The sequence below is a fragment of the Mesorhizobium sp. B2-4-17 genome (assembly GCF_006441275.1).
Classification (GTDB): domain Bacteria; phylum Pseudomonadota; class Alphaproteobacteria; order Rhizobiales; family Rhizobiaceae; genus Mesorhizobium.
Genome location: NZ_VFUX01000011.1, coordinates 57,672 through 153,506, shown reverse-complemented (window position 1 = coordinate 153,506; position 95,835 = coordinate 57,672). Strand labels below are relative to the sequence as shown.

Genomic DNA, 95,835 nt, shown 5'->3' with positions numbered 1-95,835 from the left:
GATCTACACTGAGCGCGGCTCTGAAGGCATCACCATGGGCGCCATGGACGTGCTCTACAGCTACGGCTTCCAGTACGAGAACCCGAAGAAGCCCTATGACATGGAAGGCTTCGTCAATTCGCCCGACGCGATCAAGGGCCTGGAATTCTACAAGGCGCTTTACGACTGCTGCACACCTCCGGGCGCCTCGAACAGCTACATGGGCGAAGGCGTCGATGCCTTCAAATCCGGCCAGGTAGCGATGCACATGAACTTCGCCTTCACCTGGCCGGGCCTGCAGAAGGACGAAAATGTCGGCGGCGACAAAATAGGTTATTTCGTCAATCCCAAGGGTCCTGGCGGCGCACAGTTCGCCCAGCTCGGCGGCCAGGGCATTTCCGTGGTGTCCTATTCCGACAAGCAGGAATCGGCGCTGAAATACATCAAGTGGTTCGCCAACAAGGACGTGCAGGCCAAGTGGTGGTCGCTCGGCGGCTATTCCTGCCTCAACGCGGTCGTCAAGGACCCGAAATTCCCGTCTAGCCAGCCCTATGCGCAGACCTTCCTCGACTCGATGGCCATCGTGAAGGACTTCTGGGCCGAGCCAAGCTACGCGCCGCTGCTGCAGGCCTCGCAGAAGCGCTTCCACGACTACGTCGTCGCCGGCCAGGGTTCGGCCAAGGACGCACTCGACGGGCTGGTCAAGGACTGGACGCAGATCTTCCAGGACGACGGCAAGATGTAAGCTCCTCCCGAGCTACGCCCAGGGCCGGATGATTTCAGGTCGAATAGACCAGAAATCATCCGCCTCCAGGCCTAAAGAGAGAGCATGATGTCGTTCGAAGACCGCTTCACACTTTTCGGCATCATGCTCGTGGTCCCGTGCCGCTCTTGGCACGGGACGCGGTTCAGATAAATTCCATCACAGAGACGCCCAAGTGACCGAAGCAGGACTGACCATGCTCAATCGGACCGCGGAGACCGTTGCCCGGGCGACCCCGGAACCGTTGGCGCGCAAGGTCCGGGGCATCAGCGACAAGGGCCTCGCCTGGCTGTTCATCTCGCCGACGATCCTGTTGCTGCTCGCCATCAACATCTTCCCGCTGTTCTGGGCGATCTATCTCTCGTTCACCAATTACCGCGCCAACCGGCCGAACGAGGTGGTGAAGAATCTCGGTTTTGCCAACTACCAGCGCATCCTCGGCGACCGGGACGTCTGGATCGCGATGCAGACGACAGCGCATTTCGTGTTCTGGACCATCCTGCTGCAGACGCTGATCGGCTTCACGCTGGCCTGGCTGATCGACCGCAAGTTCCGCGGCCACGCCTTCTGGACGACGCTGATCCTTGTGCCGATGATGCTGTCTCCGGCGGTGGTGGGCAATTTCTGGCGCTTCCTCTATGAGCCGCAGATCGGCCTGTTCTCCTATGTCATCGCGTTCGTCAGCGGCATTCCACCGACAAGCATCCAGATGCTCTCCAATGTGTCGCTGGCGCCATGGTCGATCATCATCGTCGACACCTGGATGTGGACGCCCTACGTGATGCTGATCTGTCTCGCGGGCCTGCGTTCGATCCCCGAATACATTTATGAGGCGGCCGAGGTCGACCGCGCCTCCAACTGGCGCCAGTTCTGGTCGATCACGCTGCCTATGGCGCTGCCCTTCATCATGCTGGCGGTGCTGTTTCGCGGCATCGAAAACTTCAAGATGTTCGACATGGTCAACCTGCTCACCGGCGGCGGCCCGGGCTCGACCACCGAGGTCGCCTCGATCACGCTGAAGCGGCAGGCCTTCGAGAGCTGGCGAACGGGTTATTCCTCGGCCTTCGCCATCATCCTGTTCGTCGCGGTGTTCGGCCTCGCCAACATCTACGTCAAGGCGCTCAACAAGGTGAAGCAGAGATGAGCCTGACCACAGCCCACTCGGTCGTCGCGCCCTCGGCAGGTTCGAAGCGCATCGCAGGCGCGATCATCATCGCCTACGCGCTGATCTCGATCGTGCCGCTCTTGTGGATCTTCGCCACCAGCTTCAAGACGCCGCCGGACTCGATCGCCTATCCGCCCAAGATCGTGTTCCAGCCGAGCATCGAGGGCTACTGCAACCTGTTCACCACGCGCACAAGGCAGACGCCCGAATACATCAACTCGCTCGGACCGGCGACCGGCTTCTGCGACGAGACGGTGCGCAAGCGCAATATGGTGATCGCCGGGCCGTCGAATTTCCTGCCGCGCTTCGTCAATTCGCTGGTCATCGCCTTCGGGTCGACCTTCTGTGCTGTCTTTCTCGGCACGCTGTCGGCCTATGGTTTCTCACGCTTCAAGGTGCCGCTTGCCGACGACCTCCTGTTCTTCATCCTGTCGACGCGCTTCATGCCGCCGATCGCCGTCGCCATCCCGATCTACCTGATGTATCGCGAGCTCGGCCTGTCGGACACCGCGCTCGGCATGATCCTGCTCTACACGGCGGTCAACGTCTCGCTGGCGGTGTGGCTGCTGAAAGGCTTCATCGACGAGATCCCGCGCGAATATGAAGAAGCGGCGATGATCGACGGCTATACGCGGCTGCAGGCCTTCTGGCGCACCGTGCTGCCGCAGGCGACCACCGGCATTGCGGCCACCGCGATCTTCTGCCTGATCTTCGCCTGGAACGAGTATGCGTTCGCGGCGCTGCTCACCTCCGGCACGGCACAGACCGCGCCGCCCTTCATCCCGACCATCATCGGCGAAGGCGGCCAGGACTGGCCGGCGGTTGCGGCGGGCACGACGATCTTCCTGGTGCCGATTCTGGTTTTCACCATCCTGCTTCGCAAGCAATTGCTGCGCGGCATCACCTTCGGCGCGGTGCGCAAATGAGCATGACCCAATCCGCAAAACGCAAATCGCGCTGGCCGCGCTGGGCCAGGCGCGGCGTGATGGAAAACGTCGCCACGGCGCTCATCGCTATCGGCTTCCTGATGCTGTTCCAGCCCTTCGCGCTGTCGCTCTACACCTATTCCTTCATCACCATGCTTGCTGGCACCGTGATGTTCATCGTCGTCTCGAAATTCCCGGAATAATCATGGCCGAGATCCGCGTCCAACACCTGAGGAAGGCTTTCGGCGACTTCGTCGCCGTGCAGGATTCCGACTTCGTCGTCGAGGATGGCGAGTTCTTCGTCATGCTCGGGCCGTCCGGCTGCGGCAAGACGACGACGCTGCGCATGATAGCAGGGCTGGAACTGCCGACCGGCGGCCAGATCCTGCTCGACGGCGAGGACGTCACCATGCTCAGGGCACGCGAGCGCGACATCGCCTTCGTCTTCCAGCTGTTCGCGCTCTATCCGCACATGAATGTGCGCAAGAACATCGGCTTCCCGCTCTTGGCGCAAGGCATGCCCTCGGCCGAAATCCGCACAAGGGTCGAGGAGACGGCGAAGCTGCTGCGCATCGACCATCTGCTCAACAAATCCGTCTCGGGTCTTGCCGGCGGCGACCGCCAGCGCGTGGCGCTCGGCCGCGCCATCGTGCGGCGGCCAAAGTGCTTCCTGATGGACGAGCCGCTGGGCACGCTCGACACCGAATTCCGCGACCTGATGGTGCATGAACTGCGCGAACTGCACAACCGCATCCACGCCACGACGGTCTATGTCACGCACGACCAGATGGAAGCGATGTCGATGGCCGACAAGATCGCTGTGATGAACCATGGCGTCATCGAACAGTTCGGGAGCCCACGCGAAATCTACGACCGGCCGGCGACCATGTTCGTCGCCGACTTCATCGGCTCCCCGCCGATGAACTTCTTGGGCTTCGGCGGCGGGCTTGCCAAGGGCGCGAAGGAAATTGTCGTGCAAGGCGCAAAGGTCGCGGTACCGGAGGTGCGCGAGGATATCGCCCCGGCCGACATGGCGCTTGGCATCCGGCCGGAGCACATCCGCTTCGACGACGCCTCGAAGCTGCGCGGCGCCATCTACGGCACCGAATATCTCGGCACCACGCAGATCGTCGCCGTGGAGACGGCGGACGGCATCATCAAGGCGCGGGTGCCGGCCGAAATCCGGCTGAATGCGGGCGATCATGTCGGCCTGGCCCTGAACAGCGCGCGGCTGTCGCTGTTCGACAAGGGCTCCGGCCGCGCCGTGAAGACGGCGATCCACGACACCGCCTCTCAAGGGAGAGCGCAGCATGGCTGATGTGCGCGTCAAGAACGTGACCAAGAGTTTCGGCGAGCATGTCGCCGTCAACGGTCTCGGCCTGCATATATCAGAGGGCGAATTCGTCGTGCTGCTCGGGCCGACCGGAGCCGGCAAGACGACGACGCTGCGGCTTATCGCGGGGCTGGAACGGCCGGATGCCGGCACGATCGAGATCGGCGGCCACGAGGCCACGACGCTGTCGCCGGCCGAGCGCGACACGGCTTTCGTCTTCCAGCAATATTCGCTCTATCCGCATCTGTCGGTGTTCGACAATCTTGCCTTCCCGCTGCGCTCGCCGGCGCGGAAAATGCCGGAAGACCAGATACGCCGGCGGGTCGAGGAGGTGGCGAAGATGGTGCGCATCCATCACAAGCTCGCCAACCGCTCGACCAAATTGTCGGGCGGTGAAATGCAGCGCGTCGTCGCCGCGGGGTTGGCGAGCGGCAGCCTATCAAGCCGCTCAAGCACACTGTGCGCGCCGGTCGCCACGGTCGAGCCGGTGTCGCCGTCGCCCGCCTTGGCATCCAGCCCGTTCAATGTCGCTTCGAGCGAGATCAGCCTTTCGCAGACCGCAACGATCAGGCGCTTTGTGCCGGCGTCCTGGCTGGGCAGGTGCGTCGCACTCTGTCCGGATGCTTTCGCCATCGGCACGACAGCAGGTGCGGCGACCGGCTTTGCCGGCATCCAGGCGTGCGGGCCTACCGACGCCAGCAGGGCGGCCTCGCGGGCCGCGTCAAGCCGTATCAGCGACAGCGAGAAGCCGTTCATGTTGAGGGCCGTCATCAGCGGGCCGGGGCCGATTGCCAGCTTGATGGACTTACCGAGCGGCGAGGCAAGCACCGCATTGGCGATCAGCGACATTTCAAGCGGCGGCACCGAGCCGAGATTGTTGATCAGCAAGGCATGGGGAGCACTGGGGTCGAGCCGCGCCGCGAGGGGCTCCGCCATGATTGCCACCAGCCTGTCGGCGCTCTGCACCGCGATGCGTTCGACACCCGGCTCGCCATGGATGCCGAGACCGAGCTCGCCGTCGTTTTCGCCGAACCTGTCTTCATGCGGTTGACCGGGGATGGAGCAGGACGACAGCGACATGCCGAGCGAGACGATGTCCTTCGCGGCCGCGCGTGCCGCTGCCGCGATCGCAGCCAGATCATGGCCGGCCTCCGACAGATGGCCCGAAATCTTGTGCACGAACAGCGTGCCGGCGACGCCGCGCGGCTGGGCGATGTCGGGCAGCGCGATATCGTCGGCGACGATCACCATCTCGACGGCAAAACCTTCGGCGCGCGCCTTCTCGGCGGCCAGGCCGAAATTGAGACGGTCGCCGGTATAGTTCTTGACGATCAGCAGGCAGCCGGCCGGGCCGGTGACTGCGCGGATGGCCGCCAGCACCGCTTCAACGCTCGGCGAGGCAAAGATCTCGCCCGAGACCGCGGCCGTCAGCATGCCCTTGCCGACAAAGCCGGCGTGCGATGGCTCGTGTCCGGCACCGCCGCCGGAGATGACGCTGACCTTCGTCTTGTCCCAGCCGGCGCGCAGGACGACTTTGATCTCGGGGTAGCCGTCGAGGCGTGCGAGGTCGCCCGAGCCGATGGTACGCAACAGGCCGTCCAGCGCCTCGGTGACGATCGTTTCCCTGCGGTTGAAAAAGTGCTTCATCGAATTCGTCCCGTATTCGCAATCGTCCATCGGAAGCCGGCGTCGACCCTTGGCGGGGACGCTCGAAACCGTTCACATCAACCTTTGTCCATCCGCGCCGAAATAGAGCGGCGAGCGGTAGCGGATCACCACCCTGTCGCCTTGGGCCAGATCGGTGTCTGGATCGGTCAGCGTCACCAGCTTCTTCGGCCCCACCGTCACATGCAGATGGTTCTGGTCGCCGAGATGCTCGACCCAGTCGACGACGCCGTCGGCATGGCCATTCACGGCCTTTTCAATCGCCAGATGCTCGGTGCGTGCGCCGATCGTCTTGGCGCCCGCCGGCGCGCCGCCGTCGGGCAACAGCCCCATGGGCAAAAGGTTGATCGCCGGCTGGCCGAGTCGTGCCGCGACATGCAGGTTAGCCGGCTCCGAATAGATCGTCCTTGGCGAACCGATCTGCACCAGCACGCCGTCGGCGAGGATGCCGATGCGGTCGGCCATCGTCATCGCCTCGATCTGGTCGTGGGTGACGTAGAGCATGGTGGCGCCGAGTTCGGACTGGATGCGCTTCAATTCGAGCCGCAGGTCCGCCCGCAGCTTGGCGTCGAGCGACGAAAGCGGCTCGTCCATGAGGTAGATGGCCGGCTTGCGCACCAGCGCGCGGCCGATGGCCAGCACGCCGCTGGAGCCGCCCATCGATGCGCTCAAAATGTCGCCCACCGCGCCGACGCGCTGAAGGCGATCGGCACCAAGCTGGTGATGACAGTGGGCGGGGCCTCCGGCCCGCTCTTCGGCACATTGTTCATGGCGCTCGGCAAGGAGATTTCGGCCGACCCCGATCGCGCCAATTTGACGGTGGCCTTCGGCAAGGCGATCGAGGCAGTGGCCGCGCGCGGCAAATCTCAAGTTGGCCAGAAAACCATGCTCGATGTGCTGCAGCCGGTGCATCAGGCCTTGGCCGAGGGAAAAGACGGCGGCGGAAATAGCCGACATCGCCGACATCGCCGCCAAGGCGACCGTACCTATGAAAGCGTTGCGCGGCCGCGCCTCGTTCCTCGGCGACCGCTCGATCGGCCATATGGATGCCGGCGCGCGCTCGACCGCGCTGCTGGTGCGTACGGTGGCGGAAACCATCGGGGAGGTTGCCTGATGAGCAATGTCGGGATCGTGATTGTGTCGCATTCGCCGCTGGTCGCGGAGGGCACGGCCGACATGGTACGCCAGATGGTGGGCGACGAAGTGCCGCTTGCATGGTGCGGCGGAAACGGCCATGGCGGGCTCGGCACCAATGTCGAGGCGATCATGGGCGCCATCGACAAAGCCTGGTCGGAAGCCGGCGTCGCCATTCTCGTCGATCTCGGCGGCGCCGAGACCAACAGTGAAATGGCGGTCGAGATGATCGGCGAGCCGCGTGCGCACAAGATCGTCGTCTGCAACGCACCGATCGTCGAGGGGGCGGTGATGGCCGCGACCGAGGCATCCGGCGGCGCCTCGCTGAAAGAGGTGGTGGCGACGGCGCATGAATTGTCGCCGTCGTGAGTGAACAGGAACGTTGAACATATGTCCGCAGCCGCCGAAGCGACCGTCCTGATCACCCATGCGGTGGGTCTGCATGCGCGCCCTTCGGTGAAGTTCACCAAGCTGGCCAAGACCTTTGCCGCCGATGTCGAGATCGCGCTTGCCGCCAACGGGCCGTGGTTCGACGCCAAGAGCATCGTCAAGGTGATGGCGGCCAAGGCGCCGAAGGGCACGTTGCTGCACATCAGGGCCAGGGGTGATGGCGCCATCGATGCCGTCGATGCGCTGGTCGATCTGGTGCGGCGCGACTTCGACGAAGGCGCGGACCATGCCCGCACCGCTTAGGCTCCAAGGCATTTCCGCCTCGGCCGGCTATGCCGAGGGGCCGCTGTTCGACCTCGACCGGCCATCGGCCGTCTACGCAAGCAAAGCCACTGCGGCGGAAGAGAAGGCGTCGCTGACAGCCGCGATCGATAAGGCGGTGAAACGGCTTGCCGCCATGATCGAAGCCGCAGACAGCGATGCCGCCGGCATACTCGAATTCCACATCGCCATGCTGGAGGACGACGCGCTGAGCGAACCGGCCTTCGCGTCGATCGTTTCCGGACGGACCGCCGACACGGCCTGGCGGCAGGCACTCGATAGCGAGATCGCCAGCTACGAAGCCTCCGACCAGGGCTATTTCCGCGCCCGCGCCGCGGACCTGCGCGATATCAGGGACCAGGTGCTGCGTGCCCTGACCGAGGACGGAGGCCGCGCCGCGCCTTCGGGCGCCATCCTGTTCGGCGACGACATCGCCCCGACGCGTTTTCTCGAAACCGACTGGACGCACGGCGGCGGCATCGCGCTGAAGGCGGGCAGCACCGCCAGCCATGTCGCCATGCTGGCGCGATCGCGCGGCGTGCCGATGGTGGTTGGGCTGCGCCAATTGGAGGCCAATCTGGCAGGCCTCGCTCTGCTCGACGCCGAGCACGGCAGCATCGTGCTGGCGCCCTCGCCGGCGGAGGTCGCCTCCTTCCGGCAATTGTCCTCTTCCTTCACGATTCGCGAAGGCAAGGCACGGACCTTCCTGGCACGGCCGGCGGTAACCAAGGACGGGACGGCGGTGCGCGTGCAGGTCAACATCGCCGGCCCATCCGATGTCGACGCCATCGACATCGCGACCTGTGACGGTGTCGGACTGATGCGCACCGAATTCCTGTTCGGCAAGACCTTGCCGGATGAGGCGACGCAATACCGCGCCTACCGCAAGGTGCTGGAATGGGCCGGGGAAAAACCTGTGACGATCCGCACCGTCGATGCCGGCGGCGACAAGCCGGTGCCGGGCTTCACCGTCGAGGAAGGCAATCCGTTCCTTGGCCTGCGCGGGATCAGGCTGTCGCTGGCGCGGCTCGACATATTCCGTGTTCAAATCAGGGCATTGCTGCGCGCCGCGCCGCACGGCAATCTCAGGGTCATGTTTCCGATGATCGCCATGGCCGAGGAGTATGAACGCGCGGCTGCCTTGTTCGCCGAAGAACAGGCGGCGCTTGCCGCGCGCGGCGTCACGCAGCAGATACCGCCGCTCGGCATCATGGTCGAAGTGCCGTCGGTGGCGATTGCGCCGGAGGCCTTTGCCGGCGTCGCCTTCTTCTCGATCGGCTCCAACGACCTGACCCAATATGTTATGGCGGCGGCGCGCGACAATGCAGCGGTCGCGCATCTCAATTCCGTTCGTCATCCTGCCGTCCTGCGGCTGATCGGCTCTGTCACGGCCTTCGGACGGGAAAACGGCATTCCCGTCAGCCTGTGCGGCGATGCCGGTGGCGATCCGGCGTCGATCCCATCGCTGCTGGAAGCCGGCCTGCGCGACCTTTCCGTCGCGCCGGCGCAACTCGCCATGGCCAAGGCGGCCATATCGGACATTTCGGTCTAGGCGCGGCTGGCATGGTCGACAACACACCCGAACCCGGTTCCGAAGAGGCGATCCGCGCCTACAAGACAATCCTGTCGCAGGTCATCGACCAGCGCCCGTCCGGCATGCGCCAGCGCCTTGCCGACGCGCTTGGCAAGCACCGCAGCTTCGTCACGCAGATTTCGAGCCCGGCCTATTCGGTCCCCATCCCCTCAAAGCATCTGCCTTCGATCTTTTCCGTCTGCCATTTCAGCCCAGCCGAGCGCGATCAGTTCCTTGCCGCCTACCATCAGGCACATCCGGGAAAGATGTCGATCGCGGCGGGCATGCGCAAGACACGGCATGTGTCGCTCGTCGTGCCCGATTTCGGCGACGACAAGCAGAACGCGGCGCTCGACCGGGCGATCAACGAATTCATCCAGAAGATCACCAGCATCGCCGGCAAGGGCGGCGGCTGACCGTTTCTTGCCGGGCTGTTTGGGAGGACGCCATGAAGAAATTTATGAACGCGGTGGACACGGTGCTGACCGAGAGCCTCGACGGTTTCGCGGCCGCCCATGCCGATATACTGGTGCTTGGCGAGGAGCACAAATTCATCCGCCGTCGGAGCTTGCGGCCAGGCAAGGTGGCGCTGATCTCCGGAGGTGGCTCGGGCCACGAGCCGCTGCATGGCGGCTTTGTCGGCCATGGCATGCTGGATGCTGCCTGCCCCGGCCAGGTGTTCACCTCGCCGACGCCGGACCAGATGCTGGCGGCGGCGCAGGCCGTCGACACCAGCGCCGGCTGCCTGTTCATCGTCAAGAATTATGAGGGCGACGTGATGAACTTCGACATGGCGGCCGAAATGTCGGAAGGCGTCCTGCAGGTGGTGACCAATGACGACGTGGCCGTCGAGAATTCATCCTACACGACCGGCCGGCGCGGCGTCGCCGGCACGCTGGTGGTGGAAAAGATCGTCGGCGCGGCCGCCGAGCATGGCCTGGCCCTCCCGGTGCTGAAGACGCTGGGCGAGCGCGTCAATGCCGCGACCCGCTCGATGGGCGTGGCGCTCACCAGTGGCACGGTGCCGGCTGCGGGCAAGCCGACCTTCGACATCGGCGATGGCGAGATGGAGTTCGGCGTCGGCATCCATGGCGAGCCCGGCCGGCGACGCGACAAGTTGAAAAGCGCCGATGCGATCGCCGAGGAAATCTGCGCCGCTATTCTGGGCGATCTCGGCGACAGGGGCAAAGGTCCGGCGCTGCTGTTTATCAACGGCTTCGGCGGCACGCCGCTGATGGAACTCTATCTGATGTACAACAGCGCGCGCCGGATATTCGAGAGCCACGGCGTCACGATAACCCGCTCGTTGGTCGGCAGCTATGTCACCTCGCTCGACATGGCCGGCTGCTCGATCACGCTGACCATGCTCGATGATGAGATGACAGGCTGGTGGGACGCGCCCGTCCATACGGCGGCGCTGCGCTGGGGCATGTAAGACTGGCCTCAGACATGCATTTCTGCGACCATCGTGCACAACCCAATTATCTGCAATATTGTCCGGCTTGATGCTGCCACCCCTGACACCCGCCGACGAAAAACTGTTGCTGCGCTTCGCCGATCCGGAGTCCACGGCGGTCGACGATAATCTGTCGGCAAAAGCTCTGTCGGCACTGCTCGACAATGCTGAATTCCACGGCGTTCTGCCGATCATGCTGCGCAAGCTCAGGGAACGTGGCGACGTCCATTTGCCTGATGACCCTGCCTTGCAGCTGAAGCTGTCGGGGCTGCGTGATCAGGCAACGATTGCCACCGGCCAGTCGATGCTGCTGCAGTACCATGGCGACCGCATCATGAAGGGGTTGGCGGCGGAAGGCATTCCGGCGCGGATCGTCAAGGGGCCGGTCTTCGCGCGAAAACTCTACCGCAACATATCCGACCGGCCGTTCACCGACATCGACATTCTCGTCGAGCCCGGCAACCTTGCGCGGGCAAACCAGGTGATCGCGGCCAGCGGCTTCGAGCTTGGCAGCGACGAAGCCGAATCCTACCAGTTGCAGGAGTTCAAATGGCTGGAAAAGGGGAATTCCAGCCTGCTGATCGAACTGCATGGCGACCTTGTGCACGACACCGGCATGCGGCGGCGCCTGTCGCTGGGCTTCCGCGAATTGGGCACCATCGACGGCGGGGCGAAGGACACGCCGGCAGCCCTTTTGACGATCGCCATCGTGCATGCCGCCGGCGGCCACAAATTCCACCGGCTGCAGCTTTGTGTCGACGTGCTGCAAGGTGTGCGGGCGCTGGGCTCGCCCGAATCGGAAACCCGCCTGCTGGAAGCGGCGCGCACGACCGGCATCGAACTCGAACTGGCGATCGTGCTCGACGTCACCGGTCGATTGTTCGGCGAAGCCCGCGCGCTTGAACTCGCCGGGCGGATCAAGCCCGACCTCTCGATACGGCTGGCCGGGCGGCTGATCACGACCAACACGCTGCTCAGGGTGAATTCCCGGGAAAAGATCGGCTCACGCCTGCGCCGCGACGCCTTTCGCTGGATCCAGCGGCTGGCTAAGGCCAGGGCGGTTCCAGGAAAAGTGTGAAGCGTCTTCCGTTGCATCAAGACAAGAAGTCTTCCGCCGCTGAATGGCCGTCAATCGGTTGAGGTCAGCGTCGCGTTGATCAGCGCCGCCGCGTCGGCAGGGCGTGCGCCGACTTCCAGGGTGAAGGTCGGCACCGAGGAGACCAGCTTGCCGATCGTCGCCAGCCGGCGCTTCTGCAACGGCAACAGGCCGGTCATGCCGGTGCGGACATTGTCCATCGCCAGTACCACCATCGCGTCGGTCCGGGCCATGGGCACGAGCCGCGTTTCACTGTCGATGGACCGCGCCAGGTGGAAAAGGGCCGCCACCGGCCTGGCGGCCGGACTTTCGATTCGTATGATCCCGCTCAACCGCTCCAGCGAGACGGCCTTTTCGCCGTTGCGGTCCCATGACGGACCAAGGCATGGCGACACAAGCGGGATCATTTCGGCGGTCTTCTGGTGGATCTTGACGTGGCGCGGCAAACCCCAGGCCACAGGCCTGACCGAAGCGACGTTCAGGATCATGGCGTCGTCGGAGCAGAGGCCGAAGCCTTGCGTGGCCAGCGCCAGTGACGTGGTGGTCTTGCCCGTGCCGCTCGGCGCGTGGATCAGCACGACAGCGTCACGATCGGGCAGCGTCAGGCCGGCGGTGTGCAGCATATGCTGGCCGCCAGCGTCGAGCGCGGCGTCCAGCACCAGCATCGACGGTGTCCAGGCCGCTTTCGTGCCGGGGCGCACCCGGAGTTTCGCCCAGCCCTCCTCATCATTCATCGCCACAGTCTGGCGTCCTGGAAAGACGAGATGGACCGTCGAGCCATCGGCCACCATCCGGCAATAGCCGTCTTCCGGTATCTCGCCTTCAAAGACGAGCGACCCGACCGGCTCTTCCTCCAGAACGTCCGTCTCGGCAATATCGAGGCGAAAATCCGGCTCGACGGAATCTGCTACGCGCAGGCTGGCGAGCATTCTGTCGAAGTCCCGCCCCAATTCGGGCCGGTCGGCCGATATGCCGAGAACCTGGCCGTTGAGGCCGTAGCATGCAAAAAGTCTGGTCAAGCGGGACGCACCCTTGTGCCATCGGCATGGTGGCGATAGATCTCGACCATGCCGGGAAGGCTGTCACTGACAACCGGTTTGCCATCGAGGCAGACCCAGCAATGCGCCGACAAGTGCTGCGCCTTCAGCGACTTCGGATCGACGCCGAAACGCAGCTCCGGATCGAAGCCGGCAAGGCGCAGGAAACGATGGCCAAGCAGGCCCTCGCGCAGGCATCTGCGGTCGCGCATCAGCCAGGGATGGCGCACGGTGCGGTTGACGCGGGCGACGATGTAGGCGGCCGGCAGGCCGCGATAGGGTGTCGGCGAGGCGAGCGGCGCCCATTTTAGCACCTCCTCGAAACTGCGGTTGGCGATGAGGACCGGCATCAGCCGCGCGCTTGCCCAGAGATGGCAGCGAAACAAAGCACGCAGGAGCGGACCGTCGGCCATCAGGTGTGTCTCTTCATCAGGCGCCCGGGGCGGCGAGGATACCTTCCGAGACCAGATCGGTGGCCAGTGCGGCCATGTCCTCGTCGAGCGTATCCTTGCCGACCTCGAACTCCTCGCAAAGCAGGCCGACGATCTGGTCAAGGCTGCGCGCGCCATCGACCTTGTCGAGAAAGGCTTCGGTCGTACCGTTGCAGGTGTAGAGTTGGCCGCTGCGCGCCAGAAGCACGACGGCCCCATCGCCGACATGCTGGACCGAGGCGTCGTCCGCCAGCCGCAAAACCGTCCCAGAAACAATTTCCATCACCAACCCCAAAAAGCCATGCAAACCCCGAAATGAGATAGCGCGGTGATGGGGCGCTGTCTATCAGCCGGGGGAGATAGTCCATGCCGGTTTGCCTTTTGCAGGCGACCACCGGTGGCGCATGCGCTCCCCTCAATGCCGTACTTCACGACGGTGGGCGTCTCCGCTCAGGACGAGACCATCTCGGACGAAAATCGGGGAAGACATCGCCGGAAAAAACAGCATAGGCTATCACAAAGACGGCAAATCGATCCTTGGGAGGATGTGGATGGTTTCACGCTATCACGAGGTCTATGACGGCTGGAAACGCGACCCGGAAAAATTCTGGGCGGACGCGGCCGTCGCCATCGATTGGTACTCGCCCTGGGACAAGGTGTTCGATGCCACGGCCGGCGTCTACGGGCGCTGGTTCACCGGCGCGACCTGCAACACCTGCTACAACGCCATCGACCGCCATGTCGCCGGCGGACGCGCCGATCAGATCGCGCTGATCCATGACAGCGCCATCACTGGAACGGTGAAGAAATTCACCTATGCCGAGCTCAAGCGCGAAGTGGTGGCACTGACCTCGGTGCTGAAGAATCGCGGCATCGGCAAGGGCGACCGTGTCATCATCTACATGCCCATGGTGGCGGAGGCGGCCATCGCCATGCTCGCCTGCGCCCGGATCGGCGCGGTGCATTCGGTCGTCTTCGGCGGCTTTGCCTCGCATGAGCTTGCCACCCGCATCGATGACGCCAGGCCCAAGCTGATCATCTCCGCCTCCTGCGGCCTTGAGCCGGGCCGGGTCGTGGCCTACAAGCCGCTGCTCGACAGAGCGATCGAGATGTCCCGCCACAAGCCGGACGCCTGCCTGATCCTGCAGCGCGACCAGTTGCGCTGCGATCTGAAGGACCATTTCGACATCGACTACGCCGACGCCGTTGCCCGCGAGCGGGCAGCCGGCGCCAATGTCGACTGCGTGCCGGTGCTCGCCACCGATCCGCTCTACATCATCTACACGTCAGGCACGACCGGCCAGCCCAAGGGCATCGTGCGCGACAATGGCGGCCACATGGTCGCGCTGAAATGGACGATGGAGAACGAATTCGGCGTCAAGCCGGGCGAGGTGTTCTGGGCGGCGTCCGATGTCGGCTGGGTGGTCGGCCATTCCTACATCGTCTACGGACCGCTGCTGCATGGCTGCACCAGCATCCTGTTCGAAGGCAAGCCGATCGGCACGCCCGACGCTGGCACCTACTGGCGGGTCATTGCCGAACACGGCGCCGTCGCGCTGTTCACCGCGCCGACGGCCTTCCGGGCGATCAAGGGCCAGGACCCCAAGGGCGAGTTCGTTCCCAAATACGATCTGTCGAAATTCCGCACACTGTTCCTCGCCGGCGAGCGCGCCGACCCCGAAACCATCAAATGGGCGGAGCAGAAATTGAACGTGCCCGTCGTCGATCATTGGTGGCAGACGGAGACCGGATCGCCGATGACGATCAACCCGGCGGGGCTCGGCCTGCTGCCGGTGAAATACGGCTCGCCCGGCGTGCCGATGCCCGGCTACGACATCCGGGTGCTCGACGACGCCGGCCACGAAGTGCCGCGCGGCACGCTGGGCAATGTCGTGGTCAAGCTGCCATTGCCGGCCGGCTGCCTGCCGACCTTGTGGAACGCCGATGCCCGCTTCCGCCAAGCCTATCTCGACGAGTTCCCCGGCTTCTACAAGACGGCCGATGCCGGCATGATCGACGACGATGGCTACCTCTATGTGATGGCCCGCACCGACGACATCATCAATGTCGCCGGCCACCGGCTATCGACCGGCGCCATGGAAGAGGTGCTGGCCGCCCATCCCGATGTCGCCGAATGCGCTGTCGTCGGCATTGCCGATGCCATGAAAGGCCAGGTGCCGCTCGGCTTCGTGGTGTTGAACGCCGGTGTCGCGCGCGACGGGGAAGCCATCGAGCAGGAGGTGGTCGCGCTGGTGCGCGAGCGCATCGGCCCGGTCGCCGCTTTCAAGACCGTGGTGATGATCAAGCGCCTGCCCAAGACGCGGTCGGGAAAGATCCTGCGCGGCACCATGCAGAAGATCGCCGACAAAGAGGAGTGGACGATGCCGGCGACCATTGACGACCCTGTCATCCTGGACGAGATCACCGCCGCGATGAAGGCGCGCGGGATCGGGATTTGAAGTGCCGCGTTGGTGGCCGATGAGAGCCTACCTTGTTCGGCAGGCAGTACCTTTTTGTGTATCGTGCACCGGCCTCTTGGCACTATCCCGCCTCATACGCGATGGCAGGCAGCCATTTTGCGTGCACGACTGCCGGCTTGATATCGAGAGCCACCGCATGGACCCGTTTCAGGATCGCCGACAAGGAGGACCGGCTGATCTTCGATGAACTCGATTGCGCCTAGAGCGGTTCAGCGTTTGATAGAATCGTTGATCCCCTCTAACTCTTTGTTATTACGCAATTCCGGACGGAAAACCGCTACGCAGTTTTCCTGTAATTGCTCTAAAAGCGCACATATCCCGGGGACGCCGCTATCTCGCGAATTATTCGGGCGGGATTTCCGGCAACCAGGCTGTGCGGGGGGACACTTTTGGTGACCACGGACCCGGCTCCGATCACGCTATGGTCGCCGATTTCAACTCCAGGCAGAATTATCGAATTGCGGCCGATCCACACATTGTCGCCGATCACGACGGCTTTCATTTTGACGCCGGCGCCTTCATCGATCTCGTGATAGTTCGAATCTTGAATGACGACGCAATCGCCGACAAGGCAGTTCTTCCCGATGCTCACCGCTGTCGAAACGTCGATCATCACGCCGCTGTTTATGAATGATCTGGAGCCGATGGACAGTCTTGCATTGCCGAGCACATGGAACCAGGAACGGGATCCGAAACCCCGGAATGAAACCAGGGAACCGAGCTCGATAGCGCCCTTTCCTGCTATACGCGGCGAGACGCCGAGGACCGAAACGCGATCGGCTATCTTTATGCCCCTGGTGCGCCAAAGGAAGGTAAAGATCCTACCTTTGATAAACCTCCGGACACGATAGATATTCACGACGACACCCCCTTCCGAGCCGCATTGATCGTCATGCGGACAGAGACATCCGGCTGCCCTCCGCAGCCAGGTGAATGCAATGGAACGAACAGCCTTTGCAGGACGGCCCGCTAGAGCGGCCCAGCGTTTTATGGGATCGTTGACCCGCCCTAAGTCTTTGTTATTACGCAACTCGAGACGGAAAGCCGTTACGCACTTTTCCTGGAATTGCTCGGTGCGACCAACGCCTACTGGCTGGCCAGAGGCGCCAGCTTGACCTTGATGACGTCGCCGGGCAGCACGGGTGTGTCTTCCTTCGCCGCGATCTCGCTGGTCTTGCCGTCGACGACCCGCACCAGCGCGTAGAGCAGGCTGGGCTCTTCGCTGGTATCAGTGGCCGCCCTGGTTGCTGGATCGGTTGCCTGGGCGATCAGGCCCTTCTGCATGTTCACCTTCAGCGCGGCCTCATTGAGGTCGGCTTCGGTCTGCTGCCGGTTGGCGGCGAGACTCGAACTCAAGGTGTTCTGGGCATCGATGGCGTCCTGCGTCGCCTTGCTGATTGCCTGCTTGGCGGTGAGGATGGCCGTTTCGTAGTCCAGGATCTTGCCCTGCAGGTCGGTGACGGACTGCTGCGAATCCAGAAGTCGCGCGTTGGCGACCAGACCCTTCTGCGCCAGCGGACCGATGCTGGCGAGTTGCTGCTGCGCCAGATCGACCTGCTTCTGCTGGTTGACGATCTTCTTCTGCAGGGATTCGATCTCGGCCTGCAGAACCCCTTTGAGATCGTCGAGCGCCTCGAGCTTCAGCTTAAGCGCCTTCTGGTCCGAGGTCAGGATCGTCATCTCGTCGGCGACGATGGCCGGCAGCCGCGGATCGCCCTCGACCTCTTTTGGCACGTCGAAACTCGTCTTGCCGGCCATATCGGCGTCGATGCGGGCGCGCTTGACGATCAGCCTGATGCGCTGGTCGTCAGAGATGTCGAAGCCGCCCTTGGCGGTGACCAGGTCCTTGCCGAGTTGAGGCCCGTAGTCTGTGTTGCGCCTGATGCCGCCGGCGACGCTGATCGCCTTCAGCACCGTAAGGTCGGGCACATAGGGAAACTGACCGGGGTTCTGCACCTCGCCCGAAATGTAGAATGGCCGGAACTGTGCCATTTCAACCGAGGCTTCAGGCCTGTCCGACAAAGCGAGCTTGTGCTGCAGCGCCTCGCCGATCGCTGCCGCGACTTGCGCCGTGGTCTTGCCGGCCGCCGGCAATTCGCCGACGAAAGGCACGGACAGGGTACCGGCCGGGCCGACCGTGTATTGGCCGTTGACCGACGACCAGTCGCGGAACGTACTTTCGACGGTCTGCCATTCGGCGATGCGGATGGTGAGCTTGTCTTGCGAGCCGAGGTGGTATTCGTCGGCGACGGCCATCGGCGGAAAAGCGAGCGATGCCGCAAGGCAGGCCATAAGCAGCGAGCGGCCGCAAAACGGGCCGCTGCCAAAGGCTTCCGATATGTCTTTTTTCAACTGTGCGTTCCGATCCGTTTTAGCCCCATCGCCCGATGAGCTTGCCGCCGGATGCCTGGCACCGGTGGCCGGTCAGTAAGAGCCGCGCGACATCCAGACGGCCGGCACGGTCTTGATGATGATGCGCACGTCCCCGAACAGCGACCAGTTCTCGACATAGTGACGGTCGAACGCGACGCGGCTGTCATAGGAGACGTCGTTGCGGCCGCTGACCTGCCACAGGCCAGTCAGGCCGGGCCGGGACTTCAGATAGTACACGGCGGCGCTGCCGTAGATCTCCAACTCGTCGCGTACCACCGGACGAGGCCCGACAAGGCTCATGTCGCCCTGAAGGATGTTGATGATCTGGGGGAGTTCATCGAGGCTGAGCTTCCTCAAGACCGCTCCGACACGGGTGACGCGCGGATCGTTCTTCAGCTTGCGGGTGGCCATCCACTCCGCGTTGGCTTCCGGATTGGTGGCTAGATAGGCGGCCAGCACCTTGTCGCCGTCCGGAACCATGGTGCGGAATTTCAGGCACGGAAAGATCCGACCGCCGCGCCCGATTCGCCTGTGGCCGTAGAAAATCGATCCACCGTCGGAAAACTTGACCAGCAACGCTATCATGATGAACAGCGGGCTGAGCGCGATCAGGCCAGCCAGCGAACCCACAATATCGAAACTGCGTTTGATAAGGCCGCCGATCGGCGGCGGAAAATCGGTGCCAGCCTGCGAAAAGTCCGCCGTGGCCGACTTGGCAATGTCCCTCATGCCGATACTCCATGCGTTGAACGAATGGTTTACCGCACGATATCAAAAAAATGCTGCAGCGCAACACACAATTTCCCAGCTCGTTGAAATAGTCTCGTCATGAATTGACTAAATAATAAGCTTGCGCAGCAAACTTTTCAGGATGTTGAGCAAATTTGTGACAATAAAATGGCAACTAGAAAAAATGCCGACCTTTCTGGGGCGATTTTGAGGCATGGCGTTCCCCGTGGCGTCCAACAGGGCATATTAGTGCTTTATAAAGGTGCGAAGTTCCGGAATATTAACATAAAATACTGCTTAATATTGTAGATTGTACTGAAATAAGCCTGTGGGCCTAGATCGTTTGAAATGCCTGTGTGTGCGTTGCAACACGAGCGAGTCAATCGTATCGGCTCAATCAAAAATATGTGCGGTTGCCCTTGCCGCCTCCTGCCCGCCTTAATAGAATTGCAGATTATACCTGTCAGAGTGGCGACAGGTTGAAAGGCCGGAAGCAACCGGTCGGCAGCGGGCAACTTAACAAGCCCGCATAACAAGGGACGGCGCTCGGGTAGGGCAATCGTTGGATATAACCCGAGCCGGTTTATGGGCTGTTGGGTATGTCGCTTCCAAAATTCATCATTGGGATGATTTTCGCGCTGGCAATCATCGTTGGCTGGTCCTGGATCGATAGCGCTTCGCTGGGTACGACCCTGCTGCGCGTCATCATCTGCGCCGTGATCATCCAGGCCGGCTACTTCGTCCTTGTCTATGCCATGATCGCCAGGAGCGCGCCGACGCCGGCGGACAGGCTGCGCGAGGCCGAAAGAAAGCTCAGTGCGCCGGACGTGGCTGAAAGCGAAAAGCTTGGCAGCGCACGGCGAAGCCTGCACTGATCCAGCAATATCGCCAAATCCCAAAGATATATCCGCCCTCAGGCCACATTGGCGGATTCGGGTTCCGATTGTTCTCCAGACAGCATCCTGGATAGCCGGCTCCCCGGCTTTGCCTTCAGCCGCTGATATTGCCCGACTTCCACGACACGGCCGTCCTCCATCGCCACCACCCAGTCGGCGAAGGCGATCATCGACGGCCGGTGGGCGATGGTCAGGATGGTCATCGCGCCGCGCAATCCGTCGATCGACCTGGCGATCAGCGACTGGTTCTGCCAGTCGAGCGCGCTGGTCGCCTCGTCGAGGATGAGCAGCGACGGCTTGCGCAGCAGTGCACGCGCCAGCGCGATGCGCTGGCGCTCGCCGCCGGAGAGGCGCACGCCACGGTCGCCGACCACCGTATCGAGCCTGTGGTCGAGCCGTTCGACGAATTCACCGGCGTGCGCGGCGCGCAGCGCGCTCCATAAATCGTCGTCGCTCGCCTGCGGCGCGGCGAGACGCAGGTTCTGCGCGATCGTATCGTGCAGCAGGAACACGTCCTGCGGCACATAGGCCACCTGATCGCGCCAGCGGCGGCGATTGGCGGCATCGATCTCGACGCCGTCGACGACGATCTTGCCGGCGCTCGGCTCGAGCAGGCCGAGCAGCATGTCGGCGATCGTGCTCTTGCCGGATCCCGACGGACCGATCAGGGCGGTGACCTTGCCGGCGGGAAGGCCAAACGTGATGTCGCTCACCACCGCCTTGCCGGCGCTATCGTCATAGAAGAAGGAGACACCGCGAATGTTCAGTCCGGTATCCAGCGACAGCTTGCCACCATCCTTGGATCCGACATGGCCCGGTTCACGCTCTGCATCGAAACGTGCCTGCAGGCTGCGCATCGCCGTATAGGCGGGCAGGTTGATCAGCACCTGCTGGGCCTGTGTCTGCATGTCCATGAAGCGCGGCGCGATGCGCATGAAGACAAGCAACAGCACGACAATCTCGGCCAGCGACAGGTTGAAGCGGACCAGCGCTACATAGATGAACAGGCTCAAGCCCACCACGCTCGCCACCTGGAACACGGCGGTACCGATCGAGCTGTTGCGCACGTAGTCGAGGTTGTCGGCCTTCATCTTTTCGAGCGTTGCCTGCAACTGGGCGAAATAGCTCGCTTCGACATTCAGGCTCTTGGCCACCTTGATGCCGCCGAGGAATTCCGAGACCGTCCGGTACTGATCCTGGCGATTGGCTGTCAGAACCCTGCCGAAAGCGGTGGCGCGCGAGCGGAACGGCTGCAGCGCGACGAACATCAGGATACCGATGACCACGGCAAACAGCGTCATCACCGGCGAGATGAACACGGAGACCACGAGATAGCCGGTCAGAAGCACGGCGATCTGCACCAGCATCAGCAGCGAGAAGGCCGCCCCCTGGACGCGGTCTATGTCGCCGGTCAGGGCATGGTCGAGGTCGGAGCCACGCATGCGCGTGAACACGCCCCAGCGCGCCTTGCCGATGCTCTCGAACAGGTTCATGCGCAAACGGTTGATGAAATCGAAGAGAAGCCTGGCCATGTAGACCGACTTAAAGCGGTTGAATGCTGCCTGCACGGCAACGAGCCCGACCAGCGCGCACAGCACTGTCGTCAGTTGCAAGGTTCCGCCAGGCACCAGCCAGCGCACGACATCAATATTCGGCAGCCGCACCGCGAAATCCTGGTCGGCGCGACCCACAAGGTGGAGCAGCGGCACAAGCAGCAGGATCGAAATGCCTTCCGTCAGGCTGCCGAGGATCAGGAACAGCAGCGCCGTCCAGGTGCGCCGCCCGCCGATCTGGGCGATAACAGCGCCGAACGCGGCGATATCGCGAAACAGCGACAGGCGAAGAATTGAGGACTTCGACATGTTTGCGCTCATGGCTACCGGCGGCCAGCCTTCGGACTCCTTGCCGCCAGGTCTGTTTCGATCAACTCCACGGCCTCGCCGATCCTGTCGAGCCCGGTCGGGACTTCCAGCCGGCAGACGCCGACATGGTTGGCAATTCCTGAACAGTGGCGAAAATGCACCGCCGCCAAGTCGCCTGACAGCGCGGCACGACCAAATCGCGTCACGTAGGAGAACTTGATGATGGCCGGCAAGGCGGCAATGCCGGGCAAGGGCGTGATCTCGGCCGTTTGGCCGCGCTCCAGAACATAGATCCTGGCCACCGGTACCGTGTCACCGGAAAAGGCGCCGTGCAGGCGATGCTGCATCTTCTCGATAGCCGGATGCACTTGCGGCCGCACCTGCGCTTTCGCAAGCGAGATCGCGGCCGCGGCGTCGGCGGCAAGCTTGATCTGTGGAAATCCCGGAACGATCATCGGCGCGTCCGAATTGGTCAGATCGAGCGCCACGATGTCGTCTGTAAGCAATTCATGCCCGGCCCGGATCAGCGCGCTTGCCGTCGTCGACTTGCCGGCGCCCTTGTCGCCCATGAAGATGGCGCCCTTGCCGGCCACGGCGATGGCGCTGGCGTGCAGCACGAGCAGGCCGCGCCGGTGCAGCAACAGCGCCATCACCGGTCCGAGCAGGGGAAACGCGAGCAGCGCGTCGTCGGCGCCGGGCGCCGGCTCGACATCGATGCGGCAGCCGTCGCTGATCAGGAAGGCGCCGACCGCATGCCAGGCCAGATATTGCCGCTCCGGCTCGAAGCGGAAGATCGTCGCGGCCTCGGGTGAAGGCTTCGGCATATCGATCGTGCCGATGGCGATCAGGATATCCGCCACCGCTGGCCCCGCCGGCTCCAGTTCGGGCAAAGCAACCTCGGACGCAACGGTCAGGCCATAGGCCCGGTAGTAACGCCGCTCTCTGACCATCCCGGCATGCGCCGGCGGATGATCAGGATATGCGGCAAGCGGCTGGTTGCGGGGCATCATGCTGGGCTCCCGCCGGGCTGGACCTGCCGCAGCCACAGCGACAGCGAAGCCGAACGCCAGACATACTGGACGTCGAGCGACGCCGCACGATCGGGCTGGCTGAGCAGCCGCGCACAGGCGGCCTTCACCTGCGGCAGGTTGACGTAGGGCGCGATGCGGCCGGCATCCGAGACCAGCAGTTGCTCCAGGAGGTCGCGGTGGTTGCGCACCATGCCATTGACCAGATTGGCGGTGAAATCGATCTTGTCGCGCCGCCACTGCACTGCCGCCGGCAGGACGCCTTCCATGGCCCGGCGCAGCACATAGCGGCCAAAGCCGTGGCTGAGCTTCTCCTCGCCCGGCAGCGCCAGGCAGAATTCGACCAGCGGCTTGTCCCAGAACGGGTAGCGCGGCTCGATGCCGAAATTGGCCGCGGCCTTGTCGAGAACCTCGAAAGAATGCGGGACATAGCCATTTAACAGGATCCAGCGATGGCTGAGCGCGTCGCTGGCCTGGACACCGGGAGGCATGTAGCCGGCCCGGTGAAACCGGTCGACAAGCTCGGTTCGTCTGGCCAGATCCGGATTGATCAGGTCGCGCCAACTTCGGCCGCGCGGGGTTGCGGCGGCCCCGGGTATCTTGTTCAGGGCGCGGTTCGCCAGATGTCTCAGCCTGGCAATGCGCCAAGCCGGCCCGTAAATGGTCAGGAACTGGAAATAGAGTGCAAGCGTGCTGTTGCCATAGGTGTTTGAGGCGCTGCGGACCTCGCGCCAAAGGTCCAGCCATCGGCCGGTATTGGCAAGCTCGTGCAGATGGCCATGTCCCTGTGAAACGACCTCGTCGCCGCCGTGCCCGTCGAGCAGCACCTTGATGCCCTTGGCGCCCGCCGTCCGGTAGATGCCACGGGTCAGCGTCAGGCCCGGCGCCAGGAAGGTGCCTTCCTGCTCTTCCAGCACCCGTTCGAATTCAGCGAAGGGTGCGTAATTGTCGACAGGGATCAGCGTCGGGTCGGCCTTCTGCTGGTCCAGCACAGCATCGATGAAAGGGCGCTCGTCCATCGACGAACCCTTCTCGAAAATCAGCGAGAAGGTCGGCAACTTCGGTTTCCGCTCGGCGGCGTTCTGCAGGCCTGCCACGCAGGCGATTGAGGAGGAATCGAGGCCACCGCTCAGCATCGCGCCGACCGACTGGCTTCCGCGCATGCGGTTGCGCACCGATTGCGAGAACAGATGGGCGAACTCCTCCGCGGCGTCGGACCGGAGCGTGCGCGGCGATGGCTCGATCTGCCAGTACCGGCGCAGCACCGCTTGCTGCCCGGTGACGGTGAGGCTGTGACGCGCCGGCAGGCTGAAGATGTCGCTGTAGGGCGTTGATTGCGGGTCGTCGGGAAGCCCGGCCAGGAAACCCGAAATCCGATGCTCGCTGAGGCGCGCACCGACCCCGTCCAGGCCAAGTATCGGCCCAATCTCGGAAGCGAAGGCAAAGCGGCGTTCGGTTGCGTGATAGTAGAATGGCTTGACCCCGAAATGGTCGCGCGCGCAAAACAACAGCCGCCGCTCGGCATCCCACACCGCGAAAGCGAAATCGCCTTGCAGATGCACCGGGCAGGCTTCGCCCCAGCGCAGATAGGCCTGCATCAGCAACACGGCGTCGGCGACCGACCTGTCCCTGACGCCGAGTCTCGCCATCAGCTCGTCGCGATTGTCCAGCCGGCAATCCGCGGTGATGGCGAGCTTGCCGCCGGCCAGGGTCAGCGGGCCTGGGCCGGGTTCATCTGTGGTGTTTAGCCAGGCGTGGCCAAGCGCGATGCCGGTGTCCAGCCACCACGAATTTCCGTCGGGGCCACGATGGCGCATGCGTGCCAGCATCTGCTGGATGTCGGTCGCCGCGTCCGTCGGCGCGGGTTCCTGTCGCAGCAGGATTCCGGCCACGCCGCTCATCGGCTGCCGTGATCGACCAGATGGGCGAAACCATCGACGGAGCCGCCGAGCACGACATGGTTGTCGCTGACCAGCCAGGCATGCGCCCTCAGTTGCTCGCCCGTGCCGCGTTCGATGCCTATGCGGATATGGGAAGCATTACCCTGGCGCGCGAGAATGTATTGGCCCGAAAGCGCCTGGGTAAGGCACGTTGCGCGTGGCACGAACCGCGCGGCGGCCGCAACGCCCCAGGCGACGAGCCGCAACTCGCCCATGCTGGCACACTGGCGCGCGTTGAGCCGGGTCACCATGCCGCGAACACGGTTGTACGAGAACAATGTCAGCCCCAGCCGGACGGCCGCGACCACCATCAGGCAGCGGCAGAGGAAAAGCGCTTCCGAACCGCTCAAGGTGAGAACCCTGGCCATCCTTCGCCCGCCGGGGCGACGGTTCGCCGGCCAGGCGCTTTTTTCCGTTGCATGTCTTTGCCGCGAAGCCATGGCGTTTTGCGGAACCTGCCTAGACGAATGCCTCATCCTGCAGCCTCGCAAGCCCGTTTTCGGCCAGGCCCTTCAGCAATGCGTCGACGTCGGCGTTGCAGCGTTCGGCATCGACATTGTAGCGCGCAAGCACCGCGCCACGGATATCGGCGATCGACTTCGGCTCCTGGATCAGCTCCCAGATGAAAGCGCCGACGCCGTTGAGACTGTAATAGATATTGGATTTCAGATCGAGCAGCGCGAGGCCATCGCCGAATTCGCAAGCCACGGCATCCCCAGTGGCCCTCACGCAATCGTGGTCAGATGGGTTCCAGTTCATCCTAAAACCTCGTTTGAAACACACGCTCTACGATACGCGTCGGCAGTTCAGTGCGGGAAAGCCGGGGATTTTCATCCCCGACTCCATTCATGTTCTTGGATCCTGGGGGCCCAACGTCATTCCTCCAGAACCAGACTGATCTCAGGAGAACGTCAGGTCGCCGATCGGGGTGTGCGCGGGAAACGAAACGTCAGTCGCCGTGTTGCCGCCGCCGCCCTGGGTGATCGTCTCGATCGAACCGTGCACCGTCAGGCTTGGCGTTTCGTACTCATGCCTTTCAACATTCTGTTCCATTTTACTCTCCAATGAGGACTGGAAACGGCTTGTCGAGTGCCGTCAGCACTTGCATGCTGCAACGCAATAGCTGCATAGCAACATTTATGAGTCAAGTCTGATTTACCTGACGTTAATCAATTATGGGTTGCGGGCGTCACCATGCGTGCGGGAGATGCTCAAAATTTGACCTCTTTTGGGTTTAAGTCGAAAGCAATCGGGCACTGTGGCGTTCGGTTCATTAAGCACTTGATTTCTCTGACAGAAAACTTTGACGTTCGATGCCTTTTTAGATGTCACTAAAAAGACGGATTTTTGTTGGCCCATTCGTGGTTGATGGCGGGCTGAGGTTGCTTCGATAGGATCGGAATTTCAGCCTGTACTTCGCCACGTTCGGGTAAGCGGGTAAACGCTCTGGTTGCAAAATTCCGCGCTGCAAAGGAAGGACTTTACGGCGCCGAGGTTTTTGAGGATGCTTTGCTTCGCACTTGCAGCATACGCGTGGCGCAAATCGCTTTTTTGGAGACTGTGCGCTCAATGGCCTTGCCGGAAAGTTCCTATGAACGACTGCGCGCCGCGGATTGCGCCGACGAGATTGCCTATGTGCGGGCCTGCCTGCGCTTGTATTTCGCGGGCCCGGCCGCCTCGGCCGGCGAGGTGTCGACGCCGGGCCTTTCCGATGCCATGCTCGCCGACATTGCCAGGCTGAACAAGGTCGCGACCTTCGTCCTGAAGGTCCTGTCGCGTGCGCCGGCGGGCGAAAAGCCGGCCGAGCTCTTCGAATGGCTCGATACCTATCGCAGGCGGACGGTTTCCATGAATGCCGCCTGCCTGATGGATTCGCTGGCAATCCATGAGGCGCTTCGCGACAGGCAGATCGACTTCGTCTTTCTGAAGGGCCCATTCCAGCAGCACCTTCTTTACGGCGACCATTTCATGAAGCCTTCGGGCGATGTCGACATCCTGGTCTCCCCTGCCGGCTTCTCGAAGGCGCGCGATGCGCTGCGCTCGATCGGCTATGAAGTGTCCGGCAAATCGCGCTCCGTCTGGTGGGTTCGCTTCCTCGGCGAACAGCATATGAATCGCGGCAATGGGCCGAAATCGTCGACCGTCGACCTTCACTATCGCCTCCAGCAGCCCGGTTCGCCCAGTCCGCGTGACTCTGACGGGTTCTTGCGGCGCAAACAACTGGTCGAGATCGCCGGCACCGAAGTGCCATTCACGTCGGCCGCCGACACCCTGGTGCTGTCTTGCATCAGCGTTGCCAAGGCGCTGTTCAACCGCGAACCCTGCGCCGGCCATGTCTGCGATATCAGGGCCAGCGCCAGCCGTCTCGACGAGGCCGATCAGCGCCGTGTGCTCGATGCCGCGGCGAGCCAGCGGCTGGACGATACGCTGCTGCTCGGCCTGCGCGCCGCCGACGTGCTGCTCGGCGGTGCCGGCACGCTTTTGTCGGAGCGGGCCACGCGGGTCCTGTCGCGCATCGGCAATGAGGATCTGCTCAACATGGTCATCGCGCCGTGGCTGTCATCGCTGCGCTGGCCGCAGCGGCGAACGGTGTTGTGGGAATTGTGCGGCAGGGCTCCCGTCCGCTACCTGGCCGAGGCCGGCTGGGCAGCGTCGGCGGACATAAGCCGCCGCATCTTCGAGCGGCCGACCCGCGATGGCGGTGGCGTCGAACGTTGACACGTACAGGGCGAGGGCATCGGAACCTGTGCAAGAGGCAGAACCAATGTCGATGACGAAATCCCAAGTCTGCGTGATCATCGCGGCCAAAAACGCGGCACGCACGATCGCGGTCGCCATCGCATCCGCGTTGCGCGAGCCGGAAGTGGCGGAGGTCGTCGTCGTCGACGACGGCTCCACCGACAATACGGCTGAAGTCGCCCGCTCCGCCGACGATGGCAGCGGCCGGCTTGCGGTGATGCGCCTCGACATCAATCGCGGTCCTTCCTTCGCCCGCAACGCCGCGATCGCTGGCTCGCAAGCGCCGTTCATCAGCATTCTGGACGCCGACGACTTCTTTCTCGAGGGACGGTTCCGCAACCTGTTTGCCGTCGCCGATTGGGATTTCGCGGCGGACAACATCATGCTCATCAGGGATGACGCGACGAGCGACGCGACGAAGATCGTCGCCCCGGATTTTGCCGCCGATCCGGAATTCCTCGACTTCGAGCGCTTCGTCGAAAGCAACATCTCCAGGCGCCGCGTACAAAGAGGCGAGCTTGGTTTCTTGAAACCAGTGATCAGCCGCGCCTTCCTCGACCGGCACGGGTTGCGCTACGACGAAAGCCTGCGCCTGGGCGAGGATTATGAGCTTTACGCGCGCGCGGTCGCCCACGGAGCCCGGTTCAAGGTCATCCGTTCCTGCGGTTACGGCGCCATCGTGCGCGCCGATTCGCTCAGCGGCCGTCACAAGACGCAGGACTTGAAGCGGCTGGCCGATGCCGATCTGGCGCTGCTGGCGATCGACAGCCTGCCGGAAGGGTCCAGGGCGGTGCTGCGGCGGCACGAGCGGCACGTGCGCGACAAATACCGGTTGCGCAATTTCCTCGACGTGAAAGCCGAGCGCGGCCTGGCTTCGGCCGTGGCCTATGCTTTCGCGAGTCAATCCAACCTCGTTCCCATCGTCCAGGGCGTGGCCTGCGACAAGCTCGAGGCGCTGTTTCGTCGCGTCGGCCTTACGTCCAGGCATAAGCATGTGCCGCGGCTTCGTTTCCTGATGGCGGGAACCAGCACGGGCAAGGAGCGGTAAGACGCGGGAAACGCTTGTTCTGCCCCACCGCCGACAGACTCATCGCGCAAAGCATTTCCATCGGATTTATGAGTTTACGAATTGGGTGGTTGCCTCACGGCTTAGGGGATGGCAGTCTATGTTGCGGTGCAGCAAATAAAACGACCAGCCGAACTGGCCCCCGATCGGATTGGTCTGAAGTCCCTCTCCCCGTCGCAGGAGAAGGACGATGCGACGTTTAAACCCCGGTTGCGGGGGCCGGCCAGTAATCCGGCACGCGCGCCGGTGATGACAGGAATTTAAGCTCATGGCCTCGATATTCGGCTTCAGATCAAGAGAGCCTGCCCGGGACCGGCAGGCCGACATCGCGCGCCTCGACCGACTGGCGAAGCTGTTCGAGCAGATCGCCGCCGAGATCGAGGCCGAGAAAACCGGCCTGGAGAGCCGCTACCGCAAGACGGCGACCAACGCGGCTTTCCTCGTCGAAGCCATGGAAAATGGCTCCGCCTCTGATCGCCGGTCGTCCGAAGTCAGCGCACTGACAAAGTCGATCCTGAATTGCGAGCGCCGCATCGCGGCGCTGTCGCGCCAGAACGGCATGATGCAGGAACTCCGTCATTCGCTGGATATGGTCTTCGACAAGGATGAGGCGTCCGATTCAGCCGTCGAGGTCGATTTTGCCAGGCCTGCGGGCGCCGGCCGAAAGTGAAATGTGCGGGACTGCCACGACGAATTTGATGCGAGGTGGAAGGAAGTTCGAGGAGGGTCAAAGAGGAAGGCCGAGGTTGGCCCGTTTGGAGGCACTTCAAACGTCGACTTTGGGTTGGGGACGCACAGCACAAAGGTGAGTTTGGTATGAATTCTGATCCGAAAACCACGTCCGCGACAGCAATTCACGCAAGGCCCTTCGCGCGCCGGACCAGGCAAGACAGCCCGGATCGATTGGGTTTGCTCTGTGCGCTGCTGCTGGTTGCCTTGGGCAGCCTGTTGGCAGTTCCTGCCCATGCGCAGAATATCGAGACGTCCCCGTCCTTCGTCGACGATTTCACCAGTTTCAACCGTCAGCGCTGGTATGTTTCCGACGGCTGGACAAATGGCAGCCACCAGAATTGCACCTGGTCGAAAGGGCAGGTCAGCCTGTCGGACGGTGTGTTGTCGCTGGGCTTCGAGAAGCAGAAGACGAAGGATCGTGAGTTCGTCTGCGGCGAGGTCCAGACCAAGCAGCGCTACGGCTATGGCACCTACGAGGCGCGGCTGAAGACCGACATGGGTCCCGGTCTCAACGCCGCTTTCTTTTCCTATATCGGCCCGTCCGACAAGCAGCCCTGGGATGAGATCGACTTCGAGATCCTGACCAAGGACACCTCCAAGGTACAGGTCAACGCCTACATCGCCGGCAAGGGCAAGAACGAGAAGCTGGTCGACGTGCCGGGCGGCACCGACGGCGGGTTCAACGATTACGCCTTCGTCTGGCAGAAGGACAGTTTGCGCTGGTATGTCAACGGCAAGCTGGTGAACACCATCACCGATCCGGCGAAGCTGCCCGCCCACGCCCAGAAGATCTTCTTCAGCCTTTGGGGCAGCGATACCATGAAGGGCTGGATGGGGGCGTTCGCGGATCCGGGCCGCAAGATTTCGCTGCAGGTGGATCGCGTTGCCTTCACAGCGCTCGGCGAGCCATGCCAGTTTCCGGAATCGCTGGTATGTAGAGTAAAGGAAGTGGGAAAGACGAATTGAACCGGCCGGACCGTAAACGGTTCGCGGCCTTGGGAAGGAACGAAACCGAATGAACTTGACGGTGTTTGGAATTGGCTATGTCGGCCTCGTGCAGGCAGCGGTGCTTGCCGAAGTCGGCCACCAGGTGGTTTGCGTCGATGTCGACGCAAACAAGGTCGAGCGACTGAACCAGGGCTTGGTCCCGATCTTCGAGCCAGGCCTCGAAAGCATCGTCAGGGAAAATCACGCCGCCGGCCGCATCAAATTCACCACCGATGCCGCCGCCGCCGTCAAGCATGGTGAAATCCAGATGATCGCCGTCGGCACGCCGCCCGGCGAGGATGGTTCGGCCGATCTCAAATATGTGCTGGCGGTCGCCGAGACTATCGGCCGCGAGATGGATACCGCCAAGATCGTTGTCGGCAAGTCGACCGTGCCGGTCGGCACCTGCGAAAAGGTAAAGGCGAGGATCGCCGAGACGCTGAAGAAGCGAGGGCGTGAGGACCTGACCTTCGACGTCGCCTCCAACCCCGAATTCCTCAAAGAAGGCTCGGCCGTCGCCGACTGCATGAAGCCGGACCGCATCATCGTCGGCACATCCAGCGAGGACACCGAGGCGGTGATGCGCGAGCTCTACGCGCCCTTTAACCGCAACCACGAGAAGATGATCGTGATGGACGTGCGCAGCGCCGAATTCACGAAATACGCCGCCAATTGCATGCTGGCGACCAAGATCAGCTTCATGAACGAGATGGCCAATCTGGCCGAGCAGCTGGGCGCCGATATCGAGGAGGTGCGCAAGGGCATCGGCAGCGATCCGCGCATCGGCTACCACTTCATCTACCCGGGGCTGGGCTATGGCGGCTCGTGTTTCCCCAAGGACGTGCGCGCCCTGATCAAGACCGCCGAGGGCGTCAAGTTCGACGCCAAGCTGTTGCGCGCCGTCGAGGAGCGCAACAACGACCAGAAATCCGTGCTGTTCGACAAGGTGAACCGCTATTTCAAGGGCAACCTCAAGGGCAAGACCTTTGCGCTGTGGGGCCTGGCCTTCAAGCCCAACACCGACGACATGCGCGAGGCGCCGGCGCGCGTCCTGATGGAGGCGCTCTGGAAGGCCGGCGCGACCGTACAGGCCTACGATCCCGAGGCGATGCAGGAATGCCAGGCCATCTACGGGCTGCGCGACGACCTGATGCTGTGCGGCACCAAGGAAGCCGCCCTGCGCGGCGCCGATGCGCTTCTCATCGCCACCGAATGGAAAAGCTTCCGCGCGCCGTCCTTCGACGCGCTGAAGGATGCGCTGACGACGCCGGTCATCTTCGACGGCCGCAACCTCTATGACCCCAAGGTCGTGGCGCGCCACGGCATCGAATACCACTCGATCGGCAGAATGGCGGCGTGAGGCCCGTTACGGACAGGCCCGGAACGGAAGCCGCGACGAGCGCGCGCAACGTGACCGGCGCAGTTCGCCCGATGATCCGATCCGGTTCACCGGATGGCACTCATGCACCGATCCGTTCGCGACGCTTGATCCGCCACGGTACGCCTGAGGCGGCTTCGACGCGGCTCTTCGTTGGCCGCATGCATGAAACGCGAAAAGACGAGGAGCCGGCATCATGAAAGTTCTTTTTGCAGGTGGTAACGGGTATCCGCCCGAATTCAGCGGCGGTGTCCAGTCGAGCACCCATCACCTGGTCGAACAGTTGATCGAACACGGACACGAGGCGGCGGTGCTCGCTGCCCTGTTCGGAGAGGGTGTCTTCGGTTTCAAGGCACGCGCCAAGATGAAGCTGTTGCGTCAGCCGGCGGTCGTCGACAGCTTCCCCGGCTATCCGGTGATAAGGGCGTGGTTTCCCTGGGAGGCCGCGGGCTTTGCCGTCAACCGGGTGAAGCCGGATGTAGCGGTGGTCCAGTGCCACAAATCGGTTCCGCTCGGCAAGGCGCTGCAGGCCGAGGGCGTGCCGCTGGTCGTCTATCTCAGAAATGTCGAGTTTCACGAGCTGGGTGGCGATCTGCGCGAGTTGCACTCGGCGCTCTATATCGCCAATTCCGATTTCACCGCGCGTACCTACAAGCGTGAGTTCGGCATCAAGGCGACGGTGATCCCGCCGACCATCAACCCGACGCATTACAGCACGCCGACGACGGGCCAGTTCGTGACCCTGATCAATCCGTATGAGGAAAAGGGCTTCGAGCTTGCGGTGCGTATCGCTGGCGCGTGCCCCGAAATCCCGTTCCTGTTCGTCGAGAGCTGGAAGCTGGATGACGACCATCGCGCGCGCATCGGGGAAACGATCGCGCCCCTTGGTAACGTCACGCTGGAGAACCGCACCAGCGACATGAAGACGATCTATGGCCGCACCAGGATCCTGCTTGCGCCCAGCAAATGGGAGGAGGCCTGGGGGCGCGTGGCGTCCGAGGCCCATTGCAGCGGCATTCCGGTCATCGGCTCGCGGCGGGGCGGCCTGCCCGAAGCGATCGGTCCCGGCGGCGCGGTGCTGGACCACGATGCTCCGCTCGCCGACTGGGTGGCTGCCGTCAGGCTGCTGTGGAACGATAACAAGGAGTATGATCGGGTCTCGGGCCTCGCGCGCGGCTTCGCGGCACGCCCGGAGCTTGATCCGGATCGTCAGTTCGTCACCTTTTTCTCGATACTGGACAGGGCGGTGCAGCAGCGCGCCCGTCAGGCCGCGTAGGGCAATTCAGGCCGGGCGCTTGCCCCGGCTTCTGAGCGTTTCGTAGCCACGGGCGCCAAGCAGGGCGCGAGCCAGGGACTTGGCGACGCTCTTGCGGCCTTCCTGCGAGTTGATCTGCCGCAGCCTGGTCGGCAGGTTTCGCGCCGCCTGGCCAAGCGCCGGCAAGGATAGCGCGTCGGGAAAGCTGACCATGTGGGTCTCGACGCACAGCACCGGCTTGCCCGACAGCTCGGTGATCCTCAGCGCCTGCGCGTGCTCGCTTTCGATGAACAGGATGGCATCGGATTTGCGATAGAAATCAGCCTTGAAACTGCCATGCGCGCCAAGCCGCTGCCGCTCCGCCTTGCTCGGCAGGTCAAGCATGACCAGATGGTCATACTGGATCCCGTGCTTGGCCATCCACGCCTCGGTCAGCGTGCGGTATTTCTCGAGCCGGCTGGTGACCAGCCAGCCGATCCTGTGGGTCGGCGCATGAAGCGGCCGCGCTTCGCTGAGGAATTTCTCGTAGGCCGGCCCGTCGTCGTTCTCCGCCTCGGTCGGGTCGAGGCACAGCACGCCGTCTATGTCGACGCAGCATTGTGCCAGGAATTTGTGGTGCATGAAATTCCACTGGAACATACGCGGATGCGGCACGACCTCGAAGACGATATCGGTTTCGGGATGCTGCGGCCACAAGCCGAACACAGCGGCGAAGGTGAAGTCGGCCTCAATGCCGGCAGCCTTTATTCGGGCGCGGGCATCGCGCATGGCGTTGCCGCCGGAGACGCTGTCATCGATCACCAGCACCTTGCGCATGTCCGAAACCTTGCGGTCGAGCGCGGCGCGGCGCTTGGTGACGCCTGACGTATAGACCCGGCCTTCCAGGAAGCTGTCCAGGTCGGTCATCGGAATGTTCGCTGCTAGGCTGACCAGCGTCGCCGCCAGCACGCCGCTTCTGGGAACGCCGACCACCAGGTCGATGTCGCGCGGCAGCCTGTGAAGGTTGCCGACGATGGCGTCGTTCATGTCGGAGATCGATCGGTAGTGCATGGATCGGACCTGCTGCTCGGATGGACGGGATAATGGTCGAAAGCGCCGAAATTATTGCGCTTCACGCGGTGTCGCCGCCGGCGGCCTTGCCGGCAACATTTTCAGAGCCTCGCGCAAGGCCTCACGGCCGGGTGCGAACACCAGCGCGACGACGATGGTGATGGCGTAGGCGAGCACGGCACCGCTGGCCAGGGCGACGACATGCTGCTGCGGCAAGACCGGCTTGATCAGCCAGACCGCCGCCAGCGCCAGATGCGCGCCGAGCACGAATGGCGTTGCTCCGCGCAGCACATGGCTGGCCCGCAGCGGTCCGCTCTTGCCGACATAGAGCCACAGGAAGGGCGTGCGCAGATACTCGCTGACCGCATAGGCTACCGCCACCCCGAGCGCGCCATAGGGCAAGCCAATTGCGAAGGCGATCACCGAGGTCACGGCCGTGATGATGCCCCAGCGCATGAAGTCGCCGGAGCGGCCCTGGCTGACGAAAAGCCAGCCCGCCGGGTTGTTGAGTGGCTGCAGCAGGCCGGCAAAGCCGAGCGCCAGGAAGATCGGGGCGCTTTCACGCCACTGCTCGCCGAGCACGAAGGGGATCAGCACGTCCGACATCGCGGTGGCGAAGGCGACGCCGGGCAGCGCCACCAGCAGGATCAGCGGCATGACGCGCAGATAGGCGCTGCGGTAGCGGTCTGGCTCGTCCTTGAGCCTGGAGAGCGCCGGCACCATGACCTTCGACAAGGGATTGGTGATTTGGCTGAGCGGGAACAGAAGCAGCTTGTAGGCGCGGTCATACAGGCCGAGCTGGGCCTCGCCCCAGTATTTGCCAATCAGCACGTTATCGAGGTTGCGGGCAAAGAAATTGGCGAAATTGAAGCCGGTGATGCCGGCGCCGAAATTGATCAGCTCGCTGATGCCCGCCACCTTGCGCGGCAGGCCGGGCCGCCAGCGCGAACTGGCCCAGTAGCAGAGCGTCGGCAGCACGGCGCCGGTCAGTGTGCCGGCAAAAAGCGCCCAATAGGAGCGGTCGATGAAGGTCCAGGCGATCGAAACCGCCAACCCCGCGACCGCGCTGGCGACATCGATGATCGCCAGGCGCCCGAACTGCATGCGGCGCGTCAAAAGCGCCAGATGCTGGGCGCCGAGCCCATAGGCCATGATCTGCAGTCCGAACGCGGCCACCAGGCCGGTCACGCGCGGCTCGCCATAGAAGGCGGCGACCAGCGGCGCCGCACCCGCCAGCACGCAGGCCAGCACGGCGCTGACGGCGACGTTGATCCAGAAGAGGTAGTTCACCTCCTCATGCCGGATGACGGATTTCTGGATCGTCGCCTGGGTCAGGCCGAAATCCTGGAACAGCGCGATGAAGGCCAGCACCGGCGCGCACATCGCCACGACGCCGAAATCCTGCGGCGAAAGCAGCCGCGACAGCACGATGACGGATACGATCTGTGTTGCGACCCGCACCGACTGCGACAGCGCGGTAACCACCGCGCCACGCCCGACCGATTTGCGCAGAGAGCCTTCTGGCGGATCGAATGGATTGGCTTCCAAATTCAGGATTCCTGATCTTTGCGCGGATTCCAAAATCCGAAATCCACCACCGCCGCCGCCCACAAACTACGGCAATAATTTTGCAGCGCAACAGAAAACGTGGAATGCCGCACCAAGAATATTGCAATGCAGCATATCCGGCGCATATGCCTTGATGCTCGACAAAGCAGCCTTGGTGCCGTGAAGTTTAGCTCATTGGCCGACGTCGCTGCGCCTGTATCCGTGAAGTGTCATGACCAGTCTTTCCGAGGGGGCCATTGGCTCCCATTTGCCGGCCCAACGCGGATCCATGACCGCGCCTGCCGCCACCCACAGGTCGAAATACGGCTGCATGGGCTTGTTCGGAAAGGCTCCGCCGGGGGTATCGGCCGGCGTTACGACGGCCACTTCCTTGCCGTCGATGAAGAAGGCAACTCTTTTCCCGGCCTCGTATTGCATGGCCAGGCGATATCGTTTGCCCGAGAGGTCGCCAGACTGGATCAATTTCATCCAAACGGTCTTGTGCTGATTGTCGACGTTGGCCCAGACCGTAAGCTGCATCCCCTTGGTGCCGACGATCTCAAAGTCGACTTCCTCATGGGCCTTGTCGTTGAAAATCCAAAGCGGCGCCGCGATTAGCCCTGGCTTCATCGAGGGAAGCGTTACGTCCACTTCCCATTTTGCCGATGAGGAAGCGGAGTTGGCGCCGGACACTACCTGCGCGGATGCCTTCTCGCTGACGGTAAGCTGAAGGGAGCCGTCGACGATTTTGACGTTCGCGGCTTTCCAGTCGTAGCCTCCAAGCTTGGGTTCGCTCCACTGCGATGGCACGAAGGGATTGCTGTATTTCCAAAGTTGTAGCCTGACACCCGACCAGTCGGGAAGCTTGTCGAGGGTAACGTTCCCGCTTCCCGCCGTGCCGCTTTCAGCCAGTGCAGGCCCGGCAACCCACTGCATGGCCGTGGAGGCCGCCAGAAGCGTCAGGAATTGTCTGCGTGTGGAATTCATCGCTAGCCTCCATTGGGTCGCCTTGACCTTGTCAGCGGCGACGATGCCAAGCCGGGCGTTCGATGCGGCCTAGGTCGTTCTAGTGCATGGACACCACTTTGATGATCGAGCCGTACACCAAAGATAAGGCGATTGTTTGCTGCATTGCGTCAAAAATGTTGCACTGCGGAAAGGGCCTTTCGTGTCAGGAGATTTCCGGCTGGCGCGGCAGCAACTGCAACTCCTGGAGAGACGCTCAAGCCGCGGAGGCTGTTGGGGGGTGGGTTTGTCCACTGCATTCTTGCCTGCCAGGTTCAAACTGCGATGAACCGAGTCGAACGGTTTCAAGCTGCAAGGACTGGGGAGATGCAACATCGAGGGCAGGATCGAGTTGAACAGACTCGCGCACGCTTTCCAATGCGACACGATCGTAAAGCGCATCGAGAAACGCGTCCGCGGATTCTAACCCGAACATGGTCTCCGCGGTCCTGCGGGCATCGCGCCGGAGCGGCTCCATCAAGGCGGGTTGCCCTATATACGGCTTCAATCGTTCGATGGCCAAACTGGCGAGCCGCTCGACCTCGTCACGGAAATATTCGGCATATTTCGCCTCCCCCCGCGAGTCGTATCCCGGACTCCACCAATCGCCGATGTCGTTGAGCCTGACAGGCAGGGCAATCCCGTTGACGCCGTCCTCAAGGAATTCCGGCAAGGCGCAGACCTTTGTTCCAAGAACCGGAGTGTGCTCGGACATGGATTCCAGCGCTGAATAGCCGAAGGTATCGCCAAACGTGGCGAGGATGCCGAAGTGCGAGTTGCGCAGCAAGTGTCGCACCGATCGGTTGGGCAACACCCCGTGATGCTGGACGTTTCTCAGTTCGAGCAGCTTGATATAGGGGTCGAAGAATCCCGGGCTTGTCGGATCCGTCCATATATGGCCGCCAACCTGGAGACTTGAGACAATGTTTACCCGGATGGGCAATTTCTGCTGGATGGCCTTTTCGGCGATCTTGACTGCAACGCATCCGCCCTTGCGGCCAAAGTTAGCGCCGACAAATGTCAGCACCAGTTCCTCGGCGCTGTTTTCGGACATCGCATCTTCCGTCGCGGGCACCACGATGCTCGGGTGGCGGACCAATAGCTTTTCCGTCAGGAGGCCGATTTCCGGATTGTCGCTGTGCTGGGCCAGAAAACTTCTGCGGGCAAAATGCGACAGTGCGATAATGCGACGGCAATTTGGGCTGGCAATCCGCGACCTCAGGTAGCTGGCCATCAACCCGCGTTTGCGAAGGGCAAACTGTCGCGGCAAATGAGATTCAAACGACATGATGTACTTGGAGGAATTGATCGGTATCCGGTTGAATGCATGCACCATGTCGACAGACAAGGCAGGTTCGATCAGCGTCACGCCTTCCAGCTTGGATGAGACCAGATTCAATGGCAGAAATCGCTGGCGCAGGATCGTATGCCTTGATGCTCGCGGCGTGACGAAGCTGGTCGGATACTTATCGTCAAAGATGGCGATGCGAAGAGACTTGCCCATACTGAACCACTCGTCTTCAAGTAGCGGCATCGGGGATTTCGCAAGCTATTCCAATGATGCAGAAAGCTTGCTGCCGCGCTGCAACAAAATGCAAGAGCGGATCCCTAGCCAAACTCAAGGCCCAACTTTCCTGACGAGAGTTCAACACCGTTTTGTGTTGCAGTGCAATACTAATTTAGCAATTGCTTAAACTTCAGCTCGGCTGCCGGATGGGGAGCGATTTGGGCTGATGTGATCGTCATGTTGCGGGGATTGCAAGCAAAATGCCTCGTTTCCGGGCGCGTCAGGCCATGCCGCCTCCCCGATGGTTCGATTGTGTGGCCGCGCCCGCGCTGCCAAAATTGGGTCATATGTTTTGTGCAGTGCGGTACAGATGGGTAATTTTGCTACGCCGCACCAAAAATGTTGCGATGCAGCAAGAGCTGTACTAGCATCCCCTTGGGTGGGTCAAACAGCGGTCGAGTTTTCATGCTGCATGTCTTGTACCTGGTGCACGATGTTTCCGATCCGGCGGTTCGCCGGCGGATCGGAATGCTCAGGACAGGCGGCGCCCGGGTCACCCTGGCGGGCTTCCGCCGCACCGCGGCCCCCATCGCCGACATCGAAGGGTTGCGGCCGATCGACCTTGGCGCGACACGCGACGGCCGATTCGCCCAACGCCTGACAGCGGTGGCGAAAGCGGCGGTTTCGATAGGTTCTAAGCTCGGCGGCATGCCGAAGCCCGATCTCATCATCGCGCGCAATCTGGAAATGCTGGCGCTTGCCCGCCGCGCCAGGTCGGTTTTCGGCGCTGCGGTGCCGATCGTCTATGAATGCCTCGATATCCATCGCCTGGTGCTCCGCGATGATGTCCTCGGCAAGGCGTTGCGCGCCACCGAGCGGCATCTGGCGCGCGACGTGAAGCTGCTGGTGACTAGTTCGCCCGCCTTCATCGCCAATTACTTCAAGCCCTTCCGCCAGGTCGCCGCACCCGTCGAGTTGGTCGAGAACAAATATTTCGAGGCAGCAGTGATCTTGCCCGGTGAGCGCGAGCCGGTCGAAGCGCCTGTCGCCCCGCCGTGGCGTATCGGCTGGTTCGGAGCGCTGCGCTGCCGCCAATCGCTGGAGTTGCTGGCCGATTTCACGCGCCGCATGGAGGGGCGCTTCGAGGTCGTGCTGCGCGGCCGCCCGGCTCTGTCCGAATTCCCCGATTTCCACGGCTTCGTCGAAGCCGAGCCGTGGTTGTCCTTTGGTGGCCCATACCGCAATCCGGAAGACATGGCGGCGATCTATCGGGACATCCATTTCTCCTGGGCAATCGATTTTTTCGAAGCGGGTCAGAACTCGGAATGGCTGCTGCCCAACCGCCTCTATGAAGGCTGCCGCTTCGGGGCGGTGCCGATCTCGATGGCCCATACCGAAACGGGACGGTTCCTCAGCCAACAGGATATCGGCGTCCTTCTGCCGAACGCCACGCCACACGCGCTCGAAACAGCACTCGGCACGATGGAGGGGCACCGCTTCGGCCGACTGAAGGCGCGCGTGCTTGCCCATAATCCGAGAATGTGGAGCTACGACCGCGGCGACTGCAGCGCACTGGTCGAGAAACTGCGCCGCCTGACCACCGTGCACGAGCCCTTCGCGACCGAAGCCCTGGCATAGGAGGGACTTTGCCTGATGACGCAAGCGCTTCCCTCCAGCCTGATCGTGATCCCCTGCCTGAACGAAGCAGCCCATATCGGTGCGCTGCTCGACCAACTTTGCCCGGCGGCGGCAAGGCTTGGCGCCCGCATCGTCGTTGCCGATGGCGGCAGCACCGACGGCACGCTGGCCATTGTCGGCGAGCGCCTGAAGAAAGACCCGCGCATCATCCTGCTCCACAATGAAAAACGCATCCAGAGCGCGGCGATCAACCTTGCGGTGGTCAGGTTCGGCGAGGGCGCCGAGTATCTGATCCGCATCGACGCCCACGGCGGCTATCCCGACGACTATTGCGACCGGCTGGTTGAGGAGGCGCTTGCCACCGGTGCCGATTCGGTCGTGGTTTCGATGCTGACCAGCGGCAGCGGCGCGGTCCAGAAGGCGACCGCCGCGGCGCAGAATTCCAAGCTCGGCACCGGGGGCTCCAAGCACCGTCATCTCTCCGCCGGAGAGTGGGTCGACCACGGCCATCACGCGCTGATGCGGATCTCCGCCTTGCAGACCGTCGGCGGCTATGACGAGACGTTCAGCCACAATGAGGATGCCGAGCTCGACTATCGGCTGCGGCAGGCCGGCTACAGGATCTGGATGAGCGGCAGGACGCAGATGGTCTACTATCCGCGCGCTTCGCTCAAAGGTCTCTATTTCCAGTACCTTGGCTATGGCCGCGGCCGTGCCAAGAACGTGCTGAAGCACCGCGTCATCCCGAAGGTCCGGCAGATGGTGCCGCTGCTGGTTTTTCCGGTGGTTCTTCTGGCCGCCTTCTCCTTCGTGCACTGGATCGCGGCGGTGCCGCTGCTGATCTGGGCGTCGGTATGCCTGAGCTATGGTTTGGTGACGGCGGTCGGCGAGCGCAATGCCGATATCGCGCTGGCCGGCGTTTCGGCCATGGTCATGCATTTCGGCTGGTCCGTCGGATTCTGGCTGCAACTTCTCGGCCTCGGCGCGCGACGCGGGGTGGCGTGATGGCGCCTCAGGCCAAGAACCGCAGCATCGACATCGGCGTGTGCACGTTCCGGCGTCCGGAATTGGCCGACACGCTGCGCTCGCTCGCCGCCATGGACATGCCAGAAGGTTTCGATGTCGGCGTTATCGTCGCCGACAATGACGACACGCCGAGCGCCAGGGATCTGGTCACGGCGTTGTCGCGGGAACTGGCCTTGCCGATCCGTTACAAGCATTGCCCGGCGCGCAACATCTCGATCGCCCGCAACGCCTGTCTCGACACCAGCGAGGCGGATTTCCTCGCCTTCATCGACGACGACGAGACCGCCACGGCTTCCTGGCTTGCCGAACTGGTCGCGACGGCTGAGAAAAGTGGCGCCGCCGCCGTGCTCGGCCCGGTGCGGGCACTTTATCGCCCGGATGCGCCGGACTGGATGCGCCGCGGCGATTTCCATTCGACCTTGCCCGTCTGGGTGCGGGGCGAAATCCGCACCGGCTACACCTGCAACGTTCTGCTCCGCATGGGATATGACAGCCTGCGTGGCCGCCGCTTCAGCCTGGCGCGCGGCCAGACCGGCGGCGAGGACACCGAGTTCTTCGACCAGATGGTCAAGGCAGGCGGGCGGATCGCCTTTTCAAAGGAAGCGTGGGTGGACGAGGTAGTGCCACGCGCCAGGGCCGCGTTCGACTGGCTTGGCCGGCGTCGCTTCCGGGTCGGGCAGACACATGGTCATCTCCTGGGCAACAACGCCGGCGGCATCAGCCTGGTCAAACAGGTCGGCCTTGCCGCGGCAAAGGCGGCCTATTGCTTCGCCGCCGCGCTTCCAGTTGTCGCCAGTCCGGTGCGCAGGAACCGCAGCGTACTGCGCGGCATCATGCATGTCGGCGTCGTCAGCGGACTTGTCGGCATCCGCGAAATCCGGCTCTACGGTCAGCCCACTCCACGGGAAGGAGGCAAGCGTGCAGCCTGACGCCTCCTTCGTCCCGGACGTTTCCTTCGTCATCGCCGCCTACAATGCCGAGGCCACCCTTGACCGGGCGATCGCCAGCGCCATCGCGCAGAAGGGTGTCAGCGTCGAGATCATCGTCGTCGACGACCAGTCGAGCGACACCACGCTCGATGTGGCGCGGGCCTATCCCGAGGAAATCGTGCGCGTCGTCGCGCTCACCACAAATCGTGGTCCCGGCGGGGCCAGGAATGCCGGGCTCGACGTCGCCCGCGGCAGGTGGATCGCGGTTCTCGATGCCGATGACGCCGTCTTTCCGGGCCGCATAGCCGCCATGATCGGCCGCGCCGAAAAGGCGGGCGCCCAGATCGCCGTTGACAACCTCCAGATCGTCCGCGAGGACGGCGTCGTCGAAGACGCGATGTTCCCGCGGCAGTATCTCGAAGGCCTGCGCGAGATTTCGCTGGCCACCTACATCGCCGGCAACGTCGTCTTCGAATCGAAGTTCAATCTCGGCTACCTCAAGCCGATCTTCCAGCGCCGGTTCCTCGATGAAAACCGGCTTCGCTATGATGAGAAACTGAGGATCGGCGAGGACTACATCCTGTTTGCCGACGCCTTGGCCAAGGGCGGCAGATGCGTGGTCGAACCCGCCATCGGCTATGCCTACCACATACGCAGCGGCTCCATCTCCCGTGTGCTCGAGCTTCACCATGTCGAAGCGATGCGCGAGGCGGACGCCGTATTCTCTCGGACCCATCGTATGGATGAGGCAGCCCAGGCTGCCTTCGCCCGGCGCGGCCGCAGCCTGCGCAAGGCGGCCTCCTTCCTGTCGATGGTCCAGCACATCAAGGCGCGGTCCCCGCTCAAGGCGATCCGGACCGCGCTCAGCGACCCGGCGGCGGTCAGGCATATGGGCATGCCGATCGCCGTGCGGTTGCGAAGAGTAGCGGCACAGTTTGCCGTGGGGGCGGGGAGGTGAAGATGCAGGCACATGGAGGGATTTTTCGTGGCCTGCTAATGGATGCAGTCGATCTCCTCAGAAGGAATTTGCAATGAAGAAAATCAGGAAGGCCGTGATACCGGTGGCGGGGCTTGGGACGCGGTTCCTGCCGGCGACCAAGTCGATGCCGAAGGAAATGCTTCCCGTCGTCGACAGGCCTGTCGTGCAATATGCGGTGGACGAGGCCTTCGAGGCCGGCATCGAGCACATCGTGTTCGTGACCGGCCGCAACAAGGCGGTCATCGAGGACTATTTCGACCTGCATCCGGAATTGATCGGAACCCTGGAGCAGACCGGCAAGAAGGCGCAATTGCAGTCGCTGGAAAGCCTTTTGCCCGTGGCCGGCGCCACCAGCTTCATCCGTCAGCAATCGCCGCAGGGCCTCGGCCACGCCGTCTGGTGCGCGCGCGACGTTATCGGCAACGAACCCTTCGCCCTGCTCTTGCCTGACATGGTCTCCTTCGGCGGGCGCGGATGTTTGGCCGAGATCACCGATCTCTACGAGGAAACCGGTGGCAACGTCATCGCCGTCGAGCGCTGCGATCCGAGCGAAACCAATAAATACGGCATTGTCGGCCGGGGCGCCGACATTGGCGGCGGCTTCGAGGTGACGGCCATGATTGAAAAGCCGGCGCCGGCCAACGCGCCGTCGAACTTCTACATCAACGGCCGCTACATCCTGCAGCCCGAGATCTTCGCGCTGCTCGGCAACCAGCAACGCGGCGCCGGCAACGAGATCCAGCTGACGGACGCCATGGTGCGTCTGGCAAAGGACCAGCCGTTCTTCGCCCAGCCCTTCAACGGCCGTATGTTCGACTGCGGGTCGAAAGAAGGGTTCATCCAGGCCAATGTCGCTTTCGCGCTGGCGCGAGACGACATGAAAGGCCCGGTTTTCGAGATGCTCCGGGCGTTCGTCCGGTCGCATGAACGCCAGGAAGAAGCCGCATAATGCCCATCTTTCGGGAGCATTGTCGGATGGCTGACGGCGGAGGGGCCAGCCGGCTTACCGCTGTCCGGCATGAAGCTTATGCCGCGCCCGGCAATGCTCCCGATCGTCCCGGGGCCTGTGCGCTAGACAAGCCAGAATTGGACCGAAGATGAATTATGCCAACTTTCCTCTCGACAAGAGGATGCCATTGCCGAATTCGGATGCAGGAGACGGCGAAGACTTCATCGATATCGAGCGGCTGCTTGGCATGGCCGCACGACAGGCCAAGGTCGTCGGCGTATGCGCCGTCATCGGTCTTTTCCTTGGCATGCTCTATATCCAGACCACGCCGCCCAAATATCAGTCTTACGCCTCGGTGCTCATCGACGAGGGCCTGAACAAGATCGTCGACGACATTTCGGCTGCGTCGACAACGATGCAGACCGATTCCGCCATTCTGAGCCAGATCGAGATTCTGACCTCGACGCGGCTTGCCGCCGTGGTCGTCGACAAGCTCAAGCTGGACCAGAACGATACGTTCATGAACCCGCCCCAGTCGGCGCTTGCCCAGGGCGTCGACCTGGTCCGCGGCATGATCCAGTATTTTCGCCCCAGCCCTCCCATGCCGGGCATCGGTGACATCAGCAAGCTCGACCCGGCCGCGCGCGACGCGCTGATCGCCACGTCGCGCCGCGATTACGCGATCCTCAAGCTGCAGAACGAGATCCGGGCTGATCGCGTCGGACGAAGCTACGTCATCGCGCTTGGCTACCAGGCGACGGATCCGGCGCTGGCGACAGCGATCACCAAGGCCTATGCCGACGCCTATCTCGCCGATCAGCTCGATGCCAGCTTCGACGCCACCGAGCGTGCGGCGGTCTGGCTGCAGGGCAGGTTGACGGAACTGCGCGAGAGCTCGCAGGCGGCATCGCTCGCGGTCGAGAAATTCAGGGCCGAACACGGACTGTCCGCGAACAGCGACGGCCAGTTGATGAGCGACAAGCAGCTCGCCGACCTGAACGCCCAGCTCATCGTGGCGCAGGCCGATACTGCACGCGCCAGCGCCCGCTACCAGCAATACAAGACGATCGTCGACAGTGGCTCCGACAATGCTTTCAAGGATGCCGCTATATCGAGCGACCAGCCGAGCAGCTCGGTCATATCGGCGCTCAAGACGCGCTACCTCACGGTCGCCAAGCGGCAGCAGGACGTCGAAGCGAATTTCGGACCGCAGCATCCCCAGGCGGTGGCGCTCGCCAAGGAAAAGGCCGACATATCGGCGCAGATATTCGGCGAGCTGAAGCAGCTCACCGAAAGCTATCGCAACGAATATGAGGTGGCGCTGGCGCGCGAGACCGCGCTCAGGGCCAATGTCGCCGCCGCACAAGGCAAGAGTTCCATCGACAACCAGTCGCAGGTCAAACTGCGCGACCTGGATCAGAAGGCAACGGCACTCACCACGCTCTATCAGACGTTCCTCGGCCGCTACGAGGAGGCCGCGCAGCAGCAATCCTTCCCGGTTGGCAAGATCCGCATCATCTCGGATGCCTCGACGCCGCTCTCCGCCTCGAGCCCGCGCACCATCATCGTGCTCGGACTTTCGCTCGTGCTCGGCGTTCTGATGGGCGCCGGCTTCGGCGGCCTCAACGAGTTCAACGAGCGCTTCTTCAGGACCGGCGAGGAAGTGCGCGACCGCGTCGGCCTCAAGTTCCTCGGCTATCTGCCGACCATCGGCAGCAAACCCGCCAAGGAGGACAAGCCAGCCGACGGTCAGCCTGACGTCAAGGCGGCCAGGTCGCCGGCGGCCATCGAAAGGCGGGCGCGCATGAGGGTGAGCGTCGATGCTCCGGCATCGATGTTCGCCGAAACGTTGCGCAGCGCCAAGATCGCCTTCGATGTCGTGCTGGAAGGGCAAGGCAGCCGCGTCATCGGCGTCATCTCGGTGCTTCCCGGCGAAGGCAAGTCGACGGTCGCGGCCAATCTCGCCGGGCTGCTTGCCGCCAACGGCGCCAGGACGCTGCTCATCGACGGTGACCTGCGCAATCCGGGCCTCAGCCGCGGCCTTGGCATGGAGGCCGACCAGGGGCTGATGGAAGCGGTGGTGAGTGGCCAGACCTGGCAGTCGGTCGGCAAGATCGACCGGCAGACCAAGCTGGCCATCATCCCAGCCGCGTCGCGCGGGCACTTCTCGCACACCAGCGAGCTGCTTTCCTCGGCCGGGATGCGGCGCTTCATCGAGAACGCCAAGGAGACGTTCGAATACATTGTCGTCGACCTGCCGCCGCTCGGGCCGGTTGTCGACGCTAAGGCCTTCGCGCCACTCGTCGATGGCTTCGTGCTGGTCACCGAGTGGGGGCGCACGCCGCGCGCCATGGTGCGGTCGATGCTGGAATCCGAACCCTATGTCGCCAACAAGATCGTCGGCATGGTGTTGAACAAAGTCGACCTGAAGAAGCTGGCCAAATACGGATCGTTCGGGGCCTCGGAGAAATTCTTCGACAAATACTCGACCTACTATCTCGACAAGTCGGAAGTGCGCAGCAAGGCAACCGTCTAGAGCAATTACAGGAAAAGTGCGTAGCGGTTTTCCATCGGGGATTGCGTCTCATCGTTCCATGTTCACAGTACACGGCTCATGGGATTTTGAAGCGTTTTGGGAATTGGTTTTGCCAGGCGCGGACGGCGTTTTGGGGTGCGAAGGTGATCCATGCCCTGAGCGCGTCGAGGCCGGTTCGGAACCACGACTTCTCGCGTCGGCCATGGACCTTTCGCTTGATTGCCTTCAGGCCCATGGTTCGAGTTGCGCATCGATAGGCCCAGGTTACGGCAATGGCGAGGATGGCGGTCAGGGTGTCGATCTTGTCTGGCGCGGTCATTCTGGTGTCTTCCATGTCGAAGCCGCGTGTCTTGGTATCGGCGAACAGGCATTCGACGGCCCAACGGTCCTTATAGGCGCTTATTGCCGCCTTGGCGTTGGGGCTGTTGGTCATGACGATCAGCCATTCGCCTTGCTGGCCTTTTCTGCCGTCGATCCATTTGGCGGCGAAGGACAGAGCGGTGGATGCATCGGGCAAGCTGGCTTCGAAGGTGGTGAGGCTGCGGCTCTTGCGGCGGCGGCGACGCAGCAGCGACTTGATCGTCCAGAGCCGTCCATCGGCCAGGGCAACGCACTGGCCCTGCTTGACGCGAATGGCGAATGGGACCTTGTTTTCCATAAGGAATTTGACCCAATCGGCGCCAATGACTTCGCGATCGGCGAGCAGCAGCTCGATCGAGGCCGCCCCGAACAGGCTGAGATAACGTCGCGTCAGTTCGATGCGCTGGCCGGTGTTGCTGCTGCCCTGGTGATCAATCACCGCCCACAGCAGCGGCACGCGGAAGCGCCGCGTCACGATGGCCAGCATGAGAATGTTGATGTCCTTGCAGCCGACTTTCCAGTTGGTGCGGTCGAGCGCCAAGCATTTGGGCCGCGACAGGTTCAGCATCCGCACCACGAGCTGCGCGACAACCGCCTGATCCAGCCGGATCGACTGGAAGAAACGCTGCAGGCGGCGATAGTTCGAACCATGCTGCGCGGCTCCCGGGAAGCGACTCGCGACATGGCTCAGATTGACCGTGCGGCCCTGAACCAGCGCCACGATCAGAACCGCCAGCGTTTCCAGGCGCGAATTGCGCAGCACGAAATGACGTTTTAGGGTCTCAATGAGGGCGGCGTGAACCGTGCTTGGCATGGGAGGATCCTTTTGGCGAAGAATCCCCTATTCAAAGCACTTCAAACCGTCCTCACCCTTGCGTCGTGTACCGTGGCCGCTCTACGCCAATTTGGTCAACCTTGTGCGGGTTTTGCTTCGGCAGGCCCAACTGGAACCCGTCGACGCTGCATGACCGGCACCGGCGCGAGCTTGAAGAAGCTGTAGTACAGCAGAAACGACCCCATGATGTAGGGGCTGAGAATGTCGACCTCGACGAAGGAACGGATCAGGAGCAGCACCATCACGCCGGCCAGCACCACAGGCTCGGGCTGCCATGTCCTGAGAACCACGGCCGCGAGGTGACCAAGGAGCGTGCGCAGGATGATCAGCGAGATCATCACCGCGCCGACAAAGCCGAGCTCGACCAGGGCTTCGATATAGGTGTTGTGGAAATGGAACCCGCTGCGGGCGGTGATGTAGAACTCATTCCACAGCCGCTCGGCCTCGGCGAAACCCTGCACCCAATAGGCGGCATAACCAACGCCGAGGATCGGAGATTTCTGCACGGCGCTCCAGCCCTGCTCCCACAGATATGTCCGCCCGGTGAGCGTCGAATCCTTGCCGAAGATGCCAAGCACGAAGTCCATGAGTCCGAGGTTCAAGGCGACAATGGCAACCACCCCGATCAGCCCGGCGCCGATCAGGACAATCACCCGGCGATAGCGCCGTGACAGAAGCTTGCTCATGGCAAGAAGCGCGATCAACGCCAGGACCGCCGGTATCGAGGCTACCGAGGTGGCCGAATGCGAGATGGCCAGAAGGTAGCCCGACAGCAGCACCACGGGCATCGCCAGGATGAAGCTCAGCCGTCCGCGCCGCAGAAAGGCGAGGAACACCACGGAAAAATAGATGCCGAGCGAGGAGACGAACCCGATCTGGTTCTTGGACGCAAAGGCGCCAACGAAATTGTAGGTGCCGTCGAGGACGTCCTCGGAATAGCCCCCGACCTTCAGCGAATAAAGCAGGACGACGAAGATCCCGATCAACGCACCGATCGTCAGGGTGCGCACGCTGACGGTGCGCGCGGCCACGTAGGCACAGGCGATATGGGAAAAATACTGGACGGCGGTCCTCGCGGTGATGCCGGGCGCCTGCGACCAGAAGACGGAGGAGCAGATATAGGCCGCGAACAGCAGCGGCAGCCAGGCGCTGGACAGTTGCCGCAGAAACCGCCGGTAGTCGACGAGGATGAGCGGCAGCCAGACGGCGTAGTAGGCCAGGATCATCATCTGGCCGAAAATCACGGAGTAGGAAAACGCCCAGATAGAGACAGCCACGGCAAAGCTGCCATAGACCGAGTTCTTCTGGGGATCGATCAGCAGGGATTTTGGGATCTTCATCTCAGAGTCCCGTCGACGCGGCGCGGGGCGGGCAATCCACAAGCCAGCCGGCATATCCGCAAACAGGGGCGTACAATAAACGGCGTCTCCATTGTGCAGTGCAATATAATCTATCGCACCCTGTGCTCAATGGCAAATCCGGTCACCTTGTCTTACAGCGGGGCGATCGACGAGATCAGCCGGTTGCCCTGCGACATCCATCCGGCGGCGATCACTTCGGGGTTGCTCCCAGGCATTGGCCCAGACGATCGGCCTGCATGCCGGCTTGAACTTGCCTGGCAGCAACCTCACAGTCACCTGGAGGTCAGACGGCCGATCGCGGCCGATCACGACAGGGGAAGATCGGATGCCTATGAGTTTCGCGGGACGGTTCGCTGGCCGGTCGGCTGTCATCACCGGCGGGGCCTCGGGCATCGGCCTGGCCGTTGCGCAAAGGATCCTCGACGAGAGCGGACGCGTGAGCGTCTGGGATCGTGATCCGGCCCAGATCGATCAGGCGAAAACCGTTATTCCCGGCCTGCACGCCGTGACGTTGGACGTTGCCGATGCGGCCGGTGTGAAGGCCGCCGCACGGTCGACGATCGAAGCGCTTGGCGGCGTCGATATCCTGGTCACCAGCGCGGCCATCACCGGGCCGAACATGACGACCTGGGCCTATTCGGTCGACGATTGGCAGCGGGTCATCGACATCAACATCAACGGCGTCTTTTATTGCAACAAGGCGCTCGTGCCGCACATGCTCGAGCGCAATTATGGCCGCATCGTCAACATCGCCTCGATCGCCGGCAAGGAAGGTAATCCCAACGCTTCCGCCTACAGCACCTCGAAGGCTGCGGTGATCGGCCTGACCAAGTCGCTCGGCAAGGAACTGGCCAAGACCAAGGTGACGGTGAATTGCGTGACGCCGGCGGCCGTACGCACCGCGATCTTCAGGCAGATGAGCCAGGAGCACATCGACTTCATGCTGTCCAAGATACCGATGGCGCGCTTCGGCGAGGTCGACGAGGTGGCGGCCCTGATCTGCTGGATCGCCTCGGAGGAGTGCTCGTTCACCACGGCTGCCGTCTTCGACGTTTCCGGCGGCCGCGCCACCTACTGACGGCACAACAAATCCGCGTGACAAGGCAACGAATGGAGCCTGGCCGGCATATATAGTTGGCAATGCAGGCATGCGATCGGCAAATAGTCGTGACTGTTCCATGGGCGTGACCTTTCGCTGCGATCTCGGCGTCCAAGGCGATGACTTCCCGCACTTCTGGGAACATACGGTCGGCAGCGGCCATGCGACGCTGGCGTTGCGCGCGGACTGGCAGGCCCAGATGCGCCGGGCGCATGACGAACTCGGCTTTCGTCATGTCCGTTTTCACGGGCTGCTCGATGACGACATGGGCACGCTCATCGACCAGGATGACCAGCCGCTCTATTCGTTCTTCAATGCCGACCAGATCTTCGATTTCCTGCTGTCGATCGGCATGCGGCCCTTTGTCGAGCTGAGTTTCATGCCGACAATGCTATCATCCTCCGGGCAGATCATCTTCCGCTACCGCGCCAATGTCAGCGCGCCGAAGGACTATGATCAATGGTCGACGCTGATTTCGAAACTCGTCGCCCATTGGATCGATCGCTACGGCCTGGACGAAGTGCGGCAATGGTTCTTCGAAGTCTGGAACGAACCCAATCTCGACGCGTTCGGCAGCGGCAGGCAGGAAGATTATTTCAAGCTGTATGCCTATACGGCAAAGGCGATCAAATCCGTGGACATCAAGTTGAATGTCGGCGGACCGGCTACCGCGGACAACGCCTGGATCGATGAGTTCATCGCATATTGTGACCAGAACAGCCTACCGGCCGATTTCATCAGCACGCACCATTATCCCACCGATGCCTTCGGTAAACCTGGCGACGACACCGAGACCCAGCTTTCGGAAAGCATCAGAAGCGCGTTGCGCGATGAGGCTCGCACCGCTCGCCTGCAGGCGGGCGACCGGCCCCTCTACTACACTGAATGGTGCACCTCCTCGAATCCACGCGATTCGATGCATGACGAGCCCTATGCCGCCGCTTTCGTCGTCAAGACGGTGATGGAGGCGAGAGGATTGGTTGAAGCGTACAGCTACTGGACCTTTTCCGATATTTTCGAGGAAAACTATTTTCCATCCGTGCCCTTTCATGGTGGCTTCGGGTTGATGAACCTTCACGGAATTGCCAAACCGGCCTACCGTGCCTTTGAAACGCTGCATCAACTTGGAACGGAAATTCTGTTCATGGAGGGAACCCATCCAACCCTTGATGGCTGGTGCGTCCGTGACGGGAATTCGATGACCGTGCTGATCTCCAACTTTGCCTTGCCACGGCATCCAATCGCCAACGAGACCGTCCATGTCGAACTCAGGAATGCGCCGCAGCCCACAGCGGCAATCGTTCGGCGGATCGATGCGGAAAATGCCAACGCCAAGGCGCTGTGGATAACAATGGGACGACCCGATTACCTGGGCGCGGCAGCGGTCGAGCAGTTGCGTGCGACCTCGGTAATGCAAGAACGGCGGCAACCAGTTGCCTGGCACGACCGCACCCTTGGATTCGACGTGGCCGTTCCTCCCCCGGGAGTCGCGGCCATCAGGCTGGAGTTCGCGTCTCGTGCTTAAAGCCGATCCCGCCGCGCTGTCCGATGACGAGCTTCTGCAGCGCTACCAGCGTGCCGCCTTCGGCTATTTCCTGGAGAATGTGAACCCCGACAACGGGTTGGTCGCCGATACGTCGCGGCCGAACTGGCCGGCCAGCATCGCCGTCGTCGGCTTCGCGCTCTCCTGCTATCCGATCGGCGTCGAGCGCGGCTGGATGAAGCGCGAGGCGGCGGTGGAATTGACGCTGGCCGCGTTGCGTTTCTTCTCGGCCAGTCCGCAAGGCGGCGGCGAGGACGTCACCGGCCACAAGGGTTTTTACTACCATTTCCTCGACATGCGAACCGGGCTGCGTGTCTGGCGCTGCGAACTGTCGATGGTGGACACCGCCTTGCTGATGGCCGGCATACTGGTGGCGGGCGCCTATTTCCGCGGCGACAATGAACGGGAAGCCGAAATCCGGCGCCTTGCCGAAGCGCTCTACCGGCGCGTCGACTGGCGGTGGGCGCAAGGCAGCAGCCCGACCCTGCGGCAAGGCTGGAAGCCGAGGAGCGGCTTTCTCCACTATGGCTGGGAAGGCTACAACGAGGCGATCGTCCTCTATGTGTTGTCGATGGCCTCACCCGACAGCCCGACCTCCGACGACAGTTACGAGGCCTGGACGGCGACCTACCAGTGGGAAAACATCTACGGCCATGACGTGCTTTATGGCGGGCCGCTGTTCATGCACCAGTTCTCGCATGCCTGGATCGATTTCGCCGGCATCCGCGACGCCTTCATGCGCGAGAAGGACTCGGACTATTTCGAAAACAGCCGCCGCTCGACCTACCTTCACCGCGACTATGCCCGCCACAACCCCTATGGCTTCGATGGCTATGGCGAGAACCTTTGGGGCCTTTCGGCGGGAGACGGGCCGGGCGGCTTCCGCGCCAGCGTGGAGCGGCGTACGCACCGGTTTTCCGGCTATGCCGCGCGCGGCGCGCCATTCGGTCCCGATGACGGGACGATCGCGCCATGGTCCTTTCCGGCGTCGCTGCCTTTCGCGCCCGATATCTGCCTGGCTGCGTTGCGCCATCTCGCCGATCGCTATCCACAGGTGATCGACGGTTACCGGCTGCCGAGCGGATTCAATCCGACATTGGCCAACCGGCGAAGATTCGGCGGCGATGGCTGGGTGTCCGAAGGCCATTACGGGCTCGACCAGGGCATCGTGGTGATGATGATCGAGAACCACCGCTCGCGTCTGATCTGGGACTTGATGCGGTGCAATCCGCACATCCGTCGCGGCCTGGGCAGAGCCGGCTTCACGGGCGGCTGGCTGTCGCAGCCGACAGCGCCCGCGGCAGGGGGTGGCGATGTCGCGTGAACGGACATGGGCCGCCGCCTTTCCTGTCGACCGCAATGACGTCGAACTGATCCGGGGCGCGCATCCGCCGCGCTGGAAGAACCCGGAGCCGGACGGTCCCTACAATCTCGTCGTCATCGGCGCCGGGCCGGCAGGACTCACCGCTGCGCGTGACGCCGCGAGTCTTGGCGCGAAGGTTGCCCTGATCGAGCGCGGGCTGATCGGCGGTGCATGCATCAATGTCGGCTGCATCCCGTCGAAGTCGATCATCCGCACCGCCAGGCTCTATGCCGATATGCGCGATGCCGAGAGCTTCGGCGGTGACGCGCCACGACATCTTCATGTCGACTTCGAGCGGGCCATGATGCGGATGCGGCAGATCCGACAGCGGATCAGCCGCGCCGATTCGGCCGAGACCATCGCGGCCGAAGGGATCGACCTCTATTTCGGCGAAGCGCGGTTTGGCGGGCCGGATACGGTGATGGTCGCCGGCAAGACGCTGCATTTCAGGAAGGCATTGGTCGCGACGGGCGCGCATCCGAGCGGGCCGGCGATTCCGGGGCTTGCCGAGGCCGGTTATCTCGACAACGAGAGCATGTTCAACCTCACGGAATGCCCCCAGCGGCTCCTGGTCATCGGCGGCGGTCCGCTCGGCTGCGAGACCGCGCAGGCTTTCCGCCTGCTCGGCGCCAAGGTCATCCTGGCGCAAAGCGATCCGATGTTCCTGCCCGGCGAGGAACGCGACGCCGCGCAGATCCTATCAGACGCCTTGGCGCGCGAGGGGATCGAGGTCCGCCTCAACACCGAAGTGGTGGCGGTGCGCGGGGAAGGCGGCAGGAAGCTCGCCGACCTGGTGCGGGACGGCGACACGACCACGATCTCCGTCGACGAGATCATCACCGGCGTCGGCCGTTCGCCCAATGTCGATGGTCTCGGACTGGAAGAGGCCGATGTGGCGTATGACGCCAGCGGCATCAGAGTGGACGACTATCTGAGAACCACGAATCCGCACATCTACGCGGCGGGCGACGTCTGCCTCGAATACAAATTCACCCATACCGCCGAGGCGACGGCGCGCATCGTCGTGCGCAATGCGCTCTTTCGCGGGCGCGAAAGGCTGAGTGAGCTTGTTGTTCCCTGGTGCACCTATACCGATCCGGAGATCGCCCATGTCGGTCTCTATCCTGCGGAGGCGCGCCTGAACGGCATTCCGGTCAAGACCTATACGGTGCTGATGCATGATGTCGCCCGTGCCGTGATGGACGGCGAGGAGGAAGGGTTCGTCAAGATCCATGTCAGGGAAGGCTCCGACCGTATCCTGGGGGCGACCGTCGTCGCCAGCCATGCCGGCGAGATGATCAATGGGGTGACGCTCGCCATCAGGTCGGGTATGGGATTGCATACCCTGGCCGATGTCATCCATCCCTTCCCGACACAAGCGCAAGGCATCAAGATGGCGGGCGACGCCTACAGGCGAACCCGGCTCACCTCCTTGCGCAGGCGCCTTGCGGCGCGCTGGCTGGCATGGTCCAGACGATGACCGCAAGCGGCGCACCGGCCTTTGTTCACTCAAATGTCCGCAAATACCAGACCCAAGTATTCCATCCGGCGCTTGACGGCACCCGGTACTGCCAGGGACGATTGAGCTCGCCTTGCGGCCGCGGAACACTCGTGGATGCAGCCTGTAACTGAAACGGAATATGCAATCCAGCTCTTGAGCAGGAGTTACATCTGCGTGCCGTTGTGTGCCGGAGGCAAGCATCTCGATCTCGACGCAATGGACTATCATCCCCTCATTTGCAGGCCCGTCGAAAGGACCTGAAAGAGTTGGCATTCCGATCGATTGCCTTTCATCTGTCGCAGAAACCGCCAACCAGCGACGACATCCGCCGCTGGTTCCGAAGTCTGCTGGAAATGTCGGAATCCTTGGGGATTCTCTAACCTTCTTATTCTGGATTTCGATGATGCCGCAGGCTACCTGAGCTGGTCGGGCAGGCATGGACAAGCTCAAGGTTCCACATGGATATACAAGCGATCGCACCCTGAACGCCTGGCGCTACCTTTTCAACGAGACATGGCCGATCGCCGTGGGCAGCGCATTGGTCGCGGCCTGGGCGACGGCCGTCATCCGCTTTCCTGAAAACCATCAGCCTCGATGAGGATACATGCTATTGGGCAGCCTTGCTTGCCCGAGCCGATGTGGTGACGACCCCTACCCCGGTGCTCCTCTACCACCATGACGAAGAGAGAATGGCGCGACGGTTTGTGCAGGCTCCGCGGGCGACGTTTCTGGCGATAGCGCTAGAACTGGACAAACTCGCCGGTTCGGGCATTGCTAGGGACGTCCTGCAGTGGAGGAAAGCCTGGATCGCGCAGCGGCTCTCAAGGCAGCTTCTCAAGCACAAGCGATACAGGGATGCGATAAGCATGATGCGTGCGGTCCGCGCCCACAAGACCCTGAACCGGAGTTGGAAGACATTGCAATATCATACCCGAATTCATGCCGGAGCCATAATGGAACGGCCCGGCCTTTCGTCGGCCGCCGGCGGGGTCAAGGAAAAACGTACCCTGGTCGTCTCTTACGACCCTGCCTTTCCGGCGGTTTCGGGCGCGGATCTGAGGAATTTCCGCAATGCCAGTCTGGCCTCGGAATACGGTCCGGTCCAGCTTGCCTCGGTTCGGCCGCTGGGTAGTCCGTCAAAGCCGTCCAACGGACGCCTCCAAGCCGTTGGGCTGACGATTGCGGAGGAGCCGCGGTCGTCCTCGCTGGGCTGGTGGAGGATAGCGGCGGAGAACCGCATTCCCCGCACGGCACTCGCGCGCCTGCTGACCCTGGTGCAAACCTTCAAACCCGACACGATCATCGTCGAGGGAATCGGCCTGTTCAAACTGCTGCGGCCGTTGCGGCCGCTGACGAAGCAACTCGTCCTCGATATGCATAACGTCGAGTCCGACCTGGCGGCACAGCTGCAGCATCTCCGTCTGGAGCGATTCCGGGCCGGATTTGGCATTCGGCGACTGGAGAGAAAAGCGCTTTCCCTCGTCGACAGGGTCTGGGTCTGCTCGAACCTGGACCGCGAGAAGCTGACGGGCCTGTCCCGGCACAAGCTGCCGATCGATGTCGTTGCGAACGGAATTCCCAAGGCCGAAGACATTCCCGAAGCGCTGTCCGCCGAGGCCGCGACCGATAGAGGCTTTCCGGTGATCCTGTTCATCGGCCATCTCGGCTATCCACCGAACGTCGATGCCGCCGAGCGGTTGGCCCATGCCATACTGCCCCGCATCCGGCAGGTCTTGCCCGGCGCGAAGCTTGTCCTTGCCGGACGTACCCCAAGGGCGGCGGTGCGGGCGCTGACCGGGTTGCCCGACGTGGAACTCATCGAAAATCCCGAAAGCGTGGCACCGCTTTTGTCCGCCGCGCATCTCACCATCATTCCACTCAAGGCGGGTGGGGGCACGCGCATCAAGATCCTGGAGGCGATGGCCTGGGGCGTGCCGGTGATCGCGACACCGGTGGCGGCCGAGGGTCTGGACCTGGTCGATGGCGACGAGGTGCTGTTGTCGGCCACCGACGAAGGACTTGCCGATATGGCGATCGGACTTTGCCTGGACCCCGAACGCCGGGCGCGGCAGCGCGTGCGCGCGCATCAAGCCGCATGGGCACGGTTTAGCCCGCAAGTGATCCGCGAGGCGATCCGTACCGGTCTTGACCTGGACAATGACGGCAAATGACGCCCGGCCGTTCCCCTCATCCGCCCCATGAGCTGCCGATGATCCCGCCGATCCTGCACCAGACATGGAAGACCGACAGCGTTCCCGCACGCTTCCATGCCTATGCCGACAGCTGGAAACGGCATAATCCAAACTGGACGGTGATGTTCTGGAGCGACCGGATGCTGCTCGAATTCGTGGCCGAGCATTATCCGGATTTCCTGCCTATGTTCTGCAGTTACACGAACGGCGTGCAGCGGTCGGATGCGGCCCGCTACATGCTGCTGCATCATTTTGGCGGGATCTACGCGGACATCGATTGCGAATGCCTCGCCCCCTTCGATCCGATCATGGACGAGACCCGCGTCGTGCTGTGCAAGGAGCCGGCCTCGCATGCAGCCATCCAGGCGGATCTCCGGGGTCTGCCCTATCTCCTGTTCAACGGGACGATGGCCAGCCCAGCCGGTCATCCCTTCTGGATACAAGTGCTTTCCCTGATGCGCAGGCTCGCCAGCGCCAAGAACGTGCTCGACGCGACCGGACCCTGTCTGTTGACCTCCGCACAACTCGCCTACAGCGATCAGGCTGCCTTTGCCATTCATCCTTCCGGCCTGTTCACGCCGGTGACGCCGGCCGGGAGCGCGAAGCGCGAAGCCGGCGACGACACGGCAGCGCTTTCGATCCATCACTGGGCCGGCACATGGTGGATCCCCGAGCCGCCACCGACCTGGAGGACCAGGCTGCGCAACCGAGCCTATCGGCTGCGGTATCAGCTGACGCGCGGCGCGTATCTGGATGAGGCCGAGGCGAAAGCCAGCGTCGACAAGGCGGTTCTGTCGGCGCCGCCGCCCTCAGGCCGCAACATTGCCGTCCTGGTGCCGCTTCGCGACGCCGCCGATCTCATCCAGCCCTTTCTCGACGCACTGGACGGGCTCGACTATCCCAAGGACAGGATCAAGCTGGTCTTTTGCGAAGGCGACAGCCTGGATGGGAGCTGGGAACGCCTGCAAGCCGCGACAGCAGGATTAGCCGGCAAATATCGTGACATCGTCCTGCTGCGGAGACAGGTCGGCACCAGGCTCGACAGGGCAAAACGGGCAAAGCCCAGCATGCAGCGGGTGAGGCGGGGCGCGATTGCCAAGGTGCGAAATCACCTGATCGATCATGGACTGAAGGAAGACGACGACTGGGCGTTGTGGATCGACATCGATGTCTGGCGCTTCCCCGGCGATGTGCTGAACCGGCTGATCGCTACTGGCCATCGTATCGCGATGCCCAATTGCGTGAAGATCGCCGGCGGCGGCAGCTTCGATCTCAACAGCTTCGTCATAAGACGCCAGACCAAGGACTATCCTTACTATCGCGAGATACGCGGCGGACTGCACCAACCGCCCGCGCAAACGCCCAACCGCTATCATCTCAGCGATGTCAGGCATTTCGACATCATCGGCCTCGATGCGGTCGGCGGAACCATGCTCCTGGTCGACGCCGCCTTGCATCGCGGCGGCCTTCGCTTCCCCGAAATTCCCTACCGCGACCTGATCGAGACCGAAGCCTTCGGCATGCTCGCCAATGATCTTGGCGTCAGGCCGGTCGGCCTGCCGAAACTGGAAATCCTACACGTCCCGTGGTGATGCGTCGGCCTGCCGTGGCTTCCACCTGAGATGCTCCAGGCATCAGTCGTGCAATTGCCGCGAAATCGGCGGGCCGACCGAAAATCCGGAGAATGTCACCTCGAAACCCTCGCGCTGCGGTGAACAGCACATCATGCCGACATCGACCGTTTTCGAGACCGGGAAATAGGCAAGCCGCACCGGCTTCCAGTGGCCGTCCGAAGCGTCGAGATACTGGACGCGGATCGCTTCGCCATGGCGGGTCAGGCGGATCCTGACGCCGTTCGGGCCGGCGGGAATGGCCACCAGCGACCAGTCCGATGTGTCGTTGGTGACGACAACCGAGAAATAGGCGAGACCGTCGGTGTATTCGATGCCGGCCTTGATCCAGTGCGTCTCGCTCAGCCGGATCATCAGTCCGGCCTGGTCGTAAAGCACCTTGTAATCGCCTTTGACGGTGACCTCGGCGGTGAAATCGCCCTCGACCGGCCGATACAGGAAGTGGCCGTTGTCGCGCCAGAACCCATAAAAGGTCTCACGCCAGAAGTCGGTCTCCTTGCCGGAGCGCACGCTGACGGCATCGCCGTCGATGACGTGGTGCGGCGGCGGGTTGAGCCAGATCAGGTCCTGCAATGTCATTGCCTCGTGCCGATTCCCTAGTGAACGCCCGCCAGCCCGATGGCCGGCGTCCAGTCAACCCGCAAAGGTATAGGCGGTCTTCACCATGGTGTAGAATTCCATCGCGTAGCGGCCCTGTTCGCGCGGACCATAGCTCGAGCCCTTGCGGCCGCCGAAGGGAACGTGGAAGTCTACTCCCGCCGTCGGCAGGTTGACCATCACCATGCCGGCTTCCGAATTGCGCTTGAAATGGGTGGCGTGCTTGAGGCTCGATGTGCAGATGCCTGAGGTCAGCCCGAAGGGCGTGTCGTTGGCGACTGCCAACGCCTCGTCATAGTCCTTGACCCTGATGACGCTGGCGACAGGCCCGAAAATTTCCTCGCGCGAGCTGCGCATGGCGTTGGTGGCGTCTGTCAACAGTGCCGGCCGCAGATAGAAACCCGGCGTCTTGCGGTCGAGCCGTTCGCCGCCGAAGGCGAGCGTGGCGCCTTCCCTGACGCCGATGGCGATATAATCCTCGTCCTGCTTCAGCTGCGTGGCGTCGACGACCGGACCGATCTGGGTCTGCGCGTCGAGCGCATCGCCGACAACCAGTCCATCCATCCGCTCCTTCAGCGCATCGACGAAACGGTCATGGATGGAATCGGTCACGATCAGCCTGGACGAGGCCGTGCAGCGCTGGCCGGTCGAGAAGAAGGCGCCGTTGAGGGCACAGTCGACGGCAACCGCAAGATCGGCATCGTCCAGCACCACCAGCGGGTTCTTGCCGCCCATTTCGAGCTGGAACTTGCGCATGTGCTCGACGCTTGCCGCGGCGACGCGCTTGCCGGTGCCGACCGAACCGGTGAAGGTGATGGCGTTGACATCGGGGCTGTCGAGCATCGCCTGGCCGACCACCGAGCCCTTGCCCATGACGAGGTTGAGCACGCCCCTGGGCAGGCCGGCGCGATGCAGGATGTCGACGATCGACCAGGCGCTCTCGGGCACGAGTTCGGCCGGCTTGAAGACGATGGTGTTGCCATGGGCCAGCGCCGGAGCGATCTTCCAGGCCGGAATGGCGATGGGGAAATTCCACGGCGTGATGATGCCGACCACGCCGACCGCCTCGCGCGTGATCTCGACGCCGACACCCGGCCGCACGCTCGGCACCATCTCTCCGGAGAGACGCAATGTTTCGCCGGCAAAGAAATCGAATATCTGGGCGGCGCGGATGGTCTCGCCAATGCCTTCTGCCAGCGTCTTGCCTTCCTCGCGCGCCAGGTTGCGGCCGATTTCGTCCTTGCGTGCCATGATTTCATCGGACGCCTTCTTCAGCACCGCATGGCGCGCCAGCGGGCCGGAGCGGGACCATGCGGGAAAGGCCGCCTTGGCCGCCGCGATCGCCTGGGCCGTCTGTTCCACGTCCGCCGAGGCGTATTCGCCGACGACATCGCCGGTATCCGAGGGGTTGATGTTGCGGGACCCGGCGTCGCCGACCCATTCGCCATCGATGAGGTTCTTTCGAAACTGAGCCATGTCCTCGTCTTTCCTGCTGGTTGGCCGCGTGGCGGCATCTTTCTGACTTGATATTTGCCAGACAATTGCCCTGCGGGAAAGCACGTACTGGCCGGGCCGCCGCGACAAAAGCCCCGGGCCTGCCATAGCGTCAATAGCATGGCGGCGGCAGCGCCCCATGGACAGCCAGCCCGGTTAAGATCCCCGCAGCCGTCACGTCAGCTCAATCGAAACGCCCTGTACAGCGATGTACATAGCCTTGATTTGCCTGATCCGGCATGTCATGCGTCATACCGATGGCAGCCATCGAAACGACGATTCAGCGCGCCGGCGTCACCGGCAACATCAAGGCCACTCGTGACGACTGGCTGAAGCTGGCGCTTGAAACGTTGATCTCGGATGGCGTCGAACGCGTCCGCGTGCAGACGCTCGGGCAGCAGCTTGATGTCTCGCGCTCCAGCTTCTACTGGTATTTCAAGAGCCGGCAGGACCTGCTCGACCAATTGCTGGACTATTGGCGGCAGACCAACACCCGATTCATCGTCGAACGCGCCGGGCGGCCATCCGCCACCGTCATCCGCGGGGTGATGAGCATTTTCGAATGCTGGGTGGACGAAAAGCTGTTCGATCCCCGGCTCGATTTCGCGATCAGGGCCTGGGCGCGCCGCTCCCCCGCCACAAGGCGCGCGCTCGACCAGGCCGATGAAGAACGCGTCAATGCCATACGCGACATGTTCATGCGCCATGGCTATGAAGAAGAAGACGCGTTCGTGCGTGCCCGTGTGCTCTATTTCATGCAGATCGGCTATTACTCGCTCGAACTCGACGAGCCGATGAGCAGCCGCCTGACGCATGTCGCGTCCTATCTGCGCAGCTTCACCGGCCAGGAACCGACCGCCGAGGATGTCGAGGACTTTTCGCGTTATGTCGAGAAGACACTTTCCGGCAAACGGTAGACGGGGCACCGGCTGCCTGACTCGGCAGCTTTCTCGGCAACAGGCTTGCTCCATATCCACACACCAGCCTCCTCCGGCCCGGTTCTCGCGATGCACTGGACACATGTGTACAACAAAGATAGGGTGCATCGCCACAACCGGGTGGAGCGCGACAGGATGAAATCGGAGGCTGCCCTGAAAAAGAACCAGGCCGGCGCGAGGCGAACGCTGGTGACGCTCGAAATCGACGCCGAGGATGCGGATGCCAGCGGCTACGAGCTGGTCTGGAACAAGGGCAAGCTTGCCGGCTTCGTCACCTCCGGCGGCTACGGCCACACCGTCGGCAAGAGCCTCGCCATGGCGCTTGTCGACCGCGACGCGGCCGATGCCGATACGCAGTTGACAACCCACATCGTCGGCATCGAAAGAGATGCGCTTCGTCGCCTTACGATCCTCTCGCAAGGCGATGCGGCGTGACCGATCGAACCGGTGACGTCCATAGAGAAGACCATACAATGATCCACGCCCCCTTCCCCAAATCAGGCCTGGCCGGCACGCCATGACCAGACGCTATTCCGCTCTGTCGCTGTTCAAGGAAGGCCTGGCCGGCCAGACCGGCTGGAAGCAGGCGTGGCGCTCGCCCGAGCCGAAGCCGTCCTACGACGCGATCGTCATCGGCGGCGGCGGCCATGGGCTGGCGACAGCCTACTATTTGGCCAAGAACCACGGCATCGCCAGGGTGGCGGTCCTTGAAAAAGGCTGGATCGGCGGCGGCAACACCGGCCGCAACACCACAGTGGTGCGCTCCAACTATTATTACCCGGAGAGCGTCGAACTCTACGGGCTGGCGCACAGGCTCTACGAAGGCCTGTCGAAGGATTTGAACTACAACGTCATGCTGTCGCAGCGCGGCATGGTCAATCTCTGCCACTCGACAGTCGAAATGGAGATGGGCGCGCGCACCGTCAATGCCATGCAGATCAACGGCATCGATGCGGAGCTGTTTTCGCCCGAGGATGTACGGCGCGTGGCGCCGATCTACAATTTCTCACCGGACGCGCGCTTTCCGGTGTTCGGCGGCATCTGGCAGCGCCGCGCCGGAACGGCGCGCCACGACGCGGTCGCCTGGGGTTATGCGCGGGCGGCGAGCCGGCTCGGCGTCGACATCATCCAGAATTGCGAAATCAGCGATTTCATCATCGAGGGTGGGCGCTGCCGTGGCGTGCAGACGACGCGTGGCACGATCCGCGCCGAGCGCATCGGCATGGCGGTGGCCGGCCATTCCTCGGTGCTGGCGGCCAAGGCCGGCTTCCGGCTGCCGATCAATTCCTACGCGCTGCAGGCCTGTGTTTCCGAGCCGGTGAAACCGATCCTCGACACGGTTGTGCTGTCGCCCGGCACCGGCGTCTATGTCAGCCAGTCGGACAAGGGCGAGATCGTCATTGGCGGCGGACTTGACCGCATCCCCTCCTATGCGCAGCGCGGCAATCTGCCGACGCTGGAAACCGTCGTTGCCGGCCTGTTGGAAATGTTCCCGATCTTCGGCCAGTTGAAGCTGATGCGGCAATGGGCGGGCATTGTCGACGTGGTGCCGGACTCCTCGCCGATCATCGGTGAATCGCCGCTGCCCAATCTATTCCTGAATTGCGGCTGGGGCACGGGCGGCTTCAAGGCCATTCCCGCTGGCGGCACTCTGCTGGCAAACTTGCTGGCAACGGGCAGGCACAACGACATCAGCCGTCCGTTCGACCTCGATCGCTTTGCCAGCGGGCGGCTGATCGATGAAGCGGCCGGCTCCGGCATCGCGCACTAAGACAGGACCAGAGGCAATCATGCAGCTCTTCCCTTGCCCGTTCTGCGGTCCGCGCGACGAGACGGAATTCCACTTTGGCGGCGATGCCGGCAATGTCCGGCCTGACGGGGCCGATCTGCCGGTCGAGCGCTGGGCAAACTATCTCTATCTCAGGAGCAACCCGAAGGGTGCGGCGCGCGAAATCTGGGTGCACATGAGTTGCGGCGAGTTCTTCGTCATGGAACGTGACACGGTCACGCACGAGGTGCTGTCCTCGACCGCTCTTGGCGGGGAGCACGCGGCATGACCGCCTCGCGTCTCACCATCGGTGGCAGCGCGATCGACCGATCGCGCCCAATCCGATTCAGCTTCGACGGCACAAGCGTTGAGGGCTTTGCCGGCGACACCATCGCCTCGGCGCTGCTGGCCAATGATATCGCGGTCGTCGGCCGCAGCTTCAAATACCACCGGCCACGCGGCATCTGGGGCGCCGGCGTCGAGGAGCCGAACGCGCTGGTGGATGTCGGCGGCCCCCGGACCACGCCGAACACGCGCGCCACGACCGAGCCGGCATATGACGGGCTGGTGGCAAAAAGCGTCAACGCGACGCCCAGTGCGCTCGCCGACCGCAACGCCTTCCTCGACCGCTGCTCGCGCTTCATTCCAGCGGCGTTCTATTACAAGACCTTCATGTGGCCGGACTGGCACATGTTCGAGCCGCGCATCCGCGCCATGGCTGGGCTGGGCGAAGTGGACAAGGGCTGGACCTCGCCGGGCTCGGCCGACCAGATCAACCATCATTGCGACGTTCTGGTGGTGGGCGCGGGACCGGCTGGACTGGCGGCGGCGAAACTGGCGGCAGGCGCCGGCTTCTCGGTCATGCTGGTTGACGACCAGCAGAAGCCGGGCGGATCGCTCGGCCACCGCGCCGGCGAGATTGACGGCAAGCCGGCTGCCATCTGGATCGACGAGACGATTGCCGAGCTTGCCGCCGGCGGCCACCTGATCCTGCCTTCAACCACCGCCTTCGGCATCTACGACCACAATCTGGTCGGGCTGAACCAGCGTCATTTCGACGGCCGGCGCGACACGCTGTGGCGGGTCCGGCCGCGCCGGATCGTGCTGGCGACGGGTGCCATCGAGCGGCCGCTGCCCTTCGCCAACAACGACCTGCCGGGCATCCTGTCGGCGGATGCGGCGCTCGCCTATCTCAGGCGCCATGCCGTGCTGGCCGGCAGGCGCATCGTCGTCGCCACCAACAATGACAGCGCCTATGAAGTGGCGGAGGCGTCCGCCGAGGCCGGCGCCGAAGTCACGCTGGTCGACATCAGGCGTGACGGCATGCCAGCCACCAAGGTGCGGCTGGTCAAGGGGCGATCGCTTGCCGCCGCCAACGGCAAGCTGCGCGTCGAGGGCGTGACGCTGGACGACGGCACCAGGCTCGACGCCGATTGCGTGCTGGTGTCGAGCGGCTGGACACCGACCATCCACCTCTTCGGCCAGGCCAAGGGCAAGCTTTCCTGGAGCGAGGCGCGCGCCGCGTTCCTGCCGGGCGATCCGGTCGAGGGCATTTCCGTCGCCGGCGCCGCGGCCGGCGCGGTCTCCTTGTCGGAGGTGTTCGCAGGCTCGCAGAACGCTGTTGCATCGCTCGGCCAAACGAACGCGGAGATGCCGCGCAGCACCGGACCGGAGGCGACTGGCGGCATCGTTGCCGCCTGGCCGGTGCCCGGGTCGAAGGGGCGCATCTGGATCGACTATCAGAACGATGTGACGGTAAAGGACGTCGAACTGGCGGCGCGCGAAAATTTCGTCTCGGTCGAGCATCTGAAGCGCTACACCACGCTCGGCATGGCGACCGACCAGGGCAAGACCTCCAACCTGCCTGGCCTGGCGCTGATGGCAGGCATCACTGGCCGCACGGTGCGGGAGGTCGGCACCACCACCTATCGCCCGCCGTTCACGCCGGTGCCGCTGGCGAGCTTCGCCGGTGCGCGCGGGGGCGAGTTGATGGCGCCGGTGCGTCGGCTGCCGCTGGAAAACATCCATCGCGCCGATGGCGCCGTGTTCCAGGAATATGGCGGCTGGCTGCGGCCTGCCCACTATGGCGGTCGCGATGCCGATGCGGACCGTACGATCCAGGACGAGGCGCGGCGTGCGCGCCAGTCGGTCGCGCTTTTCGACGGTTCGACGCTCGGCAAGATCGAGGTGATCGGACCGCAGGCGGCCGAATTCGTCGATTTCCTCTACTACAACACCATGTCGACGCTGAAGCCCGGCCGTTGCCGCTACGGCTTCATGCTGTCGGAGAACGGCGTGGTGTTCGATGACGGCGTGCTGGTGCGGCTGGATGAGCATCGCTTCGTCGTGTCGTGCTCGTCCTCGCATGTCGCGGCTGTGCACGCGCGGCTGGAGGAATGGCGCCAAGACCGCTTTGGCCGCGACGCCATCTATATTCACAACGCCACAGCAGAAATGGCAACGCTGACCGTCTCCGGTCCGAACGCCCGCAAGCTGCTCGAAAAACTGGATTTTGGCCTCTCGCTCGACGATGCAGACCTGCCGCATATGGCGATAGGCCATGGCAGCTATGGCGGCGACGAGGTCCGCATCGAGCGCGTGAGCTTTACCGGCGACAGGAGCTATGAAATCTCGATCCGCGCGGACCGCGCCGAGACCCTATGGACCCGTCTGCGCGAATCCGGCCAGCCGTTCGATGCCGCTATCATCGGCCTCGAAGCGCTAATGATCCTGCGTGCGGAGAAAGGCTTCATCGTCATCGGCAAGGACACTGACGGGACCACACTGCCGCATGATCTCGGCGTGGAGGGTCCCCGCGCCAAACGCCAGACCGAATTTGTCGGCCGCCGCTCGCTGTCCACCGACGAGGCTTCACGCGACAACCGGCTGCAGCTTGTCGGCCTGACGGTGCCGCAAGGCGATGCGCCGCTGCCAACCGGCGCGCATGGCATCAAGCGGAGCGACGGCAGGCTGCGCAGCCAGGGCTTTGTCACCTCAAGCTACCAGAGCCCGACGCTTGGCCGGCCGGTCGCGCTTGGCCTGATCGAGCGTGGTGCTGCCCGCCATGGCGAGACGATCGAAATCCAGCATCTCGGCAAGGTCAGCACGGCGACCATTGCCGCCCCTTGCGCTTTCGACCCGGCAGGAGACCGGCTGCATGCGTGATCTCGCGGAAAAATGGTCCGTCGCGCCGGACTGGCAGAGCGCCACGATCGAAGTGCCGGGGCTCAAGATAAGCCCGATCACCGGACTGCACCAACGGCTGGTCAGCGGCGACCTTGCCGCATGGGCCGAGGTCTCAGGGTTCGATGGAACGGCCGCCGGTGCATTCGGCCTGACAGAGGGCATACGCTATTCGGTCCGACTGGCGCGCGACCGCCTGCTCGTCGTATCAAGCAACCCGCTCGCCATCCCCGCAGGTTGGCACGGCGAAGGTCTCGCGGTGACGACGATCAGCGCCGGCTTGCAGGTGTTCGAGGTCGAGGGCCCGGCTCTCGATGCCTTCATCGCACGCGGGACGACGCTCGATCCTCGCCAGCCAAGCGCCAGTGCGGCACTTTCCTTCGCCGGCGTCAGCGCTATCGTGTACCGCCATGAGAACAGGTTGCGCATCCATGTCGACCGTGGCCTTGCAGCCTATCTCTGGACATGGATGGAGCAGGCCGCCGGCCACATCGCGGCCGGAAATTAGCCAGCGGCGATCGCGCTCATAGCGTGAAGGACCAGAACAGGCAGGCGAGCGTCGCGGCCGCGAAGACGACGAAGAACAGGCTGCGCAACAGCACGTTGCGGCGCAGCTCGTTCATGACGAAGTGGCAGCCGACAATCGCCACGGCGAACAGGAACCGCCAGTTCAGCAATGCCAGCAGGGCGCTGCCCTGGCCGAAGGCCCATCGGGCGAGAAGGCCACCGACGATGGTGGCGAGCAGCACGATCACGGTCCAGAAGATCGCGTCGGCGGCGTGGGTGAGAACGATGCTCGCCGCCCTGATCGGCAGGATCATCATCAGCAGCGCGCTGAAGAAATAGACCGCGGCAAGCGGGATGAACGTTCCCGCATCGGCGATGCCGTCGAGCCGTTTCACGCCGGTCACCCCGTAGGGATAGCCATGCCGGGCCACGGCCAGGCTCAGCGCCATGAGCAAGGCGGTCAGCACGGCGGCGAGTGCGAAGGTCGTGAGGGCTTTGCTCATGGGGTTCCTGTCGCGGACGAATCAGACAGGAACTGATGTAGCCGACGGTCGTAAATTGCGCGTAAGCGAAGTCGTGCTGAGCGGACCAACCCTGGCGCAAAGGGCGTCGCGGCCAGGCTGCACTGCAGCGATCCTGCCCGCGGAGCGGTTGGAGCGCGCATTGAATGCATTCCTATCTCCATTCTAATATAATCCGATCATTTCCGGTGAACGAAGCTACGGATTTGCCATGGACCTGGACCCTTCGACGCTCAATCGGGCTCTGCCGCTCCGCGATCAGATCTATCAGAAGATCCGCAACCTGATCGTCGTCGGACAGATGAAGCCCGGGGAGGTGATCAATGAGGTGGCGATCGCCGAGGCCCTCGGAGTCTCACGCACGCCGGTGCGGGAAGCCGTCAAGCGCATCAGCGACGAGGGCCTCGTCAAGATCCTGGCACAGACGGGCACCTATGTCGCGCCGATCAGCCGCGCCGACCTGGAAGAGGCCTATGTCATCCGCCGGGCGCTGGAGATGGAAAGCGCCAGGCGCGCGGCGGTGAAGCTCACGCCGGCAGCCGCCGAACTGCTGGAGGACAATATGGCGGCGCACAAGCTCGCAATATCGCGCGGCCGCTACGCCACCGCGATCCAGCTCGACGACGTCTTTCACCGCACCATCGCCGAGATCTGCGGCCTGCCGATGATCTGGCGGGCCGTCGACATCTCCAAGGCGCAGATGGACCGTGGCCGCTATCTCGCCATTCCCAAACCCGGCTATGGCGAACAGACGATCGAGCAGCACGAAGCCATTCTCGACGCGCTGAAGCGACATGATGCCGAGGGCGCCGCGCAGGCAATGGAACACCATCTGGAGACGTCGTTTCGCAACACGCTCGAAGTCGCCGCCGAGCTTCTCGGCTGACGCTCGTCCTCGATCGCAAGCGGACATGACCAGCATATGCGAAGAATGGTATCGGCCTGAAGGCCGAGGCGATCGCGCAAATACAAGCGTCCATGCCGAAGCCTGGCCGAAGTGCTCGCCGTCATCAGCCGCGCCAACATCCGCTGCTGTCAATCGTCCTGCGCGAGCCGGAAAGCCTTCTCTTCGCCTGTTGGGAGTATCACGGCGATGATTTCGCCCGGGATACCGCGGGGATGGGCCAATCGGCGGCCATGCGCTCAAGCCGCCGCATGGGCGTGCGTTTCCGGCGGCATGGCGAAGGAACCGAAGCTTGTGATCCAATCGCCTCCCGCGGAGAGACACCGTTGTGCGCCGGCGCACCGCCACAAGTGTTTGCCAGTGGGGCCTCCAAGGCCTATGCTGCCGCATCGGCCGCCAGTCATTCGGATGCCGCCGACAGTGAGAGGGTATTTGCTCTTGCCCGGAACGGGGAAAGAGCATGTCCCAATCCCAGATACGCAATTATGTTTTGAGAACCTTGGCGCCTGAGGATTTTGCGACGATCCTGCCGTCGATACGTCAGGTTGAACTGGGCCTCAAAAGCCCGCTGGAAACCGCTTATCAGCCGATCCAGCACGTGTATTTCCCCGAGACAGGTATCGCGTCGGTCGTCGCCACCATGTTCGGAAGGCGCCAGGGCGAGGTTGGCATTGTCGGCCACGATGGCATGACCGGGGTTACGGTCGTTCTCGGCCAGGACCGGTCTCCCAACGACACCTATATCCAGGTCGCCGGCAATGGCTGGTGCCTGCCGGTTGAAAGTCTTCGCGCGCTTCTTGCGAGCAGCCAGAGCTTTCGCGAGTCCCTGCTTCGCTATGCCAACGCATTCCTTGTCCAGGCAACCCGAACAGCGGTGGTCAACGGCCACTCGAAGATAGAGGAGCGATTGGCCCGCTGGTTGCTCATGGTTCATGACCGCTGTGAAGGAAACAAGATCTACCTGACGCACGAGTTTCTGGCGACCATGCTCGGCGCGCGGAGGCCGGGCGTTACCACGGCCCTGCAAATGCTTGAATATCGGGGACTGGTTCACGCCAAGCGCGGCGAGATCACGATTGTCGACCGCGTCGGCTTGATAAAACTTACACACGGAGCCTATGGCGAGGAGGAACAGCGCCAGTTCGCCGGTCGCCTGCCTGATTTGTCCGCAATCGGACATATGCTTGCAGATCGCTGAGTGTTGTCCGTAAATCGCGTTGGCTCCGGCTCAGGGAGGAACTCTGGATGACCAATACGTTCCACACCATCACGGTTGAAAAGGCGGCCGAGGCCTACGTGCTTTCCAGAGGCAGGGCGCGGTTCCTGTCCATTGCCCAGGCGATCCGAGCCATCCGAACACTGATGCCGGCGTGCAAGGCCACCGACAGAGAGTTGGAAGACCTGCTCGCGGCTGCATGCATCGTTCACGACGTGCCCGTCGCCTTCGACGCGACACCAGCCGATAGCGCAGTATCGCGGCTCCACTCATAGGCCGCAGATGCCCGCACTTGCGCAGACGACGGCTCCAGTGGACATTCGCCAAGCGGTTGTCCGCTACCTGATCGACAATGTCGACAAACCGAGCGTCTCGGTATTCGAGGTTATTCATGCCGTGAGGAAGAGGTTTCCGCTGTGTGAGCTCACGGATTGGGAACTTGGCGACCACATAGCACGAAGTGCGATCGACGCGGGGTTTGCTGTCGAGTTCGGCGCGGACGCTGCCTGATGGCGCAAGCTTAGCCGCCGCAATTTGCTGAATGGGAGCCCCATCGGGAGCGCGCAACCGAAACCGACAGACGTTGCCGCGAAGCCGGAGACATCACGCCGGACGAGGGATGAAATTCTCCTCAACGTGCGCCACCACCGTGGACCACATTTCCGTGTAAGAGCTTGAGATCAGAGGGTTTTCCTGAAGACCCTGGAAGGGACTGGTGGAGCCAATCGGAATCGAACCGACGACCTCTTGAATGCCATTCAAGCGCTCTCCCAACTGAGCTATGGCCCCACATCCGGCAGTCAACCGGCACCGTTTCCGGTGAAGAGATCCGGCGCGGGTTGGAACACCGCGCCGTTAGTGCAGGCGGCTTCTAACCCCGCCTTTCGTCAATATCAAGCCTTCATAGACGGCTTTTTGTTCACAGACCGAGAAAGCGTGCAAACACCTGCATCGCTAGCAGATCAGACTTCGTCGTCATCGTCGCCGACGCCGATCATGTCGGCAACGTCGTCGTCCTCTTCCTCTTCGTCGGCAAGGAATGTGTCATCCTCGTCGTCGCCAAGGTCAACATCCTCGTCATCGCCCAGATCCGGCAGATCGTCGCCCTTGGCGTCATCGTCGGCCTCTTCGAGAGAGACGACTTCAACGCCTTCCTCGTCCTCGGCGTCTACTTCCTTCTCGGCCACTTCCTCTTCCTCCTCGAGGGCGGCGACCTTGCCTTCCTCGAAATAGGAACGCGGATAGGTCTTGCCTGTATAGGGCGAGACGATCGGGTCCTTGTTCAGGTCGTAGAATTTTCGGCCCGTTTCAGGGTCGATACGTTTTGTGCCAAGTTCGGTTTTTGCCACGGCAAGCCTCGTGAATAAAAGAGTGGTCCCCTTAACCACAGTTTGCGGCGCTGTCAAAGCCAAAAGCCGGCGTCACAAAACCATGCATTGAAAGGCCTCGAGCCAAGTGACGCCCATGGGGATGACCATTCCGCCCCGCCGTGATACGAGACCGCCGCAACAAATGAAAAGCGCCGGCACGCCGGCATTCCGTCCAGGGAAATTCCATGTCTCACGCCGTCGCTGCCAAGCCGGCCACCGCCCGCAAATCATCCGCCCTTTACGGCACCGCACGCGTGCCGGGCGACAAGTCGATCTCGCATCGCTCCTTCATGTTCGGAGGCCTCGCCTCCGGCGAAACCCGCATCACCGGCCTGCTGGAAGGCGAGGACGTGATGCGCACCGGCGCGGCCATGAGGGCGATGGGCGCGCATATAGAAAAGCGCGGCACCGAATGGGTGATCCGGGGCACTGGCAACGGCGCGCTGCTGCAGCCGGAAGGGCCGCTCGATTTCGGCAATGCCGGCACCGGCTCGCGACTGACCATGGGCCTCGTCGGCACTTACGACATGGAAACGACCTTCATCGGCGACGCCTCGCTGTCGGGCCGGCCGATGGGCCGCGTGCTCGAGCCGTTGCGCCAGATGGGCGTGCAGGTGCTGAAGGCGACACCGGGCGACCGCATGCCGATCACGCTGCACGGGCCGAAGCACGCCGCCCCCATCACCTACCGCGTGCCGATGGCCTCGGCGCAGGTGAAGTCGGCGGTGCTGCTCGCCGGCCTCAACACACCGGGTATCACCACCGTCATCGAACCGGTGATGACGCGCGACCATACTGAAAAGATGCTGAAGGGATTTGGCGCCAACCTGTCGGTCGAGACCGACGAACGCGGCGTGCGCCACATCTTCATCGAAGGCCAGGGCAAGCTGACCGGCCAGACGATCGCCGTGCCTGGCGACCCGTCCTCGGCCGGCTTCCCGCTTGTGGCCGCGCTCATCGCGCCGGGCTCCGACATCGTGATCGAGAACGTGCTGATGAACCCGACCCGCACCGGGCTGCTTCTGACGCTGCAGGAGATGGGTGGCAAGATCGACATCCTCAACCCGCGCAATGCGGGCGGCGAGGATGTCGCCGACCTGCGCGTGCGTTACTCGGAATTGAAGGGCGTCACCGTGCCGCCCGAGCGGGCACCGTCGATGATCGACGAGTATCCGGTGCTGGCCGTTGCCGCGAGCTTCGCCGAGGGCGAGACGTTGATGCAGGGGCTGGAAGAACTGCGGGTAAAGGAATCCGACCGGCTGTCGGCCGTCGCCAACGGTCTGAAACTCAACGGCGTCGAATGCACCGAGGGCGAAGCTTCGCTCGCCGTGCGCGGCAGACCGGGCGGCGGGGGGTTGGGTGGCCATCCCAACGGCAAGGATACGACCGTGCAGACCCATCTCGATCACCGCATCGCCATGAGCTTTCTGGTGATGGGACTGGCGACGGACAAGCCTGTCACCATCGACGATGCCAATATGATTGCAACGAGCTTTCCGGAGTTCATGGGGCTGATGAAGGGGCTAGGCGCGGAGATCGGGTGACAGTGGCAATCGCAAACCTTGGAGATTGGCCGGCGACATCCCGTGCTTCGTCATCCTGGGGCGAAGCAAGGAGCGCAGCGACGCGGCGCAGACCCCAGGATCCATGCCATGACCTCAGGGCGCCGCAACGGTGCAAAATTCTGATCCGCAGCGTTCTTTGGCTGAAGTCACGGCATGGATCCCAGGGTCTTCGCTCCGCTTCGCGTTCGCTACGCCCTAGGATGACGAAGTCGCGGGGGCCTGTTTCCATGCATAAGGCGTCTGCATGCCAATGACACAAATCTTCACCATCGCCATCGACGGCCCAGCCGGCGCCGGCAAGGGCACCCTCGCCCGGCGGCTGGCCGACCACTACCGGCTGAACCTGCTCGACACCGGCCTCACCTATCGCGCGGTCGCCCATGCGCTGCTGCGGGTCGGGCTGCCGCTCGACAATGTCTCGGCGGCGGAAACCGCGGCGCGCCAGGTCGACCTGGCAAAGCTCGACCGCGCGGTGCTGTCGGCGCATGCGGTCGGCGAGGCGGCCTCGAAGGTCGCGGTTTTCCCGACCGTGCGGCGCATTCTGGTCGAAAAGCAGCGCGATTTCGCCAGGACGCCGCCGGGCGCGGTGCTTGACGGCCGCGACATCGGCACCGTGGTGTGCCCCGACGCCGACATCAAACTTTATGTGACGGCGAGTGCCGAGGTGCGGGCACAGCGCCGGCTGGCCGAGATCGAAAGCATCGGCGGTACGGCCAATTTCGCCGAGATCCTCGCCGACATCCAACGCCGTGACGAGCGCGACATGGGCCGCGCCGACTCGCCATTGAAGCCGGCAGCCGACGCGCACTTGCTTGATACCAGCGAAATGGCTATAGAAGCCGCGTTTCTCGCGGCCATGGCTGTTATAGACGACGTGCTGGCCAAGAGAGACAAGGCCTGATCCGGGTTTTCTCCCCTGCTTCCGTTGCCGGAAGCAAAGAAAATACCCATATCGGGCACGAACCAGCCTGCCAGCATTCTTCATGCGCCGGAATTGCCGCTTGAAAGCGGCCCAGGGCTTTTGAGCCCGGAACGCCGGCAGGCCAACGCAACGCTAACCCACGGCGCCCGTCCCGCTTGAGATGCGGGGCACTCCAGGAGAAACAATGTCAGCTGCAAACCCCACTCGCGACGATTTCGCGAGCCTGCTCGAAGAATCATTCACCACCGGCCACTCCGGCGAAGGTCAGGTCGTCAAGGGCACGATCACCGCGATCGAAAAGGACATGGCCATCATCGACGTCGGCCTCAAGGTCGAAGGCCGCGTGCCGCTGAAGGAATTCGGCGTCAAGGGCAAGGACACCACCCTCAAAGTCGGTGACACCGTCGAAGTCTATGTCGAGCGCATCGAGAACGCGCTTGGCGAAGCGATGCTGTCGCGTGAGAAGGCCCGCCGCGAAGAGAGCTGGGTCCGTCTCGAAGAGAAGTTCACCAAGGGCGAGCGCGTCGAAGGCGTCATCTTCAACCAGGTCAAGGGCGGCTTCACCGTCGACCTCGACGGCGCCGTGGCCTTCCTGCCGCGCAGCCAGGTCGATATCCGCCCGATCCGCGACGTCTCCCCGCTGATGCACAACCCGCAGCCCTTCGAGATCCTGAAGATGGATCGCCGTCGCGGCAACATCGTGGTGTCGCGCCGTACCGTGCTCGAGGAAAGCCGCGCCGAACAGCGTTCGGAAATTGTGCAGAACCTCGAAGAAGGCCAGGTTGTCGAAGGCGTCGTCAAGAACATCACCGATTACGGTGCGTTCGTCGACCTCGGCGGCATCGACGGCCTGCTGCATGTCACCGACATGGCATGGCGCCGCGTCAACCATCCGACCGAAATCCTCAACATCGGTCAGACGGTCAAGGTGCAGATCATCCGCATCAACCAGGAAACCCACCGCATCTCGCTCGGCATGAAGCAGCTCGAGAGCGATCCGTGGTCCGAGATCGGCACCAAGTTCCCGATCGGCAAGAAGATCAAGGGCACCGTCACCAACATCACCGACTACGGCGCGTTCGTCGAGCTGGAGCCGGGCATCGAGGGCCTCATCCACGTTTCGGAAATGTCGTGGACCAAGAAGAACGTGCATCCCGGCAAGATCCTGTCGACGACCCAGGAAGTCGACGTGGTGGTGCTCGAGGTCGATCCGGCCAAGCGCCGCATCTCGCTCGGCCTCAAGCAGACGCTCGAGAATCCGTGGGAAGCCTTCGCGCGCAACCATCCGGTCGGCAGCCAGGTCGAGGGCGAGGTCAAGAACAAGACCGAGTTCGGCCTGTTCATTGGCCTGGAAGGCGACGTGGACGGCATGGTGCACCTCTCCGACCTCGACTGGACCCGTCCGGGCGAGCAGGTCATCGAAGAGTACAATCGCGGCGACATGGTCAAGGCGCAGGTGCTCGACGTCGATATCGACAAGGAGCGCATCTCGCTCGGCATCAAGCAGCTGGCCCGCGACACGGTCGGCGAAGCGGCGACTTCGGGCGAACTGCGCAAGAACGCCGTCGTCACCTGCGAAGTCATCGGCGTCAAGGATGGCGGCCTGGAAGTGCGGCTGGTCGACAGCGGCATCGAGACCTTCATCAAGCGCTCGGACCTCAGCCGCGACCGCGACGAGCAGCGCCCCGAGCGCTTCACCGTCGGCCAGAAGGTCGATGCCCGCGTCATCGCATTCGACAAGAAGACCCGCAAGCTGCAGGTCTCGATCAAGGCGCTGGAAATCGCCGAGGAGAAGGAAGCGGTCGCCCAGTACGGCTCGACCGACTCCGGCGCTTCGCTGGGTGATATCCTGGGTGCCGCGCTGAAGAAGCAGGGCAACTAAGGCCTTCGCGAAGCGAAGTCCTTCGCTTAGTCCAGAATGACAAAACCCCGCCGGAGCGATCCGACGGGGTTTTTCTTTGGCAAAAACCGGTTCGGCCGACGCGGAGCTACGCCCGGCCGTAGAGCGGCACCAACGTTCCGCTCATCGCCTGGTTGGCCGGAGAGGCGAGGTAGGCGATAGCTTCAGCGGCCGCTTCGAGGCTGACCCATTTGGTGAAATCGGCATCCGGCATGTCGGCACGGTTTGCCGGTGTGTCGAGCGTCGAGGGCGCCACGGCATTGACCAGTATGCCCTTGTGCTTCAATTCCTCGGCCATCGCCACGGTCATCGCGGCAACCGCCGCCTTGCTGGCGGTGTAGGCGACCATGCCCGCGCCCCGGCGAGGCTCCAATGCCGCCCGCGCGGCGACATTGACGATGCGGCCGGCCATGCCTGACGCCAGCATCGAACGCACCGCCGCCCGGCTGCACAGGAAGGTGGTGCGAGCATTGGTGTCCATCATCTCGGCGAAGGAGGCGGATTCGATCTTTTCCACCGGCGCCATCGCGAAGCCGCCCGCCAGATGGACAGATGCCCACAGGGCCGGCACCTGGCTGTAGAACGCCTCGACCTTGGCGGAATCCGAGAGGTCGACATTGTGCGCCAGCTTGACGTTATGGTGTGTGGTGAAGGGGAAGTGCGAAGGCGCCGCGGCATGCGCGTTCGGCACGTGGCAGATCGCACCCTGCTCCAGCAGCCTGCCAACCACCGCGCCACCAAGCGCGCCGGTTCCACCGGTTACAACGATATGCCTGCCTTCAAGTGTTTCCGTCATCCTGGACCGCTCCTGTCATTTTCTTGTAATTATGTCGCTTGTTTTGCCGCGCCGACGCGAAGCGTCGCGCCTTTCGGGCGATCACTCAATTGATATCTCGACATGGCAGCCGTCGCGTCTTTGCATGCGTCAGGACGCCGGCCAGCCCGAAACGATCGCGTCCCACAGCAGATGCTCACCGACGGCTGGGCGCTGCTCGTGATGCGTGAGCTTGTGCAGCCAGAAACCATCGAAAAGCCTGCGATGCCTGGCCTCCTCGAACGGCTCGAAGAGCCGCCATTGCAATTCGTGCGGCCGGTCCGCGCCGATTTGCGGCATGCGCAGGAAGTCGCGCCGCAACGGGCGGTGCAGCAGGAGCGAGGCCTCGAAGTGGTACAGGAACATGAAGTAGTCGTGCAGGGCGTCGTACTTCCGCCAGTAGTCGACGAGGCCGTGCAGCACCGTCTCGACCAGCGGGTGCCCCTTGCGGGCATGAATGAACCAGGTTTCCACAAGCCGCGGATGGCGATTGGTCTCGCGCAGAATGTAGAAATCCTCGCGCTCGATTTCGGGCGGCACCGGCTGCCGGAGCAGGATGGTGGCATCGAGCCATGTTCCTCCGTGCCGGGAGAGCAGGCTCAGGCGAATGAAATTGGAGAAATGCTGGCTGTTCATCAGCCCGCGCCGCCGCTTGTCCCAGACATGGCCGGGCAAATCGATATGGGCCTCCACGGTCTTGTCGTCGAGCACGACAAGGTCGCGCGAACCCTTGTGGCGCGCGACCGAGCGCAGGCATGCCCTGACCAGGGGCGGGGCATGGTCGGCGCCTTGCGCCCAGTATTGCCAGATCGGACCGAGGCCGCCCGTCGGCGTGCTGGCGGAGGACCAATGCGAATGGTCGACCGCCACACGCCGGGCGCGCCGCTTCTTCTTTCGCGCGAGCGTCATGCAAAGCTTCGCTGCGGTCTTCCTCACGGGCCAAGGCAGCTCAGGCGAGGATGCCGCCCAACGCAATGGTGCGAGATGAGGAAATGTCAGCGGATCGCGAAAGGACGCCTGTTCCTTGAAAAATGACATGGCCGGCCGATGGTTGAGACACGCCTTTAGAGCGGTTCAGCGTTTGTTAGAATCGCTGACCCGCTCCAGCTCTCTGTTTCTACGCTGACGCAGCCAATACTCAGTCGACCGAGATTTCGATGACGCGCGGCAGTCCCGTTGCCCGGGCGTGCTTCAGCGCCTGCGGCAAGGCGTCGATATTTCCCAGCCGTTCGGCGCCGATGCCATAGGCCTCGGCCAGCTTGCAGAAATCCGGCGGCGCCGGCGACACGCCGACGGGTTCCACGCCGACATCGAGCATCGAGGTCTCGATCTCACGATAGCCTCTGTTGTTCCAGACCACGAAGATGACCGGCGCCTGGGCGTCGAGCGCCGCACCAAGTTCGGGCAGCGTGAACTGGAACCCGCCGTCGCCAGTCAGGCAGATAATTGGTGCATCGGGCATGGCAAGGGCTGCGCCGATCGCGGCCGGTGGGCCATAACCAAGCGCGCCGAAGCCGGTGGCGGCGTTGAACCAGCCGCCCGGGCGATCGTGATCGTAGTAGAGGTTGGCGGCATAGATCGGCTGCGTCGAGTCGCCGACGACGATCGCGCCCGGCAAGGCGTCACGGATCATTTCCACGGCATGCACCTGCGCCACATAGGCGGGGCTCAGCTCGGCAAAAGCCGCCTTCCGTGCCTCGGCTGCGCGCCCCTCGCCGTCCGGCGCGGCAGTATGAGCGGCGCCGATCGCGGTGAGCAGGGCCTCGATCGCCTCGGCACAATCGGCCTGGATGGCGACCGTCACCGGACGGCGCGCAAGCTGGTCGGCGCCGATGTCGATGCGGATCAGATTGGAAGGCAGCACAAAGCCGCCATCGCCATAGCCGTCATAATCGGTCGGGCCGAACTCCGTGCCGGCGGCAATCACCAGATCGGCCTCGGCCATCAGTGCACGAACCGCCTTCAGGCTGGGACTTGCCGGCACGCAGAGCGGATGGCGGTGCAGCAGGCCACGCGCATTCGTGGTCTCCACCACCGGCGCGCCCAGTCTTTCGGCCAGGCGTTGCAGCGCCGCCTCGGCCCGCTTGGCGCCGCCGCCGGCCAGGATCAGCGGGCGGCGCGCGGCGGCGATGAGTTTGGCCGCGCTGGCAATTGCCTCGCCGTCCGGAGCAGGCGGCGCCGCATTGCTCAGCAGTGCCGCGATGTCGTCCGCCGGCTTGACCATGACATCGGTCGGAATCTCGATATGCACCGGACCTGGTCGCGACGATGAAAACAGGGCGAAGGCCTGGGCCAACGCGCCCGGCAATTCGCTGGCCTCGGTGACGCGCTGCGACAAAAGCGCCACCTTCTCCATCATGCCGCGCTGATCTGGCAGTTCGTGCAGGAAGCCAAGCCCCTTGCCCAGCGTCGGCATGGCGTTGACACCCGAGATGACCAGCATCGGCACCGAATCGGCGCGCGCCTGGCCCATGGCGGTAAGGGTGTTGGTCAAGCCCGGGCCGGTGATGACGAAGGCGACACCCGGCCTGCCGCTGGCGCGGGCATAGCCGTCGGCCATGAAGCCGGCGCCCTGTTCGTGGCGCGGCGTGACATGGCGGATTTTCGAGCGCGCCAGCCCACGGTAGAGCTCGACCGTGTGGACGCCTGGAATGCCGAAGACCGTGTCGACGCCATGGGCTTCAAGCAGCGTGATGAGGGCTTCGCCGAGTGTGGTCATTGGTTTTCTCCCCTTTCCGGCGCGAGGCCGAGCTCGGCCTCGATAGATTTGATGCCAATCGTCGCCAATTCGCCAGGCGAGAACATTTCGCCAGCCAGGCAGCCTTCCACCCAGAGCCCGTCGATGATCGCGTTAATCGCAATGGCGTGATGGCGCAGTTGGCTTGCGTCCAGCTCGCGCTGTTCGGCGGCGAGCACCTCGGCCACGACGGCTTCCACCTCGTTGCGAAAGCCAAGGTAACCTTCGCGGTGGGCGCGAGCCAGGCTCGGGTCCGAGCCGGCGCGGCCGATGAAGGTTGCCCAGAGCGAAAACACCCGCGCATCGATGATTGGCGCATTGAGGTTGGCTGTGACGAAAGCCGCAAGGCGTTTGCGCGGCGAGGCATCTTCCATGACCAACGCCGCTTTCGCCTGCTCGGTCATGCGGCCCATCAGCGCTGCATAGGCTTCCTGCAGCAATTCTTCCTTACCGGGGAAATAGTGCCGGATCAGCCCGGCGGTGACGCCGGCGCGCAATGCGATGGTGCGCAAGGTGGCGCCCTCCAAGCCGTGTTCCGCCACGCTATTCAGGGTCGCTTCGATCAAATCCTGCCGCCGTCGCTCCTCGCCCTCGCGACGGAACTTGCGGCGGGACGGCGCATTCATTGGCGCAGGATCGGCCGCGTCAGGCATGTCGGCCCGCCTTCGCAGGCGATGCAGAGTGCATCCGCCTCGAAGATTTCTACGGTGCAGCCGGCTGCCTCCATGGCGGCTTTGGTCTTGGGAAAGCCTGCAACGGCAATGACCTTGTGCGGGCTGGTCGGCAGCACGTTCAGGCTGAGGCCGTTGGAGGCGGCAAACTCTCCGGCATCACCCTCGACCAGCCGGATGCCGCGCGCCTTCAGCATTTGATAGAAGGCGGCCGGCAAAAGCGGTGAATAGACCAGTGCGAGATCGTCGGCCAGCGGGCTGATCACCGACATCAGATGCAGGCACGCCTCTTCCCCTTGCCACAGCGGCAGGTCAAAGCCGTAGACTGAAATGCCCAGCGGCGTCAGCAGGTTGGAAACCTGCTGGATGCCTTCCTGGTTGGAGCGGACACCGCGCCCGATCGCCAGCGTGCGGGCATCCACCCATACACAATCACCGCCTTCGACCTGGCCGGGAGCCTCGACGCGGCCGAGGATCGGAATGCCCAGTCTTCCGTAGGTTTCCTCATGCAGCGAGGGCTCGCTGGCGCGCAAGGGCTTGCCCATGGACAGAATAAGCGCGCCGCGGTCGGTCATCAGCGATGGGTCGTGCGTGAACACCGAATCCGAAAGGCCATCGGCCTTGTCCTCGATCCATTCGATTTCAGCGCCGGAAGCCGCCACCAGTTCAGCAAGGACGGCGTGCTGCAATGCCGCTTTCGCCGGATTGAATCCCGGGCCATAGTGCCAGGCAGCCCCGTCGGCGTTGCGCATGGCGTTGGCCGCCGACCGCATCAGAACGCGTCGCAGCGGCGCCGCCATGGACTGTGATCCGAAAGCGTTCATCCAAGCCCTTTTTAGCTGAAAAAAATCGAGAAAATTTCATGGAGCGCTATTTATACACTTGCACAACAAGCTCGCAAGTGCCGTAATGAGCGGGATTGACGGGCTCGCGCTGTTGGGTCCATGCTGAGGTCGAGAGCGGGGCAGTACAGCGTATGTTGATTAGCCGGATAGACGTTCGACAAATTGTCGTCGACCAGATGAAGGTCACCCGGTGAGCGCGGTGAGAGCTGCCGCAATCTCATCCGGCGAGGTGCTTGATGGCGCCGCTGAAGCTATCCATGTCGAGAACCTGCACAAGAAATTCGGTGAACTGCATGTGCTGAAGGGCGTGTCGCTGTCGGCACGCGACGGCGAGGTGATCGCCATCATCGGCGGTTCCGGCTCGGGCAAATCGACGCTGCTGCGCTGCATCAACTGCCTGGAAAACCCGACCAGCGGCATCATTCGCGTCAATGGCGAGCAGATCAAGCTGAAGGCGGACAGCCATGGCCACACCGTTCCGGCCGACCGCAAGCAGATCGAGCGCATCCGCTCCAAGCTCGGCATGGTGTTCCAGAACTTCAATCTGTGGAGCCACATGACGCTGATCGAGAACGTCATCGAGGTTCCGGTGCATGTGCTGGGGGTCAAGCGAGACGAAGCGATCTCACAGGCCGAAAAACTGCTGGCGCGCGTCGGGCTCGCCGAAAAGCGCGACGTCTATCCGGCCTATCTGTCGGGCGGCCAGCAGCAGCGCGCCGCGATCGCCCGCGCTCTGGCCATCAATCCGCGCGTCATGCTGTTCGACGAGCCGACCTCGGCGCTCGACCCGGAACTGGTCGGCGAGGTGCTGAAGGTGATCGGCGACCTGGCGCGCGAAGGCCGCACCATGGTGCTGGTCACCCACGAGATGAAGTTCGCCCGCGAGGTCGCGACCCATGTCGTCTACCTCTACAACGGGCTGGTCGAGGAAGAAGGCCCGCCGGAGCAGATCTTCGGCGCGCCGAAATCCGAAAGGCTGAAGCAGTTCATCCGCAACATCGGCTAGGAAAAGCCGGGACGGAAGAAAACCGGGAACCAACAACAAACTGGGAGTTGTGAAAATGAAGACTGTTCTGAAGACATTCGCCGCGGCGCTGCTGCTCGGCGTCGCCGCCATGGGCGCGGCCAAGGCCGATCCGGTCAAGATCGGCGTCGCCGCAGAGCCCTATCCGCCCTTCACCTCGCCGGATGCTTCGGGCAAATGGGTGGGCTGGGAGATCGACTTCATCGACGCCGTATGCGCCGAGGAGAAGCTTGACTGTGTCATCACGCCGGTCGCCTGGGACGGCATCATCCCGGCGCTGACCACCAAGAAGATCGACCTCATCGTCTCCTCGATGTCGATCACCGACGAACGCAAGAAGACGATCGACTTCTCGGACAAGTATTACAACACGCCGACGGCGATCATCGGACCGAAGGACCAGAAATTCGGCGCCACGCCGGACGACCTCAAGGGCAAGGTGCTCGGCGTTCAGGTGTCGACCGTGCACGCCGTCTACGCCAAGAAGCACTTCGGCGGCACGGCTTCCGAGATCAAGGAATACCAGACCCAGGACGAAGCCAACAATGACCTTGCCGCGGGCCGCCTCGACGCGGTGCAGGCCGATTCCATCGCGCTCGGCGAATTCCTCAAATCCGACCAGGGCAAGGCCTGCTGCGACCTGAAGGGCATGGTGGCTCCGGACGATGAAGTGCTCGGACCGGGCGTCGGCGCCGGCGTGCGCAAGGAAGACACCGACCTGAAGGAAAAGATCAACGCCGGCATCAAGGCGATCCGCAGCAACGGCAAGTATGACGAAATCTCGAAAAAATATTTCAATTTCGACATTTACGGCGGCTCGCCACAGTCGAACTAAAGACCCTCGCACGGGCCGGAGGGCATGACCGAAAAGTCATGCCCTCCGCCCTACTTTTCCCACGCATACCGTCGGTCGCTGGCGCCGACGGATAGAGCCAGCACTCCGGGGGCGAAGCTGATCGACGCGTTTCTTCCGGCCTCGGCGGCCGGTATCATCGAACTCCTCTCGCCCGCGCCCGTCGGCTGGGGCGGAACACTCATGCTCGGGCTGCTGCATTCGCTCGAGATCGCCGTCGGCGCCACTTGCGTTGGACTTTTGATCGGCATCTGTGGCGCGTATGGCAAGCTCTATGGCGGCCCGGTGGTGCGCGATCTGCTGGCCGTCTATACGACCATCGTGCGCGCCGTGCCCGAACTGGTGCTGATCCTGCTGCTCTACTACGCCGGCACCGACCTGATAAACCAGGTGCTGACGGCGATGGGCTATCAGCGGATAGACATCAGCGGACTGGTGGCCGGCATCGCCGTGCTCGGCTTCGTCCAGGGCGCCTATTCGACCGAGGTGATGCGCGGCGCCATCCTCGCCATTCCGCAGGGCCAGATCGAAGCCGCGCGCGCCTACGGCATGTCTCCCGGTCTTCTGCTGCGGCGCATCACATTGCCGGCGATGCTGCCTTTCGCCATACCCGGCCTTGCCAATCTGTGGCTGATCGCCACCAAGGACACCGCTCTGCTGGCCGTCGTCGGCTTCTTCGAGCTGACACTGGCGACGCGGCAGGCGGCGGGCGTGACCAAGGCCTATCTGATATTCTATCTCGCGGCAGGTGTGCTCTATCTGGCGGTATCGCTGTTCTCGAACCTGATGCTTGGCCGCCTCGAGGCCTGGTCGAGGCGTGGCATGCCTTCGGTCAAGGACGCGCGTTGATGGCCAGCGAAGCAACCGTCATCAACATGGTGGCGCGCACATCGCTGTGGCTGCAGCCGCATCGCATCGTGCTGATCCTGGTCGCGCTGGGGCTGGTGCTGTCGGCTGTCTTCTTCATGCGCTGGGACTGGTTGCCGCAATATTATGAGATGGGCTTGATCGGCATCTGGCGCTCGCTGTGGATCCTGGCCGTTACCTGCGCGCTCGGCTTCCTGATCGCCGTACCGGTCGGGTTGGCGCAGGCCGCCGGCTCGCTCTGGTTCTCGGCACCCGCCAAGGTCTTCTGCACCATCATTCGTGGCACACCGCTGCTTCTGCAATTGTGGCTGCTCTACTACGGGTTGGGCTCGCTGTTTCCGCAATATCCGTGGATTCGCGAGTCCTGGATGTGGCCTTATCTCAGGCAGGCATGGCCCTATGGCGTGCTGGCGTTGACGCTGTCCTTTGCCGGTTACGAGGGCGAAGTGATGCGCGGTGCCTTTGCCGGGGTGCCCAAGGGCCAGTTGGAAGCCGCCCGCGCGTTCGGCATGAGCCGCTGGAAGATCTTCCGGCGCATCTGGCTGCCGCAGGCCTTCTACAGGGCGCTGCCGACGCTGACCGGCGAAACCGTGCTGCAGTTGAAGTCGACGCCGCTGGTTGCGACCATCAGCGTGATCGACATATTCGCCGTCTCGTCGAAGGTGCGGCAGGACACCTACCTCACCTATGAACCCTTGCTTCTCCTGGCGTTGATCTACATGACGATCACCGGCATCCTCGTCTTCACCTTCGGCAGGATCGAAGCGCGGATTCCGAACAAGATCGGCTAGGTTTAGTGAGTATTCAGTAGTCAGGAGTGGCAGCTGGCCACTTCTATCCTTATCACCACTGACTACTCACCACTCACCAGAGGCAACGACGATGCAACTCAGTCTCGACCAGGCAACAGGATTGTGCCGGATGGCGGCGCTCGGCGCCGGCGCCAACGAAGAAGCCGCGCAATCGCTCGCGGCGTCCATCGTCGCTGCCGAGGCGGAAGGACTTGCAAGCGTCGGCCTGACGCATTTCATCGATTATCTCGAAGCGATCGAGGCCGGCCGCATCGACGGCAATGCCGATCCGGTCATCACCAGGCCGGCGCTGGCCGTTTATCTCTCCGACGCGCGTGGCGGATTGGCGCATACGGGCTTCGACCGCACGATCGACGATCTTGCCAAGGCGGCACGACTGTTCGGTGTCGCCATCTTTTCGCAGAAGAACGCCTATACATGCGGCGCGCTCGGCTACTTCACCGGCCGGCTGGCCGCACAGGGACTGGTATCGTTCGCGGCCACCAACGGCCCGGCCGTGCTTGCTGGTTCCGGCTCGGTCAAACCGGTCTATTGCACCAATCCGATGTCGTTTGCCTCGCCCGCGGCCGATGGCGCGCCGCTGGTCATCGACCAGTCGTCGAGCGCCACCGCCTTCGTCAACATCCGCAAGGCGGCCGAAGACGGCAAGAAAATCCCTGAAGGCTGGGCGCTGGACGCCAGCGGCAACCCGACCACCGATCCGGCCGCCGCCATGAAGGGCGCCATGCTGGCCTTCGGCGGCCAGCGCGGCGCCAATATCGCGCTGATGGTCGAAGTGCTGGCGGCAGGCCTGTCGGGCGCCAACTGGTCGCTCGACGCGCCATGGTTCAGCGGCGGCCCGGACAGTCCCGGAACCGGCCTGTTCGTGCTTGCCGTCGAGCCGAAGCTGCTCGATCCGGATTTCGAACAGCGGATGAAGGGCCAGCTCGACCGTCTTCGCCGCCGCTACGGCGTGCACGTGCCGGGGCGGGCCCGGGCCGAGGCGGCCGAGAAGGCGCAGGCACGCGGTATCACCGCGCCCAAGGCGGTGATACAGCGCATTTCCGAATTCGCCGAGCGCTACTCGGCCTAAAATCGACGAATTTCCGCGCGGTGAACCTTCCCATCCGTAGCGACGACAGATGTCTGTCCGCGTCGGGTTTGCCCGGCCGGTGCCTTCAGGTCGAATGTGTCCAGGGCTGGGGCCGGCGTGCTTGCTTCACGCCGTTTTGATGCCGTCTCAGGTCAGGCCGCCTCGTTGGATCCTGTTTTCGGCGCGAACGTCACCCGGAAAACCCCGCTTCGGCGGGGTTTTCTGCGTTCCTGGAATTGCTCGAAAGACAAGGGGGACAGCGACGACGCGTCGCCCTTTGCCTTTGGCGCAAAACGGACTATGAAACGGCTTCAGCCAAGCCATCTGGAAGTGCGCCGGAGCCCGCCATGACAGAAATCCTGCAGACCCCAAAGCTCGTCGTCGTCTTCGGCGGGTCAGGCTTTGTCGGGCGCCATGTCGTGCGCGCGCTGGCCAAGCGCGGTTACCGCATCCGCGTCGCCTGCCGGCGGCCCGATCTTGCCGGCCACCTGCAGCCGCTCGGCAATGTCGGCCAGATCCAGCCGGTGCAGGCCAATGTGCGCGTGCGCTGGTCGGTCGACCGCGCCGTGCAAGGTGCCGACCATGTCGTCAACCTCGTCGCCATCCTGCATGAAAGCGGCCGCCAGAAATTCTCCGCCGTGCATGAGTTCGGCGCCCGCGCCATTGCCGAGGCCGCGCGCTCCGTCGGCGCCGGGTTCACCCATATTTCGGCGCTTGGCGCCGATGCGAACTCCGCATCGAACTACGCACGCACCAAAGCACTTGGCGAGAAGGCCGTGCTGGAGACAATCAACGACGCCGTGATCTTCCGGCCGTCGATCAATTTCGGGCCGGAAGACAATTTCTTCAACCGCTTTGCCGGCATGGCGCGCTATTCGCCGGTGCTGCCGCTGATCGGCGGCGGCCGGACCAAGTTCCAGCCGGTCTATGTCGGCGACGTCGCCGAAGCGGTGGCGCGCTCGGTCGACGGCAAGGTCGATGGCGGCCAGATCTACGAGCTTGGCGGCCCCAATGTGCTTACCTTCAAGGAATGCATGCAGGAGCTGCTCACCGTGATCGAGCGCAGACGCCTGCTGGTGCCCGTGCCGTGGTGGGTGGCCAACATCCAGGCTTCGATCCTCGGTCTCTTGCCTAATCCGCTGCTGACCAAGGACCAGGTGATGCAGTTGCGCGAGCACAACGTCGTTTCGGAAGCCGCGGTCAGGGCCAACCGGACATTGGTGGGACTTGGCATCCAGCCGCAATCGATCGCGACGATCCTGCCGAGTTATCTCTGGCGCTTCCGCGCCGCCGGCCAGTTCCAGCAACGCAGGCCCGCCGTATAATTCCGGAGAGGTCCTACCTCTCAATGACGGCCTCTCAATGACGGCGAGGCGTGACCTGCATCGGCAGCCCGCCTTGCGGTTGCGTCGTCAGCTTCTGCACCGGCCAGGGCTTGGTCTCGGCCGTGGTATCGAAGCGGAAGCGTGACAAGAGGATGGCGAGCGCGATGATCGCCTCCTGCATGGCGAAACTGGCGCCGATGCAGACGCGCGGCCCCGCGCCAAACGGCAGATACTGGAAGCGATCGATCTTTTCACGGTTTCCCGGGTGGAAGCGCTCGGGCAGGAAGGCATCGGGCCGGTCCCAAAGCTTCCTGTGACGATGGACGACCCAGGGCATGACCAGCACGGCCGCATGTCTGGGGATGTAAAGATCCTTCCACATCTCCGGAACGATCGGCTCGCGGTTGATGGAGGGCGCCGGCGGATAGAGCCTGAGCGCCTCGTCGAAGGCGGCGCGTGTCAACGGCATGGCATCGAGCCACTTCGTCGGATCGGATTCGCGCGCCAGCACCTGGTCGATCTCCTGCTCGACCCGGTCGCGTTCCCATGGCGATTCGGCGAGGCAATAAAGCGTCCAGCCAAGCGCGCGCGCGGTCGTCTCATGGCCGGCGCCGATGAAGGTGATGATGTTGTCCTCGACTTCCGAGCGCGTCAGCCCCTCCGGGCCCTCGGCCTTGAGCAGCAGAATCAGGAAATCCTGCGGCGCGGCATCGGGATCGCGCCTGACCTTCTCTTCGCGCATCTTGACCGTATCGGTGACGATCTTGCGGAAATAGGCCATGGTCTTGCGGCCGCGGATGCGGGTTAGCCGAGGCAGCCAGTCGGGCGCGCGCAGCAGATCGAGGGGGTCGACGCGTCCCATGGTCTCGAACAGGCGGTCGATCTCATTGGCAAAACTGCCCGGCTCTCCTGATATCTCGCCGGAGAACAGCGTCTCGGCCAGGATGTCATAGGTGAGCAGTGTCATGTCATGGGCGATATCGGACGTGCCGCCCGCTTCGTAGCGCGTGACGAACTCCAGCGTGCGCTTGAGCATCGGCTGAGCGAAGCCGAAGATGTGGCGTGGCGTGAACACGGGCGCCATCGCCTTGCGCGACCGCCTCCAGACCTCGCCCTCGGCGGTCAGCAGGCCATCACGCAGGATCGGCCGCAGGATCTTCTGGCGCACCGTGGCCATCCTGTAGTTCTTGGCATTGTCGACCAGCACGTGGCGGATGAGACCGGGATCGTTGGCAATGACCAGCGGCCCGCCGACGCCGTTCACCGAAATCCACGGTTCGTTGTAGGTCGGCTCGCCCCACAGTTCGAGCGGATTGCGGTAGACGATGCGGATCATCTCCAGCGTCGAAGGCGGCGACGTGCGCGGCTTCGGGGCAGGAGGAACGAAGGGGGCGGGCTGAGTGTCCATGAAAGGCTCCGCTATCGCCGTTAATGTAGTGACTGGCAATCCGGGCGTCCATGTGACTGAACGGCGGACCGAACCACGACGGCAGGAGACGCGAAGGCTGACTGTCCATTCATCCGATCGTGACCATTCCGGCAACGGTCTGACCTTGTCCGCCTGAACGCTCTGCCGTAGGGACAGTCACCAACAGATACCACCAAGCTAAGGAGCCCGCCTTGAAGCACCAGTTGAACATCGTCATCGGCAGCACGCGACCCGGTCGCGCCGGCCCGGTTTTTGCCGAGTGGCTGGAGGCATTCGCGCGCGAGCACGGGAAATTCGCGCCGGTTCTGACCGACATTGCCGCGTTCAAATTGCCGGTGCTGGACGAGCCGCATCATCCGAGGCTTGGCAACTACCAGAACGACCACACCAAGGCCTGGTCGAAGGCGATCGACGCCGCCGACGCCTTTGTCTTCGTCGCGCCGGAATACAATTATTTCGCGGCACCCGCGATCGTCAACGCGATCGACTACCTGGCGCGTGAATGGAAATACAAGCCTGCCGCCATTTTCAGCTATGGCGGCGTCTCCGGCGGCCTGCGCGCGGCGCAGGCCCTGAAGCCGCTGCTGACGTCGGTGGGCATCATGCCCATCCCGGAAGGCGTCGCGCTGCCGATGTACCAGAAACTGCTTGATGAGAACGGCGCCTTCAACGCCAGCGAACAGGTGGCCGGCGGCACCAGGACGATGCTGGACGAGCTGCTGCGCTGGAGCGAGGCGTTGAAACCGATGCGCGCCGGCTGACCTGACGCTGGATCCCGACCGGGCCGGGCGGCGTGCGCCGCGCTACAAGTTCACCATCACGTTTCTCAGGGACCGTGTGGCCAGGCAAATAGAGCCCGGCGGGAGCCGGTCCCGCACGGCCGGCTCATCCCCGGGGGAATGCCCGCAAACCTTGGAAAAACCGCCTTTAGCGCCTATATCTAGGCTATATCAGACGCGCGATTCGGGGGGAGTTTTTCCCGTTGCATTAGCGGCCTCTAGACAACAGGTTTTCATGAGCGACCAGACTGAGAACGCCAACGGCGCTGCAGCCGAATATGGCGCCGATTCCATCAAGGTTTTGAAGGGCTTGGACGCCGTCCGCAAACGTCCCGGCATGTATATTGGCGACACCGACGACGGTTCGGGCCTGCACCACATGGTTTATGAGGTGGTGGACAACGCCATCGACGAGGCGCTGGCCGGCCATGCCGACCTGGTTTCGGTAACGCTCAATCCCGACGGTTCGGTCACCGTCATCGACAATGGCCGCGGCATTCCCACCGATATCCACCCCAGCGAGGGCATTTCGGCGGCCGAAGTGATCATGACACAGCTGCATGCCGGCGGTAAATTCGACCAGAACTCCTACAAGGTGTCGGGCGGCCTGCACGGCGTCGGCGTCTCGGTGGTCAACGCGCTGTCGGCCTGGCTGAAGCTCAGAATCCGCCGCAACGGCCAGATCTATGAGATGAGCTTCACACATGGCAATGCCGACGCGCCGCTGAAGGCGACCGGCAGCTACGAACAGGACAAGCGCCCTGGCACCAATGAGGGCCGCAGCGGCAGCGAGATCACGTTCTTTCCGTCGGCCGAGACCTTCACGATGGTCGAGTTCGACTTCGGCACGCTGGAGCATCGGCTGCGCGAGCTCGCCTTCCTCAATTCGGGCGTGCGCATCGTTCTGACCGATGCCCGCCATGCCGACATCGTGCGCCATGAACTGCATTATGATGGTGGCCTTGAGGAATTCGTCAAATATCTCGACCGGGTCAAGAAACCGCTGATCGAGAAGCCGATCGCCATCCGGGCCGAGCGCGACGGCATCACCGTCGAAGTGGCGATGTGGTGGAACGACAGCTACCACGAAAACGTGCTGGCCTTCACCAACAACATCCCACAGCGCGACGGCGGCACCCATCTCGCCGGCTTCCGCGGCGCGCTGACGCGTCAGATCACCGGCTATGGCGAATCCTCGGGCCTGACCAAGAAGGAAAAGGTCTCGCTGATCGGCGATGATTGCCGCGAAGGCCTGACGGCCGTGCTGTCGGTCAAGGTTCCCGATCCGAAATTCTCCTCGCAGACCAAGGACAAGCTGGTTTCCTCGGAAGTCCGCCCAGTGGTCGAAGGACTGGTCAACGAGGCGCTGGGCACCTGGCTGGAGGAGCATCCGACCGAGGGTAAGGTGGTGGTCGAGAAGGTGATCCAGGCCGCGGCGGCGCGCGAAGCCGCGCGCAAGGCCCGCGACATCACCCGCAAGACCTCGCTGGGCGTCACCTCCCTGCCCGGCAAGCTGGCCGACTGCCAGGAGCGCGACCCCGCAAAATCGGAAATCTTCATCGTCGAGGGTGACTCGGCGGGCGGCTCGGCCAAGGGCGGCCGCTCGCGCCAGAACCAGGCCATCCTGCCCCTGCGCGGCAAGATCCTCAATGTCGAGCGCGCGCGCTTCGATCGTATGCTGAGCTCCGACATGATCGGCACGCTGATCACCGCGCTCGGTACCTCGATCGGCAAGGACGAGTTCAACGCCGACAAGCTGCGCTATCACAAGATCATCCTGATGACCGACGCCGACGTCGACGGCGCCCATATCAGGACCTTGCTGCTCACCTTCTTCTTCCGGCAGATGCCGGAGCTGATCGAGCGCGGCCATCTCTACATCGCCCAACCGCCGCTCTACAAAGTGACGCGCGGGAAGAGCTCGCAATACATCAAGAATGAGAGCGCCTTCGAGGAATTCCTGATCGATTCAGGCCTGGAGGAAGCCTCGCTTACGCTCGGCTCGGCCGAGGTGCGGACCGGGCAGGATCTGCACGGTGCCGTCGACGACGCGCTGGCAGTGCGCCAGCTCATCAACGGCCTGCACACGCGCTACAACCGCAACGTCGTCGAGCAGGCGGCGATCGCCGGCGGCCTCAACCCCGAAATCTTCAATGACCTTGCCCGCGCCAACGCCATGGCGGAGCGGATCGCACAACGTCTCGACATCATCGCCGAGGACACGGAGCGCGGCTGGACCGGCCGCATGTCGACCTCCAATGAGGGCAGCGGCGGCTATGTGTTCGAACGCACGGTGCGCAGCGTCAAGGAATACGCCCATCTCGACATGGCGCTGATCAATTCGGCCGACGCCCGCCAGCTCGACCGCTACGCGCAGCGTCTCAGCGAAGTCTATGGGACGCCGCCGGTGCTGCGCCGCAAGGATGTCGCCGAAACCGTTTCGGGGCCGCTGGCGCTGCTCAACGCGGTCTTTGCGACAGGCCGCAAGGGACTGACCATGCAGCGCTACAAGGGTCTCGGCGAGATGAATGCCGAGCAGCTCTGGGAGACCACGCTCGACCCGAATGTTCGCTCGCTGCTGCAGGTCAAGGTCAGCGACGCGACGGACGCCGACAGCCTGTTCTCGCGCCTGATGGGCGACGAAGTCGAGCCTAGACGTGAATTCATCCAGGACAACGCGCTGTCGGTGGCCAACCTGGATATCTAGAACCCATCCTTGTCTTTTAAGATCGGCGCACCAGGTGCGCCGATCCTCTCTCGGACGCCAACCAAACATTTCATAAGCCACTGGAACGGAAGACCATCCGGGACATTGTGACACCATCGATCACGATTTCTCAGGAGGCATTCATGGGTCGCGGCATTCTGCTCTGGTTGCTTGGGGTTCCTATCCCGATCATCATCCTCATCATGCTGTTCGCGCGATAGGGGGCCGTCATGCAGTCCACCCTGTCGGCTGTCGATGTTCCCGTTTCAACCGAATCCTCCGCCTCGGCGATCAGCTGGGGTCCGATCATCGCCGGTGCTTTCGCGGCATCGACGTTGAGCTTCATGTTGATGCTGCTCGGCTCCGGGCTGGGGCTGACCATGGTTTCGCCCTGGTCTGGCTCAGGCGCCTCGATCACCACTTTCGCGGTCTCGAGCGCAATCTGGCTGGTCGTGGTGCAATGGCTGTCATCGGGTGTCGGCGGCTATCTCGCGGGACGGATGCGCACCAAATGGGTCGATATCCACACGGACGAGGTGTTCTTTCGTGACACCGCACACGGATTCCTGGCCTGGGCACTGGCAACGCTGCTCGTCGTCGGGGTGCTCGGCTCGGCGCTGACATCGATACTGGGCTCGGGCGTGCAGGCAGCGTCAACGGTGGTATCGGGTGCCGCGATGGGTGCATCGGCCGGCGCCGCTGGCAATGCCGGCTCGGCATCCGCCGACAATGCGACCTCCTATTTCGTGGATTCGCTGTTCCGCCCGGCCGATCCGAGCAAGCTCGCCGCCGCCAATCCGCAAAATGACGCGGCCGCCGCATCGCAGGCGTCGCGCATCCTGATCGCCAGCGCCGCGGCGGGCGAAATTTCGGCCGACGACAAGACCTACCTGTCGCAGCTGGTCGCGGCCCGCACCGGCCTGTCCGAGGCCGACGCCAAGGCAAGGGTCGATGCGATCCTGGCAAAGGCCCAGGACGCTAAGGTCAAGGCCAAGCAAGCGGCGGACACCGCCAGGAAGGCAAGTGCCACCTTCGCGCTTCTGGGAGCGTTGTCGCTGGTTGTCGGCGCCTTCATCGCCAGCGCTGCGGCGGCTTTGGGCGGCAGGCAGCGCGACGAAGAGGAAGCGGTTTTCCTGACCAGCCGCTGAGCATCCATTCTCAACCCAGACAAGAGAAAAGCCCGGCGTCGAGCCGGGCTTTTCTTGGATATGGTTGTGGCTCTCGCCGTTCGCCTGAAATCAGTGATCCATGGCCTTGACGATCTCTTCTGTCATCTTCTTGGCGTCGCCGAGCAGCATCATGGTGCCGTCCTTGTAGAACAGCGTGTTGTCGATGCCGGCATAGCCGGAGCCGAGCGAGCGCTTGACGAACAGACAGGTGCGCGCCTTGTCGACATCAAGGATCGGCATGCCGTAGATGGGCGACGACTTGTCGTCGCGCGCGGACGGGTTGGTGACGTCGTTGGCGCCGATGACATAGGCGACGTCAGCCTGCGCGAATTCGGAGTTGATATCCTCCAATTCGAACACCTCGTCGTAAGGCACGTTGGCCTCGGCGAGCAGCACGTTCATGTGGCCGGGCATGCGGCCGGCGACCGGGTGGATGGCGTATTTGACGTCGACGCCATTGGCCTTGAGCTTGTCGGCCATTTCACGCAGCGCGTGCTGCGCCTGTGCGACCGCCATGCCGTAGCCGGGCACGATGATCACCTTCTGCGCGTTCATCATCAGGTAGGCGGCGTCGTCGGCCGAACCCTGCTTGACCGTGCGCTCGATGCCGTCGTCAGCTGCCGCCGCCGTCTCGCCGCCGAAGCCGCCGAGGATGACCGAGATAAAGGACCGGTTCATGCCCTTGCACATGATGTAGGACAGGATCGCGCCGGACGAACCGACCAGCGCACCGGTGATGATCAGCGCCAGATTGCCCAGCGTAAAGCCGAGCGCCGCAGCGGCCCAGCCCGAGTAAGAATTCAGCATCGACACGACGACGGGCATGTCGGCGCCGCCGATCGGGATGATCAGCAGCACGCCCAGTACCAGCGAGGCGGCGACGATCAGCCAGAAGACCAGCTTCGATTCCGTGGTGACCAGAAGCACGATCAGCACGATCAGCGCAATGCCGAGTGCGGCGTTGATGAAATGGCGGCCGCCGATCATGATCGGCTTGCCGGACATGCGGCCATCGAGCTTGAGGAAGGCGATGACCGAGCCCGTGAAGGTGATGGCGCCGATAGCCACACCCAGGCTCATCTCGACCAGCGCCTGGGCATGGATGTCGCCTGCCGTGCCGATGCCGAAGCTTTCCGGTGCATAGATCGCCGCGGCCGCCACCATGACGGCGGCGAGGCCGACGAGCGAGTGGAAGGCGGCGACCAGCTGCGGCATCGAGGTCATGGCGATGCGGCGCGCGGTAACGGCGCCGACACCGCCGCCGATGGCAAGGCCGAGCACGATGAGGCCAAAGCGGCCGGCGGAAGGGGTTGCCAGCGCCAGCGTGGTGGCGATGGCGATGCCCATGCCGATCATGCCGTAGAGGTTGCCCTGGCGGCTGGTGGTCGGGTGCGACAAGCCGCGCAGCGCCAGAATGAACAGGATGCCTGAGACCAGATAGAGGAAGGAAGCGAGATTGACGGTCACGTCACTTGTCCTTCTTCTTGTACATGGCCAGCATGCGCTGGGTGACGAGGAAGCCGCCGAAGATGTTGACCGAGACCAGCATCAGCGCGACGAAGCCGAAACCGGCGGCAACGCCGGAAGCGGCGATGCCGACAGCAAGCAGCGCGCCGACGACGATGACCGACGAGATGGCATTGGTGACAGCCATCAGCGGCGTGTGCAGCGCCGGCGTCACCGACCAGACGACGTAGTAGCCGACGAAGATCGCCAGCACGAAGATGGCGAAGCGGAAGACGAAGGGGTCGATGGCGCCGCCGGAGAGTGCGTGCGCGGCATTACCCGCCGCATCGGCGCCGCCTGGAGCGTTTGCCAGGTTCTGCACCGCCAGTCGGACGGCAGCACTTGCCTGGTCGAGCTGGTCGAGGGCTTTTTGCAGGGTCTGATCCATCACGCTGTGCCTTTCGACTTGGGCGACTTGGATGCGGGCGACTTGGACGCGGTGGTTTTCCCGGGTGCGGACTTTTTCGGCGATGCCGAAGCGTCGGCGACCATGGTCGTGGCGGGGATCGCGGCCGGCTCGACATAAGGCTGCTGGTCGGCCTTGGCGAAGGCCGGATGGACCACCTTGCCGCCGTCGGTCAGCATCGTTGCCTTGACCAGTTCATCGTCGCGCTTGATGGCGAGCGTCTTGCTCGTCTTGTCGACAAGCGTCTCGAGGAAGGCGAACAGGTTCCTGGCATAAAGCAGCGAGGCGGAGGCGGCGACGCGGCCCGGCACATTGAGGTGGCCGACGATCTTGACCCCGTTGGCCGTGGTCACCACCTTGCCGGCTTCGGCGCCCTCGACATTGCCGCCGCGCTCGACGGCAAGATCGACGAGCACCGAGCCCGGCTTCATCGAGGCGACCATCGCCGCCGACACCAGCTTGGGCGCCGGCCGGCCGGGGATGAGCGCGGTGGTGATGACGATGTCCTGCTTGGCGATGTGCTCGGCGGTGAGCGCGGCCTGCTTGGCCTGGTATTCCTTGGACATTTCCTTGGCATAGCCGCCGGCGGTCTCGGCGGCCTTGAACTCGTCGTCCTCTACGGCCAGGAATTTTGCGCCGAGCGATGCGACCTGTTCCTTGGCGGCAGGACGCACGTCGGTGGCGGTGACGACCGCACCGAGGCGGCGCGCCGTGGCGATCGCCTGCAGGCCGGCGACGCCGACGCCCATGATGAAGACTTTCGCCGCCGGCACCGTGCCTGCCGCCGTCATCATCATCGGCAAGGCGCGATCATATTCCGAGGCGCCGTCGATCACCGCCTGGTAGCCGGCAAGATTGGCCTGCGAGGACAAAACGTCCATCGATTGCGCCCGGGTGATGCGCGGCATGAACTCCATCGAGAAGGCTGTGACGCCGGCCCTGGCCAGGGCGGCGACAGCGGCATCATTGCCGTAGGGATCCATGATGGCGATGACGGCGGCGCCGGATTTGTAGCTCTTCAGCTCGGCATCCGTCGGCCGGCGAACCTTCAGCACGACATCGGCACTGGCGACATCCTCGGCCTTGCCGATGGCAGCCCCTGCCTTGGCAAACTCTTCGTCGGGGATGCGCGACCTGGTACCGGCGCCGGTTTCGACAATCACATCGAAGCCCAGCCCCGCCAGCCGTTTCACCGTATCGGGCGAGGCCGCGACACGCGGCTCGTTCGCATCGAGCTCACGAGGGATGAAAACCGTCTGTCCCACCGCATGATCCTTTCGGCTGGAACCTGTCTGCGCAAACTGTCGGCCGGAGCGTCCGGCGACGTCAAGGCAAGAGGGTTTTGGAAAGTCTACCGCAGAATGAAGGCGCCGACGGCCATGATCAGGATGAACAGGATGGTCGCCGAGAAGAAGCCGCCCGCGAAGAAGCCGAAAGCCATCGCGATGAGAAGGCCAAGGCAGAAAAGCGATCCGTATTTGGCCAGCATGAGAAAGCCCGCATAGGTGCGGTCATGCTCGGCATAGTCCATCTTCGCGCCCAGCTCTACAGGACCGGTCGGCGTATGATCAGCCATAGGAATACCCCTTCGAAGACATCTTTCAGGCACATAGCGAAAAGCCGGGCGGAGAGCAATGGCGCTATTGCCGCATTGGGGCCGATAACTGCCTCAAGGGAAAGTTGAAGATTGCCGGCCGGTCCCTTGCCTGGGCGCTCTGCCGTCACCGGCCATCGGCATCATGTGTGAATCCCGTTGAACCAGCTGTGAGAATTTGGCGGTTTTTGACAGCGTCGCGAGGGATTATCGTCGCCGGATGAACACTCCCTGGTTGAAGCGCCATGATCACCCCCAGACAGACATTTGACTGGAACGGCGCGACCATCGCGTGGGGGACTGCCGGCTGTGGTCCTCCGATCGTGCTCATGCATGGTACGCCGTTCTCCTCGCATGTCTGGCATCGCGTCGCACCGGAACTGGCGCGCGACCATACGCTGTATTTCTATGATCTTCCCGGATATGGGCGATCCGAGAAACGGGAAGGCCAGGATGTTTCGCTGGGCATCCAGAACAAGGCGCTGACGGCGATGCTGGCCTTCTGGAGGCTCGACCGGCCCAAAATCGTCGCCCATGATTTCGGCGGCGCCACG

87 protein-coding genes, 1 tRNA gene and 4 pseudogenes (1 of these 92 cut by a window edge) are annotated in these 95,835 nt (G+C 63.2%); 57 read left to right on the top strand and 35 right to left on the bottom strand.

What is annotated here, in order from left to right; translation table 11 throughout:
- The 6 genes and pseudogenes from FJ548_RS11275 to FJ548_RS11250 form a co-directional block, all read left to right on the top strand.
- On the top strand, positions 1 to 724 hold a 724-nt coding region (locus FJ548_RS11275), incomplete at its 5' end, for an extracellular solute-binding protein (protein ID WP_140606843.1).
- A 214-nt stretch (positions 725 to 938) separates the two neighbouring features.
- A complete protein-coding gene (locus tag FJ548_RS11270) occupies positions 939 to 1,886 on the top strand; it encodes a sugar ABC transporter permease (RefSeq protein WP_140606842.1) in 948 nt (315 codons plus the stop codon).
- A complete protein-coding gene (locus tag FJ548_RS11265; RefSeq protein WP_140764763.1) occupies positions 1,883 to 2,833 on the top strand; it encodes a carbohydrate ABC transporter permease in 951 nt (316 codons plus the stop codon). Before FJ548_RS11270 ends, FJ548_RS11265 begins: the two co-directional genes overlap by 4 nt.
- Positions 2,830 to 3,036 (top strand): hypothetical protein, encoded by a 207-nt coding sequence (locus FJ548_RS11260; protein WP_140606840.1) that lies wholly within the window; start codon positions 2,830 to 2,832, stop codon positions 3,034 to 3,036. Before FJ548_RS11265 ends, FJ548_RS11260 begins: the two co-directional genes overlap by 4 nt.
- A gap of 2 nt (positions 3,037 to 3,038) precedes the next feature.
- Positions 3,039 to 4,151 (top strand): ABC transporter ATP-binding protein, encoded by a 1,113-nt coding sequence (locus FJ548_RS11255; RefSeq protein WP_140777900.1) that lies wholly within the window; start codon positions 3,039 to 3,041, stop codon positions 4,149 to 4,151.
- A pseudogene (locus tag FJ548_RS11250) lies at positions 4,144 to 4,575 on the top strand (ABC transporter ATP-binding protein); the annotation flags it as partial. The gene FJ548_RS11255 and the pseudogene FJ548_RS11250, both read left to right, overlap by 8 nt.
- On the opposite strand, the pseudogene FJ548_RS11245 reads toward FJ548_RS11250, so the two are convergent.
- Positions 4,575 to 5,813, bottom strand: a pseudogene (locus tag FJ548_RS11245) (dihydroxyacetone kinase subunit DhaK); the annotation flags it as partial. The pseudogenes FJ548_RS11250 and FJ548_RS11245 overlap by 1 nt on opposite strands.
- 72 nt (positions 5,814 to 5,885) lie before the next feature.
- Positions 5,886 to 6,470: pseudogene (locus tag FJ548_RS11240) on the bottom strand (ABC transporter ATP-binding protein); the annotation flags it as partial.
- Between the two features lie 51 nt (positions 6,471 to 6,521).
- On the opposite strand from FJ548_RS11240, the pseudogene dhaL reads away from it, so the two are divergent.
- The 7 genes and pseudogenes from dhaL to FJ548_RS11205 all read left to right on the top strand — a co-directional run.
- Positions 6,522 to 6,945 (top strand): annotated as a pseudogene (dhaL, locus tag FJ548_RS11235) (dihydroxyacetone kinase subunit DhaL); the annotation flags it as partial.
- Positions 6,945 to 7,334 carry a dihydroxyacetone kinase phosphoryl donor subunit DhaM gene (dhaM, locus tag FJ548_RS11230; RefSeq protein ID WP_140606835.1) on the top strand — a complete coding sequence of 130 codons (390 nt, stop codon included), beginning with the start codon at positions 6,945 to 6,947 and terminating at the stop codon, positions 7,332 to 7,334. The pseudogene dhaL and the gene dhaM, both read left to right, overlap by 1 nt.
- Positions 7,335 to 7,355: 21 nt before the next feature.
- Positions 7,356 to 7,658, top strand: coding sequence for an HPr family phosphocarrier protein (locus tag FJ548_RS11225; RefSeq protein WP_140764778.1), 303 nt, complete (start codon positions 7,356 to 7,358; stop codon positions 7,656 to 7,658).
- On the top strand, positions 7,642 to 9,228 hold the full coding sequence (gene ptsP / locus FJ548_RS11220; protein WP_140764781.1) for a phosphoenolpyruvate--protein phosphotransferase: 1,587 nt from the start codon (positions 7,642 to 7,644) through the stop codon (positions 9,226 to 9,228). Before FJ548_RS11225 ends, ptsP begins: the two co-directional genes overlap by 17 nt.
- An 11-nt stretch (positions 9,229 to 9,239) precedes the next feature.
- Complete coding sequence (locus FJ548_RS11215; protein ID WP_140764784.1) at positions 9,240 to 9,665, top strand: hypothetical protein; 426 nt, start codon at positions 9,240 to 9,242, stop codon at positions 9,663 to 9,665.
- A 32-nt stretch (positions 9,666 to 9,697) separates the two neighbouring features.
- On the top strand, positions 9,698 to 10,684 hold the full coding sequence (gene dhaK / locus FJ548_RS11210) for a dihydroxyacetone kinase subunit DhaK (RefSeq protein ID WP_140764787.1): 987 nt from the start codon (positions 9,698 to 9,700) through the stop codon (positions 10,682 to 10,684).
- Between the two features lie 70 nt (positions 10,685 to 10,754).
- Positions 10,755 to 11,783 carry a nucleotidyltransferase family protein gene (locus FJ548_RS11205; protein ID WP_181168770.1) on the top strand — a complete coding sequence of 343 codons (1,029 nt, stop codon included), beginning with the start codon at positions 10,755 to 10,757 and terminating at the stop codon, positions 11,781 to 11,783.
- Between the two features lie 50 nt (positions 11,784 to 11,833).
- Here FJ548_RS11205 and FJ548_RS11200 read toward each other — a convergent pair whose 3' ends face one another.
- The 3 genes from FJ548_RS11200 to FJ548_RS11190 are packed head-to-tail and all read right to left on the bottom strand — an operon-like array spanning position 11,834 to position 13,552.
- Positions 11,834 to 12,820, bottom strand: a complete 987-nt coding sequence (locus tag FJ548_RS11200; RefSeq protein WP_140777898.1) for a serine kinase — start codon at positions 12,818 to 12,820, stop codon at positions 11,834 to 11,836.
- A complete protein-coding gene (locus FJ548_RS11195; protein ID WP_140764796.1) occupies positions 12,817 to 13,251 on the bottom strand; it encodes a lasso peptide biosynthesis B2 protein in 435 nt (144 codons plus the stop codon). Before FJ548_RS11195 ends, FJ548_RS11200 begins: the two co-directional genes overlap by 4 nt.
- A gap of 16 nt (positions 13,252 to 13,267) precedes the next feature.
- Positions 13,268 to 13,552, bottom strand: a complete 285-nt coding sequence (locus FJ548_RS11190) for a PqqD family protein (RefSeq protein WP_140606827.1) — start codon at positions 13,550 to 13,552, stop codon at positions 13,268 to 13,270.
- A 268-nt stretch (positions 13,553 to 13,820) separates the two neighbouring features.
- Between FJ548_RS11190 and FJ548_RS11185 the strand changes: the two genes are divergently transcribed.
- Positions 13,821 to 15,728: a propionyl-CoA synthetase gene (locus tag FJ548_RS11185; protein ID WP_140777897.1), complete on the top strand. Its 1,908-nt coding sequence runs from the start codon at positions 13,821 to 13,823 to the stop codon at positions 15,726 to 15,728.
- 322 nt (positions 15,729 to 16,050) lie between these two features.
- Here FJ548_RS11185 and FJ548_RS30720 read toward each other — a convergent pair whose 3' ends face one another.
- From FJ548_RS30720 to FJ548_RS11170, 3 genes are all read right to left on the bottom strand, one after another.
- Positions 16,051 to 16,608 carry an acyltransferase gene (locus tag FJ548_RS30720; protein ID WP_140777896.1) on the bottom strand — a complete coding sequence of 186 codons (558 nt, stop codon included), beginning with the start codon at positions 16,606 to 16,608 and terminating at the stop codon, positions 16,051 to 16,053.
- 227 nt (positions 16,609 to 16,835) lie between these two features.
- Positions 16,836 to 18,089 carry a polysaccharide biosynthesis/export family protein gene (locus FJ548_RS11175; RefSeq protein WP_181168768.1) on the bottom strand — a complete coding sequence of 418 codons (1,254 nt, stop codon included), beginning with the start codon at positions 18,087 to 18,089 and terminating at the stop codon, positions 16,836 to 16,838.
- Between the two features lie 84 nt (positions 18,090 to 18,173).
- Positions 18,174 to 18,851: a sugar transferase gene (locus FJ548_RS11170; protein ID WP_140695201.1), complete on the bottom strand. Its 678-nt coding sequence runs from the start codon at positions 18,849 to 18,851 to the stop codon at positions 18,174 to 18,176.
- A 599-nt stretch (positions 18,852 to 19,450) separates the two neighbouring features.
- On the opposite strand from FJ548_RS11170, the gene FJ548_RS11165 reads away from it, so the two are divergent.
- Positions 19,451 to 19,726 carry an exopolysaccharide production repressor exox gene (locus FJ548_RS11165; RefSeq protein ID WP_140606822.1) on the top strand — a complete coding sequence of 92 codons (276 nt, stop codon included), beginning with the start codon at positions 19,451 to 19,453 and terminating at the stop codon, positions 19,724 to 19,726.
- A 38-nt stretch (positions 19,727 to 19,764) separates the two neighbouring features.
- Here the strand turns inward: FJ548_RS11165 and FJ548_RS11160 are convergent, their stop codons facing one another.
- From FJ548_RS11160 to FJ548_RS11135, 6 genes are all read right to left on the bottom strand, one after another.
- Positions 19,765 to 21,609 carry an ABC transporter ATP-binding protein gene (locus FJ548_RS11160; RefSeq protein ID WP_140777894.1) on the bottom strand — a complete coding sequence of 615 codons (1,845 nt, stop codon included), beginning with the start codon at positions 21,607 to 21,609 and terminating at the stop codon, positions 19,765 to 19,767.
- Positions 21,610 to 21,623: 14 nt separating this feature from the next.
- On the bottom strand, positions 21,624 to 22,619 hold the full coding sequence (locus FJ548_RS11155) for a serine kinase (protein ID WP_140777893.1): 996 nt from the start codon (positions 22,617 to 22,619) through the stop codon (positions 21,624 to 21,626).
- Positions 22,616 to 24,538 (bottom strand): lasso peptide isopeptide bond-forming cyclase, encoded by a 1,923-nt coding sequence (locus tag FJ548_RS11150; RefSeq protein ID WP_140777892.1) that lies wholly within the window; start codon positions 24,536 to 24,538, stop codon positions 22,616 to 22,618. Before FJ548_RS11150 ends, FJ548_RS11155 begins: the two co-directional genes overlap by 4 nt.
- Positions 24,535 to 24,945, bottom strand: a complete 411-nt coding sequence (locus FJ548_RS11145) for a lasso peptide biosynthesis B2 protein (RefSeq protein WP_246678624.1) — start codon at positions 24,943 to 24,945, stop codon at positions 24,535 to 24,537. Before FJ548_RS11145 ends, FJ548_RS11150 begins: the two co-directional genes overlap by 4 nt.
- A gap of 91 nt (positions 24,946 to 25,036) precedes the next feature.
- Positions 25,037 to 25,336, bottom strand: a complete 300-nt coding sequence (locus tag FJ548_RS11140; RefSeq protein ID WP_140777890.1) for a PqqD family protein — start codon at positions 25,334 to 25,336, stop codon at positions 25,037 to 25,039.
- Between the two features lie 141 nt (positions 25,337 to 25,477).
- Entirely contained in the window at positions 25,478 to 25,630 is a 153-nt protein-coding gene (locus FJ548_RS11135; RefSeq protein ID WP_140606816.1) for a lasso peptide, read from the bottom strand.
- 516 nt (positions 25,631 to 26,146) lie between these two features.
- Here FJ548_RS11135 and FJ548_RS11130 point away from each other — a divergent pair.
- The 6 genes from FJ548_RS11130 (at position 26,147) to FJ548_RS11100 (ending at position 32,755) form a co-directional block, all read left to right on the top strand.
- Positions 26,147 to 27,295 carry a nucleotidyltransferase family protein gene (locus FJ548_RS11130; protein ID WP_140777889.1) on the top strand — a complete coding sequence of 383 codons (1,149 nt, stop codon included), beginning with the start codon at positions 26,147 to 26,149 and terminating at the stop codon, positions 27,293 to 27,295.
- Positions 27,296 to 27,341: 46 nt separating this feature from the next.
- Positions 27,342 to 28,364, top strand: coding sequence for a glycosyltransferase family 2 protein (locus FJ548_RS11125; protein WP_140764823.1), 1,023 nt, complete (start codon positions 27,342 to 27,344; stop codon positions 28,362 to 28,364).
- A 286-nt stretch (positions 28,365 to 28,650) separates the two neighbouring features.
- A complete protein-coding gene (locus FJ548_RS11120; RefSeq protein ID WP_140777888.1) occupies positions 28,651 to 29,052 on the top strand; it encodes a hypothetical protein in 402 nt (133 codons plus the stop codon).
- Between the two features lie 146 nt (positions 29,053 to 29,198).
- The gene (locus tag FJ548_RS11115) at positions 29,199 to 30,080 is read left to right on the top strand and encodes a family 16 glycosylhydrolase (protein ID WP_140764829.1); all 882 of its coding nucleotides are present in this window, start codon (positions 29,199 to 29,201) and stop codon (positions 30,078 to 30,080) included.
- Between the two features lie 49 nt (positions 30,081 to 30,129).
- Positions 30,130 to 31,461: a UDP-glucose/GDP-mannose dehydrogenase family protein gene (locus tag FJ548_RS11110; RefSeq protein ID WP_140695219.1), complete on the top strand. Its 1,332-nt coding sequence runs from the start codon at positions 30,130 to 30,132 to the stop codon at positions 31,459 to 31,461.
- 214 nt (positions 31,462 to 31,675) lie between these two features.
- Entirely contained in the window at positions 31,676 to 32,755 is a 1,080-nt protein-coding gene (locus tag FJ548_RS11100) for a glycosyltransferase (protein ID WP_140777887.1), read from the top strand.
- A gap of 6 nt (positions 32,756 to 32,761) precedes the next feature.
- Here the strand turns inward: FJ548_RS11100 and FJ548_RS11095 are convergent, their stop codons facing one another.
- The 4 genes from FJ548_RS11095 to FJ548_RS11080 form a co-directional block, all read right to left on the bottom strand.
- Positions 32,762 to 33,784, bottom strand: a complete 1,023-nt coding sequence (locus FJ548_RS11095) for a phosphoribosyltransferase family protein (protein ID WP_140777886.1) — start codon at positions 33,782 to 33,784, stop codon at positions 32,762 to 32,764.
- A gap of 51 nt (positions 33,785 to 33,835) precedes the next feature.
- Entirely contained in the window at positions 33,836 to 35,332 is a 1,497-nt protein-coding gene (locus tag FJ548_RS11090; RefSeq protein ID WP_140777885.1) for a lipopolysaccharide biosynthesis protein, read from the bottom strand.
- 192 nt (positions 35,333 to 35,524) lie between these two features.
- The gene (locus FJ548_RS11085; protein WP_140695231.1) at positions 35,525 to 36,319 is read right to left on the bottom strand and encodes a family 16 glycosylhydrolase; all 795 of its coding nucleotides are present in this window, start codon (positions 36,317 to 36,319) and stop codon (positions 35,525 to 35,527) included.
- A gap of 235 nt (positions 36,320 to 36,554) precedes the next feature.
- The gene (locus FJ548_RS11080) at positions 36,555 to 37,871 is read right to left on the bottom strand and encodes a glycosyltransferase family 4 protein (protein WP_140695234.1); all 1,317 of its coding nucleotides are present in this window, start codon (positions 37,869 to 37,871) and stop codon (positions 36,555 to 36,557) included.
- A gap of 438 nt (positions 37,872 to 38,309) precedes the next feature.
- Here FJ548_RS11080 and FJ548_RS11075 point away from each other — a divergent pair, with 438 nt between their 5' ends.
- The 6 genes from FJ548_RS11075 to FJ548_RS11050 all read left to right on the top strand — a co-directional run bounded on the left by FJ548_RS11075 (position 38,310) and on the right by FJ548_RS11050 (position 45,901).
- The gene (locus tag FJ548_RS11075) at positions 38,310 to 39,482 is read left to right on the top strand and encodes a glycosyltransferase family 4 protein (RefSeq protein ID WP_140777884.1); all 1,173 of its coding nucleotides are present in this window, start codon (positions 38,310 to 38,312) and stop codon (positions 39,480 to 39,482) included.
- Between the two features lie 15 nt (positions 39,483 to 39,497).
- A complete protein-coding gene (locus FJ548_RS11070) occupies positions 39,498 to 40,487 on the top strand; it encodes a glycosyltransferase family 2 protein (protein WP_140777883.1) in 990 nt (329 codons plus the stop codon).
- Positions 40,487 to 41,437 (top strand): glycosyltransferase, encoded by a 951-nt coding sequence (locus FJ548_RS11065; RefSeq protein ID WP_140764849.1) that lies wholly within the window; start codon positions 40,487 to 40,489, stop codon positions 41,435 to 41,437. The genes FJ548_RS11070 and FJ548_RS11065 overlap by 1 nt, the downstream gene beginning before the upstream one ends.
- A complete protein-coding gene (locus FJ548_RS11060; protein ID WP_140777882.1) occupies positions 41,427 to 42,395 on the top strand; it encodes a glycosyltransferase family 2 protein in 969 nt (322 codons plus the stop codon). The genes FJ548_RS11065 and FJ548_RS11060 overlap by 11 nt, the downstream gene beginning before the upstream one ends.
- Positions 42,396 to 42,468: 73 nt before the next feature.
- Positions 42,469 to 43,365 carry a UTP--glucose-1-phosphate uridylyltransferase gene (locus FJ548_RS11055; protein ID WP_140606800.1) on the top strand — a complete coding sequence of 299 codons (897 nt, stop codon included), beginning with the start codon at positions 42,469 to 42,471 and terminating at the stop codon, positions 43,363 to 43,365.
- Between the two features lie 148 nt (positions 43,366 to 43,513).
- Entirely contained in the window at positions 43,514 to 45,901 is a 2,388-nt protein-coding gene (locus FJ548_RS11050; protein WP_140777881.1) for a polysaccharide biosynthesis tyrosine autokinase, read from the top strand.
- Between the two features lie 76 nt (positions 45,902 to 45,977).
- On the opposite strand, the gene FJ548_RS11045 is transcribed toward FJ548_RS11050, so the two are convergent.
- The gene (locus tag FJ548_RS11045; RefSeq protein WP_140777880.1) at positions 45,978 to 47,075 is read right to left on the bottom strand and encodes an IS4 family transposase; all 1,098 of its coding nucleotides are present in this window, start codon (positions 47,073 to 47,075) and stop codon (positions 45,978 to 45,980) included.
- Positions 47,076 to 47,170: 95 nt separating this feature from the next.
- Positions 47,171 to 48,436 carry an O-antigen ligase gene (locus FJ548_RS11040; RefSeq protein WP_140777879.1) on the bottom strand — a complete coding sequence of 422 codons (1,266 nt, stop codon included), beginning with the start codon at positions 48,434 to 48,436 and terminating at the stop codon, positions 47,171 to 47,173.
- 346 nt (positions 48,437 to 48,782) lie between these two features.
- On the opposite strand from FJ548_RS11040, the gene FJ548_RS11035 reads away from it, so the two are divergent.
- The 7 genes from FJ548_RS11035 to FJ548_RS11005 all read left to right on the top strand — a co-directional run bounded on the left by FJ548_RS11035 (position 48,783) and on the right by FJ548_RS11005 (position 57,747).
- Positions 48,783 to 49,535 carry an SDR family NAD(P)-dependent oxidoreductase gene (locus FJ548_RS11035; protein WP_140777878.1) on the top strand — a complete coding sequence of 251 codons (753 nt, stop codon included), beginning with the start codon at positions 48,783 to 48,785 and terminating at the stop codon, positions 49,533 to 49,535.
- Positions 49,536 to 49,635: 100 nt separating this feature from the next.
- Positions 49,636 to 51,081, top strand: coding sequence for a glycosyl hydrolase (locus FJ548_RS11030; RefSeq protein ID WP_181168765.1), 1,446 nt, complete (start codon positions 49,636 to 49,638; stop codon positions 51,079 to 51,081).
- Positions 51,074 to 52,423: a glucoamylase family protein gene (locus tag FJ548_RS11025; protein ID WP_140777876.1), complete on the top strand. Its 1,350-nt coding sequence runs from the start codon at positions 51,074 to 51,076 to the stop codon at positions 52,421 to 52,423. The genes FJ548_RS11030 and FJ548_RS11025 overlap by 8 nt, the downstream gene beginning before the upstream one ends.
- Complete coding sequence (locus FJ548_RS11020; protein ID WP_140695260.1) at positions 52,413 to 53,942, top strand: mercuric reductase; 1,530 nt, start codon at positions 52,413 to 52,415, stop codon at positions 53,940 to 53,942. Before FJ548_RS11025 ends, FJ548_RS11020 begins: the two co-directional genes overlap by 11 nt.
- 457 nt (positions 53,943 to 54,399) lie before the next feature.
- Positions 54,400 to 54,561 (top strand): hypothetical protein, encoded by a 162-nt coding sequence (locus FJ548_RS29815; RefSeq protein WP_181168764.1) that lies wholly within the window; start codon positions 54,400 to 54,402, stop codon positions 54,559 to 54,561.
- 355 nt (positions 54,562 to 54,916) lie between these two features.
- The gene (locus FJ548_RS11010; RefSeq protein WP_140777875.1) at positions 54,917 to 56,134 is read left to right on the top strand and encodes a glycosyltransferase family 4 protein; all 1,218 of its coding nucleotides are present in this window, start codon (positions 54,917 to 54,919) and stop codon (positions 56,132 to 56,134) included.
- 38 nt (positions 56,135 to 56,172) lie between these two features.
- Positions 56,173 to 57,747, top strand: a complete 1,575-nt coding sequence (locus FJ548_RS11005; RefSeq protein ID WP_140695262.1) for a glycosyltransferase — start codon at positions 56,173 to 56,175, stop codon at positions 57,745 to 57,747.
- 42 nt (positions 57,748 to 57,789) lie between these two features.
- Here the strand turns inward: FJ548_RS11005 and FJ548_RS11000 are convergent, their stop codons facing one another.
- Together FJ548_RS11000 and FJ548_RS10995 are read right to left on the bottom strand one after the other, a co-directional pair.
- Positions 57,790 to 58,365: a DUF1349 domain-containing protein gene (locus FJ548_RS11000; RefSeq protein ID WP_140777874.1), complete on the bottom strand. Its 576-nt coding sequence runs from the start codon at positions 58,363 to 58,365 to the stop codon at positions 57,790 to 57,792.
- A 54-nt stretch (positions 58,366 to 58,419) separates the two neighbouring features.
- A complete protein-coding gene (locus tag FJ548_RS10995; protein ID WP_140777873.1) occupies positions 58,420 to 59,859 on the bottom strand; it encodes an aldehyde dehydrogenase family protein in 1,440 nt (479 codons plus the stop codon).
- A gap of 275 nt (positions 59,860 to 60,134) precedes the next feature.
- Between FJ548_RS10995 and FJ548_RS10990 the strand changes: the two genes are divergently transcribed.
- From FJ548_RS10990 to FJ548_RS10965, 6 genes are all read left to right on the top strand, one after another.
- Positions 60,135 to 60,794 (top strand): TetR/AcrR family transcriptional regulator, encoded by a 660-nt coding sequence (locus tag FJ548_RS10990; RefSeq protein WP_181165463.1) that lies wholly within the window; start codon positions 60,135 to 60,137, stop codon positions 60,792 to 60,794.
- A gap of 156 nt (positions 60,795 to 60,950) precedes the next feature.
- Positions 60,951 to 61,250 carry a glycine cleavage T C-terminal barrel domain-containing protein gene (locus FJ548_RS10985; RefSeq protein ID WP_246671403.1) on the top strand — a complete coding sequence of 100 codons (300 nt, stop codon included), beginning with the start codon at positions 60,951 to 60,953 and terminating at the stop codon, positions 61,248 to 61,250.
- A gap of 82 nt (positions 61,251 to 61,332) precedes the next feature.
- Positions 61,333 to 62,586 carry a sarcosine oxidase subunit beta gene (locus FJ548_RS10980; RefSeq protein ID WP_140695267.1) on the top strand — a complete coding sequence of 418 codons (1,254 nt, stop codon included), beginning with the start codon at positions 61,333 to 61,335 and terminating at the stop codon, positions 62,584 to 62,586.
- Positions 62,587 to 62,605: 19 nt separating this feature from the next.
- Positions 62,606 to 62,872 (top strand): sarcosine oxidase subunit delta, encoded by a 267-nt coding sequence (locus tag FJ548_RS10975; protein ID WP_140777872.1) that lies wholly within the window; start codon positions 62,606 to 62,608, stop codon positions 62,870 to 62,872.
- Entirely contained in the window at positions 62,869 to 65,748 is a 2,880-nt protein-coding gene (locus tag FJ548_RS10970) for a sarcosine oxidase subunit alpha family protein (protein ID WP_140777871.1), read from the top strand. Before FJ548_RS10975 ends, FJ548_RS10970 begins: the two co-directional genes overlap by 4 nt.
- On the top strand, positions 65,741 to 66,274 hold the full coding sequence (locus FJ548_RS10965) for a hypothetical protein (RefSeq protein WP_140777870.1): 534 nt from the start codon (positions 65,741 to 65,743) through the stop codon (positions 66,272 to 66,274). Before FJ548_RS10970 ends, FJ548_RS10965 begins: the two co-directional genes overlap by 8 nt.
- 16 nt (positions 66,275 to 66,290) lie before the next feature.
- Here FJ548_RS10965 and FJ548_RS10960 read toward each other — a convergent pair whose 3' ends face one another.
- The gene (locus tag FJ548_RS10960; protein WP_140695273.1) at positions 66,291 to 66,776 is read right to left on the bottom strand and encodes a hypothetical protein; all 486 of its coding nucleotides are present in this window, start codon (positions 66,774 to 66,776) and stop codon (positions 66,291 to 66,293) included.
- A gap of 229 nt (positions 66,777 to 67,005) precedes the next feature.
- On the opposite strand from FJ548_RS10960, the gene FJ548_RS10955 reads away from it, so the two are divergent.
- The 4 genes from FJ548_RS10955 (at position 67,006) to FJ548_RS10935 (ending at position 69,424) form a co-directional block, all read left to right on the top strand.
- Positions 67,006 to 67,680, top strand: a complete 675-nt coding sequence (locus tag FJ548_RS10955) for a GntR family transcriptional regulator (protein ID WP_140606783.1) — start codon at positions 67,006 to 67,008, stop codon at positions 67,678 to 67,680.
- A gap of 478 nt (positions 67,681 to 68,158) precedes the next feature.
- The gene (locus FJ548_RS10945) at positions 68,159 to 68,896 is read left to right on the top strand and encodes a Crp/Fnr family transcriptional regulator (RefSeq protein ID WP_140777869.1); all 738 of its coding nucleotides are present in this window, start codon (positions 68,159 to 68,161) and stop codon (positions 68,894 to 68,896) included.
- 47 nt (positions 68,897 to 68,943) lie between these two features.
- The gene (locus FJ548_RS10940) at positions 68,944 to 69,189 is read left to right on the top strand and encodes a hypothetical protein (protein WP_140606781.1); all 246 of its coding nucleotides are present in this window, start codon (positions 68,944 to 68,946) and stop codon (positions 69,187 to 69,189) included.
- A gap of 37 nt (positions 69,190 to 69,226) precedes the next feature.
- Positions 69,227 to 69,424, top strand: a complete 198-nt coding sequence (locus FJ548_RS10935) for a hypothetical protein (RefSeq protein WP_246678620.1) — start codon at positions 69,227 to 69,229, stop codon at positions 69,422 to 69,424.
- A 203-nt stretch (positions 69,425 to 69,627) separates the two neighbouring features.
- Here FJ548_RS10935 and FJ548_RS10930 read toward each other — a convergent pair.
- A tRNA-Ala gene (locus FJ548_RS10930) sits at positions 69,628 to 69,703 on the bottom strand.
- Between the two features lie 173 nt (positions 69,704 to 69,876).
- A complete protein-coding gene (locus tag FJ548_RS10925; protein WP_140745134.1) occupies positions 69,877 to 70,263 on the bottom strand; it encodes a TIGR02300 family protein in 387 nt (128 codons plus the stop codon).
- A 206-nt stretch (positions 70,264 to 70,469) separates the two neighbouring features.
- Between FJ548_RS10925 and aroA the strand changes: the two genes are divergently transcribed.
- The 3 genes from aroA to rpsA all read left to right on the top strand — a co-directional run bounded on the left by aroA (position 70,470) and on the right by rpsA (position 74,653).
- Positions 70,470 to 71,828 carry a 3-phosphoshikimate 1-carboxyvinyltransferase gene (gene aroA / locus FJ548_RS10920; RefSeq protein ID WP_140777867.1) on the top strand — a complete coding sequence of 453 codons (1,359 nt, stop codon included), beginning with the start codon at positions 70,470 to 70,472 and terminating at the stop codon, positions 71,826 to 71,828.
- Positions 71,829 to 72,099: 271 nt separating this feature from the next.
- Positions 72,100 to 72,750, top strand: a complete 651-nt coding sequence (gene cmk, locus FJ548_RS10910) for a (d)CMP kinase (RefSeq protein ID WP_140777903.1) — start codon at positions 72,100 to 72,102, stop codon at positions 72,748 to 72,750.
- A 205-nt stretch (positions 72,751 to 72,955) separates the two neighbouring features.
- Positions 72,956 to 74,653 carry a 30S ribosomal protein S1 gene (gene rpsA, locus FJ548_RS10905; protein ID WP_140606777.1) on the top strand — a complete coding sequence of 566 codons (1,698 nt, stop codon included), beginning with the start codon at positions 72,956 to 72,958 and terminating at the stop codon, positions 74,651 to 74,653.
- Positions 74,654 to 74,759: 106 nt separating this feature from the next.
- Here rpsA and FJ548_RS10900 read toward each other — a convergent pair whose 3' ends face one another.
- From FJ548_RS10900 to FJ548_RS10880, 5 genes are all read right to left on the bottom strand, one after another.
- A complete protein-coding gene (locus FJ548_RS10900; protein WP_140606776.1) occupies positions 74,760 to 75,467 on the bottom strand; it encodes an SDR family NAD(P)-dependent oxidoreductase in 708 nt (235 codons plus the stop codon).
- Positions 75,468 to 75,596: 129 nt separating this feature from the next.
- Positions 75,597 to 76,394, bottom strand: coding sequence for a capsular polysaccharide synthesis protein (locus FJ548_RS10895; RefSeq protein WP_181168763.1), 798 nt, complete (start codon positions 76,392 to 76,394; stop codon positions 75,597 to 75,599).
- Positions 76,395 to 76,623: 229 nt separating this feature from the next.
- The gene (locus FJ548_RS10890; RefSeq protein WP_140606774.1) at positions 76,624 to 78,204 is read right to left on the bottom strand and encodes a 5-guanidino-2-oxopentanoate decarboxylase; all 1,581 of its coding nucleotides are present in this window, start codon (positions 78,202 to 78,204) and stop codon (positions 76,624 to 76,626) included.
- Complete coding sequence (locus FJ548_RS10885) at positions 78,201 to 78,875, bottom strand: TetR family transcriptional regulator C-terminal domain-containing protein (RefSeq protein ID WP_140777865.1); 675 nt, start codon at positions 78,873 to 78,875, stop codon at positions 78,201 to 78,203. The genes FJ548_RS10890 and FJ548_RS10885 overlap by 4 nt, the downstream gene beginning before the upstream one ends.
- Positions 78,845 to 79,717, bottom strand: a complete 873-nt coding sequence (locus FJ548_RS10880; protein WP_140606772.1) for a dimethylarginine dimethylaminohydrolase family protein — start codon at positions 79,715 to 79,717, stop codon at positions 78,845 to 78,847. Before FJ548_RS10880 ends, FJ548_RS10885 begins: the two co-directional genes overlap by 31 nt.
- Before the next feature lie 211 nt (positions 79,718 to 79,928).
- Between FJ548_RS10880 and FJ548_RS10875 the strand changes: the two genes are divergently transcribed.
- The 6 genes from FJ548_RS10875 (at position 79,929) to FJ548_RS10850 (ending at position 85,691) form a co-directional block, all read left to right on the top strand.
- Positions 79,929 to 80,744 carry an ABC transporter ATP-binding protein gene (locus FJ548_RS10875; protein WP_140695291.1) on the top strand — a complete coding sequence of 272 codons (816 nt, stop codon included), beginning with the start codon at positions 79,929 to 79,931 and terminating at the stop codon, positions 80,742 to 80,744.
- A 55-nt stretch (positions 80,745 to 80,799) separates the two neighbouring features.
- Positions 80,800 to 81,597, top strand: a complete 798-nt coding sequence (locus tag FJ548_RS10870; protein ID WP_140777864.1) for a transporter substrate-binding domain-containing protein — start codon at positions 80,800 to 80,802, stop codon at positions 81,595 to 81,597.
- Between the two features lie 201 nt (positions 81,598 to 81,798).
- The gene (locus tag FJ548_RS10865) at positions 81,799 to 82,464 is read left to right on the top strand and encodes an ABC transporter permease (protein ID WP_140606851.1); all 666 of its coding nucleotides are present in this window, start codon (positions 81,799 to 81,801) and stop codon (positions 82,462 to 82,464) included.
- Positions 82,464 to 83,273 (top strand): ABC transporter permease, encoded by an 810-nt coding sequence (locus tag FJ548_RS10860; protein ID WP_140695295.1) that lies wholly within the window; start codon positions 82,464 to 82,466, stop codon positions 83,271 to 83,273. The genes FJ548_RS10865 and FJ548_RS10860 overlap by 1 nt, the downstream gene beginning before the upstream one ends.
- A gap of 91 nt (positions 83,274 to 83,364) precedes the next feature.
- The gene (locus tag FJ548_RS10855) at positions 83,365 to 84,366 is read left to right on the top strand and encodes an Ldh family oxidoreductase (protein WP_140777863.1); all 1,002 of its coding nucleotides are present in this window, start codon (positions 83,365 to 83,367) and stop codon (positions 84,364 to 84,366) included.
- A gap of 347 nt (positions 84,367 to 84,713) precedes the next feature.
- The gene (locus FJ548_RS10850; RefSeq protein ID WP_140777862.1) at positions 84,714 to 85,691 is read left to right on the top strand and encodes a complex I NDUFA9 subunit family protein; all 978 of its coding nucleotides are present in this window, start codon (positions 84,714 to 84,716) and stop codon (positions 85,689 to 85,691) included.
- Positions 85,692 to 85,725: 34 nt separating this feature from the next.
- Here FJ548_RS10850 and FJ548_RS10845 read toward each other — a convergent pair whose 3' ends face one another.
- Positions 85,726 to 87,099 (bottom strand): cytochrome P450, encoded by a 1,374-nt coding sequence (locus FJ548_RS10845; RefSeq protein ID WP_140777861.1) that lies wholly within the window; start codon positions 87,097 to 87,099, stop codon positions 85,726 to 85,728.
- A 212-nt stretch (positions 87,100 to 87,311) separates the two neighbouring features.
- On the opposite strand from FJ548_RS10845, the gene FJ548_RS10840 reads away from it, so the two are divergent.
- The 3 genes from FJ548_RS10840 (at position 87,312) to FJ548_RS10830 (ending at position 91,754) form a co-directional block, all read left to right on the top strand.
- Positions 87,312 to 87,881: an NADPH-dependent FMN reductase gene (locus FJ548_RS10840; RefSeq protein WP_140606765.1), complete on the top strand. Its 570-nt coding sequence runs from the start codon at positions 87,312 to 87,314 to the stop codon at positions 87,879 to 87,881.
- Between the two features lie 253 nt (positions 87,882 to 88,134).
- Positions 88,135 to 90,606, top strand: a complete 2,472-nt coding sequence (gene gyrB / locus FJ548_RS10835) for a DNA topoisomerase (ATP-hydrolyzing) subunit B (protein ID WP_140695308.1) — start codon at positions 88,135 to 88,137, stop codon at positions 90,604 to 90,606.
- 230 nt (positions 90,607 to 90,836) lie between these two features.
- Positions 90,837 to 91,754 carry a hypothetical protein gene (locus FJ548_RS10830; protein ID WP_140777860.1) on the top strand — a complete coding sequence of 306 codons (918 nt, stop codon included), beginning with the start codon at positions 90,837 to 90,839 and terminating at the stop codon, positions 91,752 to 91,754.
- Positions 91,755 to 91,844: 90 nt separating this feature from the next.
- On the opposite strand, the gene FJ548_RS10825 is transcribed toward FJ548_RS10830, so the two are convergent.
- From FJ548_RS10825 to FJ548_RS10810, 4 genes are all read right to left on the bottom strand, one after another.
- Positions 91,845 to 93,242, bottom strand: a complete 1,398-nt coding sequence (locus FJ548_RS10825; RefSeq protein ID WP_140606762.1) for an NAD(P)(+) transhydrogenase (Re/Si-specific) subunit beta — start codon at positions 93,240 to 93,242, stop codon at positions 91,845 to 91,847.
- A 1-nt stretch (position 93,243) separates the two neighbouring features.
- On the bottom strand, positions 93,244 to 93,672 hold the full coding sequence (locus FJ548_RS10820; protein WP_171026131.1) for a proton-translocating transhydrogenase family protein: 429 nt from the start codon (positions 93,670 to 93,672) through the stop codon (positions 93,244 to 93,246).
- Positions 93,669 to 94,952, bottom strand: coding sequence for a Re/Si-specific NAD(P)(+) transhydrogenase subunit alpha (locus FJ548_RS10815; RefSeq protein ID WP_140777859.1), 1,284 nt, complete (start codon positions 94,950 to 94,952; stop codon positions 93,669 to 93,671). The genes FJ548_RS10820 and FJ548_RS10815 overlap by 4 nt, the downstream gene beginning before the upstream one ends.
- A gap of 86 nt (positions 94,953 to 95,038) precedes the next feature.
- On the bottom strand, positions 95,039 to 95,263 hold the full coding sequence (locus FJ548_RS10810) for an aa3-type cytochrome c oxidase subunit IV (RefSeq protein WP_140606760.1): 225 nt from the start codon (positions 95,261 to 95,263) through the stop codon (positions 95,039 to 95,041).
- 263 nt (positions 95,264 to 95,526) lie between these two features.
- Between FJ548_RS10810 and FJ548_RS10805 the strand changes: the two genes are divergently transcribed.
- On the top strand, positions 95,527 to 95,835 hold the start of the coding sequence (locus tag FJ548_RS10805) for an alpha/beta hydrolase (protein ID WP_140764955.1). The gene runs 507 nt beyond the window's last position; only the first 309 of its 816 coding nucleotides appear in the window; its start codon is at positions 95,527 to 95,529; its stop codon lies beyond the right edge, outside the window.

What these genes read in the sequence shown, in the direction of transcription:
- FJ548_RS11270 (WP_140606842.1), top strand. Translation starts at nt 939, where the DNA reads ATGCTCAATCGGACCGCGGAGACCGTTGCCCGGGCGACCCCGGAACCG.
- FJ548_RS11265 (WP_140764763.1), top strand. Translation starts at nt 1,883, where the DNA reads ATGAGCCTGACCACAGCCCACTCGGTCGTCGCGCCCTCGGCAGGTTCG.
- FJ548_RS11260 (WP_140606840.1), top strand. Translation starts at nt 2,830, where the DNA reads ATGAGCATGACCCAATCCGCAAAACGCAAATCGCGCTGGCCGCGCTGG.
- FJ548_RS11255 (WP_140777900.1), top strand. Translation starts at nt 3,039, where the DNA reads ATGGCCGAGATCCGCGTCCAACACCTGAGGAAGGCTTTCGGCGACTTC.
- dhaM (WP_140606835.1), top strand. Translation starts at nt 6,945, where the DNA reads ATGAGCAATGTCGGGATCGTGATTGTGTCGCATTCGCCGCTGGTCGCG.
- FJ548_RS11225 (WP_140764778.1), top strand. Translation starts at nt 7,356, where the DNA reads ATGTCCGCAGCCGCCGAAGCGACCGTCCTGATCACCCATGCGGTGGGT.
- ptsP (WP_140764781.1), top strand. Translation starts at nt 7,642, where the DNA reads ATGCCCGCACCGCTTAGGCTCCAAGGCATTTCCGCCTCGGCCGGCTAT.
- FJ548_RS11215 (WP_140764784.1), top strand. Translation starts at nt 9,240, where the DNA reads ATGGTCGACAACACACCCGAACCCGGTTCCGAAGAGGCGATCCGCGCC.
- dhaK (WP_140764787.1), top strand. Translation starts at nt 9,698, where the DNA reads ATGAAGAAATTTATGAACGCGGTGGACACGGTGCTGACCGAGAGCCTC.
- FJ548_RS11205 (WP_181168770.1), top strand. Translation starts at nt 10,755, where the DNA reads ATGCTGCCACCCCTGACACCCGCCGACGAAAAACTGTTGCTGCGCTTC.
- FJ548_RS11195 (WP_140764796.1), bottom strand. Translation starts at nt 13,251, where the DNA reads ATGGCCGACGGTCCGCTCCTGCGTGCTTTGTTTCGCTGCCATCTCTGG.
- FJ548_RS11190 (WP_140606827.1), bottom strand. Translation starts at nt 13,552, where the DNA reads ATGGAAATTGTTTCTGGGACGGTTTTGCGGCTGGCGGACGACGCCTCG.
- FJ548_RS11185 (WP_140777897.1), top strand. Translation starts at nt 13,821, where the DNA reads ATGGTTTCACGCTATCACGAGGTCTATGACGGCTGGAAACGCGACCCG.
- FJ548_RS11170 (WP_140695201.1), bottom strand. Translation starts at nt 18,851, where the DNA reads ATGAGGGACATTGCCAAGTCGGCCACGGCGGACTTTTCGCAGGCTGGC.
- FJ548_RS11165 (WP_140606822.1), top strand. Translation starts at nt 19,451, where the DNA reads ATGTCGCTTCCAAAATTCATCATTGGGATGATTTTCGCGCTGGCAATC.
- FJ548_RS11160 (WP_140777894.1), bottom strand. Translation starts at nt 21,609, where the DNA reads ATGTCGAAGTCCTCAATTCTTCGCCTGTCGCTGTTTCGCGATATCGCC.
- FJ548_RS11155 (WP_140777893.1), bottom strand. Translation starts at nt 22,619, where the DNA reads ATGATGCCCCGCAACCAGCCGCTTGCCGCATATCCTGATCATCCGCCG.
- FJ548_RS11150 (WP_140777892.1), bottom strand. Translation starts at nt 24,538, where the DNA reads ATGAGCGGCGTGGCCGGAATCCTGCTGCGACAGGAACCCGCGCCGACG.
- FJ548_RS11145 (WP_246678624.1), bottom strand. Translation starts at nt 24,945, where the DNA reads ATGGCCAGGGTTCTCACCTTGAGCGGTTCGGAAGCGCTTTTCCTCTGC.
- FJ548_RS11140 (WP_140777890.1), bottom strand. Translation starts at nt 25,336, where the DNA reads ATGAACTGGAACCCATCTGACCACGATTGCGTGAGGGCCACTGGGGAT.
- FJ548_RS11135 (WP_140606816.1), bottom strand. Translation starts at nt 25,630, where the DNA reads ATGGAACAGAATGTTGAAAGGCATGAGTACGAAACGCCAAGCCTGACG.
- FJ548_RS11130 (WP_140777889.1), top strand. Translation starts at nt 26,147, where the DNA reads ATGGCCTTGCCGGAAAGTTCCTATGAACGACTGCGCGCCGCGGATTGC.
- FJ548_RS11125 (WP_140764823.1), top strand. Translation starts at nt 27,342, where the DNA reads ATGTCGATGACGAAATCCCAAGTCTGCGTGATCATCGCGGCCAAAAAC.
- FJ548_RS11120 (WP_140777888.1), top strand. Translation starts at nt 28,651, where the DNA reads ATGGCCTCGATATTCGGCTTCAGATCAAGAGAGCCTGCCCGGGACCGG.
- FJ548_RS11115 (WP_140764829.1), top strand. Translation starts at nt 29,199, where the DNA reads ATGAATTCTGATCCGAAAACCACGTCCGCGACAGCAATTCACGCAAGG.
- FJ548_RS11110 (WP_140695219.1), top strand. Translation starts at nt 30,130, where the DNA reads ATGAACTTGACGGTGTTTGGAATTGGCTATGTCGGCCTCGTGCAGGCA.
- FJ548_RS11100 (WP_140777887.1), top strand. Translation starts at nt 31,676, where the DNA reads ATGAAAGTTCTTTTTGCAGGTGGTAACGGGTATCCGCCCGAATTCAGC.
- FJ548_RS11095 (WP_140777886.1), bottom strand. Translation starts at nt 33,784, where the DNA reads ATGCACTACCGATCGATCTCCGACATGAACGACGCCATCGTCGGCAAC.
- FJ548_RS11085 (WP_140695231.1), bottom strand. Translation starts at nt 36,319, where the DNA reads ATGAATTCCACACGCAGACAATTCCTGACGCTTCTGGCGGCCTCCACG.
- FJ548_RS11080 (WP_140695234.1), bottom strand. Translation starts at nt 37,871, where the DNA reads ATGCCGCTACTTGAAGACGAGTGGTTCAGTATGGGCAAGTCTCTTCGC.
- FJ548_RS11075 (WP_140777884.1), top strand. Translation starts at nt 38,310, where the DNA reads ATGCTGCATGTCTTGTACCTGGTGCACGATGTTTCCGATCCGGCGGTT.
- FJ548_RS11070 (WP_140777883.1), top strand. Translation starts at nt 39,498, where the DNA reads ATGACGCAAGCGCTTCCCTCCAGCCTGATCGTGATCCCCTGCCTGAAC.
- FJ548_RS11065 (WP_140764849.1), top strand. Translation starts at nt 40,487, where the DNA reads ATGGCGCCTCAGGCCAAGAACCGCAGCATCGACATCGGCGTGTGCACG.
- FJ548_RS11055 (WP_140606800.1), top strand. Translation starts at nt 42,469, where the DNA reads ATGAAGAAAATCAGGAAGGCCGTGATACCGGTGGCGGGGCTTGGGACG.
- FJ548_RS11050 (WP_140777881.1), top strand. Translation starts at nt 43,514, where the DNA reads ATGAATTATGCCAACTTTCCTCTCGACAAGAGGATGCCATTGCCGAAT.
- FJ548_RS11045 (WP_140777880.1), bottom strand. Translation starts at nt 47,075, where the DNA reads ATGCCAAGCACGGTTCACGCCGCCCTCATTGAGACCCTAAAACGTCAT.
- FJ548_RS11040 (WP_140777879.1), bottom strand. Translation starts at nt 48,436, where the DNA reads ATGAAGATCCCAAAATCCCTGCTGATCGATCCCCAGAAGAACTCGGTC.
- FJ548_RS11035 (WP_140777878.1), top strand. Translation starts at nt 48,783, where the DNA reads ATGCCTATGAGTTTCGCGGGACGGTTCGCTGGCCGGTCGGCTGTCATC.
- FJ548_RS11030 (WP_181168765.1), top strand. Translation starts at nt 49,636, where the DNA reads ATGGGCGTGACCTTTCGCTGCGATCTCGGCGTCCAAGGCGATGACTTC.
- FJ548_RS11020 (WP_140695260.1), top strand. Translation starts at nt 52,413, where the DNA reads ATGTCGCGTGAACGGACATGGGCCGCCGCCTTTCCTGTCGACCGCAAT.
- FJ548_RS29815 (WP_181168764.1), top strand. Translation starts at nt 54,400, where the DNA reads ATGGACAAGCTCAAGGTTCCACATGGATATACAAGCGATCGCACCCTG.
- FJ548_RS11010 (WP_140777875.1), top strand. Translation starts at nt 54,917, where the DNA reads ATGGAACGGCCCGGCCTTTCGTCGGCCGCCGGCGGGGTCAAGGAAAAA.
- FJ548_RS11005 (WP_140695262.1), top strand. Translation starts at nt 56,173, where the DNA reads ATGATCCCGCCGATCCTGCACCAGACATGGAAGACCGACAGCGTTCCC.
- FJ548_RS11000 (WP_140777874.1), bottom strand. Translation starts at nt 58,365, where the DNA reads ATGACATTGCAGGACCTGATCTGGCTCAACCCGCCGCCGCACCACGTC.
- FJ548_RS10995 (WP_140777873.1), bottom strand. Translation starts at nt 59,859, where the DNA reads ATGGCTCAGTTTCGAAAGAACCTCATCGATGGCGAATGGGTCGGCGAC.
- FJ548_RS10990 (WP_181165463.1), top strand. Translation starts at nt 60,135, where the DNA reads ATGGCAGCCATCGAAACGACGATTCAGCGCGCCGGCGTCACCGGCAAC.
- FJ548_RS10985 (WP_246671403.1), top strand. Translation starts at nt 60,951, where the DNA reads ATGAAATCGGAGGCTGCCCTGAAAAAGAACCAGGCCGGCGCGAGGCGA.
- FJ548_RS10980 (WP_140695267.1), top strand. Translation starts at nt 61,333, where the DNA reads ATGACCAGACGCTATTCCGCTCTGTCGCTGTTCAAGGAAGGCCTGGCC.
- FJ548_RS10975 (WP_140777872.1), top strand. Translation starts at nt 62,606, where the DNA reads ATGCAGCTCTTCCCTTGCCCGTTCTGCGGTCCGCGCGACGAGACGGAA.
- FJ548_RS10970 (WP_140777871.1), top strand. Translation starts at nt 62,869, where the DNA reads ATGACCGCCTCGCGTCTCACCATCGGTGGCAGCGCGATCGACCGATCG.
- FJ548_RS10965 (WP_140777870.1), top strand. Translation starts at nt 65,741, where the DNA reads ATGCGTGATCTCGCGGAAAAATGGTCCGTCGCGCCGGACTGGCAGAGC.
- FJ548_RS10960 (WP_140695273.1), bottom strand. Translation starts at nt 66,776, where the DNA reads ATGAGCAAAGCCCTCACGACCTTCGCACTCGCCGCCGTGCTGACCGCC.
- FJ548_RS10955 (WP_140606783.1), top strand. Translation starts at nt 67,006, where the DNA reads ATGGACCTGGACCCTTCGACGCTCAATCGGGCTCTGCCGCTCCGCGAT.
- FJ548_RS10945 (WP_140777869.1), top strand. Translation starts at nt 68,159, where the DNA reads ATGTCCCAATCCCAGATACGCAATTATGTTTTGAGAACCTTGGCGCCT.
- FJ548_RS10940 (WP_140606781.1), top strand. Translation starts at nt 68,944, where the DNA reads ATGACCAATACGTTCCACACCATCACGGTTGAAAAGGCGGCCGAGGCC.
- aroA (WP_140777867.1), top strand. Translation starts at nt 70,470, where the DNA reads ATGTCTCACGCCGTCGCTGCCAAGCCGGCCACCGCCCGCAAATCATCC.
- cmk (WP_140777903.1), top strand. Translation starts at nt 72,100, where the DNA reads ATGACACAAATCTTCACCATCGCCATCGACGGCCCAGCCGGCGCCGGC.
- rpsA (WP_140606777.1), top strand. Translation starts at nt 72,956, where the DNA reads ATGTCAGCTGCAAACCCCACTCGCGACGATTTCGCGAGCCTGCTCGAA.
- FJ548_RS10900 (WP_140606776.1), bottom strand. Translation starts at nt 75,467, where the DNA reads ATGACGGAAACACTTGAAGGCAGGCATATCGTTGTAACCGGTGGAACC.
- FJ548_RS10895 (WP_181168763.1), bottom strand. Translation starts at nt 76,394, where the DNA reads ATGACGCTCGCGCGAAAGAAGAAGCGGCGCGCCCGGCGTGTGGCGGTC.
- FJ548_RS10890 (WP_140606774.1), bottom strand. Translation starts at nt 78,204, where the DNA reads ATGACCACACTCGGCGAAGCCCTCATCACGCTGCTTGAAGCCCATGGC.
- FJ548_RS10885 (WP_140777865.1), bottom strand. Translation starts at nt 78,875, where the DNA reads ATGCCTGACGCGGCCGATCCTGCGCCAATGAATGCGCCGTCCCGCCGC.
- FJ548_RS10880 (WP_140606772.1), bottom strand. Translation starts at nt 79,717, where the DNA reads ATGAACGCTTTCGGATCACAGTCCATGGCGGCGCCGCTGCGACGCGTT.
- FJ548_RS10870 (WP_140777864.1), top strand. Translation starts at nt 80,800, where the DNA reads ATGAAGACTGTTCTGAAGACATTCGCCGCGGCGCTGCTGCTCGGCGTC.
- FJ548_RS10865 (WP_140606851.1), top strand. Translation starts at nt 81,799, where the DNA reads ATGCTCGGGCTGCTGCATTCGCTCGAGATCGCCGTCGGCGCCACTTGC.
- FJ548_RS10860 (WP_140695295.1), top strand. Translation starts at nt 82,464, where the DNA reads ATGGCCAGCGAAGCAACCGTCATCAACATGGTGGCGCGCACATCGCTG.
- FJ548_RS10855 (WP_140777863.1), top strand. Translation starts at nt 83,365, where the DNA reads ATGCAACTCAGTCTCGACCAGGCAACAGGATTGTGCCGGATGGCGGCG.
- FJ548_RS10850 (WP_140777862.1), top strand. Translation starts at nt 84,714, where the DNA reads ATGACAGAAATCCTGCAGACCCCAAAGCTCGTCGTCGTCTTCGGCGGG.
- FJ548_RS10845 (WP_140777861.1), bottom strand. Translation starts at nt 87,099, where the DNA reads ATGGACACTCAGCCCGCCCCCTTCGTTCCTCCTGCCCCGAAGCCGCGC.
- gyrB (WP_140695308.1), top strand. Translation starts at nt 88,135, where the DNA reads ATGAGCGACCAGACTGAGAACGCCAACGGCGCTGCAGCCGAATATGGC.
- FJ548_RS10830 (WP_140777860.1), top strand. Translation starts at nt 90,837, where the DNA reads ATGCAGTCCACCCTGTCGGCTGTCGATGTTCCCGTTTCAACCGAATCC.
- FJ548_RS10810 (WP_140606760.1), bottom strand. Translation starts at nt 95,263, where the DNA reads ATGGCTGATCATACGCCGACCGGTCCTGTAGAGCTGGGCGCGAAGATG.